The following is a 113,141-nucleotide window of genomic DNA, read 5'->3' as shown; positions in this document are numbered from 1 at the left end:
GCGCCGATGATAGTGCGGATTCCCGTGTGAAAGTAGGTCATCGCCAGGCTCTTATTCTGCAAAACCCCTCGACAGCGTGTGCTGCGAGGGGTTTTTGCTTTGGCGCGCCGAAACGGGCGGGCGCCGGCACCACTGAGCGCAAGCTGCTTGCTTCCGCTGCGCCCATGGCACGCCAGCAGAAGCGCGCCCATCGAGCCATGCACGCGAGCGGAACTACCGACAGCGGGGCATGGCTATCGACAATGCATTGTGACGCCGGCCCCGTTAGGCTTCGATGTCCTAGTGCGACCGGCTGGACGATGCCGTGCCGGCCTTGTCGTGCGTCGCGTATTTCTCGCACCCCCAGGCCAACGCCCAGCGCCAGGTTGTCGGTCGCGACCACCGCGACGACGGTGGCCACCATCACCATCCTGGCATGGATTATTTGCAAGCTCTGCCGGTGCCGGTACAGGAATTGGTGCAAATCGTGGTCTGCAGGGATGGCGTCGAGGTGCTAACCTCAAAAAGCACCCGCCCGCTGTCACCCTTGCAATTGGGAGAGAAAATGAGCCGCCTGCTGCTCACCAATATCGCCCCCGACACCTCGGACGAGGAGATCCGGACGTTCCTGGAAAAATACGGTTTCCCGCCATTTGACAGCCTGGAGCACGAGGACGGCGACGGCACGCACCCGGCCGTACTGCTGACTTATGAAACCCTGGACCCCGCGGTGCTGGGCAAGCTGCAGCAGCGCATCGACCATATGTACTGGAAGAAGCGCCAGCTGAGCGCTTCCATCCTGCATGACCGTTTCGCCTGAGCGGCCTAGCGCGATGGCGCGCCCGGGCCTGCCGCGCCGGCTTCCTCGGCGGGTTCGGGCGTAAGCGGGGCAGGAACCGCCATCATCTTCTCGGCCGGATAGAGCGCCATGAAGCTTCGCGCCAGCTCCGGATCGCGGCACGCGAGCCAGGCTTGCCATTGGAGGTACGGAATCATCACCACCGACCGTTTTTCCTTGCCGGGGGCGTGCATCAGCTTCATTACCGCATGGCCAGGCGCGCTCACCGTGAACATGGCGAAGGAATAGGTTCCGTCCGGCCATTGCTTCCACAGCCCGGCAATGCCGAGCGCCGGCTCGTCCGGCAGCCAGATCCGGTAGCGGATCCAGCCCTGGCCGGCGACATAGCACGGCTCGTAGATGGCCATCGCCGGCACCAGGCACAACTGGGTGCGGTGCCACGCGCTGCACGAACCGCGCTTGTCGCCCACACACTCGGCGCGGACATTCATGGTTTCAAAATCCCGGGCGCCGTGGACGTGGCGCGAGCGCGGCACGAGGCCAAAAGTAGCCAGCAAACATTCGCGCCGGCCACGGGCATCCGCACGGACGATCGGTGCGGCATCGCCTGGCCATATTTCGGGCTTCCACGTTCCCGGCGGTGGTTCGGCCCCGAAAACATCGCGCAGTGCCGGGCCCGTCACCGCGGCAAAATTGGTACACACGGTATTACCTCCCCTGACGTCAGATGCCTTGCCGCAGGCACGATCAGCCGTTATTCGCTACACCTGTCCGAGTGGCGGTGCGCAGGGAAGGGTGGGCATCTCTCCGGCTGACCAGCATTTGCAGGCAGCTATCGCGATACCTCCCATGCCATTTTCCTGGCCGACTCCAGGTGGTGCTCGAGCGTCGGCAAGGTCTTCTTTGCAAAATCCCGTACATCGTTGTCGCGCGCATCGCTTGCGGCCTTGCGGAACAGCGCCACCGCATCGTTGTGCGCCTTGACGCCGACTTCGTCGGCGTACTGCTTGTCGAAGCTGGCGCCTTGCAGTGCGCCCATGGCTTCGAGCTTGTTCTGGTCAGCGGGACTCGGGGTGGTCGGCAATTGCACGCCCTTGGCGTTGGCCAGCCGCTTGAGATCTTCCGCCGCGGCGCGATGGTCCTGCAGCATTTGCCCGGCAAAACGCTTGACCGTCGCGCTGGTGGCCTTGGTCTCGGCCAGCTTGCTGGCATCGATCTCCATCTGGCCTGCCTGCGCGGCCTTGTTCATGAAGTCCACGTCGCCGGCGGGCGGCGCGGCGTACAGGCCGGTTGTCAGGCCAAGCAATATCGCCGCAAGCGCGGATCTGGCATGTCGCGCAGGGCGGCCGGGCCGGCGTGCATCGAATGGCATGACTGTCTCCTGAACGGGCAACCATACCCGTCCTTCTTGCAACAATCATGCCGCCATGCTGTTCAATCTCCGGCCTCAGGAAACCCGGACGAATTTGGCGACGGAAGGCACCCCTTGCGAGTCGATGATAAACAGCATGTAGTAGCCGGGCGGCACCAGCGAACTGGAGGCGGGCAGGGTGACGCGCAGGTTCTTGGCGCCCTGTTTGGTATGGCGCAATTTGATATAGCGCTGGTGCATATCGTTAGCGTGGGTCACGGCCCCCGGCGCGACCAGGGCGACGCTGGAAATATTGGGAGTGCTGGAGCCGACGGTAAAGGTTTGTCCCAGGCTCAATGTACCGGGCGCACTGGTGATGTTGGGACGCGATCCCTTGAACAGGTAAGGTGGCGAATACACCTGCGCCTGGTGCGTGCTGGCGGCCAGTGGATTCATATCGTCCTGGGACAGCAAGACGGTGGCGTCAGGCAACAGAATGGCACTGGAGTGGTAGCCCGCCTGTATGGTGTTCGGGCTCATGGAAATCCAGGTGCCGGTCGGATCGCCGGCCGGCTTGTTGTAAAGCTCGCTGTCGAAATGCGGATTGTCATAACCGTTGCTGGCCGCATTCCCGCCCACGGTAAAGAGCGTGCCATCCGGCAGGATCACGGTATTGGCGTTATGGCGAGGCTGCAGCCATTGCGGAAACTGTCGCCACCCGGCGTTGGGATTGCCGACATCGAACCATTCGTTGTTGCGGAAGGCGCTGTCGCCTTCGGCGCCGCCCGCGATCATGACGACCTGCTTGGCGGGCGTGACCGAGGCATCGGTATAGAGAACGCCGTTAGCCCACTCATAGTGCGAGCTCAGCAGGTTCGGAATGCTGCTCCATGACCAGGTGCCGGGCGTCAGCAGCGCGGTATTGTAGAAAGCCGGTCCGGCCTGCATCATCTGACCCGAACCAAGCAGGTACTGGAACGGGTACATGCCGGAGGGGTCGCGGAAAGAAACCGTGCTCATCGTGCCGACGCTGTCCATGCCTGCCGCAGGGGTGAACAACTCGACCACCCCCGTGGTATTTCCGGATCCTGTTTCGTCGAGACCGCTGGTGATGACCACGCTGTTGTCTGCCAGCTTGGTAACGGTCGGATACCAGCGGCCGACCGACATATTCGGCTGCGCGGTCCAGGTCTCGGTCAGTGGATTGAAGGTATAGCTGCTCAGCGCGCCCTGGAAGTTTTGCTGTCCTTCCGGCGCGTTCGGGTCCGGGTAGCGCAGGTTGCCACCCGCAAGGAAAACCCTGCCGTCGCTCAATATCGTCTGGCCGGCACACCAGATATTTTCCGGCGGCGTAATCGCGTGTCCCGTACGGGTTACCGGATCCCAGACATAGGCGACGCCTGTGTTGGACGCCGCTGGATTATGGTATTGAGTCGGCTCGTACGACCAGAACAGCACCTTGCCAGTGTGCAGCAATACCGCCGTGATGCCGACCACGGGAATGACGAACGGCTCGCTCCATTGCCCGGCCGTGTTGGTCGCCTGGGCTCTGGCGGCCGCAAGTACCTGTTCATCCGGTGCCGGTGCATTTTCCAGGCCTCTTGCCACGCGGCACTGCTTGGCGCGTGCCCTGGCATGCGCCTCGGCATGGCTGGGACCGAGCACAGCGGTTTCCCGTTGCTTCAGCCTGGCCTCAGCGGAAGGGTTGGTGCAGGCGTCATTATCAAAGCTGACGGGCGGGGCTGCGTGAATCGGCAGCGCCACCAGCGAAAAGCCGACCAATGACGCCCACACGGTTTTCCGGAAGATGGTGAGTTGACGCATTTGCATCACCTCCTGCGGTGACAGCGTTGCCATGGAATGCGGGAGTTCCGCGCGGCGAAGCTCACGGTGGAGTGCCGCAAGGACATTCGCACCGGACTTTTCTAGCTTAGGGTGGCAAGCAGCGAGGCAATGTGGGCTGGCGCACGGAAGGCACGCGATCGGGGGCTTGCGTTTTGCTCAAGAAGCGTTGAAGGCGCTGGATGAATCTTGGGGTGGCAATATATTATTTAACATAATATACATTATGCGAATGAAATCGAGTTTTGGGCTGCCGGGAAAATTTCGGATTATGTAAAGTCCAGCTCCCGACGTCGGGGGTTCAGAAGCAAGAGCCGGCACCGTTAGCGTGCTGGCTTTCTTGTTGCCGGAGACGCGATGACTACCGCGAGGACGGTCCCGTCGGCCTGGGCCCGCGCAAGCGAGGTCGTGACAGCAACCACCAGTTCCCGCCCGGGCTGGAATCCCGCGTGCGCGGCCTGATTTGCGAACAGCTATGCCGATTTGCCCGGCACCTGTCATCCGGCAATCGTGAGCAGGCGTTGCCATACAGACATGTCGAGCCTCGCCTCACTCGGCCGCAACCGTCGTCACCGCCTGCCAACGGCCCCCTTTGACCTGGTAAAGCGTCGACGCCGGATTCCTTAATTCGCCATCGCCATCGAAGGCGATCGTGCCGGTCACTCCCTCGTATTGCGTTGCGCGTACCGCCGGCACGAAATTGGCGGGCTTCGCGGAGCCAGCGCTTTTCATGGCCACGATAACGACCCACGTGGCGTCGTAGGCGAACGGCGCATAGCTTAGGCTGTCGCTGCCGAAGCGTTTCCTGAATTTCTGCAGGAACGCCCTGCCCTGCGGCAGGCTGTCGCGCGGACGTCCATACTCCCATGCCATGGCGCCTTCGGCGGCGGGTCCGGCGATCTTCAGGAAGATGCTGTCGGCGATGCCGCCGCTGCCGACGAACTGGGTGCGCATGCCCAGTTCGCGCATGCGCTTCGTGACCAGTGCCGCCTGGTTGTCGAGTCCGGCGAAGAAAAGCACATCGGCGTTTGCGGCGCGGATGTTGGTGAGCTGGGCGCTGAACTCGACGGCCTTGTCGCTGGCGTATTCCGCGATCACGATCTTCCCGCCAGCGGCGACGATGGCCTTCTTGAATTCGTCCACGGCGCCATGGCCGAACGCGGTGCGGTCGTCCATCACGGCAATGCGGTGAGCCTTCATCACCTTGACCACGAACCTGCCCGCGTTGCCGGAGTTCTGCGCGTCGTTTGGAATGATGCGGAAGACCGTCCCCAGGCCTTGCTGCGTGATGGACGGATTGGTCGCCGCCGGATGGATCACCGGGATCCCGACCCGCGCGAAAACCGGCCCGGCCGGCAGTGCAACGCCCGAGTTGTAATACCCGATCACGGCGGCTACCCCATCGTCCACCAGTTTCTGCGCCACCTGAACGCCGATGCGCGGGTCGCTCTGGTCATCGCCGGTGGCGAGTTCGAAACGCACGGACTGTCCGTCGAGCCGGATAGCCTGCGCATTGGCTTCCTCCAACGCAAGGCGGACACCGTTCTCGATGTCCTTGCCATTGGCGGCGTTGAGCCCGGTAAGCGGAGCGGACACGCCGATCCTGACCACCTGCTGCCCCTGCGCATGGGTGCATGCCAGGGTCAGCAGGATGGCGTTGAGGCCGGCAACCAGGAGCCTTCTGGCAAAGTCGGTCATTGGTTCCTTTCCGCGGCCGAGTGCGTCGGCGCATGCCGCCTGCGGCCGGTGCATGCGCCCTGCCCGATTCTAACGGTGAAATCATCCCGCCTGCCGGCGCTCGTGGCTGGGCGCATGCCCGAACTGCGCCCGGTATGCCTTGCTGAAATGGCATGGCGACTGAAAGCCGCAGACCGCCGTCACCTGCGCGATCGACGCGTTGGTCGTGCGCAGCATGTCGCGCGCGCGCTTCAGGCGCAGGGTCAGATAGTAATGGGTCGGCGACACGTTCAGATAGAACTTGAACATGCGCTGCAAGTGCCGCTGCGACAGCCGCACCAGCCGCGCCAGTTCATCGAGCGACAGCGGTTCCTCGATATTCGCCTCCATCAGCCGCACCACCTCGACCAGCTCTGCCCGCGACAGGCCGACGCGCGCATTGACCGGGACCGGCTGTGCATCGGTGGCGCCACGTATGCGCTCCAGTATGAACTGCTCGGAGACCTGGGCGGCCAGCTGCCGGCCGAAGCGCAGGCCGACGAGATGCAGCATCATGTCGATGGGTGCCGTGCCGCCCGTGCAGGTCAGCCGGTCGCGGTCGATCACAAAGAGCTCGTCGGCGAAACGCACCAGCGGAAACTCTTCATGCAGCGACGCCCGGCTTTCCCAATGCACCGCGCAGCGGTAGCCGTCCAGCAGCGCGCTCGACATCAGCGCGTAGGCGCCGGTGCAGATGGCGCCCAGCGGCATGGCCAGCGCGGCCAGCCTTGCCAGCATGGCACGCAGGCGCTCATCAACGGCATCGCGGATGCGGATGCCACCGCAGATGATCATGACGTCCGGCAGCGCGGCGTCGTCGAGGGCGCCGGTGGGCCGGACCACGATGCCGTTGCTCGCCTGCACCGGTTCGCCGTCGGGCGAATAGATCGACCATGTGTAATGCTCGGCACGCCCCAGGTAGTTGGCCATGCGCAGCACTTCGACCGCACTGGAAAACGCGATCATCGAGAAGTCCGGCAGTGTCAGGAAGCCGAAGTGCGACAGCGGCGCCAGCGCTGCGGCTGGCGCGGCCGGGTCCTGGGGCGGCATTGGCGCGGAAGTGCTGTCGGTTGGCACGGCTGCAACGCCCCCGGGGTCCATGTCGTGGCGGCTGGCGGCGGATCAGGCTTGCGCCGTGGCGGCCTTGGCGCCGAACAACTGCCTGAGCCCCGAGAACAGCGGCGCCTTTGCTTCGCCCGGCGCACGGCCGAAGCTCTCGGTGATGCGATCGAGCATGATCGCCAGCAGCACGACCGAGAGACCGCTCTCGAAGCCCAGGCCGATATCGAGCCGCTGGATGCTGGCAAGCACCTCGTTGCCCAGGCCGCCGGCGCCGACCATCGAGGCGATGATCACCATCGACAAGGCCATCATGATGGTCTGGTTTACCCCTTGCATGATCGACGGCAGCGCGTTCGGGAACTGCACCTTGTACAGCAGCTGCCACGGCGTACAGCCGAAGGCGTGGCCGGCTTCGACGATCTCCATGTTGACCTGCCGGATGCCAAGGCAGGTCAGCCGGACCGCGGGCGGCATGGCAAAGATCACCGTTGCCAGGATGCCGGGCACGCGGCCGAGGCCGAACAGCATCGCGGCCGGGATCAGGTAGACGAACGCCGGCATGGTCTGCATCAGGTCCAGCACCGGGCGTACGGCGGCGGCAACCAGCCGGTTCCTTGCCGCCCAGATCCCGAGCGGCACGCCGAGCAGCAGGCTGATGATGGTCGACGACAGCGTCAGCCCCAGCGTGATGATGGTCTGGTCCCAGAAGCCGGTGGCGAAGATGACGAACAGCGACGCCGCGGTGAAGAGCGCGAAGCGCCAGCCCACGCGCCAGAGTCCGATGCCGATGAAGATCGCCATCATCAGCCACATCGGCACGGCTTGCAGGCCGCGCTCGATCAGTTCCGCGAGGCCGCCGATGGCGCGGCCGATGGCGTCGAAGGTCGCGGCGTCGTGGTCCAGAAGGTAATGGACGGATTGGTCGACCCAGCGGCCGAGGGGCAGGAGTTCAGACATGGTTACCTCGCGAGCGCGTGATGGCTTTCAGGATGACGGCGCGGCTGACCGAGCCGCGATAGCAGCCGTCGTCGTCGACGACCGGCAGCGCATTCGGGTTCGCGACCACGCGCTCGACGACGTGGTCGAGCGACGCGCTGAGCCGGATGCTCTCGACGGGACGCACGTTCTGCGTGGCGTCGCGCGTGACGAAGCCACGCAGCTTGCGCTGCGCATCCAGCACGAAGGCGTAGTCCTCGGTGCCGTTCAGCGTCGCGGCGATGTTGGCCGCGTCGAGCCTGGACAGCGTCGGCACGGCGTTGGTCTGCATCAGGTCGCCGGCGGTCAGGTAGCGGCTGGTGTCGATGCCGTCGAAGAAGGTGCGGACGTAGTTGTCGGCCGGGTTGGCGATGATCTCGTGCGGCGTGCCTACCTGGACCAGCCGGCCGCCTTCCATGATCGCGATCCGGCTGCCGATGCGCAGCGCTTCCTCCAGGTCGTGCGAGACGAACATGATGGTGCGGCGGTGCTCTTTCTGCAGTTGCAGCAGCACGTTCTGCATTTCCTTGCGCTTGAGCGGGTCGAGCGCCGAAAAGGCCTCGTCCATGATCATCAGCGACGGATTGACCGCCAGCGCGCGCGCCAGCCCGACGCGCTGCTGCATGCCGCCGGAGAGCTCGCGCGGCAGCTTCTGCGCGAATGTCGCCAGGCCGACCTGCTCCAGCACCTCCATGGCGCGGCGCTCCCGCTCTTTCCTGCCGACGCCGGCGACCTCGAGGCCGAAGGCGGCATTGGACAGCACGGTGCGCTGCGGCATCAGCGCGAACGACTGGAACACCATGCTCATGTCCTTGCGGCGCAGCGCGATCAGCTCGCCACGGCTGACCGCTGCCACGTCGCGCCCGCCGATCAGCACCTTGCCGGCGGTCGGTTCGACCAGCCGGTTGACCAGGCGGATCAACGTCGACTTGCCGGAGCCCGACAGGCCCATCAGCACGAAAATTTCGCCTTCCTTCACGTCGAACGACACGTTGTGCACGCCGACCACGTGGCCGGTGCGCCGGAACACCTCGTCCTTCGTCGCACCGGCGGCGAGCATGTCGAGGGCCTGCCTGGGATTGCTGCCAAACACCTTGCACAGACCTTCGACCACGACCTTGGGACTATCCATCGAAACCTCTCCTGGTCCTGCGGGACTCACTCGTCATATGGCATGCCAGCCTTTCGTCCACTCCCCTGGAAAGCGCTGGGGGCGCGTTACTACCCTCCGCCGTGGAACGGCCTTGGCAAACGTTGTCGTCGCATCGCGATCCGCGTTGCACGATTACCTACATGGTTGCCAAGAAACGCCGTCCCCTGCCGACGAATTCCGACAAGCGCTTGCGCAAATGCGACAACGGCAATCCGGCACGGAAAATTTGCCGGCGACTATCCACAAACGGCGCCACGCGCGGCGTGGCGCGCGGATACCAGCCACGCGGCGCTTCGGTTCTATCCGGTGCCCGCAGGGGCTGATCTACTTGGCGCATGGCATGTGCGCGCACCAGGCGTGCGCGGCCAGTCAACCACAGAGGAATCGCATGAACGCGCAGTCTCCTTCACCGCAGCACATCCTGACGCTGTCGTGCCCTAGCGCCCCCGGCCAGGTGGCCGCCACCGTCGGCTTGCTCGAGCGCCATCGCTGCTATATCGACGCCCTGACCGTCTTCGACGATGACCTGAGCAACCGCTTCTTCCTGCGTTGCATGTTCCATCCGACCGATGCGCAGGCACTGGACATCGGCCGGCTACGGCAGGAATTCACGCCGATCGCGCAGGGCTTCGGCATGCAGTGGGCCATCCACGATGCGTGCGCCCGTCCCCGCGTGCTGATCATGGTGTCGAAGCTCGAGCATTGCCTGGCGGACCTGCTGTTCCGCTGGCGCATGGGCGAACTGAAGATGGATATCGTCGGCATCGCCTCCAACCATCCCGACCTGGAGCCGCTGGCGCGCCAGCACGGCCTGCCGTTCCGGCATTTCCCGATCACGCCCGAGACCAAGGCCGGGCAGGAAGCGCGCTGGCTCGACCTGTTTGAATCGAGCGGCGCCGAGCTGGTGATCCTGGCCCGCTACATGCAGGTGCTCTCGGCCGCAACCAGCGCCAGGCTGGCCAATCGCGCGATCAATATCCACCATTCGTTCCTGCCCGGCTTCAAGGGCGCCAAGCCCTATCACCAGGCGCATGCGCGCGGCGTCAAGCTGATCGGCGCGACCGCGCACTTCGTCACCGACGACCTCGACGAAGGCCCGATCATCGAGCAAGCGGTCGAGCGCGTCGATCATTCGTACCGGCCGGAGCAGTTGCTCGCGGTCGGCCGCGACGTGGAATGCATCACGCTCGCGCGCGCGGTGAAGGCGTTTATCGAGCGGCGCGTATTTCTGAACGGCGACCGCACGGTCGTATTCCAGTAGGCGCAACGAAACGGGCCACGATCGCATGACGATCGTGGCCCGCAATCTTGTGCCACCGTGGGCAGGCGGAATTACTGCGCGTTCTCGAGCCACGCGCTGACGCGGTCTCCATGCGCGGCGATCCAGGCATCGGCGGCCGCCTCCGGTTTGGTGCCGTTCTGGATTGCCAGCATCACGCTGTCGATCTCGCCCGGCTTCCACTGGAACTTCTTCAGGAAGGCCACCACCGGCCTGGCCTTGTTCTCCAGGCCCGGGTTGACGACGTTGTCGACGTGCTCGGACTCGCCGAACACCTTCTTGGGATCGTCGAGGAAGCGCAGCTTCCACTTGGCGAACATCCAGTGCGGGGCCCACCCGGTCACCACCACCGGCTTGTTGCTGTTCATCGAGCGCGCCAGTTCCACCGTCATCGCGCTGCCCGAACTCGGCATCAGCGTATAGCTCAGGCCATAGCTCTTGATTGCCTCCGACGCCTTGCGCATTACCCCCGCGCCGGCGTCGATGCCGACGATGCGGCCTTCGAACGCGGTCTTCTGCGCATTGAGCTCGTCGATGCTTTTCGCGCTGACCGATGCCGGCACGATCAGGCCGATCCTGGCTTCGGTGAAGTTGGGACCCAGGTTGACGACCTTGCCCTTGAACTGCTCCCAGTACGCGCCCTGCGTCACCGGCAGCCAGGCCGACAGTGTCGCGTCGAGGTCGCCGCGCGCAACGCCCTGCCACATCACGCCCGCCGCGACCGGCACCAGCTGCACCGGATATCCCAGCCTTTTCTCGATGATGCGCGCGGCCACGTTGGTGGTGGCAACGCTGTCGTCCCAACCCTCGACGTAGCCGATCTTCAGGGTGGGCCTGGTGTCCCCGAGCGCGAGCGCACTCCATGTCAGCATCACCGAGGCGGCGCTGGTGAAGAATAATTTGGTGAGAAGTTTCATGTCTACCCTCCTGTCATCGGCGCCGAGGCGCTCCCTTTCCGAATGCGAAGCGCCGGGCGCCGTGGGCGCCGGATCTCGCACAACCCTTGCCTCACTTGTCGATCACAAGGTCCGATAGCGGCTTGCTGCAGCACAGCAGCACCATGCCCTGGTCGATCTCGCGCTGGCGGATGCCGCCGTTGTGCTTCATCTCGACCTGGCCGCTGAGCAGCTTCACCTTGCAGGTGCCGCACATGCCCTGTGTGCACGACGCCGCCAGCCGTACGCCCGCCTGGCGCGCCGCGTCGAGCACGTTCTGCCCCGCGCCGCAGGCAATCTCCCGGGCGGTTCTGGTGAAGCTGATGTTGAATTGCGCGGCGTTCGCGGGGGCGCCGGCCGCCGGCGCGCCAGCCTCCACCGCTGCGCCGGCGTCGGGCTCCGCCTGCAGGGTCTCGAACGAGAAGCTTTCCTCGTGGTAGCGCCTGCGATCGAAGCCGGCTTCGTCGAGCAGCGAGCGCACCGCCTGCATGTACGGGGCCGGCCCGCAGGTGAAGACCTCGCGCTCCATGAAGTCCGGCGCGACCAGCTTCAGCAGCGGCAGCGACAGGAAACCGGTGACGCCTGGCCAGTTGGTGCGCGTGCCGACCCGCTCGCACACGAACGCGGTGCGGAAGTTGCTGTGGTTCGACGCGATCAGGTCCAGCTCGCGCGCGAAGATGATGTCGTCGGGTGTGCGCGCGCTGTGCACGAAGACGATATCGCGGTCCTCGGCCAGGTCATGGTGCGCGCGGCTCATCGACATCAGCGGCGTGATGCCCGAGCCCGCCGACAGGAACAGGTACTTGTGCGCCGGATGCCGGGCGCAGGTGAACTCGCCGGCCGGTCCCAGCATGCGCACCGGCGTGCCCGGCTTCATGGTGTCGTGCAGCCAGTTCGACACCTTGCCGCCCGGCACGCGCTTGACCGTGATCGAGACCGTGTGCGGCCGCGCCGGCGATGACGAGATCGTGTAGCAGCGGTTGATCGTCTCCCCGTCGATATCGAGCTCCAGCGTGACGAACTGCCCCGGCTCGAATACAAAGGCGCGCCCCAGCGGCGAGCGGAAGAAAAAGCTCTTCACATCGTGGGTTTCCTGCCGCACATGGCAGCACACCAGCGTCTCTTCCGCGTCGCTGGTCCAGCGCTCCGGAAGCGCGTTCCAGAACGACGGGCGTGTCACCCGGCTGTCTGCCGATTCAAACTGCACCGCTTCGCGCATCATCTCGACCTCCCCTCCCTTGCGCTCAGGCCCCGATCTGCTCGGCGAGCCGGCGCACGTACCAGGCCGAGAACTTCTCGACCAGGCCTTCCGTGAACGGCGAGTACGGGCCGGGCTCGTAGGCGCTGCTGCCAGCGCCGCGCTGCGAGTACTCGACCAGCGCGCGGTCCTGGTCGTTGGTCGCGTTCCAGACCGCGGTCAGGTTCTTCACGTCGTAGTCGACGCCCTCGCGCGCGTCCTTGTGCACCAGCCATTTGGTGCGCACCAGGGTTTCGCCGGCTGACAGCGGTATCACCGAGAACGTGACGATGTGGTCGCTCATGAAGTGATGCCAGGAGTTCGGCTGCGTCCAGAACGACAGGCCGCCCAGGTCGGCCTGCTCGAACTGGCCCAGCAGCTTCTTGGACGCCACCTTCGCGTCCAGCGTCTGCGACTCGCCGCTGCGGTCCAGCGGCAGGCGCTGGGTACGGAAGCCGGTGGTTTCCAGCAGCCGCTCGATCTCGGCCGAGGGCAGCTTCATCGCTTCCCACTCTTCGGCGCGCGTGCGGCAGGTGCGCTCGAACGCCTCCATGCCCTCGGCGTTGGCGGGCGAGCGCTGGTAGCCGAAGCCGTACTCGTACAGCGAAATGGTCAGCTCCGGATGGTTCGCGACACAGTGATAGCACTCGCGGTTGTTCTCCATCGTCAGCTTCCAGTTGCCCTGCTCGATGATGTCGACCTGCGCGGCGACCTTGGTGTTGGGCAGGTCATGCGGCAGCAGGTACGGCTCCATGGCAGCGCGCATCGCCGCGAAATCGGGCGGCTCCTTGGCCAGGCAGACGAAGATCAGCCCGGCAAGGTTCTCGACGTGGACCGATTTCAGGCTGTGCTTGCAGCGGTCGAACTTCTCGCCCATGTGCTCGGCGAACATCAGCTCGCCGCTCAGGTTGTAGGTCCAGCTGTGGTACGGACACACGATATTGCCCACCGTGCCCTTGTCCTCGTTGCACAGGCGCGCGCCGCGATGGCGGCACACGTTGTGGTAGGCGCGCACCTGCATGTCGTCGTCGCGCACGATCAGGATCGAGTCCTGGCCGAGCTCGACGGTGACGTAGTCACCCGGCTCGGGCACGTCGGGCTCGACCGCCACCTGGATCCAGTGCTGGCGGAAGATTGCCTCCATGTCGAGCGCGAAGATCTCGTCGCTCAGGTAGAAAGGCGCCTCGAGGCTGTGGCCCGCCTTGCGCCGCTGCACCAGCGCGCGAATGTCTGCCGATACGTTCATCGTTTGCTCCGGATTCCCTGCGTCCCTGGTTGTTTGCCGACAGGCCGGCAATGTCAGTAGTCGATGAGTTGATGCTCGCGTAAATAGGCGAGGATGACTTGTGCTTTTTCGACCGAAGTCCCACCGTTTACGACGTTGCCGCCGCGGCTCTCGGTGGTGGTCGCGGACAGCATGCGGGCGTGGCCAGAACGCTTCTCGGCCGCCGCCAGCCTGACCGGCTTGCGCTCGACGGCGCCCAGCGTCCAGGCGGCGGCCTCGTGGTCCGCGTAGCGGGCTGCCGGCGCAGTGCGCACGGTGCCGTCGCGCAGGCGGGCGTAGGCGTAGCGCGGCTGCGCATTCGCCAGCGGGTGCACCGCCACCACCGCGGGCAGCGCCGCATCGACGCGCCGGCGCAAGCCCTTGGGCAGGAACTGCCGCACGGCGACGCGTCCACCCTCGATGTCGATGTCGATATCGACAGCGGCGCCGACCAGCGGCCGGCCGAGCACCGCGGCAAGGCGGTACGGCAGCATGCCGGTGTCGTAAGCGCCCTCGGCGCGGGTCCCGGTCAGCACCAGGTCGCAGTGCTTCACGTGCGCGGCCAGCACGCGCGCCGCGTCGTCGCCGGCGCCGCACGCCAGTACCTCGATCTCGCCGGCACCGAGCGCCAGGTAGTCGGCCAGTGCCGGATCGGCGGCATCGCCCGCGTGCAGCACGGCGAGCTGCGCGCCGTGCCTGGCGGCCAGGCCGCGCGCAAGCTCGAGCGCGGCGGCGTCGTTGCGGCTGTAGCGCGGCGCGCCGCTGACCGGATGACGGCCGATGGAGACCAGCACCGCGATGCGCTTCAGTTGTCGGGGGGCGTTCATGCTGCAACTCCTGCGAGTTCCCTGGGGCGCGCCGGGGCCGGCTGGCCCGGCGCAGCGCGTGCCGCCTGCACCAGCGCGATCAGTTCGGCGATGGTTTCGCGCGCGTCGCCGACGACGGTCAGGTTCGCGCGCCTGGCGATCGGCGCGCTGCCGTCGACGTTGACGGCAATCACGTGGCGGCAGTCCTTGATACCCTGCAGGTGCTGCACCGCGCCGGAGATGCCGAAGGCGATATAGACGCTCGCCTCGACCGTCTTGCCCGTGGCGCCGACCTGCTTGTCGCGGCTGAAATGCCCGTTGTCCACCGCGACCCGGCTGGCGGCGACGGCTGCGCCGAGCGCGCCCGCGAGCTGCTCGAAGGCACCGATATCCGCCACGCCGTTGCCGGCCGCGACGATGAAGTCCGCCTCCTCGAGCGCAACCCGGGCGGCATCGATCTGCTCGATGCCCTGGTCGCGGTACGGGTGCGTGCTGCTTCCCTTGGCGAACAGAAAGTCGGGCGAGAGCCGCTCGCCGGCGCCGGTGAACGGCAGCTTCGCGTCGACCGCACCGGGCGCCAGCAGGATCACGTCGGGCAGCGCCCGGGTCGCGAACGAACGCCTGGCGTGCGCAAACGTGCCGACGTGGCGCGCATCGATCTCGACCACGTGGGTCGCGACGCTGGCCCCGGCCTCCGCCGTCGCCGCGGCATAGCGCCGGCCAAGGTCGCCATCGCCCGCGGCGTTGTCGGGCATGAAGACATGCCTGGCCGACAACGCGGTAGCGCAGGCCTGCAGCGCGCGCAGTTCCGCCTCGGGGGCGAAGGTGCGGCGGTCGAACTCGGGCAAGGCGATCAGCTTGTCCGCGCCCAGGTCCGCGGCATCGTCCTTCATCTCGCCGAACACCAGCAGCGCGACCTCGGTCTGCGCGTCGGCCAGCAATGCCGCTGCGGCAACCGCCTGGCGCGCATGCTCGTCGAGCGCGCCGCGCTCGCTGTGCGCGGCCACCAGCATCACGTAGCGCGGGTCGCTTACCATGCGCCGCGGCTTTGCCGCCGCGCCATGGCCGTGCGCGGGCCAGTGCGCGGCGCCCGCGTCGGCGCTGCCGGCCTCGCCCAGCGTGATGCGCCTGAGGCCCGCCGCGGTGATGATGAACGGCCGGCGCGGATCGATTCGTTTGATCGTGTCCATCGATTTACTCCAGGGAGGCCGCAACCAGTTCAGCCACGTCGAGCACCTCGGGCCGCGGGCCGACCACGCCCTCGAGCATCGCGGTGCAGTTGGGACATCCCACCGCGACCACTTCCGCGCCCACCGCGCGCGCGTCGGCGATGCGGATATCGGGAATGCGCTGCTTGCCCGGGATGTCGGTCAGCGGCGCCCCGCCGCCACCGCCGCAGCAGCGGCCGCGCATGCCGTGGCGTTCCATCTCGACCACCTGGATGCCGATGGTCTTGAGCAGCTTGCGCGGCGCCTCGGTCTCGCCGTTGTAGCGGCCCAGGTAGCACGGATCGTGATACGTGGTGCGCTTGTCGCTGAGCGCTTCCACTGCCCTGGGGGCGATCAGTCCGCTCGCCGCCAGCTCGGCCATATAGGTGGTGTGATGCTTGACCGTGACACGCAGCCCGAGCGCGCGGTACTCATTGCGCAGGCTGTGCATCACGTGCGGGTCCGCGGTCACGATCTGCTTGAACGAGAGCGTGCCGAGCGTGCCGATCAGGTGCCTGGCCAGCTGCTGGAACGTGGCCTCGTCGCCGAGCCGGCGCGCAACATCGCCCGTGTCGGTTTCGACCTCGCCCAGCACTGCATAGTCGACGCCGGCCTTGTTCAGCACCTTGACCAGCGCGCGCAGGGTGCGCTGGTAGCGCATGTCGAAACCACCCTCGCCGGCCACCACCAGCACGTCGACCGCCTTGGCGGGCTGCGCCACGGGTGCGTTCAGATCCACCGACCAGTCGTAGCGCGCCGCCTTGTCGTAGCCGCCCATGGTGCCGGTCTCGCGCAGGTTCGCCAGCACTTCGGCGCCCTTGCCCGGCACGGTGCCGTGCACCAGTGTCTGGTTGCGGCGCATGTCGACGATCGCGTCGACGTGTTCGATCAGCATTGGGCATTCCTGCACGCAGGCGCGGCAGGTGGTGCACGACCACAGCGTCTGCGCCTCGATCAGCCCGGACACGATCGTCCCGTCGGGTTCGCCGCGGTGCCGGCCGACGGGAATCCCCGGTGTCGGGCTGCCGGCGTAGGCGGCATCGGTGCCCCCCGCCATGCCGACTACCAGGTCCTGGATCAGCTTCTTCGGGTTCAGCGGCTGGCCGGAGGCGAAGGCCGGGCACGCCGCCTCGCACTTGCCGCACTGCACGCAGGCGTCGAAGCTCAGCAGCTGGTTCCAGCGGAACTCGACCGGCTTGGCGACGCCGTATTCTTTCTGTTCGATGTCGGGCAGCTTCAGCGCCGTCGGCGGCGTGGCGGTACCGCTGCCGGTATACGAGTCGGGCGTTGCGGCGAAGCGCTCCTGGCGCGAGTGGAAGGCCAGGTGCAGCAGGCCCGCCATCGCATGCTTCATCGGTCCGCCCGTGGCGGCGCCGACCGTCATCGCGAACGCGCCGATGCCGATCAGCACCGCGCACAGCACCGCGAACGCGCCCGACATGATTTCGGCGGGAACCACCGTGTACAGTGCCAGGCCCAGCGCGAACGCGCCGAGCAGCCAGGGCAGCGTGTTCCACGGCCCCTTCGACAGGCGCGCCGGCACATCCTTCGCCTTGCGTCGGCGCCAGACGAAGACCGCGCCGACCAGCATCGCGAGCGCCGCGACCAGGATCAGCTTGTCGAGCCATGGCGAATAGATTGCCAGGCCGTAGTTGACGAACACCAGCGCCAGCGCGGCAATCGCCCCGCCCGCCGTGGCCACGTGCGTCCTGGCGATATACGGATCGCGCGCCACCACGTGGTGCAGGTCGACAAAATAGCGCTTGGGGATCGCGAACAGGTTGGCGATGGCGGCCGAGCCGGGCGCGGCCGCCCGCCCTGCCCGCCAGTACGACGCGCGCCGCAGCAGCGCAAAGGCCAGCCCCGCCACCGACAGCCACAGCAGGACGGTAATCAGCAAGGATGGTTGCATGGTCAGAAGTCCTTGACGAGGCGCAGCGCGTCGTAGATCGCGCCGTGGATGTTGTGCATCGAGATGCAGTCGCCAACGCGGAACAGCAGGAAACGGCCGTTGCCGAGCGTTTCCGACAGGCACGGCTGCGGCTCGGCGGCAAACAGCTTGTGCACGTCGACCTGGCCGCGGTTGAGCGATTCCGGCTTGAGCTTCCAGTAGAGCGCGTCGTTCGGCGTCGAGCCGTTCTCGATCACGACCTGGTCGACCGCGCGCTCCTCGAGTTCTTCCGTATACTCGTTGCGCAGCACCGCGATCTTCTTGCCGTCTTCCTCGTAGACACGGTCGAGCCAGTAGTTGGGTGTATGGATTACGCCCTGCGCATACAGGCGGCGGTAGAAGATCGGGAAGGTGGTGCCGCCGCAGTCGTCGGCAACCTTCACGTCGGGCGTGACGATCTCGACCTTTGCGCCGCGGCTGGCCAGGTAGTCGGCAACGCCAGCGCCGGCATGCGTGCTGACGCCGTCGTAGACCAGCACGTTCTGCTTCGCCTCGACGCGCCCGGACAATACCTCCCACGAGCTGACGGCCAGCCCGTCGGCAACGCCCCACGCGGGCACCTGGTCGGAGAAGGCGCGGCCGCCCGTGGCCAGCACGATGATGTCCGGCTTTTCAGCCATGATCATCTTCGCATCGGCCTCCACGCCGAGCCGGCGCTCGACGCCGAGGCGCTTCGTTTCCATGTCGAACCAGCGCACGATGCCGGCCATCTGCTCGCGCTGCGGCGCCTTCGACGCCAGCATGATCTGCCCGCCGACCTCGGCATTCTTCTCGAACAGCACCACGTCATGCCCGCGCGCGCGCGCCACCCGGGCCGCCTCCAGGCCCGCCGGGCCCGCGCCGACCACCACCACCTTGCGCTTCGGCCCGCGCGATTTCTCGATCACGTGGGGCATGGTGGCCTCGCGGGAGGTGGCGGCATTCTGCACGCACAGCACGTCGAGGCCGTTGTACTGGCGGTCGATGCAGTAGTTCGCGCCGACGCATTGCTTGATCTCGTCCTCGCGGCCGTCGCGGATCTTGATGACCATGTGCGGATCGGCCATCTGCGCGCGCGTCATGCCGACCAGGTCGACCATGCCGCTTGCCAGCAGCCGCTCGGCCTGCCCCGCGTCGCGGATGCTCTGCGCGTGCATCACCGGGATCTTCACCACCGACTTGATGCCCGCGGCCAGGTGCACGAACGGCTCGGGCGGCAGCGCCATCGGCGGCATGCAGTTGGCCAGCGTGTTATGCGTGTCGGCGCCCGAGCCGATCACCCCTAGGTAGTCGATCAGCCCCGACTCCGACATGGCCTGCGCGATCTCCTTGAGCTGCTGGTGATCGAGCCCGTCCTCGTGGAACTCGTCGCCGCACATGCGCAGGCCGACGCAGAAGTCCTTGCCGACCGCCTCGCGCACCGCCTGCAACACCTCCACGCCGAAGCGCAGGCGATTCTGCAGGCTGCCGCCCCATTCGTCGGTGCGGAAGTTGGTGCGCGGGCTCCAGAACTGGTCGATCAGGTGCTGGTGCGCGGCCGAGATCTCGATGCCGTCCATGCCGGCATCCTGGACGCGCTTTGCCGCCGCGGCGAAGTCGGCAATGATGCGGCGGATCTCTTCCACCTCGATGATCTTGGCGTTGCCGCGGTGCACCGGCTCGCGCACGCCCGAGGGCGACATCAGGTGTGGCCAGTGCTCGCCGTGGAACGCCGAGCGGCGCCCCATATGAGTGGCCTGGATCATGATCTTCGCGCCGTGCCGATGCATCGTCTCCGCCAGCCGGGACAGCGGCTCGACGATGCGGTCCGTGGCCAGGTTCACCGACTTCCACCAGCCCTGGGGGCTGTCGATCGACACCGGGCTTGAGCCGCCGCAGATCGCCAGGCCGACCCCGCCCTTCGCCTTTTCTTCGTAGTAGCGCAGGTAGCGGTCGCCCGGCAGGCCGTCCGGCTCGGCGTACACCTCGGCGTGCGCGGTGCTGACGATCCGGTTGCGCAGCGTCAGCTGGTTGAGCTGCAGGGGTTTGAACAGGTGGGGATAGCGCATCGCAGGCGACCTCTGGCGTTCGTATGTCTTCGTGTTGCGTCTTTGGTGTTGCGGTGGAAGGCGGTGCTCGCGCGCTCAGACGGCGATCGCCGACACCTGGAACACGCAATGCCCGTGGCCCTCGGCCGCGCACTGCGCTTCCTTCGATTGCGCGCGCGGCCCGCCGCTGCCGCCCGGCGCGGTGTCGTTGACCCAGTCCATCGCGCCGGCGAACCAGCCGGCGAACATGTAGCAGAGCTTGCCTTCCTTGCCCGGCTGCGCCAGCACGAACGACGAGTGGTGCAGCGCGATGCGCGCGTGCGCCGTCGCCGGATCGGCTTCGAGCAGCGAGAACAGGCCCCAGCCGCGCTGGGACAGCCGCTTCAGGTAGTGCTGGTACACCGCCATGCCGGTCAGGCCGTGCAGCTGCGCCTCCTTGTCGCACCAGTGGTAGGCCGACTTGTAGCCGGCCTTGTACAGGATCTCCGCGTACGCCTCGACGCCGAGCGTCTCTTCGACGGCGACGTGGTTGTTGGTGAAGAAATGGCGCGGGACATACAGCATCGGCAGCGCGTCGGTGGTCCAGACGCCGGTATCGGGATTGACGTCGATCGGCAGTTGCGGTTGCATCGTGGTGGCTCCGTGAGGATGAATTTGCCGCTTGCGTCGTTGCGCAGGCGCGGCATTGCCCGCGTGCCCGCTCGGTGCGCGGGCACGTCCCGTTTATCGTGAATCGCTTGAAGAATGGCTGCGGCTGGCGTGGCGCCCGCTCAGGCGCCCCAGACCTCCCTGAACACCCGCACCCAGTTCTCGCCCATGATCTTGCGGATGCGCGACGCCTTCCAGCCCGCGCGCTCCATCGCCGCGGTCAGGTTCGGGAATTCGCCAATGGTGCGGATGCCTTCTGGATTGACCACCTTGCCGAAGTTGGTCAGGCGGCGGTAGCGGCCCTTGTCGTGCGTCAGCATGTCGAAGAACTCGGTGCTGTAGCCCTGCGTGAAGTCGGTGCCGATGCCGACCGCATCCTCGCCGACCAGGTTGACGACATAGTCGATCGCCTCGATGTAGTCCTCGACGGTGGCGTCGATGCCGCGCTTCAGGAACGGCGCGAACATGGTCACGCCGACGAAGCCGCCGGCATCGGCGATCTCCCTGAGCTGCGCGTCGCTCTTGTTGCGCGGGTGCTCCTTCAGGCCGGATGGCAGGCAGTGCGAATAGCAGACCGGCTTCTTGGAGAAGGCGATGGCTTCGGACGAGGTGTTGCCGCCGACATGCGACAGGTCGACCATGATGCCGACGCGGTTCATCTCGGTGATCACCTCGCGGCCGAAGTCGGACAGCCCGCCGTCGCGCTCGTAGCAGCCGGTGCCCACCAGGTTCTGCGTGTTGTAGCAGAGCTGCACCACGCGCACGCCCATGTCGGCGAACGCCTCGATATAGCCCAGGTTGTCCTCGAACGCGTGCGCGTTCTGGAAACCGAGGATCACGCCGGTCTTGCCTTCGCGCTTGGCGCGCAGGATGTCGTCGGTGCCGCGGACCAGGGTCAGCAGTTCGCTGTGGTCACGGATCTGCTGCTTCATCTGCGCGATGTTGTCGACGGTCTTGGTGAAATTTTCCCAGACCGAGACGGTGCAGTTGGCGGCGGTGACGCCGCCCTTGCGCATGTCTTCGAACACCGAGCGCTCGAACTTCGAGATGTTCAGGCCGTCGATGATGATGCTGTCTTCGTGCAGCGGGCTCATGGTTTGCTCCACTCCTTGGCTCAGTTCTGGTCGCATCTCAGTAGATCGGGAAGCGGTCGCACAGCGCGAAGATCTCGCGCCGCACGCGCTGCTCGGTGGCCGGGTCGCCTTCCGGGTTCGCGCGCAGCGCCTCGAACACCTCGAGGATCAGCCGGCCGACCTGGCGGAACTCGGCGACGCCGAAACCGCGCGTGGTGGCGGCCGGGGCGCCCAGACGGATGCCCGAGGTAATGGTCGGCTTCTCGGTGTCGAACGGAATGCCGTTCTTGTTGCAGGTGATGCCGGCGCGCTCGAGCGCCTGCTCGACCTGCGTGCCCTTGAGCCCCTTGGGGCGCAGGTCGACCAGCAGCAGGTGATTGTCGGTGCCGCCCGTGACCAGGTCGACGCCGCCCTCCTTCAGCACTTCGCCGAGCGCCTGGGCGTTCGCCAGCACATTGTCGATATAGGTCTTGAACTCCGGCTGCAGCGCCTCGCCGAACGCGACCGCCTTGGCCGCGATCACATGCATCAGGGGGCCGCCCTGCAGGCCGGGGAACACGGCCGAGTTGATCTTCTTCGCAATCTCCTCGTCGTTGGTCAGCACGAAGCCGCCGCGCGGACCGCGCAGGGTCTTGTGCGTGGTCGAGGTGACGACGTGCGCATGCTCGACCGGGTTGGCATGGCGGCCCGCGGCGATCACGCCGGCGATGTGCGCCATGTCGACCATCAGCTTCGCGCCAACGCTGTCGGCAATGGCGCGGAAGCGGGCGAAATCCAGCTGGCGCGGGTAGGCGGAGAAGCCGGCGATGATCAGGCCGGGCTTGTGCTCGTGCGCGAGCGCTTCGACCTGGTCGTAGTCGATCAGCATGGTGTCGCGGTTCACGCCGTACTGCACCGCGTTGAACCACTTGCCGGACAAGGCCGGCCTGGCGCCATGGGTCAGGTGGCCGCCGGCATCGAGCGACATGCCCAGCACGGTGTCGCCCGGCCTGGCCAGTGCCAGCATCACCGAGCCGTTGGCCTGCGCGCCGGAGTGCGGCTGCACATTGGCGAAGCCGGCATTGAACAGCTGCTTCACGCGGTCGATGGCGAGCGCCTCGACTTCATCCGCGAATTCGCAGCCGCCGTAGTAGCGCTTGCCCGGATAGCCTTCGGCGTACTTGTTGGTCAGAACCGAGCCCTGCGCCTCCAGCACCGCGCGCGATACGATGTTCTCCGACGCGATCAGTTCGACCTGCGACTGCTGCCGCTCGAGTTCCTTCACGAGTGCGCCGCGCACCCGCGAGTCGCGCTCGGCCAGGGGCTGCGAAAAGAAAGACTTGGTGTTCGACATAGGGTATCCGTGGCTGATTGAATGGGCTGCTGACGGGGCGAAGCGCCCGCTGCGCCCGGAGGACTTGTCCGGTTCGGCGCAGCGTTGCCGACGGATCTATTCTTGTCGTTCGGGTTTTTGGCCGGTTGGTGAATTCAGACGCGTTCTTTTCCATTTCCGCCATGCGCGTCCGATTTGGACAAGTGGGCCACGCAACGCCTCGGAACCTTGTGCCGGATGCGGCCGGCCGCGCCACGACGGGCCCGGTGCCAAGCCCGTGCCTCCACCGGACTTCGATGCACCGCACCGGTGCCTTGCACCGACGCGGCGCCGTGCGCGCGCCACGTATTCTCGGCATTGCGGCGCTTGCGGCGGGTCGCCGCCACGCCTGGCTAGGGTTTCGCCGTATGGCACGTTTGTTGCGCGCGCATTATGAATATCGATAGACGGCACCGCGCCTTTCCCCAAGGCCACAAAAGCCCGCCAGAAACCAAGGAACGCCCCCAATGTCCACCGACCGAACCGCGTCGCTGTCCCACTTTGCGTTCATGCCGCTGCCCAACTTCACGATGATCGCGTTCACCAACGCCATCGAAGTGCTGCGCATGGCCAACTACCTGAGCGGGCAGGAGCTCTACCGCTGGTCAGTCATCAGCCCCGAAGGCGGCCCGGTGACGGCAAGCAACGGCCTGACCATCGACACGCTTGCGGCCGACAGCATCGGGCGGCCGGACATCGTGTTCGTATGCGGCGGCATCGACGTGCAGCGCGCCACCGGTGCCGGCCACCTGTCTACGCTGCGCCGCGCTGCGCGCGAGGGGCTGATGCTGGGCAGCCTGTGCACCGGCACGTACGCGCTGGCCAAGGCGGGGCTGTTGTCGGGCTATGCCTGCGCCATCCACTGGGAGAACATGTCGGCGCTGAAGGAGGAGTTTCCCGGCACGCGTTTCCTGAAGGAACTGTTCGTGATCGACCGCGACCGCGTGACCTGCACCGGCGGCGTCGCGCCGCTCGACATGATGCTGTATCTGATCGCCGCGCGCGTCGGCACGGGCCGCGTCACGCAGATCGCCGAGCAGTTCATCGTCGAGCATGTACGCGACACCAGCGCGCAGCAGAAGATGCCGCTAGTGGCGCGGCTGGGGTCGGCGAACAAGTCGCTGTTCGAGGTGATCGCGCTGATGGAGAACAACATCGAGGAGCCGTTGTCGCGCGAGGAACTGGCGCGCCTGGCGATGATGTCGCAGCGGCAGCTGCAGCGGCTGTTCCGCGACCACCTCGGCATGACGCCGACGCACTATTACCTGACGCTGCGGCTGCGGCGGGCGCGCGAGCTGCTGTTGCAGACCGACATGTCGATCATGCACATCACGATGGCGTGCGGGTTCCAGTCGGCCTGCCATTTCAGCAAGAGCTATCGCGAGGCGTTCGGGGTGGCGCCGACGCGCGAGCGCCGGGCGCAGGCGGCGCCGCTGGCGAAGGCGCCTTTGCATGGGCAGGGGCAGAGGTATGCGCCGGTGATGCATGCGTGAGGCATGCAGCACGCTGGCTTGCGCCCCTCTCCCGCAAGCGGAAGAGGGAGCGAACCTTCAGCGGATCTTCGCTCCCCCGGAACGTTACCGGATCACGCCGCCAGCATCCCGTGCGGATCGATGACGAATTTGCGCGGCGCGCCGCCGTCGAACTGCTGGTAGCCTTGCGGCGCCTGGTCCAGTGAAATCACCGACACATTGACGATCTCGGCGATCGGCAGGCGGTTGTGCAGGATGGCCTGCATCAGGTTGCGGTTGTACTTCACCACCGGCGTCTGCCCGGTATGGAAGGAATGCGACTTGGCCCAGCCCAGGCCGAAGCGCAGGCTCAGGCTGCCGCGTCGTGCGGCGGCGTCCTTCGCACCCGGATCGTCGGTCACGTAGAGGCCCGGGATGCCGATCGCGCCCGCGGGCCGGGTGATCTCCATCAGCGAGTTCAGCACCGTCGCGGGTGCCTCCTCCACATGGCCCGACGCACCGTGGCCGTGCGCCTCGAAGCCAACGCAATCCACCGCGCAGTCGATCTCGGGCGTGCCGAGGATGGCGGCGATCTGCTCGCCCAGCGTTGCGTCCTGCGACAGGTCGACTACCTCGAAGCCCATTGCCCGGGCGTGGGCCAGGCGCGCGGGGTTCATGTCACCGACGATGGTGCAGGCCGCGCCCAGCAGGCGCGCCGACGCCGCGGCCGCCATGCCGACCGGTCCTGCGCCGGCAATGTAGACGGTCGAGCCCGGCTTCACGCCGGCCGTGACGGCGCCGTGGTAGCCGGTCGGCAGGATGTCCGACAGGCAGGTCAGGTCGCGGATCTTTGCCATCGCCTGGTCCCGGTCGGGGAACTTGAGCAGGTTGAAGTCGGCGTACGGCACCATCACGTACTCGGACTGCCCGCCGATCCAGCCGCCCATGTCGACGTAACCGTAGGCACCGCCGGCACGCGACGGATTGACGCTCAGGCAGACGCCGGTATGCTGCTCCTTGCACATCGCGCAGCGGCCGCAGGCGACGTTGAACGGCACCGAGACCAGGTCGCCGATCTTCAGCGTCTCGACGTCGCGGCCGATCTCGATCACCTCGCCGGTGATTTCATGGCCGAGCACGAGGCCCACTTCTGCGGTGGTGCGGCCGCGCACCATGTGCTGGTCCGAGCCGCAGATGTTCGTCGTCACCACCTTGAGGATCACGCCGTGGCCGATCGCGCGACCGCTGGGATCGACCATCTTCGGATAGTCGATGTTCTGCACCGCGACCTTGCCCGGTCCAAGATAAACGACACCCCGGTTGTTGCTCATCGCTTCGTCTCCATGTCTCGTTAGGGCCTGCCGGGTCCGCGCCCGTCGGCGCGGCATCCACGGCATGCGTGTTCGAGAGTAGTGCGCTGCGCCGCGGCATCTTGTGCAAAATCCGACGCCGGTTTGAGCAGGCCCGACATTGCCGCCGGCGGCTCAGAACTTGTGGCGGATCGCGGCGCGCACCAGCACCTGGCTCAAGGTCGACGACGCGTCGGCCGCGCCGGGGATATAGGCCCGGTCCAGTGCCGTGCCGGTCCGGTCGCCGCTGACGCGCTGGTAGACGCCCTGCAGATAGACATCGGTCCGCTTCGAGAAGTTGTAGTCCGCCATCAGGCCGATGCTGTGGACCCTGGGCCTGGCCTCGCCCGACGACGCCTGGAACTTCTCGGTGGTCAGCGTGTAGACCGCGCCGGCATAGAACGCCGGCGTGAACTGGTACTTGAGGTTGAATTCGAAGTTCTGGAACTTGAGCGCGTCCAGCGTGCCGGTGGCGGGCAGGATCGACCCGGAGATGTACGAGGTCGACAGCGGCTGCGTCAGGTTGGTGTTCGAGTAGGCAAAGCCCGCCGTCGCGGCCCCGAAGGTGTAGTTGACACCGGCGCCGAAGATGCGCAGCCGCCGGGCCAGGAAGTTCTGGTCGTCGCCGGCGCTGATGGCACCGTTGGCCGTGGCCGACGGGTTGTCGGCCTGCAGGTACGCCGCCGCCAGCAGCCAGCCGCCGTTCGCGTACTGCATGCCCGCGCCGTACTGGCGGTTGTTGGCAAAGTTGGTGTCGTTGCTGAAGCTGTAGGTGCCGCCGAACTGGAAGCCGCCAAGCGCGGGGCTGGTGTACTTGACCGTGTTGTTGACGCGGAACGAGTAGACCATGTTGTCGTTGTCGTAAGGGTGGCCGAACAGGTAGCCGCCCCAGCTGCCGACCACGGTGGTCTGCGCCAGGTAGTCGATCACGGAATCGTACTGGCGCCCCAGCGTGACGGTGCCGAGCCGGTCGTCGGACAGACCGACATAGGCCTGCCGGCCAAACATCGCCCCACCCTGTGCCGCCCTGCCGGTGCTGGCATTGAAGCCGTTCTCCAGCTGGAACAGCGCCTTGAGGCCGCCGCCCAGGTCTTCCGATCCCTTCAGGCCCCAGCGGCTGCCCTGGGCGAAGCCGCTCTGCATCTCGACCAGCCGGTCGCCGCCGACATTGTTGGTGTAGTTGATGCCTTCGTCGATGATGCCGTACAGCGTCACGCTGCCCTGGGCAAAGGCAGGCGTGGAACACAGCAGCGCGATGGTCAGTCCTGGCGTGGCTTTTTTCATTGGATTTCCTCCTCGTGTCGTGGCGCGGCGCCGCCACGCCGATTGGCACGGCAGCGACGCGCTACGAGAGTAGTCTCCATCGCGGTATTGGCTGCATGCCAAAACCGACGCGCGCTTGGCCGGCGCCGCCACGCCTCAGGCAAGCCTGCCGCCACACCTCAGGCAAGCTTGCCGCCGTACCTCAGGCAGGCTTGCCGGTGCGGCGCAGGTAATCGGCGCGGGTCCATTCCAGCTCGACACCGACGCGCTGGGTGCCGGGGCGGATCCTGGGCTTGTGCGCCGCGAGGGTCAGGGTGTCGAGCGCCGGCCATTCGCGGAACGACAGCTCCGCGATGTCGGCCACCAGGGTCTCGAGCAGCCGCGTATGCGGCTTGCCCGCCAGGAACGTTGCGACGCGCGCGCAATAGCCCTCGTAGTCGATCCACTCGGCCGCTTCGCTGGGCTCGCGCCGGTAGCCCAGGCGCGCGTCGATCACCACCGGCTGCGGCGCGTCGTGCTCGTGCGGATGGATGCCGATGCGCACCGGCACCGTCAGGGCATCGATAAAGACGCTCCAGCCCCGCCCCGGCAGCAGTGGCGCCTCGAGGCCATCGAGTGCGTTGAGTCCCGGCCGCGGCTCGCTGAACACCTGCTCGACCGGCTTCATGACAGCAGCGGCGTCGCCGCGTCGAGCAGGATGCGGCAGAAGTAGTCGGCGAAACTGCGGCGCACCACGATCTCGTAGCGGTCGTCGCCGGTCGGCAGCAGGATGACGGGCGCCTTGAAGTAATGGCTCTGCGCGCATTGCCCCGCGCCGAACACGCGCGGATGCAGGTCGAGCGGGCAGCCCCGCGCCAGCACGTCGCGCACGCGGTCGCCGCTGATCTCGACCACCGTATAACCGCTGCCGACATCGACCGCGGCGGAGTATGAGCCGGCGATGGCCGGCGCCAGCTTGCCCTCCAGCACGCCGGCCGTCACCGGCGTGCTGGAGCGCACCAGCCATTCGTCCGGGCCTAGCCACAGCACGTCGTAGGCGGCGCTGCGCGCGACCGTGTTGGGCGCGGCCGGCGGACAGCAGCCCACCACGCTCTCGAACCCGTCGACGAAGGCGGCATCGGCCAGTTCGCCGCGCACCATCACCAGGTCGAGGAACTGCCGCTCGCGCACCGTGAAGTACATCGAGCCGCGCAGGTGCGGCGCTTCCAGCAGGCCGGCGGCGCCGACCAGCGGCGACTCCAGGCGCACGTCGCGCGTGCGGGCGCTCGGCACCGGCGCATCGGCCAGTGCGGTAGCAATGCCTTGTTCATTCCACATTCTGGCGCACTCCTTCGCTATCGTAGAAAACCGGGCTGGAAATCTTCGCGCTCACGCGGCGGCCATCGGCCAGCGGGATCGCGACGCTCTCGCCCATCTTGCCCAGCCCGCCCTTGACCACGGCAAGCGCGATCGAGCGCTGCAGGATCGGGCTGTAGTAGCTCGAGGTCACGTGGCCGATCATCGGCGTCGGCTCGGTGGTCGACACGCGCGTCTGCGGCGCGACGATCTGCGCGCCCTCGGGCAGCACGAACTGGGCGTCGTCGGTGAGCAGGCCGACGAACTGCTTGCGCCCTTCCTTGGCCGTGTCCGAACGCGTCAGCGAGCGCTTGCCGAGGAAGTCCTTCGACTTTGCCACCAGCCCGCCCATGCCGAGGTCATACGGCGTGATCGAGCCGTCGGTGTCCTGGCCGACGATGATGTAGCCCTTCTCGGCACGCAGCACGTGCATGGTCTCGGTGCCGTACGGCGTGATGTCGAACTCGGCGCCGGCGGCCATCAGCGCCTCCCACACCGCACGCCCGGCGTTGGCCGGCACGTTGACCTCGTAGGCCAGCTCGCCCGAGAAGCTGATGCGCATCACACGCGCCCTGGCGCCCGCCACGGTGCCGTTGCGGTAGCTCATGAACGGGAACGCCGCGTTGGCGAAGTCGATGTCGGCGCAGACCTTCCGCAGCACCTTGCGGCTGTTCGGCCCGACCACGGCGAAGGTGGCCCAGTGGTCGGTCACCGACGACAGGCGCACCTTCAGGTCCGGCCACTCGGTCTGCAGCCAGCGCTCCATCCAGGTCAGCACGCGCGCGGCGCCCCCGGTGGTGGTGGTCATCATGAAATGCTGCTCGCCCAGGCGCACGGTCACGCCGTCGTCGAACACCATGCCGTTCTCGTCGAGCATCAGGCCGTAGCGGCACTTGCCGACCTCGAGCTTGCCCCAGGGGTTGGTGTACATCCAGTTCAGCAGCGTGACCGCGTCCGGGCCCTGGATATCGATCTTGCCCAGCGTCGACGCATCGAGGATGCCGACGCTGTTGCGCACCGCCAGGCATTCGCGCTTGACCGCGGCGTGCAGGTCCTCGCCCCGCTTCGGAAAATACCAGGGGCGCTTCCAGTTGCCGACATCCTCGAACAAGGCGCCGTTGGCGACGTGCCATTCGTGCACGCAGGTCTTGCGCACCGGGTCGAGGAAGTCGCCGACCTCGCGTCCGGCGAAGGTGCCGAACGTGACCGGCGTGTAGTTGGGCCGGAACGTGGTGGTGCCGGTCTCGGGAATCGACTTGCCCAGCGCCTGCGCCAGGATCGCCATGCCGTTGATGTTGCCGAGCTTGCCCTGGTCGGTGCCGAAGCCCATCGCGGTATAGCGCTTGACGTGCTCGACCGACTCGAAGCCTTCGCGCGCCGCCAGCAGGATGTCGGCAGCCGCGACGTCGTTCTGGAAATCGACGAACTGCTTGGGCCCGCGCGCGGCGGCCTCGCGGCTGCCCACCAGCCACAGCGGCAGCAACGGGCCTTCGGCAACGGCGCTGACCTTCGGTGCCGCCGGCCGCTTGGCCGTGATGAAGCCGGCGGCCCTGGCCGCCTCGGTGCCGGCTTCCAGCGCCAGCGGCAGCGCCAGCGCCAGGTTGAATTCGCCCGCGGCCGCGCCGACGCTGCACTCGGCCTGCATCGACTTGCCCGGCACGAAGCAGGTCTTGTCGTCGCTCCACTGCGCCTTGCCGCCCGATTGCGCGAACAGGTGCAGCACCGGGCTCAGGCCGCCCGACATCGCGACCAGGTCGCAGGCGATCTTCGACACCTTGGCGCCGACCGCGCCGTTGGCATAGGATGCGACGCTGACCGAGTTCACGTGCGTCTTGCCGGCGGCGGCCACCACCACCGCGCCGTTCATCACCGCCACGCCCTGCCGCTTCGCCGCCGCGGGCAGCGCCCCGTTGGTGGTGGCGCGCGGATCGACCACAGTCACCCTGGCGCCGCACGCCTTCAGGTCCAGCGCCGCCTGGTAGCCGCGGTCGTTATTGGTGAACACCACGGCCTCGCGTCCCGGCAGCACGCTGTAGCGGTGGATGTAGGCCGACACCGCCGAGGCCATCATCACCCCCGGCAGGTCGTTGTTGCCGAACACGATCGGACGCTCGTGCGCGCCGGTCGCGAGGATCACCCGTTTGGCGCGGATTTTCCACAGCAGCTCGCGCGAGCCGTGGCGCATCGAGACCGACAGGTGGTCGGTCAGGCGCTGCGTGACGGTGACCAGGTTATGGTCCTGGTAGCCAAAGGCATTGCTGCGCGACAGGATCGTCACGTCCGGCAGCTTGCGCAGCTTCGCCTCGGTCTCGGCGACCCACTGCAGCGCCGGCTTGCCGTTGATGTCGGCGCGCGCGGCCAGCAGGCTGCCGCCGAGTTCGCACTGGTCGTCGACCAGGATCACGCGCGCCCCCGTCACCGCCGCCGCATGCGCCGCGGCCAGGCCGGTGGGGCCGCCACCGACCACCAGCACGTCGCAGTGCGCGTAGCACTTGTCGTAGCGGTCGGCGTCAAGCGTCGTCGGGGCCTTGCCCAGGCCGGCCGCCGCGCGGATCTTCTCCTCGTAGCGGGGCCACATCTTGCGCGGCCACATGAAGGTCTTGTAGTAGAAGCCGGCGGGCATGAAGCGCGCGAACTTCTGGTTGACCGCCATGCGGTCGCGCTCCAGGTCGGGCTCGGCGTTCACGCTGGTCGCGACCAGTCCCTGGTAAAGCTCGATCTCGGTCGCGCGGGCGTTCGGCACCGTGTAGGCGCCGCCCTCCAGCTGCACCACCGCGTTCGGCTCGGCCACGTCGGCGGTCATGATGCCGCGCGGGCGATGGTACTTGAAGCTGCGCGCGACGAAGCGCACGCCGTTGGCAAGCAGCGCCGAGGCCAGCGTGTCGCCCTGGAAGCCCTGGTACACGCGCCCGTTGAAGGTAAAGGACAGCGGCTTGCCGCGATTGATGCGGCCGCCGGTGCCGAGACGGTGTTTCTGACTCATTGCTTGCCCCTTCCCTGCGGTGCGTTGGCGGCGGGCTGGCCGAAGGTCTCGTAGCCCTTGATGTCATAGGTGACGGTGTCGCGCTCGGCCTTGAACCAGCGCCGGCAGCCCTGTGCGTGCAGCCACTGCTCGCGGTGCATGCCGCGGGTGTTGGTGCGCATGAACAGATAGTCGCCCCATTCGCGGTCGGACAGCTTGTCGGTCTCCAGCGGGCGGGCGATGTCGGCCTCGCCGCCGCACGAGAATTCGGATTCGGCGCGCGGGCCGCACCATGGACATTGGATCAGCAGCATGTCGTTCTCCTGCTTGGGGTCAGTGCGCGACGGCAGCAGCGCCGTGCTCGTCGATCAGGTGGCCGGTATAGAAGCGGTCCAGCGAAAACGGGGCGTTCAGCGCATGCGGCTGGTCGCGCGCGATGGTGTGCGCGTAGGCCCAGCCCGAGCCGGGCGTCGCCTTGAACCCGCCAGTGCCCCAGCCGCAGTTGAAATACAGCCCCTTCACGTCGGTCTTGCTGATGATCGGGCACGCGTCCGGCGAGGTGTCGACGATGCCGCCCCACTGGCGGTTCATGCGCACCCGCGAGAACACCGGGAACATCTCGACGATGGCCTGCAGCGTGCCTTCGATGACCTGGAAGCTGCCGCGCTGGCCGAAGCCGGTGTACTGGTCGATGCCCGCGCCGATCACCAGGTCGCCCTTGTCGGACTGGCTGATATAGGCGTGCACCGCATTGGACATGATCACCGAGTTGACCACCGGCTTGATCGGCTCCGACACCAGCGCCTGCAGCGGGTGGCTTTCCAGCGGCAGCCGGATGCCCGCCATGTCGGCCAGCGTGGTGGTGTTGCCGGCCGCCACCACCGCGACCTTCTTTGCCTTGATGAAGCCCTTCACCGTGTCGACGCCGACCACCGCGCCGCCATCGCGGCGGATGCCGGTGACCTGGCAGTTCTGGATGATGTCGACGCCGGCGCGGTCGGCGCCGCGGGCGAAGCCCCAGGCCACGGCATCGTGGCGGGCCACCCCGGCGCGGCGCTGGATCGACGCGCCCAGCACCGGGTAGCGGCTGTTCAGGTTGATGGTGGGCTCGATCTCCTTGACCTGCGCCGGCGTCAGGAACTCGGCATCGACGCCGTTGAGGCGGTTGGCGTTCACGCGCCGCTCGGTGTCGCGCACGTCCTGCAGCGTGTGCGCCAGGTTCATCACGCCGCGCTGGCTGAACATGACGTTGTAGTTCAGGTCCTGCGACAGGCCCTCCCACAGCTTCATCGCCTTTTCGTAGAGCGCCGCGGACTCGTCCCACAGATAGTTGGAGCGCACGATGGTGGTGTTGCGCGCGGTATTGCCGCCGCCGATCCATCCTTTCTCCAGCACCGCCACGTTGGTGATGCCGTGTTCCTTCGCCAGGTAGTACGCGGTCGCCAGGCCGTGCCCGCCGCCGCCGACGATGACCACGTCATACTCGCGCCTGGGCTCGGGGCTTCTCCACTGCTTCTCCCAGTTCTCGTGGTACGACAGCCCGTTGCGAAACAGGCTGAAGATTGAATAGCGGCTCATTTCCGACACTCCCTTAGCATTCAATGACGTTCACGGCCAGGCCGCCGCGCGACGTCTCCTTGTATTTCGTCTTCATGTCGGCGCCGGTCTCGCGCATGGTCTTGATCACCGAGTCGAGCGACACGTAATGCTGGCCATCGCCCTTGAGCGCCATGCGCGAGGCGTTGAGCGCCTTGATCGCGCCCATCGCATTGCGCTCGATGCACGGGATCTGCACCAGCCCGCCGACCGGGTCGCAGGTCATGCCGAGGTTGTGCTCCATGCCGATCTCGGCGGCGTTCTCGACCTGGTCGGGGGTGCCGCCCATCACCGCCGCGAGCGCGGCCGCGGCCATCGAGCACGCCACGCCGACCTCGCCCTGGCAGCCGACCTCGGCGCCGGAGATCGATGCGGTCTCCTTGTAGATCATGCCGATCGCGGCCGCGGTCAGCAGGAAGTCGACGATGCCGTCGTCGTTCGAGCCGGGCACGAACTTCACGTAGTAGTGGAGCACCGCCGGAATCACGCCGGCCGCGCCGTTGGTCGGCGCGGTGACCACGCGCCCGCCCGCGGCGTTCTCTTCGTTGACCGCCATCGCGTACAGGTTGACCCAGTCGAGCATCGACAGCGGATCGCGCAGCGATTCCTCGGAGCGCGTGCGCAGCCGGTGGTTGAGTTCCGCCGCGCGGCGCTTGACGCGCATGGGCCCGGGCAGCTCTCCTTCGACCTTGCAGCCGCGCTCGACGCAGGCGGCCATCGCGTGCCAGATCGCCAGCAGCCCGGCGCGCACCTCCTCGGCCGGGCGCAGCGCGCATTCATTGCGCAAGACCAGCGCGGCGATCGACAGCCCGCTGGCGCCGCACGCCTGCATCAGCTCGGCGCCGGTGCGGAACGGGTATGGCACCTCCGCGGCCGAGCGCACGCCGTTGACGCGGTCGCCGTCGCGGTTGACGACGAAGCCGCCGCCGACCGAGTAATACTCCTTCTCGACCAGCAACTGCCCCTGCTCGTCGAACGCCTGGAAGCGCATGCCGTTGGGATGCACCATGCTGCCGGTGCCGCTCATCAGGCGGCGGTAGAAACCGAGGTGCTCCTTTTCATCGAAGCCGATCTCGTGCTTGCCGAGCAGCCGCATGCGCTTGTCCTTGCGGATCTGCGCCAGGCGCGGTTCGATCGAATCGGGGTCGATGCGGTCGGGCAGGCTGCCTTCCAGGCCCAGCAGCACCGCCTTGTCGCTGCCATGGCCCTTGCCGGTCGCGCCGAGCGAGCCATACAATTCCGCCCGCACGCGGCGCACAAAGCCGAGTAGGTTCGCATCCTCGAGGTGGGATGCGAAGCGGCACGCGGCGATCATCGGGCCGACCGTATGCGAACTCGAGGGTCCGATGCCGATCTTGAACAGGTCGAATACGCTGACATTCATCTGACTGCCTCTCTGCGGGATGCTGGGGTGCTGGGTTGCTGTCGTTGGGAGCCAGTACAGCAGAGCGCGGGATTTGCAGATAGAACAAAACCGGCATCGGCGTGGGATGCCGGCGCCAGCGGCCCGGCCCTACCGGCCGGGATTTCGCTTTGGCGATGATTCGCGTCGGAATTGTGCAAGTCGGCGGCGGGCGGATCGGCGACTCTGGCGACTCTGGCGGGGACGGAACGCGTCGTCCGCATACCACTTTTCCGGCGCCGGGACGCCCTGCCCTGCCCGTCGACTCCGGGCTAACCCGGATCCGCTGTCCCGCGCGAGCCTGTCAAGATGAATGCCGCCATGACCCCAGACGTTCCCATTTCTCCCGTCGCCGCGCCGGCGCCCCGGCGCATCCGCTTCGGCATCGTGCTGCTGCCGAATTTCACGCTGACCGCGTTTTCCGGCTTCGTCGACATGCTGCGGCTGTCGGCGGACGATGGCGACTACAGCAAGCCGGTACGCTGCGTCTGGAGCGTGATCGGCAACACACTTGCGCCGGTGCGCGCGAGCTGCGGGATCCAGGTCGCGCCGTGGGAGACCTTCGATGAGGCCGAGCCGTTTGACTACGTGGTAGTCGTGGGCGGGCTGCTCCACTCGGGCCCGCAGGCAGGGCCCGAGACGCTCGACTTCATCCGCCGCGCCGCGGGCGGCGGCGCCACCCTGGTCGGCATCTGCACCGGGGTCTTCTCGCTGATGCGTGCCGGCGTGCTCGACGGCCACCGGGCCTGCGTCAGCTGGTTCCACTACTGGGATTTCATTGAGCGCTTCCCGTCGGCCGATCCCGACCTGCTGATCGCCGACCGGCTGTTCGTGATCGACCGCCGGCGCATCACCTGCTCGGGTGGGCGCGCGTCGATCGACGTCGCCGCGGCGATCCTGCTGCGCCACTTCGACCATGCCACCGTGCAGAAGGCGCTGCGGATCCTGCTGGTCGGCGAGATGCAGAAGGGCAACGCGCCGCAGCCGCACCCGCCGGGGCTGGAGCCGGCCACGCACCCGAAGGTCAAGCGCGCGATCCTGCTGATGGAGCAGCATGTCGGGCGCGCATTGCCGCTGGATGAACTTGCCTGCAAGCTCGACCTGTCGGCCCGCCAGCTCGAGCGCCTGTTCAAGGCCGAGACCGGCAAGAGCCCGCAGGTATTCGCCAGGCAGGTGCGGCTGCGCACCGCCGCATGGCTGCTGACCAGTTCCGACCGCAGCGTTGCCGACATTGCGCTGAGCTGCGGCTTTGCCGACGCCTCGCACCTGGGGCGCGAATTCCGCAAGCAGTACGGCGTGCCGCCCGCGACCTACCGCGACAAGGGCGCGCCGCCCGCCGCATCCGCCTTCGCCGCGGACGACGATGGCGACACACCGTGCACGCTCGTCGTGCCTGAACGCGAAGACGGGGACGCAAGCCACGCCTGATCGCGGCCACCGGCCAACCTGGGTCGGATTTCGGACAAATCCATGCCGGCCGGCCCGCCAGCGGCGCCGCGCGCCTTATAGTCTCGCGCTACGAACCAATCGACAGGACCGACCAATGAAAACACGTGCAGCAGTTGCCTGGGGTGCGGGAAAGCCGCTGACGATCGAAGACGTCGACCTCGACGGCCCGCGCGCCGGCGAAGTGCTGGTGGAAGTGAAGGCCACCGGCATCTGCCACACCGACTACTACACGCTGTCCGGCGCCGACCCGGAAGGCATCTTCCCGGCGATCCTGGGCCATGAGGGCGCGGGCATCGTTACCGACGTCGGGCCCGGCGTGACCTCGCTCAGGCCGGGCGACCACGTGATCCCGCTGTACACGCCGGAATGCCGCCAGTGCAAGTTCTGCCTGTCGCGCAAGACCAACCTGTGCCAGGCCATCCGCGCCACCCAGGGCAAGGGCCTGATGCCGGACGGCACCTCGCGCTTCTCGCTCGACGGCAAGCCGATCTTCCACTACATGGGCACCTCGACCTTCGCCAACCACATCGTGGTGCCGGAGATCGCGCTGGCCAGGATCCGCCCGGATGCGCCGTTCGACAAGGTCTGCTACATCGGCTGCGGCGTCACCACCGGCGTGGGCGCGGTGCTGTTCACCGCCAAGGTCGAGGCCGGCGCCAATGTGGTCGTGTTCGGCCTGGGCGGCATCGGCCTGAACGTGATCCAGGCGGCGAAGATGGTGGGCGCCGACAAGATCATCGGCGTCGACCTGAACCCGGCGCGCGAAGCGATGGCGCGCAAGTTCGGCATGACCCACTTCATCAACCCGAAAGAGGTCGACAACGTGGTCGACCACATCATCCAGCTCACCGACGGCGGCGCCGACTACTCGTTCGAATGCATCGGCAATACGCAGGTCATGCGCCAGGCGCTGGAGTGCTGCCACAAGGGCTGGGGCAAGTCGATCATCATCGGCGTGGCCGAGGCCGGCGCGGAGATCTCGACGCGTCCGTTCCAGCTGGTGACCGGGCGCGAGTGGAAAGGCTCCGCCTTCGGCGGCGCGCGCGGGCGCACCGACGTGCCCAGGATCGTCGACTGGTACATGGAAGGCAAGCTCAATATCGACGACCTGATCACGCATACGCTGCCGCTGGAGCGCATCAACGAGGGCTTCGACCTGATGAAGCGCGGCGAGTCGATCCGCTCGGTGGTGTTGTACTGAGCCTGGCCTGACGGCAACGCGGGGCGGCGACGCTCCGCCTCAGCCCGCCCCGGCGTCATCGACGCCGGTGCTGGCAAAGCGCTCCCGATAGGCGCCCGGCGTGACCTGGAGCCGGCGCTGGAACGCTTGCCTGAGCTTGGCCTCCGAGCCAAAGCCGCTCTCGACTGCGATCCACTTCAGCGGCTGCGCACTGTCTTCCAGCAGGCGCCGCGCCGCAGCGAGCCGGGTCTGCTCCACGTAGGCCGACGGCGTATGCCCGGTTTCCTTCAGGAATACCCGGGAAAAATTGCGCTGGCTCATCGCAAAGCGCTGCGCCAGCACCTGCACCGAGAGGTCCGCCTTGGGCATGCGGTGGATATAGTCCTGGATATCGCGCACGCGCGGATGCCCCGTCATCTGGCTGAGCAGGTGTTCACTGAACTGTGATTGACCGCCCGGCCGCTTCAGGTAGACCACCAGATCCCGCGCCACCGACAGCGCGATGTCGCGCCCGAGGTCCTCCTCGACCATGGCAAGCACCAGGTCGAACACCGCGGTCACGCCGGCCGAGGTCCAGATATGCGCATCGCGCACGAAGATGGCATCGGCATCCACCCGGACCCCGGGATACCGCTGCCGCATCAACTCCGCCACGCTCCAGTGCGTGGCCGCGCGCCGGCCCGCAAGCAGGCCGGCCTCGGCAAGGAAGAAGCTGCCCGAGCACAGGCCCACGATGGTCCGCAGCCGGCCGGCCTGGGTCCGGCACCAGCTGACGATGTCGCCGCACGCGCCCAGCACGTTGACGATGTCGCGTGCGCCGACGACCACCACCACGTCCGCGGGCGCCAGGCCAGCGAGCGCGTGCGTGGCCTCGAGCGATACCAGCGTGTCGGAGCGGATCGCGCCGGCGCGCGGCGCGACCAGGCGCAGCTCGTATTTCGGCTCGCAGCCGAGCTGCCGCAGCCGGGTATTGGCGTAATCGAAGACATTGATGGCGCCGACCGCTTCGACGGCCTTGAATCCGGGATAGATGACGATGTCTACAGTAGTCTTGGTCTTCATGGCGCGCAGCGTCGCGGGAGGAGCGGCAAAGGCGCCTTGCGGCGCTGGTCGGACGCCGATTCTATCGAATCCGCGAACCGCACCCCGACCGCAATGCAAGGCTGCAGCCCTCAGGCCCCCAATCAGCTTGCGCCCCGCACGAACGGTGTGCGCACGACTTTCGCCGCGATCCGGTTGCGGTAGACCTCCACCGTGACGCGATCGCCGATCCCGACCCCGGGCGCTACCCGCGCCAGCGCGATGGCGAAGCCCAGCGTCGGACTATAGGTGGCGCTGGTGACCTTGCCGATCACCGCGCCCTCCTCGCTGCTCACCGTGCTGTGCGCTGGCGGGACCGCGCCGCTGCCTTCCAGCGCGAGTCCGACGAACTGCTGCGTCTGGCCACGGGCGCGCACGGCAGACCTGCCGCAGAAGTCCCGGCCGGAATCGAGATCCACGCTCCAGCCCAGGCCTGCATCGAGCGGCGAGGTATGGACGTCAATGTCGTGCCCGTGCCGATGCACGCCCGCCTCGAGCCGCAGCGTATCCCACGCCTCGTGGCCTGCCGCAACGATTCCTGCCGAGTGCAACCGGTCCCAGAGGCGGCCGGCATGCCTTGCCGCCACCATCAGTTCGAAACCATCCTCGCCGGTCTTCCCGGTCCTCGCCACCATCAGCTCGCCGGCTTCCGGGTCGCGCACGAAGGTGGAGTTGAACGGCTTCAGCGTTTCGGCGTGGCGGGTGGCCGGAATTGCCCGCATGACTTTTTCGCGGGCCCTCGGCCCCTGCACGGCGATGACCGCCAGCGGCTCGACCCCTGCCGTGACGCCATCCGGCCGTCGCGGCACCACGGTCATTTCGGCCCTGGCCTCATGGATCCTGGCGCGGATCCATGCGATGTCACCAGCGGCCGTGCGCGCGTTCAGGACGGCGCGGTAATGCTGCGGCCCGAGGTAGTAGACCACGAGGTCGTCGATCATGCCGCCCGAAGTGTCGAGCATGCAGCTATACAGGGCCTTGCCAGGCGTCTTCAGCTTGCCGACATCATTGGACAGGAGCCTGCCAAGCATCATTCGCGCATCCGGACCCTGCAGGTCCGCCACGCACAGATGCGACAGGTCGAACATGCCTGCGTCCTTGCGCACGGCATGGTGCTCTTCGATCTGGGAGCCGTAGGCAAGCGGGAGCTTCCAGCCGTCCACGTCGCCCATGCGGGCGCGCAGCAGCAGGTGCTGATCGTACAGCGGCGTGGACTGCCACTGCGGGGGACTTTTCGTCATCGCGTTGGGGCCGGTGGGCAATTGGGTAATTGGGCAATCGGGAGCGCGGCCATCGGCCTGGTCCGTCGCACCACGCTAGCCGGTTGCGCGCATCGGCTTGCGGCAGCGGCGACGTTGCGTGCCAGTACATCAGATCGCCTGGCGACCGGATAGAACAAAGGCGGCATGCGCATGGGACGCCTGCGCCAGGCGGCGACCGGCGGCGGTGCCGTCCATCTCGGCTGCCAGCAATGACCGGGGCTCCTTCAGCACGCCGCGCATGTCGGACGCGCCGCGGCGGCGCCTGGCATCGCAGATGTCTCGAGCTGCGCCTCGGTCAAACCGCGCCTGACAGTGCTCCGTGCGACAGCGAACAGAACGCGGCACCGGCTGCCGGCATGCTTGAACGCCACCGTCCCCCCAGCGAGGGCCTGTGCTGTGCAAGCCATGGAGCGCAACGAGGATGAGCCAGCCCGAGCCCCCGGACATCGCGCCGCCGCTGCCCGATCTCCTGATATTCAGCGCGCCTTTCCATCCCTCGGTGGGCGGCATGGAGCGCTTTGCCGAAGACCTGGCGCTGGGACTGGCCGAGCTGGGCTATCGGATCGAGCTGGCGACGCGCACGCCGGCGGCCGCTGACGACGCGCCGGAGTTTCCCTATCCGGTCACGCGCGTGGCGGGCATGGTCGAACTGGCGCGCGCCATGCTGCGGCACCCGCTGGTCGTGTTCGTCGGGCTGACTTTCTACGACGTGTTGCTGGCCACCGTGCTGCGGCGCCGCATCGTACTGACGCATCATGGCCCGTACAGCCACTATGGCGAGACGCGGCGGTTCACGGCGGGCAACGTCAAGCGCTGGATGTCGCGCTTCTACCACAACATTTGCGTCAGCCGGTACCTGGCCGGATGGCTGCCCGGCCACCCGCTGGTGATTCACAATGGCTATCGCGACGACCTGTTCAAGCCGGCTGCCGCGCGGCGCCAGCCCGGTACCTTCGCCTTTGTCGGGCGGTTGGTGACGGAGAAAGGGGTCGACCTGTTGCTGCGCAGCTTTGCCAGGCTGCGCGCGATGCGGCCTGATGTACGCCTGACGGTGATCGGCGACGGGCCGCAATACGCGGTGCTGGTGGCGCTGGCGGCAACACTGGAGTGCGCCGAGGCCGTGACCTTTGCCGGTGCCCAGCGGCCCGCGGTGGTGGCGACGATGCTGGCGCAGCATGCCTGCCTGGTGGTGCCGTCGACCGGCTACGAGCCCTTCGGCATCGTCGCCCTGGAAGGCCTGGCAGCCGGCTGCGAGGTCATCGTCACGCGTCGCGGCGGGCTACCCGAGGCGGTCGACGGCTTCGGCTGGGTGGTGGACCCGGGCGTGGACCCGTTGTGCGCAACCATGCTGGCCGTTTGCAGCGGCGAGTCACGCCGCAGCGAACCGGGCCTGCGCCTGTTCCTGGCCGATCACCAGCGCCAGGCGGTCGTGCGCCGCTATGCCGAAGCCATCTCCGCCTTCACCCGACACTAGCGCGCGGGCTTCTTCGGCTTGCCGGCTTCAGCCTGGTGCTGCCGGCGCGGATCCTCGTTGCGGAAGCCGCCATAGCTGCTTTGCCCCGGATCGGCGCTGCGGCTCTTGATCTCGCTGGCCTCGCGGTCCATGCGCGCGCCCGGGTTCTTCCTGTCGGCGCCGGCCTTGCCAGCGGTCTTGCCTGAGGTCTTGCGTGCGGTCTTGCCGCTCGAACCTGGTTTCATTGCCAACTCCTTGTCGTGACACGTCGGTCGTTCTGAGGACTTGTTCCCCGTGCGGGCCGGCCCAGATTGCCGAAGCGGGCCGCCGACCGCGGGAAGCCAAAACCACGCAACTTTCGTTCCACGATTCAGGGCCGCACGCCGGCGCCGATGGGGGCCGGTACTGCGGTCGCATCAGGCAAGCCGCGCGTCAGCGTTGCAGAATTTGCAGGCCGGCTCCGCGCGCCGCCCCCGCCGTGACACCAGCGACGCGGTGTTATATCCTCCACATCACGCTCCCCCGCCGTCCGGCCATACAAGAACAACGGCACCGCGCCAAACCTGCATGCTCAAACTCCTCGGGCGTATCCAACCACGGCTGCGCTACCTCGACCTGAGCCTGAACGCCAGCCGCACGGTGCGGATCCGGGTGGTCGAGCGGCCCGGCATGTGGATGGAGCCCGCCCGGCTCGACGCCATGCTGGCCGAGCTGCGCGGCATCGTGCAGCGTGGCATTGGCAAGGACCTGGATTACGGCGTGCTCTCCGGCGATCCGGAACGGCTGCGGCGGGCCGTGATCACCCTGCTGTATGACCGCGACAGCGGCCGGGCCATCGCTTTCAATGCGCTCTCGGTGATGCCGATCGAGCTGCGGGGCCAGCCGGCGGAGGCGATCCACCTTGGGCTGGTGATGGTAGATCCGGGGTATCGCACGCAGGGGCTGTCCTGGGTGCTGTACGGGCTGACCTGCATCCTGCTGTTTTTCCGCCGCGGCCTGCGCCCGATCTGGATCAGCAACGTGACCCAGGTGCCGGCGATCATCGGCAAGGTGGCCGAGGTCTTCGTCTCCTCCTACCCCAATCCCTTCGCGCCGTCGCGCCGCAGTTTCGAGCACCTGAGCGTGGCGCGCGAGATCATGCGCTCGCACCGCCATGTGTTTGGCGTCGACCGGGCCGCGGGCTTCGACGAGGCCCGCTTCGTCATCATCGATGCCTATACCGGCGGCTCGGACAACCTGAAGAAGACCTTCGAGGAGGCGCCAAAGCATCGCGACGCCCGCGCCAACGAACTGTGCCGGCGCGAACTCGACTACCAGCGCGGCGACGACTTCCTGCAGATTGCCTGCCTGGACCTGGCCAGCGCGCGCAAATACCTGCTGCGCGAAGTGCCGCGCGATTCCCTGCCCGCCATCCTGTACCAGGTGGCGTTTCTCGCGGTGGGCCGCATCGTCCTGCCGCTGTTCCACTGGCTGAACCCGCGCGAGCCGATGGGCGACCTGCGCGCAAGGAAGAGCCCATGACGGCGCCGTTCTCGTACGAGGAATTCACCACCCGCAATATCGGCTTCGTCACGGAGGCGGAGCAGCGGCTGCTGCGCCAGGCGCAGGTGCTGGTCTGCGGTGTCGGCGGCATGGGCGGGGCCTGCCTGCAGGCGCTGGCGCGCGTCGGCATCGGCCGCTTTGCGCTCGCGGACTTCGATGCCTTCGACGTGTCCAACCTGAACCGGCAGGTCTTCGCCAGCCTCGACACGGTCGGCGTGGACAAGGTCGAGGCCACCGTGGCGCAGATCCGCCGCATCAACCCGGAGCTTGCCATCGAGACCTTCGGCGCCGAGTGGACCGACCGCCTCGATGACCTGCTGGGCCGCTACAAGATCGTGGTCAACGGCATGGACGACATCGCCGCGGGGCTTGCGCTCTACCGCAAGGCCCGCGAGCACGGCGCCACCGTGATCGACGCCTATACCTCTCCCCTGCCCTCGGTCACGGTGGTGCGCCCGCACGATCCCCGGCCGGAGGAACGGCTGGGCTATGCCACCCCCGGCATGGACTGGCAGGCGCTGACGCCGGAACTCCGGCAGGCGTGCCTGGGCAAGGAACTGGAGTACGTGATGGTCCATTCCAGCTCGGTGCGCCATGTCCAGCTGGACCTCGCCAGGGACCTGCTGAGCGGCAAGCGCAAGCGCATGTCGTTCGCGCCGATGGTGATCGCCACCGGCAACCTGATGGCGTTCGAAGCGATCAAGCTGGTGCTCGGGCGTCCGCGGCTGGCCGATTGCCGCGGCTATTTCTTCGATCCCTGGAGCATGCGCATCGAGCGACCGCGCAACCCGCTGTCGGCATGGGCCGTGCGCGCGCTGGTGCGGCGCTTCATGGCGAGGCTGATGCGCGATGGGGGCTGACGGTGATTGATGCGCTGGCAAGCGATGTGGCCGTGACCTGGCTCGGCGCGGCCGGCTGCGGACTCTACCTGCATTTCCTGTGGAGCCGGCGCGAGGCCGGCGCCGGCACGGGTCTGTTCCTGTTCGGCGTGCTGACCGCGCTGCTGGCGGTGCGGGGCTTTGCCTGGCTGTTCGGGAGCACCTGGCTGGCGCAACTGGTGTTTGCCGCGGCCACGCTGCTGCCGCTAGCGATGACGCTGTTCGCCGAACGCCTGTTGCGGCGGCACCATCCGCTGTGGCTGAAGGGGCTGGCGCTGGGCGTGTCGGCGCTCTTCTTCACCCTCAACCTGTTCACGGACCTGGCCGGCGATACCCCGCTGCTGCTCGCCTTCCTGGGCGGCCTTGCCGTGGTCACGGCCAGCAATGGCTGGTTGCTGCTGTGGCTGCGCGACGCCGACCTGTCGGCCAACGAGGCGCGCCTGGCGCGCGCCGTGGTCGTGGTGGTGGTGCTGGCGCTGCCGCTTGCCGCCACCGATTTCCGCGAAGAGCTGGGCCAGGTGCCGGTGCGCCTTGGCGCGCTGGGGGCGCTGGCGTTCGTCTATGTGTTCCTGCACCTGTCGGAATCGCAGCGGGTCGTGCGCGGACTGCTGGCGCATATGGCGGCCGCGCTGGTGTTCGCGACGGTGCTGGCCGGCGTGATGGCGCTGGCCACGCACGGCACCGGGCCGGGCTTTGCCGAGGCCGGCCTGCGTGGCATGCCGGTGGCCATGGCCTGGGTGCTGCTGACCGCGATCTTCGTGCGCATGCGCGCGGTGTCGCTGGCGGGAGATGGCAGTGCCTTCCTGCGCTGGCTGCTGCATGCCCGGCTCGATACGCCGGAAGGCTTCCTGCGTTCGCTCAGGCGCCTGCCCCAGACCGCCGACCACGTGGTGCTGGGCGAAGCCGAGCTGGCGGGCTATGCACTGGACGCGCTGTTCGACATCGCCGGCAGGCGGCGCGAGCCGGTGTCGATCGGCGAAGCGAGAGCGTGGGCCGCAAACGAGACCGGCGATCGCGTCGAGGCCGCGGAGCAGCTGGCAGACCTGCTCGCGCGCCACGAGATGACGCATGCGCTGCTGGTCACGCGCCAGCCCGCGCAGGTGGTGCTGCTGAACCTGCCGCAAGGCGCCAACGCGGCCATCGGCGAGCTGCGCGCTGCGGTGATCCTGCGGCTGGCGCGCCATCTCGGCCAGCGGGAGGCCGCATGACGCTTACCCTGCGCGAAGGCGATTTCGATGCGTTCTTCGAAGCGCCGTTTGCGTGCTATGGCCACGCCACGCATTTCGTCTCGCCGATGAAAGGCGACCTGGCGCGCGCGCTGGATGCGGCGAAGAACCCGCTGTTCCGGAACTTTGCACGGCGCACCTGGTTCACCGCGCATCGCGACGGGCGCATCGTGGGCCGGCTCCTGGCGCATGTCCACGATGCCGCCAACCAGCGCTTCGGGCAGCAGCGCGGCTATTTCGGCCTGTTCGACTGCATCGACGACGTGGCGGTGGCGCAGGCGCTGCTGGATGCGGCAGCGGACTGGGCCAGGCGGCAGGGCTGCGACGAACTGGCCGGCAGCTTCAACCTGACCATCACGCAGATGATCGGCATCGTCACCGATGGCTTCGCGCATGCGCCCTACACCTACCAGGAATACACGCTCCCGCATATCGCCAGGCTGCTCGTTGCATGCGGCTTCGAGCCGTTCTTTCCGATGCGCACCTTCGAACTCGACGTGCGCGGCTGCGATCCGGAGCTACTGATCGGGGACAAGCAGCGCGCGCTGCTGGAAGACCCCGCCTGGCAGTTCACGCCGATCCGCCGGCGCGGCTTCGAGCAGCGCCTGCGCCAGGCCTGCGCGGTGCTGAACGACGGCTTTGCCGACAACCCGATGTTCGTGCCGCTGACCGAAGAGGAATTCCTGTACCCCTGCGCCGGCATGATGTGGATCATCGACCAGCGGCTGTCGTATGTCGCCAGCTGCAACGGCGAGCCGGTCGGCGTGCTGTTGTGCGTGCCGGACCTCAATCCGTTCCTGCGCGCCACTGGTTTCCGGCTGAAGCTGGCGACACTGTGGCACCTGCTCCGCTTCCGTGCCGGCCGCAAGCGCGCGGCCATCATCTTTTTCTCGGTACGGCGGAAGTTCCACGGGCTTGGCGTCAATGGCGTGATGCTGCATCGCCTGCTGGCCGCGCTGCGCGGGGCCGGCTACTCGCATCTGGGCGTCAGCTGGATCTCGGAGTCGAACGGCGCCAGCCTCAGGCAGATGGAAAAGATCGGCGCCAGCCCGCTGCATCGGCTGAACCTGTTCAGGAAGGCGATCTAGCGACATGCTTACCCGCGCCCAGCAACTTATCCTAGTGGCACAAGCCGGCCGCGCACCCAGCGCGCACAATATCCAGCCGGCGCGCTGGCGCTTTGCGGGCGACCGGGTGGAGTTGCTGGAGGATCCCGCCCGCTGGCTGTCGGTGGGAGATCCCACCGGACGGGACAACCAGATTGCGCTGGGGATGGCGTGGGAAGGCATGGCAATGGCGCTGTCGGCCATCGGTGTGGGATTGGCGCGGCCCGAGGTGCGCCCCCTGCCGTATCCCTGCACCTCGCCGGCGTTGCGGATCGCGGCCACCGCCACCATGGCGCCCGGCGCGCATGCCGATGCGCTTGCCGTGCAGGTTGATCGGCGCCATGCGTATCGGGGCAAGTTCCGCGGCGCGAGCCCATCGCAGCGCACGGCACTGGCGCAATGCGTTGCCGCGCACTCGGCCCATGTCATGCCCGCCGGCGAGCACAGCAGCGCCGAGATCGCGCGGTGGTACGACGAGGCCGCGGCGGCGGCATTCGAGATGCCGGGCTTCGCCGCCGAGCTGTACCGCTGGCTGCGCTTGTCGCCGGAGCATCCGCAGTGGCGGCGCGATGGCCTGTCGGCGCCGTGCATGGCGCTGTCGCGCTGGGAAGCCTGGGGCGCATCGATGGTGCTGCGGCCCGGCGTGGTGCGGTGGCTGTCGGCGCTGTCGCTGACCGGCATGCTGGCCACCGAGAGCGCGAAGATCCGCAGCGCGGCCGGGATCGTGCTGATCCACGCCGGCCCGGAGGTGTCGAATTTCGACATCGGCCGGCACTGGTACCGGTTCTGGCTGGCCATGACCGCGCACGGCCTGGCCGGCGTGCCGATGTCCGCACTGGCCGATTCGCCCGGCCATGCGGCGCTGCTGGCGGAAAGCCAGCGGCTGCCGCGCGGCAACCGGCTGGTCAACGTGATGCGCTTCGGGCCGGCGCCGGCGGGCGTGGCGCAGAGCGCGCGGCTGCCCGCGCACGAACTGCTCGTCGACGACTGACCTGGCCTGGCATGGCCTAGAGCAGTTTCAGGAATTCGAGCAGCGCGTCCTTGTCGTCTTCCGCCAGCGTCGAAAACTCCCGCTCATGGCCGCGGTTGCTGCGCCCGGGCGTCGCGGTGTCGTAGAACATCGGCGCGGACCACGGCCGGTAGCCCGCCGGATAGGCCCAGTCACCTTGCGCATCGGGCTGCCCGGCAATGCCCAGCTTGCGGTAGTCGAGCGCATGCCCGCCGACCCAGAAGCGCGCGGGCCGCGCCTGCGGATGCATCAGGTGCCACAGCGTCGGCACCGAGCCGTTATGCAGGTAGGGCGCCGTGGCCCACAGGCCGGACAGGATAGGCGCGACGTAGCCGCCGGTGTTGGCGGCGTCGATATGCTTGCCCAGCTCGGAGCGCGCGATCGCACGCAACAGGTCCGCATCGATGGCTTGCCAGCGCGTCGGGTCGGTGCCGAGGTCGGCCTGCGCCACCAGCCGGTTGGGGAAGCTCAGCAGGCGCGGGCGTTGCGCGTCGTCGCTGTAGCGGCCGTGGCATTGCGCGCAGCTTGCGGCATAGACGGCGCGGCCGCGCGCGGCGCGGGCCAGGTCGACCGGCCCCGGGAACGGCGGCGGCGTGTAGCCCGCCAGGAAGCGCATGACGTCCGCCACCGGCGCGATCGCGCGGCCGGCCCGGTCGGGCGGCATGCCCATGGTCGGCACGGTAAAGAAGGCGACGATCGGCGCGAGGCGCGCGGCATCGCCGGCCGTCCCGGGTGGAGCCGGGCCAAAGCGCGCCATGCCCTTGCCGGCATAGACGCCGTCGTACAGCAGCGAGGTGCGCAGGTTGCGCTGGCCCAGCTCCGGGATCGAGGTGGCGCCGCTGGCCGCCGTCCCCGCGGCCAGCAGGTGGAACTGGAACTTGAGCGCGGCGACGCCGTTGGTGCTGCCGGGCGCCCCGTTGCTGAACGGCAGCGGCGCATCGCCATTCGCCTCCAGTTCCGCCACGCGCCTGACCAGCCGCGGCCAGACGAACTTGCGTAGCGTATGCAGCTCCTGCGCGCTGGTGTCGGGATAGAGCTGGGTGATCGCCGCCAGCAGCGCCTGCGGATCGGCGCGCACGCGCTTGACCGCCTGATAGACCGCGGCGACGAAGGCATCGAGGTTGAGCGAGGTATTCGGCAGCCCGAGCCAGACGTTGCGCGCGGGATGCCCGTCGGCGCCGTAGGTGACGCCGGCATGGCAAGCGGCGCAGCCCAGGTTGGACACCTCCAGCCGGATCGTGGGGAGCTCGCGGCCGATCATGCCGCTGACCACGCCCAGCGGCTTGTCGAAGCGGGGTTGCTGCGCGCCCGGCCAGTTGAGGACCGCGTCGGGATAGACAAAGCCGAATTCGCGCAGCGCCCGGCGCAGGCGCTCCGGCGTGACCGGTGCATCGGGATTGCCCGCGACCAGCAGCGCCGCGGTGGCCAGCTTCCACGGCAGCGCATTGGTTTCCAGCGTGTCGGTGCTGAGGCCGCCGAAATCGTCGAAGACAAAGCGCATCGCGCCGATCGCGGCATCGGCATCGGCATGGGCGCTGCCGGCGCGGAAGTCCCGCATCACGGCGGATTCGCCTTCCGCATAGCCGCGCAGGAAATCGCACCCCGACAGCAGGCCCGGCAGCAGGCCCAGCAGCAGGCCCAGCGAAAGCAAGCGTGCAAGCAGCATGGTCCTGATCGTCCGAGCCTGCGCGCCGGGACCTCCCGGCGCCCCCCGCAGATGGTAGCGGACCATGCGCCCCGGCCTCAAGCCAGCCGCAGCAGCCACGCCGCCGCCCAGGTCGCGCCGGTCGACAGCACCAGCCCGAGCGCGACCGGCACCGCAAAGCGCGCGCCGCCCGCCGTCGACGCGACGATCTTGCTGACGGTATTGGCCGTCAGCGCGCCCAGCACCGGCCATACCGCGTCCGGCGGCGCCAGCTTGCCGGCGCCGACCATGGCGCCGATCGAGGTGGCCGCGGCGTGCGCGTCGGCAAAGCCGGCGCCCACGGAAAGCGCGAGCAGCCCTTCGTTGCCGGCCCATGCCTGCGTGGCCGCGCCCACCAGTTGCAGCACCGCAAACAGCAGCGCGAACACCGCCGCGCCGCGCCAGTCGAAGATCCCGCCGCCGGGCACGCTCCCGGTGCCGCCGCGGGCCTCATGCCACGAGCGCCACAGCCAGATGCCGCCAAACGCCGCGATCACCGCCAGCCCCGCGGCCAGCGGCAGCGCCAGCGCCGCCAGCGCGGACAGGCTGGTGGCGCCCAGCAGCACCAGCATCTGCACATAGGTGGCGACACTCGACAGCAAGGCCGCCGCCACCGGACCGTGGATGCGCGCCTCGCTCTGGCGCGACAGCACCGCCATCGCGGCAATGGTGGCGGTGCTGGAAACGAAGCCGCCGAACAGGCCCGAGATCGGCAGGCCCAGGCGGTTGCCGAACACGCGTGCGCAGATGTGCCCGACCGCGCCGGCCAGCAGCACCAGCAGCACCACCAGCCAGATCGCGTGCGGGTTCCAGGCGTCGAGCGGGCCCATGTAGCGGTCCGGCAGCAGCGGCCAGACGATCAGCGCGGCGGTGGCCAGGATCAGCGCCTGGCTCATTTCCTCGCGCGTGACCTCGCGCCGGGCAAGGTGGTGCAGGAAGGACTTGCCGTGCAGCAACAGCACCACCACCGTGGCCAGCGCCGCCGCCAGCGCCGGATGGCTCGCCGCCAGCGCGCCCAGCAGCAAGGTCAGCAGCAGCGCGAATTCCGTGGTCAGGCCGCTGTCGCGGCCGGCCGAGCGGTGGTAGCCCACCGCCGCCAGCAGCGCCGCGCCCAGCAGCATCACCGGCAGCACCAGCGCCGCCGACAGCATCGCGCTGGCCACGCCCGCCAGGCTGGCCAGCGCGAAGGTGCGCAGCCCGGCCGGCGCTTCGCTGCCGCCGTCGGCCGCCTGGCTGCGCTCGCGCTCCAGCCCGATCGCCAGTCCTATGCCCAATGCCACCGATGCGGAAATGATCAAGGGGTCCATGCCGTATGCCCGGGATTGCGGTCGCCGTGAAGCCTGGCGGATGCCTGTGACGACAGTATCGGTGCAGGCGGCGATTTGCGCACCCCCTGGCGGGCCCGTGCGAGGCCCTGACCTGGCTTCAGGGCGCCGTGACCATGACCACGTGCGCCTGCATCGGGCCGGCCAGCGGCCCGTCGCCGTAGGCCTGGACCAGCGCCCGCTCGCAGTGGCCGGTCGCGCGCGCCAGGGCGTCGGGGCCGCGCGCTTCCAGCTCGGTGCGCAGCGGCGTGCCCTGGCAGAACGCCGTGGCGGGAATGCGCGCGGCGGCTGCGTGGCTGGTCTCGGTGACGGTCTCGAACACCGCGCCCGCCGTGAACCCGCCGGTGCGCAGGTCCTGTTCGATGGCGGCCTGGCTGTGGTAACCGTGCGGGATGCGGACCATGAAATCGGGCGGCGCCTCGGGGAACAGCGTGGCAAGGGCCGCGGTGATATCGCGGGCGAAGGCGTTGAACGCGATCCGGTCCCACACGTTGAACACCAGCGTGCCGCCCGGCACCAGCACGCGGCGGGCCTCGGCGAAGGCCCTGCCCTTGTCCGGGAAGAACATCGCGCCGAACTGGCACGCGACCAGGTCGAAGCTGGCGTCGTCGAACGGCAGCCGCATCGCGTCGGCCTCGCGCCACTGCACCGGGCGCGCGGTGCCCGCGGCTTGCGCGCGCGCCAGCATCGGTGCATTGAGGTCGGTGGCCACCACCAGGGTGTCCGCCGGCAGGCGCCCGGCCAGCTCCCGCGTCAGCGCCCCGGTGCCGGCGGCCAGCTCCAGCACCCGGCGTGGCCGCAGCGCGGCGATGCGCCGCCCCAGGTCGGCGGCATAGGGCGCAAAGATCATCGGCACCATCAGCGCCTCGTAGACCTCGGCAATCGCCCCGGCAAAGACCTTGTCCTGCTGCTGCATGCCCATGCGCCGTCCTCCCCCTGCCCGGCCGCGAAGTCGCCGGGGTCGCCTGACTGGGTGTAGGACACATCGCGGCGAATGTAAACCGGGCCCGCTAGAACGTCTTGCTCAGCGAGCCCCACACGGTGGCGCGGCCAAGGTAGCGCCCCTTGGCGCTGGTGTACACGGCGCGGTCGGCATTGGTATCGAGATACGCCAGCGCCAGCGCGAAGCCGTGGCCCAGGTCCCTGGTCAGGCCAAGCTTCCAGTCCGCGTACGAGGCCTCGGCCACCTGCACCTTCTGGTAGCCCACGTGCGCGTTCAACGTCAGGCCCCAGAACCCGAGCGGAACGTTGGCCGACAGGTCGGCATACCAGCTGTGGCGGCTATCGGCCAGCCCGAACAGGTTGGTCGGCGCGTAGGAGTATTTCAACGTCACGGGGCCGTAGCCGATGCCGGCGTACAGCTCGGTGGTGTCGGGGCTGGTGTAGCGGTCGGGATAGCTGCCGGGATAGTAGTACTGCAGCACGCCCACGTCGGTGCTCCAGCCGCTGTCGCCAAATGCATGGCGATAGCCGCCGTAGAAGTCCATCTCGACGGGCGCGGACACGTCCGGATGGCTGTCGCCCAGCCAGCTGATGCTGGAGTTCCAGTTGCCGAGGTAGAAGCCGCTGGCATGGCTGTAGTCGAAGCCACCCTGGATCGCCGGGCGGCCGCTGCTTTGGGTCAGGCCGCGGTAGCGGTAGTCGCTGGCAAGCGCGAGGTTGGCACTAAAGCTGTGGACTGCGGCGTCAGCCGCGTCGGCGGGGGCTTGCGCCAGGACGGGCTTGGCGCTGGCCAGCCACACGGCGGCGGCCAGCGCGGCAGTTGCGGCGTGGCGGCCGGCGGAGATGCGAGGCAAGGTCATGGTCGAAGGTAGCGGGTTGAGGAGCGCGTCCGCATCGGAACGCCCCGCCACGATAGGGACTTCGACATAAAAACGGCGTCAAGAGACGCCGTGACCGTATTGAAATGCGGTAAATGCCCATGTCTGCGCATGTCAGCGCAAGGCGCGAATCTTGCAAGAATGGCCGCGACAGGCTTCCGCGACGGAACTTCGGGGTCAACCGCATGAACCGTGGCGCCGCCGCTTGCAAAAAGTACAGACCAGGGCATCACGATGATCCGGATCGGCATCTCAGGCTGGCGCTACGCCGGCTGGCGCGGCGTGTTCTATCCCGAGGGGCTGGCGCAGCGGCGCGAGCTCGAATATGCGTCGCGCGCGGTCGAGACCATCGAGATCAACGGTTCGCACTACGCGCTGCAGACGCCGAAAAGCTATCGCGCCTGGCATGAGGCCACGCCGCCGGGCTTCGTGTTCAGCGTCAAGGGCCCGCGCTACCTGACCCACATGCTGCGCTTTCGCGACGATTCGGCGCGGCCGGCGATGGCCAACTTCTTTGCCTCCGGCGTGCTGGCGCTCGAGGAAAAGCTGGGGCCGGTGCTGTGGCAGTTTCCGCCCAACTTCGGCTTCGATCCCGAGCGCATGGAACGCTTCCTGTCGCTGATTCCGCACGACACGCACAGCGCCCGCGAGCTGGCGCGGCAGCACAACCGCAACGTCAGGGAGCCGTGGTGCGAGACCCGGCGCCGGCGCCCGATCCGGCATGCGGTGGAAATCCGCCACGCCAGCTTCTGCACGCCGGAGTTCCCGGCCTTGCTGCGCCGGCACCGGGTGGCGCTGGTCATCTCGGATGCCGTCGCCGACTGGCCCTATGCCGAGGACGTGACCAGCAATTTCCTGTACCTGCGCCTGCATGGCACCGAGACGCTGTATGGCGGCGCCTATTCCGACACGGCGCTGGACCGCTGGGCCGCGCGGCTGGTCAAGTGGGCCAATGGCGGCGAGCCCGCCGACGCGCAGCGGATCTCGCCGAAGCGGCCTCGCGCCGCCGCGCATCGGGACATCTACTGCTACTTCGATAACGACAAGAAGGTCAAGGCCCCGTTCGATGCGCAACGGCTGCGCGCGCGCATCGAGGAGAAATAGCGTTTATCGGTGAATGCCAGGGGATGCTGGGATCGATGCGGTTGACTTTGTGGATGCGCGGGCCCTCACCCCCGCCCCTCTCCCGCACGCGGGAGAGGTGAGAAAAGCGCTCAACAAGTGCATGCCCTGGATGGCGCCGTCTTCCACTCAATCCCGAATCCGCGGCATCCACCCGCTCCCTCGCGTGCGCGGGTCCACCGGCAGTTGCCGCTGCAGCGCGGCCTTGGCCAGCATATGGGCGCTGATCGGCGCGGTCAGGAACAGGAAGGCGGTCACCAGCAGCTCATGCAGGCTGGCGTCGCCGCGGAAGCTGAAGTACGCCACCGAGGCCAGCACCACGCCGCCCACGCCCAGCGTGGTCGACTTGGTCGGCCCGTGCAGGCGCATGAAGAAATCCGGCAGCCGGAACAGGCCGATGGCCCCGACCAGCATGAACACGCTGCCCACCAGCAGCAGCGCGCAGACAATGAATTCGGCAACGGGATGCAGCATGGGCCGGCTCCTAGTATTCGATGATATCGCCGCGTTGCAGGTACTTGGACAGCGCCACGGTAGCGACAAAGCCCATCACCGCGATCAGCAGCGCGGCCTCGAAGAACACCGCCGAGTCCAGGCTGATGCCCAGCACCACGATCAGCGCGATGGCATTGATGTTGAGCGTGTCGAGCGCCACGATGCGGTCTGGCAGGCTGGGCCCGCGCAGCAGCCGGCCCAGCGTCAGCAGGAAGGCCAGGCCAAGGATCGCCAGGCAGACCGGTATCACGATGGCAAGCATTGGAAGATCTCCTTGAGCGGGGTTTCATAGCGCGACTTGATCAGCGCGACCAGCGCGGCTTCTTCCTCCAGGTCCAGCACATGGACCAGCAAGGCGCGGCGGTCGTCGCTCAGTTCGGCGCACAGCGTGCCGGGGCTGAGCGAGACGATGCTGATCAGCGCGGTGGTGGCGAGCTCATGCTCGACATCGAGCGGCACCACGATAAACGCCGGGCGCAGCCGTGCGGTGCGTCCCAGCACCATCACGGCCACTTCCACGTTGGCCTTGACGATATCGATCAGCACATGGCAGCTCAGGCGCAGGATCAGGTCCGGACGCGACAGGCGGAAGGCGCCAAGCACCAGCCAGCGGTCGGCCAGCCGGCCGATGGCCCAGCCCAGCGCCGCGCCCAGCAGCCAGTGGCCCGGCGCGATGCTCTGCGCCAGCATCAGCCACATCAGCATCAGGATCAGGCTCAGCCAGGGATGGGGCAGCAGACGACGCAACATGGCCTACCCCCGCTCGCCGGGCAGCACCGCCCGCAGGTAGGCGGCGCGGTCCAGCAGTTGCGCGGCGGCATCCGCCACGTAATCGCTGACCGGACGCGCGCCCACCGTCAGTGCCAGGTTGCCGGCCAGCAGCAGCATGCAGCAGGCCAGCTTGCGCGCGTCCGGCCGCACCCGCAGGCGCGCCGCGCCGGGATGGTCTTCGTCCAGGTATTCGGCGCCTTCGGCGACGCGCTGCGCCTCATGCGGCAGGCGCCACAGCAGCCGCGTGCCGGTGCGCGAGACGGCGATCAGCAGCAGCAGGCTCGAGCCCAGCACCGCCGGCCACAGCAGCGGCATCCATGGCGCCGGCGTGGCGCGCAGGATCATGGCCTTGCCGAGGAAGCCCGACAGCGGCGGCAGGCCCACCGCCGCGACCACGCCCACCAGGTACAGCAGGCCGGCCAGGCGCGAGGCAATGACCGGCGCGCCGTCGGTGCGCGCGGCTTCGGGCTCGAGCGCATCGGCCAGCAGGAACAGCGCGGCGGTGCACAGCGTGGTGCTGAGCAGGTAGTACAGCGCCGCGGCCCAGCCGGCCTGGCTTTGCATCGACACGCACGCCGCCAGCAGCCCGACCGACGCCACCACCAGGTAGCTGGTCAGGGCGCGCAGCGCCGTCGCGGCCAGCGCGCCCAGTGCCCCGACCGCCAGCGTGGCCAGCGCCAGCGCGAACACCCAGTCGTGCAGGAACGGACCCAGCAGCCCCTGCGCGCCGCCGAAGATCAGCGCGTCGCAACGCAGCATGGCATAGATGCCGACCTTGGTCATGATGGCGAACAGCGCCGCCACCGGCCCGGTTGCGCTGCCATAGGCGCGCGGCAGCCAGAAGTACAGCGGGAACAGCGCCGCCTTGAGCGCGAACACCAGCATCAGCATCGCGCCCGCGGCCACCGCCAGCGGCAGGTCCTGGGCCGGCAGCCCGGCCAGGCGCAGGCCCAGGTGCGCCATGTTGAGCGTGCCCGAGAGCCCGTACAGCACGCCGATCGCGACCAGGAAGAACGATGACGCCACCAGGTTCAGGATCACGTAGTGCAGGCCGGCACCGACGCGCGCGCGCCCCGCCCCATGGACCAGCAGCGCGTAGGAAGCGATCAGCAGGATCTCGAAGAAGACGAACAGGTTGAACAGGTCGCCCGCCAGGAACGCGCCGTTCAGGCCCATCAGCTGGAACTGGAACAGCGCGTGGAAGTGCCGCCCCTGGCGCGCCGTGCCCTCGCCCGCCGCGGCCAGCGCGGCCACCGCCAGCAGCGCGGTCAGCGCCAGCATCATCGCGCTGGTGCGGTCCAGCTGCAGCACGATGCCGAAGGGCGCGCTCCAGTTGCCCATGGCATAGACCGCGATCTCGCCGCCGGCCGCCTGGCGCAGCAGCAGCACCGCTACCGGCACCAGCAGCAGCGCGGCCACCGCGCTGGCTGCGCGCTGCGCGTGCAGCCGCTGGGCCGGCATCGCCGTCAGCAGCGCGCCGGCGAACATCGGGATCAGGATGGGCAGCAGCACGGCATGGTTCATGGCCGCGGCTCCTTGTCGCCAGCGTTGCCGCCCGCGGCGGTGTGGCCGTCGCGCGCCTGCGGCCGGCCGGCGGCATCGACATGGTCGCTGCCGGTCAGCCCGAGCGAGCGCAGCGCCAGCACCACCGCGAACGCGGTCATGCCGAAGGCAATGACGATCGCGGTCAGCACCAGTGCCTGCGGCAGCGGATCGGCATAGCTGGCGCCGGGCGCGATCACCGGCGGCCGGCCGATCGACAGTCGCCCCATGCCGAGCAGGAACAGGCTGACCGCATACGACAGTAGGGTCAGCCCCAGCACCACCGTGAACACGCGCTCGCGCAGCAGCAGGTAGATGCCCGCGGCGGTCAGGATGCCGATGGCGATGGCGTAGAGCGCTGCCATCAGTCGTCCTCCGTGGCCTGTGCCGGCGGCAGGTTGCGGACGCCCAGGTGAGACACGATCACCAGCGTGGTTCCGGTCACGGTGCAGAACACTCCCAGGTCGAAGATCATGGCCGTGGCCAGCTCCACCTCGCCGATGCCGGGAAGGTGGAAGTGGCCGAAGGCGGTGGTCAGGAACGGATAGCCGAAGGCCAGGCTGCCGAGGCCGGTCAGCCCTGCCAGCAGGATGCCGGCGCCGGCGATGGCGCGGTAGTCCGGCGCGATGCGGGCTTCGGTCCAGCGCACGCCGCTGGCGACGTATTGCAGCAGCAGCGCCACCGAGGTGATCAGCGCCGCGATAAAGCCCCCGCCCGGCTGGTTGTGTCCGCGCAGCAGGATAAAGGCCGCCACCAGCAGCGTCAGCGGCAGCATCAGCCGCGCCAGCATCGCCAGCAGCAGCGGATGCGACTGGCTGGTCCACGGCAGGCCGTCCGGCGCCGCCGACGGGGCCGGCAGGCGCATGCCCTTGAGCAGGGCCTGTACCGCCAGCCCGGCGACCAGCAGCACGCAGATCTCGCCGAGCGTGTCGAAGCCGCGGAAGTCGACCAGCAGCACGTTGACCACGTTGTGCCCGCCGCCACCCGGCACCGCCTGCTCGACGTAGAAGGTCGACACCGGGTCATACGGCCGCGTCATTACCGCGTAGGCCGCCACCGCCAGCAGCGTGCCGCCGCCCAGCGCCAGCACGGCGTCGCGCACGCGGCGGCCGGCGCGCGGGCGCTCGTGCGTTTCATGCGGCAGGTAGAACAGCGCCAGCACCAGCACCAGGATCGTCACCACCTCGACCGAGATCTGGGTCAGCGCCAGGTCCGGCGCCGAAAAGCGCAGGAACGCCAGCGACACCATCAGCCCGCAGCCGCTCAGCAGCACCAGCGCCAGCAGCCGCTGCCGGTGCGTCGCCACCACGGCGATCGCGCACAGCGCCAGCAATGCCAGCGTGGCGGCGCCGATCGGATCGATGGCGCCGGCGGGCACGCTGCCGGCCAGCGCCGCCAGGTCGGCCAGGAAATAGGCCGGCAGCGCCAGCATCGCGAGCAGCATCCACGCGATATAGGTCGGCAGCGAGCCGTTTTCCAGCCAGCGCGTGACCGCCGCGGCAAAGCGTTCCAGCGCGCGCATGCCGTGTTCGAACGAGCGCCGCGCGCTCAGGTGCTCGATCGCCTGCTGCCAGCGCCGCAGCGCGTCGCGGCGCAGGAAGAACAGGGTCGCGCCGCCGGCCATCGACACCAGGCTCATCACCAGCGGCAGGTTGACCCCGTGCCACAGGTTCAGGCTGTATTCGGGCAGCGGCGCGCGCAGCGTCGCCAGCGACGCGGCCGCGAGCAGGTCGCCGACGGTGTAGGCCGGCACCAGCCCGACCACGAGGCAGATCACCACCAGGAATTCCACCGGCACCTTCATGAAGCGCGGCGGCTCGTGCGGCGGGTAGTTGGGCAGGTCGGGCCGGCTGCCGCCGAAGAACACGCCGTAGATGAAGCGCAGCGAATACGCCATGGTCAGTGCGCCGGCCATGGTCGCCGCGGCCGGGATCACCCAGTTGAACTCGCCCAGCAGGCCCTGCGCCAGGGTCTCGCCGAAGAACATTTCCTTGCTGAGGAAGCCGTTGAACAGCGGCACCCCCGCCATCGACAGCGACGCCACGATCGCCAGCACCGCGGTATGCGGCATATAGCGGGCCAGGCCGCGCAGGCGGTCCAGGTCGCGCGTGCCGGTTTCATGGTCGATGATGCCGGCGGCCATGAACAGCGACGCCTTGAACACCGCGTGGTTGATGATGTGGAAGATCGCCGCCACCGTGCTGAGCTGGGTATCGAGGCCGAACAGCAGCGTGATCAGCCCCAGGTGGCTGATGGTGGAATACGCCAGCAGGCCCTTCAGGTCGCGCTGCAGCAGCGCCAGCCCGGCGCCGACGATGAGCGTGGCCAGCCCCGTCATGCTGACCATGTAGAACCAGCTGTTGGTGCCGTCCAGCACCGGATAGAGCCGCGCCAGCAGGAACACGCCGGCCTTGACCATGGTGGCCGAGTGCAGGTAGGCCGAGACCGGCGTGGGCGCGGCCATCGCGTGCGGCAGCCAGAAGCTGAACGGGAACTGCGCCGACTTGGTGAACACCGCCAGCAGCACCAGCACCAGCATCGGCAGGTACAGCGGGTGGTGCTGCACCTTGCCGGCCTGCGCCAGCACCACCGACAGCTCGAAGCTGCCGCAGATATGGCCCAGCAGCAGCACCCCCGCCAGCAGCGCCAGCCCGCCGCCGCCGGTCACCGCCAGCGCCATGCGCGCACCCTGGCGCGCATCGGCGCGCCACGACCAGAAGCCGATCAGCAGGAACGACAGGATGCTGGTCAGCTCCCAGAACACCACCAGCAGCAGCAGGTTGCCGGCCAGCACCACGCCCAGCATCGCCGCCATGAACAGCAGCAGCAGGCAGAAGAAGCGCACCGCCGATTCATTGCGCGCCAGGTAGTAGCGCGCATACAGGATCACCAGCAGGCCCACGCCCAGCACCAGCAGCGCGAACAGGAAGGCCAGCCCGTCGAGGCGCAGCGACAGGTCCAGCCCCAGCGCGGGGAGCCACGCCACGCGCCAGCCCAGTGCGTGCCCCGGTTGCGCGAAGACCTCGCCGCGCAGGCTCAGCAGCAGCATCAGCGCGGCCAGCGGCAGGCCGATGATGACCGGCGCCAGCAGCCGCGGGACACGCGTGCCGGTCAGCCACGTCAGTGCCGCGGCCAGCAGCGGCAGCGCAATCAGCAGCGGCAGCGCCATGCCCGCCCCCATCAACCGTTGCGCGGGCTCGCGGCCGGCAGGTGCCGGCCGGCCTGGCGGCGCATCGCGGGCCGGGTCGCAAGCAGGAAGAAGGGTCGGGGCTGGACAGTCGGGGCGATGGTCATGGTCTGGAGGCTCTGTGCGGACGATACCGGCCGCTACTGTCCCGATTCTGCCGGCATTGCGCCGGCTGTGCCAGTCAATTGGCGCGATACTCGAAAAAAATCATCGTATCGCGCAAGAATCTGAAAGCGGTGTCGCCATGCGCATGCCGGTCGCCGTCCTGGCGGTACGGCCAGATGCAGCGCCGGGCCGGCGCGCCGCGCGCAAGCCGATCGGCGCGGCGCCCGGCTTCCAGGCCCCGGGGCCGGGCGCGGGCCCCGCCCCTTCCCCGCGCTCAGGGCTTGGGCCGCACCGCGTCCGCGGTGCCCTGGATAAAGGCCTTGATCTTCTCGACGTCCTGCGGCGTCAGCTTGCCGGTGAAGTCCGGCATGCCGCGCGCCATCGCCGGTCCCCTGAACACGACCTTGTCCAGGTTCTCGATGAAGGCGGCGTCGATATAGCCCAGGTTGGGGATATTGCCGCCGCGGTCGACGCCGGGCACGCCGTGGCACAGCACGCAGTTGCTGACGTACAGCGCGGTGCCGTCCTTGACCAGCGCCGGGTCGTACTTCACGCCCTGCAGCAGCTTGCCGGCACGGTATTCGGCGAAGGCCGGCAGCGGCGCCTTGCCGCCGAGCGCGAAGGTGTAGACCGTGCCCGGGCCCTGCCGGTTGGTGGCGCGCTGCGCCTGCCCGTAGACCCCGCCCCAGCCCACCGCCACCGAGACATACTGCCTGCCGTCGAGCTCGAAGCTGACCGGCGCGGCCACCACGCCGGTGCCGGTGGGCGATTCCCACAGCTTGTCGCCATTGCGCGCGTCATAGGCGACGAAGCGCCCGTCGGCGGTGCCCTGGAACACCAGGTTGCCGGCCGTGGTCAGCGTGCCGCCGTTCCACGGCGAGACCAGCTCCTGCGTCCACGCGGCCTTCTGCTGCACCGGGTCCCACGCAATCAGCCGGCCGAAGGGCTTGCTTTTCGGGGGCTCGGCATTGAGGAACTTGGCCGTGTTCCAGCCCACGTTGCCATGCGGCGTGCCGGGCTTGCCTTCATTGAACTGCCAGCTCTTGTCGTCCATCAGGTTGAGCGGCACGTGCTGCGCCGGCAGGTAGACCAGCCCGGTCTGCGGGTTGAACGACATCGGATGCCAGTTGTGCGCGCCGTACGGGCCGGGGATCGCGTCATAGGCCTTGTCGGCGGCGCGCGCCTCGGGCCGCTCGATCGGGCGGCCGCCGGCGTCATAGCCGGTGGCCCAGTTGACGTCGACGAAGTTCTTCGCCGAGATGAACTTGCCGTTGGTGCGGTCGATGACGAAGAAGAAGCCGTTCTTGGGCGCGTGCAGGATGACCTTGCGCAGTTGCCCTTCCAGCTTCAGGTCGGCCAGGATCATCGGCTGGGTCGAGGTGTAGTCCCAGTTGTCGCCCGGGGTCTCCTGGTAGTGCCAGACATAGTTGCCGGTGTCGGGGTCGAGCGCGACGATCGACGCCAGGTACAGGTTGTCGCCGCCGGCCGGGCTGCGCTTGCTGCGCGACCACGGCGCGCCGTTGCCGGTGCCGACGTACATCAGGTTCAGTTCCGGATCGAACGCCAGCGTGTCCCAGGCGGTGCCGCCGCCGCCCGCCTCCCAATACCTGCCGCTGGGGTCCCAGGTCTTGGCGGCGGCCGCCATCGACTCGTCCTCGAACGGCTTGGACGGATCGCCGGGCACGGTGAACCAGCGCCACTGCTGCGCGCCGGTGGCGGCGTCGTAGGCGGTGATGTAGCCGCGCACGCCAAACTCCGCGCCGCCGTTGCCGATGATGACCTTGCCCTTGAACACGCGCGGCGCGCCGGTGATGGTGTACGAATAGCGGCGGTCGATGATGGTGTCCTGCTCCCACAGCTTGCGCCCGCTGGCGGCATCGAGCGCGATCAGCCGGCCGTCGTAGGCGGCGACGAACACCTTGCCCTGGTACAGCGCCACGCCGCGGTTGACCACGTCGCAGCAGCCGCGATAGCCGAGCGAACGGTCGACCTTGGGATCGAAGGTCCAGAGCCGCTTGCCGGTGCGCGCATCGACCGCATGCACCACGCTCCACGACGCGGTCACGTACATCACGCCGTCGACCACCAGCGGGGTCGCTTCGACGCCCCGCGTCGACTCCAGGTTATAGCTCCACACCAGCCCCAGGTTGCGCACATTGGCGCTATCGATCTGGCGCAGCCGGCTGAAGCGGGTCTCGGCGTAGTCCAGGCCATGGCTGGGCCAGTCTCGCGTGGTGCCGGCATTGGCGCTGATGAAGGCGCCGTCGACCCTGGCCGCCGCGTTGCGCGGGGCCGCCGCACTGGCGGGCAGGAGTTGCGCCGCCAGTGCCAGGGTGGCCAGCCAGGCCGCGGCGCGGGTCCTGGTACGGCGCCTGGCGCGGGCAACCTCGGCCGCAACCCCGGTGGCAGATGCGGACGCAAATTCGGCGGCAACGGGATCCGTTGCCGGCTTCAACGCATGGCTCATATCGTCTCCTGAAGGGCATTGTTGTTGGAATTCGGGACTGCAGGATTACGGTACTGCGCGATGCCGGGCGGTGGCCGGGGCCCACCGATCATCGGTGAGCCCTCGCGTTATGGGTACAGGGATAACCCGGATCCGGCGGCACGGCCGGCCCGGCGAGCAATATCCAACGGATATCGCCATGGAAGAAATGAATATTGGACGCTGCCGCCCGCCCTGGCTTAGCCTTGGCCCCAGGACAGACCCCGCATCCCTACCCGGAGCCCCCGACATGAGCCAGTTCCTTCTCTCCGAACAGCAGGACCACATCGTCACCCTGACCATGAACGAGCCCGAGCGGCGCAACCCGCTTACCGGCAACACCGCGGTGGCGGAGTTCCTGGCCGCGATCGACCGCATCCATGCCGACCGCAGCGTGCGCGCGGTGGTGATCACCGGCGCCGGCACGGCGTTCTCGTCGGGCGGCAATATCAAGGACATGGAGCGCCAGGCCTCGGGCACGGTGCCGGGCATGGAGATCCGCCAGGACTACCGCTGCGGCATCCAGCGCTTGCCGCTGGCGCTGTTCAACCTCGAAGTGCCGGTGATCGCCGCGGTCAATGGCGCGGCCATGGGCGCGGGGCTGGACCTGGCCTGCATGTGCGATATCCGCATTGCCTCGGAGCGGGCGCAGTTCGCCGAGTCCTTCGTCAAGCTGGGCATCATTCCGGGCGACGGCGGCGCGTGGCTGCTGCCGCGCGTGATCGGGCTGTCGCGGGCGGCCGAGATGACCTTCACCGGCCAGCCGATCGACGCCAGGCTGGCGCTCGAATGGAACCTGGTGTCGCGCGTGGTCGCGCCCGAGGCGCTGCTGCCCACCGCCTATGAGCTGGCCGGCCGCATCGCCGCCAATCCGCCGCACGCGGTGCGGCTGGCCAAGCGCCTGATGCGCGAAGCCATGCATACGCGGCTGGATACGCTGCTGGAACTGTCGGCCGGCTTCCAGGCGCTGTCGCACCAGACCGCCGATCACCGCGAAGCGGTGCAGGCCTTCCTGGACAAGCGCACGCCGGTCTTTACCGGCAACTGAAGCGGCCGCCACAATCTCGCTGGCGTGGCCCTATCCCCCCTATCCTCCCTATCCCGCCACGCCCAGCGCGCCTTCGACATTGCGCACCAGGCTGACCAGGCGCGGACCGATATCCTCCTCCAGCTGTTTGCTCTGCTGGCTGAATACCGGCACCGACGCGGCGAAGATCCACGCCTCGCCGTCGCGGCGCGTGCCCAGCGGCACGGCCACCGATTCGACTTCGCGGTGCAGGTCGCGATGGCCGCGGCAGAAGCCGTGCTCCTGCAGGTCGCGCGCGGCATCGTCCAGGCGCGCCTGCAGCCAGTCGGCGCGCGGCGGGTCGGTGGCGCGCAGCTGGGCCAGGTAGGCCTCGCGCTGCGCCTCTTCCAGCCGCAGCAGGTAGGCGCGGCCCGAGCCGGTGCGCGAGGCCGACAAGCGCGTGCCGACCTCGGGCCGGAACACATGGCTGCCGACGCCCTGGGCGATCTCGACATAGGTCAGCGCATGGCCGCTGCCGACGATCAGCTCGACCTGTCCGGCGATATGGTCCGCCAGTTCCTGCATCGCCGGCCGCGCCAGCTGGCGGATCGTCATGCGCGCCAGCGCCGGCGCGGCCAGGTTGATCAGGCCGACGCCAGGCACATAGCGCGACAGCCGTTCCGAGTAATGCAGCAGGCCCAGCCCGCACAGCGTGTCGAGCAGCCGGAACAGGGTCGGCTTGGCCAGCCCGGTGCGCTCCATCAGTTCGCGGCTGCTGAGTTCCTGCACCGCCGGCGAGAAGCAGTTGAGGATCGAGACGCCCCGCGCCAGCGCGCTGACAAGGCGAGCCTCGCCGTCGGCGTCGGTGGACGGCGAGGCCACGGAGGCGTGTGGAGCATTAGTCATCGGCAGGCCGGGGTTTGAAGTTTTTTGATACGCGGGTCTCAAAACCCGGATGTTGCCCTTCGGCTTTTCGAAAGTCAAACCAGGCCTTTTACGTTTACACGGCGATTTTCCGACGCCAGAATCCCAATTCATCGTATTGGACGAGCACTTTTCGATACAGACGTCTCAATATCCCCGCACGACTCGCAACGCTCAGCTTTCTCAGGAGACTCCGCATGCAACAAGCCGTCATCGTCGACGCCATCCGCAGCCCGATGGGCCGCTCCAAGCCGGGCTCGGCCTTTACCGAACTCCATGCCACCGAACTGCTGGCGCAGGTGCTCAAGGCCCTGGTCGAGCGCAACCGGCTGGACCCGGGCCTGGTCGACGACGTCATCACCGGCTGCGTGACGCAGGCGGGCGAGCAATCCGCCGGCCCCGGCCGGGTGGCGTGGCTGGCGGCGGGTTTCCCCGAGCACGTGCCGGCCACCACCATCGACCGCAAGTGCGGCTCCAGCCAGCAGGCGGTGCACTTTGCCGCGCAGGGCATCATGGCCGGCGCCTATGACATCGTCATCGCCTGCGGCATCGAGTCGATGAGCCGGGTGCCGATGGGCTCGGCGCGCATCGGCCAGAACCCGTATGGCCCGTCGATGGAAGCGCGCTACGCGCCGGGCCTGGTGTCGCAGGGCGTGGCGGCCGAACTGGTCGCGGCAAAGTACGAGCTGTCGCGCGGGCAGATGGACAGCTACTCGGCCCGTTCGCACGAACTGGCCGCCGCCGCGCGCGAAAGCGGCGCCTTCCGCCGCGAGATCGTGGGCATCAGCACCCCCAACGGCGTGGTCGAGCACGACGAGACCATTCGTCCCGGCACTTCGGTGGAGAAGCTGGGCACGCTGCAGGCGTCGTTCCGCAACGACGAGCTGAGCGCGCGCTTCCCGCAGATCGGCTGGAACGTGACCGCCGGCAATGCCTCGCAGATCAGCGACGGCGCCGCCGCGATGCTGCTGATGAGCGAGGCGATGGCGCAGCGCCTGGGCTTGAAGCCGCGCGCGCGCTTTGTCGCGTTCGACGTCTGCGGCGACGATCCGATCGCGATGCTGACCGCCCCCATCCCCGCCAGCCAGCGCGCGCTCGGGAAGAGCGGCCTGACGCTGGAGCAGATCGACCATTACGAAATCAACGAAGCCTTTGCCTGCGTGCCGCTGGCGTGGCAGCGCGCGCTCGGCGCCGACCCGGCGCGGCTGAACCCGCGCGGCGGCGCGATCGCGCTGGGCCATCCGCTGGGCGCCTCGGGCGTGCGGCTGATGACCACCATGCTGCATGCGCTGGAAGACAGCGGCCAGCGCTATGGCCTGCAGTCGATGTGCGAAGCCGGCGGCATGGCCAACGCCACCATCATCGAGCGCCTGTAAGCAACGCCCTGCCCCATCCCGATTTCCCATCAAGGAGACACACCATGAAACTGACCAATATGTCCGCCGTTGTCACCGGCGGCGCTTCCGGCCTGGGCCTGGCCTGCGTGCGGCGCCTGGTGGAACGCGGCGTCGACGTGGTCATCGCCGACCTGTCGGAAGAGCGCGGCAACGCCGTGGTCGACGAGTTCGGCGGCAAGGTCCGCTTCCTCAAGGCCGACGTGACCGACACCGACCAGATGAACGCGGTCTACGACGCTGCCGAGGCCATCGCCCCGCTGCGCGCGCTGATCCATTGCGCCGGCCTGGGCGGCCCGGTGCGCGTGGTCGAGAAGGACGGCTCGCCCGGCTCGCTGGAAAAGTACGAGTCGATCGTGCGCATCAACCTGATCGGCACCTTCAACGCGCTGCGCCTGGGCGCCGCGCGCATGGCGAAGAACGAGCTGGTCGACGGCGAACGCGGCGCCTGCGTGCTGACCGCGTCGGTGGCCGCCTACGAAGGCCAGATCGGCCAGATTCCCTATGCCTCGGCCAAGGCCGGCATCGTCGGCATGACGCTGGTGGCCGCGCGCGACCTGGCGCAGCGCGCGATCCGCGTCTGCACCATCGCCCCGGGGCTGTTCGACACCCCGCTGCTGGCCAGGCTGCCCGAGAACGTGCGCGCCTCGCTCGGCGCCATGGTGCCGCACCCGGCGCGCCTGGGCGCGCCCGACGAATACGCCTCGACCGCGCTGCACATCCTCGAGAACCCCATGCTCAACGGCGAAACCATCCGCCTGGACGGCGCCATTCGCATGGCACCGCGCTGAACCGGCCGACCAGACAGGAGAGAACGCATGAGCGATACCTTGCTGAAGGAAATCCGCGGCAACGTGATGGTGCTGACCATCAACCGTCCCGAGGCCCGCAATGCGATGGACTTCGAGACCGCCACGGCGATTGCCGCCGCGCTGGATGAACTCGATGCGCGCGACGATCTTAGCCTGGCGGTGCTGACCGGTGCCGGCGGCACCTTCTGCTCCGGCATGGACCTGAAAGGCTTCCTGGCCGGCAAGCGCCCGAGCATTCCCGGCCGCGGTTTCGGCGGCGTGACCGAGCAGCCGCCGCGCAAGGTGCTGATCGCCGCGGTCGAGGGCTATGCGCTCGCCGGCGGCTTCGAGCTGGTGCTGGCGTGCGACCTGGTGGTGGCCTCGCGCGCGGCGAAGTTCGGCCTGCCCGAGGTCAAGCGCGGCCTCGCCGCCGCGGCCGGCGGCCTGATCCGCCTGCCGCGCCGCGTGCCCTACCACGTGGCGATGGAATACGCGCTGACCGGCGACATGCTGCCGGCCGAGCGCGCCTACGCGCTGGGCCTGGTCAACCGCCTGACCGATGCCGGCGGCGCGCTCGACGCCGCGCTGCAGCTGGCCGATGCGGTCGGCGCCAACGGGCCGCTGGCCGTCGCCGCCAGCAAGCAGGTGGTGGCGCAGTCGGGCGACTGGACCCGCGAGGAAATGTTCGCGCGGCAGAAGCCGCTGATCGACCCGGTGTTTACTTCCGCCGACGCACGCGAAGGCGCGGCGGCCTTCGCCGAGAAGCGCAAACCGGTATGGACGGGCAAGTGAGAGCTTCCGCCCTGACCTGAGAACGGCCGGCCGCAAGCCGGCCGTTCTTGCCTTGCCAAGCAGCCCATAAACATACGTGGAGGAGACCCATGACACCCAAGCTGCCCGCATCGCTGTCCCACACCAGCGCAGCCATGTTGCTGGCCATTGCCGCGGCGCTGCCGTGCACCGTGCATGCCGCGGCCTGGCCCGAGCGGCCGATCACCATCATCGTGCCCGGTGCGCCCGGCGGCACCACCGATATCCCGACGCGGCTGGTGGCGCAGAAGCTGTCGGCCATCCTGGGCCAGCCGGTGGTGGTCGACAACAAGCCCGGCAGCGGCGGCATCATCGGCACGCAGGCCTTCATGCGCGCCGCGCCGGACGGCTACACGCTGCTGGTCGGCAATACCGGCTCGCATGCGATCAACTACAGCGCCTACAAGCAGCTGCCCTACCAGCCGCAGGATTTCCTGCCGCTGACCGACCTGATCTCGTTCGCCAATGTGCTGGTGGTCGGCGCCCAGGCGCCGGTGCGCAGCGTGGCCGAGCTCGTGGCGCAGCTCAAGCAGTCGCCGGGCAAGTATTCCTACGCCTCGGCCGGCATCGGCCAGACCACGCACCTGACCGCGGAACTGTTCCGCCTGCGCACTGGCACCGAGGTCATCCACGTGCCCTACAAGGGATCGACGCCGGCCACCACTTCGGTGCTGGCGGGCGAAACCACCTTCATGTTCGACAACCTGACGCAGGCGCTGCCGCAGATCCGCGCCGGCAAGCTGCGCGCACTGGCGGTGACCAGCGCCGAGCGCCTGCCCGCGCTGCCCGACGTGCCGACCATGGCGCAAGCCGGCGTCAAGGACTTCGTCGTGATGGGCTGGCTGGGCTTCTTCGCCCCGGCCAAAACCCCGCCGGCGGTTGCCGCGGCGCTGCAGGAGGCGCTGGGCAAGGCCATGCGCGATCCCGAGGTCGCGGCCCGCTTCCGCGACATGGGCGGCACCCCAGGCGGCGAGCCGCAGCCGAAGTTCGCCGCGCTGGTCCGCGGCGAGATCCAGCGCTGGGGCGAGACCATCCGCGCGTCGAAGGTCAGCCTGGACTGATCGCCGGGCCTGGCCGGGCCGCCTTTGCCAAATCGGAAGGCGGCCCGGCCCAAAGCCAAATTGACACGGCCGGGCGCCGCGGCATACCCTCGCCTTACCCTGCGGTATATTCAGTGCCCGCTTAAATTCCAGACATTGCAGACATGGAAGGCGCCCGGGGGCTCACAACGATAACGAAACCCCGCGACGAGACCTACCGTGCCCCTCTTCCCCGCACCTACCCCGTCTTCATCCCCGTCCCGCTTCGAGGGCCTGCGCCCGGCGCTGCCGATCCTGCTCGGCGCTTCGGTGATGCTGAGCCTGGCCATGGGCCTGCGCCAGAGCCTGGGCATCTTCATGCCGCCGCTGACGCGCGATATCGGCATCTCGGTGTCGGATTTCACCGTCGCCATCGCCGTGCAGAACCTGGCGTGGGGCCTGCTGCAGCCGCTCGCAGGTGCCTGGGCCACGCGCATCGGCTTCCGGCCGCTGATGATGGCGGGGTCGCTGCTATACGTGGTCGGGCTGGTGCTGCTGGCGACCGCGCACAGCCTGGTCGGCGTCACGCTGGGCGCGGGCGTGGCCATCGGCGCGTCGATGGCCTGCACCGGCAGCGCGCTGGCGATGGCGGTGGCGGCGCGGCCGGTGCCGGCGGCGCTGCGCAGCACGGTGCTGGGGCTGGTGTCGGGCGCGGGCTCGCTGGGGGCGCTGCTGGCGGCGCCGATCGGGCAGATGGTGACGCAGGCCTATGGCTGGCGCACCGGGCTGGCCGCATTCGTGCTGCTGGCGCTGGTGATGCTGCCGGCGGCGTGGTCGGCCGGGCGCGTCGACCGGCTGCCGCTGGCGACGCCGGCGGGCATCGGCCAGGACAATGCGCGCCAGGCGCTGGGCACCGCGCTGCGCCACGCGCCGTTCGTGGTGATGGCGCTGGCCTACTTTGTCTGCGGCATGCAGCTGGTGTTCCTGACCACGCACCTGCCGTCGTATCTCGATGTGTGCGGCATGGACCCGATGCTCAGCGCCGAGGCGCTGGGCGTGATCGGCGGCTTCAACGTGCTGGGCAGCATTTTCTTCGGCTGGGCCGGCGGCCGCTACAACAAGCTGATGCTGCTGGGCGGCATCTATACGCTGCGTTCGCTGGCGCTGACGTGGTATTTCTCGTCGGCGCCGACGCCGCAGAGCACGCTGGTGTTCGCCGCGGTGATGGGCTTCCTGTGGCTGGGCGTGGCGCCGCTGGTGTCGGGCTGGATCGCCGAGACCTTCGGCCTGCGCTGGCAGGCGATGCTGGGCGGCGTGGCCTTCTTCAGCCACCAGATCGGCAGCTTTGTCGGCGCCTTCGGCGGCGGGCTGGTCTATGACGCGCTGGGCTCCTATACCGTGGCGTGGCAGGCCGGCGTCGCGCTGGGCCTGGCGGCGGGACTGGCGCAGATCGCTTTCGCGGTGGTGACCCGGCCGCGGCCGCCGTTGATGGCCACGTCCTGAGCGGGGCGGCGGTAAGAACGGGCGCGCATTGTAAATCTGGCGTCACCCGACGTGCGCACAGGCCGGTACGACGCGGGGGCAGCGCTGGAATGGTTCGTGCCTGTCTGCGCAGAGACGCAACGTTCAGACCCAAGGAGGCCCCCATGACCTCGACCGAACAGGAAATCCTGGTGTGCGGCCCGGAAGACGGCCGCTGGCATCTGGAAATGCGCACCGGCAATGGCGCCCCGGAGCGGCTCGACGGCGAGTTCGACTCGCCCGAGATGGCGATCGCCGCCGCCCAGCAGGTCTATCCGTCGATTCCGGTACGCGTGACCGATATCTCCGGCGCGCCGGCCCCGTCGGCGCCCGCGCATGAAGGCTCGCTGACCGACTACCACTACGGCGGCCACAGCGTGACCCGCGACGAGAAGCTGACCGGCCGCGCGCATCCTTCCAGCGACACCTCGCAGCCGCCGCCGGGCCCGCACCCCTACCAGCCCACCGATCTCGGCAACCTGCCCCCGGGCACGCCGCGCCACGGCATGTACGGCGTCGCGTCGAGCCCGGCCGAGGCCGAGGCCGCCGACCGCAGGGACCAGGCGGCGCGTCGCCCCACCGGCTCGCGCGACGCCGAAGACTAGGCCCGGCGGCACCAGCGGGCGGCAGCACGTACAATCGCGGTTTTCCCATCGCCTCGCCGCCCTGCCGCCATGACCACCCTCGGAACGCCCCTTTCCCCCTCCGCCACCAAAGTGATGCTGCTCGGCTCCGGCGAGCTCGGCAAGGAGGTGCTGATCGCGCTGCAGCGCCTGGGCGTGGAGACCATCGCCGTCGACCGCTATGACAACGCGCCCGGCCAGCAGGTCGCGCATCATGCGCGCACTATCGCCATGAGCGACCCGGACCAGCTCAAGGCCCTGATCGAAGCCGAGAAGCCGCACCTGGTGGTGCCCGAGATCGAGGCCATCGCCACGCCGATGCTGGAAACGCTGGAAGCCGCCGGCACCGTGCGCGTGATTCCGACCGCGCGCGCCGCGCGCCTGACCATGGACCGCGAAGGCATCCGCCGGCTCGCCGCCGAGTCGCTCGGCCTGCCCACCAGCCCCTACAAGTTCTGCGATTCGCTAGAGGAACTGCAGGCCGCGATCGATGGCGGCATCGGCTACCCGTGCGTGGTCAAGCCGGTGATGAGCAGCTCGGGCAAGGGCCAGAGCAAGATCGACGGTCCCGAGGGCGTGCAGGCGGCGTGGGACTACGCCATGGCCGGCGGCCGCGTCAGCCACGGCCGCGTGATCGTCGAGGGCTTTATCGATTTCGACTACGAGATCACGCTGCTGACGGTGCGCGCGGTGGGCGCCACGGGCCAGGTGGAAACGCAGTTCTGCGCGCCGATCGGCCACGTGCAGGTCAGCGGCGACTACGTAGAGAGCTGGCAGCCGCAGCCGATGCACCCGGCCGCGCTCGAAAGCGCGCAGCGCATCGCGCAGGCGGTCACCGCCGACCTGGGTGGCATGGGCCTGTTCGGCGTCGAGCTGTTCGTCAAGGGCGAGCAGGTCTGGTTCAGCGAGGTCAGCCCGCGCCCGCACGACACCGGCATGGTCACCATGGCCACGCAATGGCAGAACGAGTTCGAGCTGCATGCCCGCGCCATCCTCGGCCTGCCGGTCGACACCACGCTGCGCAGCCCCGGCGCCAGCGCCGTGATCTACGGCGGCGTGGAAGCCCAGGGGGTGGTCTTCGACGGCGTCGACCAGGCCTTGCGCGTGCCGCAGACCGAGGTGCGGCTGTTCGGCAAGCCTGAGAGCTTCGCTCGCCGCCGCATGGGCGTGGCGCTGGCCTATGCCGACGACGTCGACACCGCGCGCACGCGCGCCAAGGAAGCCGCCAGCCGCGTGCGCCCGCGCGCGGTCGGCTGAGCCGCGCCTCCCTGCATCCCGCTACATGCCGCTACATCCCCGCTACATCGGATGGCTGCCCGCGGCGGCGCCGTTGGCCGGGGCATGCTGGACCGCCTGTGCGGCCGCCACCTGCGCCGCGGCCAGCACCGGCGCGATGCGCACGCCGTTCAGGTCGGCGCCCGACGGCGCCTGGTACAGCCGCAGCCCCAGTTCCGGCAGGATCGCCAGCAGGTGGTCGAACACATCGCCCTGGATGCGCTCGTAGTCCATCCACGCGGTGAGCGCGGTGAAGCAGTAGATCTCGACCGGGATGCCCTGCGAATCGGGCTCCATCATGCGCACGTTCAGCAGCAGGTCGTGGTGGATCTCGGGGTGCGCCTTCAGGTAGGCGATGCCATAGGCGCGGAAGGTGCCGATATTGGTCAGCCGGCGCCGGTTGACCGGGTCGTTGCCGGCGGCGATCAGCAGCCGGTTGGCCTCGTCGACCTCGCGCTGCTTTTCTTCCAGGTAGTCGTGCAGCAGGCGAAAGCGCATCAGCGCGTGGACCTCGCGGTCTTCGAGGAAGCGCACGCTGCCGGCATCGAGCCGCAACGTGCGCTTGATCCGGCGCGCGCCGGATTCGAACATCTGGCGGTAGTTGCGATAGCTTTCCGAGAACAGCTTGTAGGTCGGCACCGTGGTCACGGTGTTGTCCCAGTTCTGCACCTTGACCGTATGCAGCGCGATGTCCTTGACGTAGCCGTCGGCGTTGCACTGGGGCATTTCGATCCAGTCGCCGATGCGCAGCATGTCGTTGGAAGTCAGCTGCGTGCTCGCGACCAGCGACAGCAGTGTGTCCTTGAACACCAGCAGCAGCACTGCCGACAAGGCCCCCAGGCCGGACAGCATCCACAGCGGCGAGCGGTTGATCAGGATCGACAGCACCAGCACGGCACACACCAGCCCCAACCCCAGCCGGCCCACCTGGATATAGCCCTTGATCGAGCGCGTCTGTGCCCGGCGGCTGCTGGCGTACACGTCCTGCCAGGCGCCCAGCACGCCGCCCAGCATCAGGAAGAAGCACACCCACAGGCTGGCATGCGCGAGGCGCTCGATCGCCAGCGCATAGCGGCCCATGTGCGGCACTTCGCCAATGCCGACGGTGATCACGGCAAAGCCCACCGCGTAGCCGAAACGCCGGTAGGCGCGATGGCGCGTCAGCGCCGTGCTCCACGGGGTCTTGCCCCACACCTTCAGCAGCCGGTGGGCGATGCGCGACATCACATGGCCGAACAGCCATTGCGCCAGCGCGGCGATCAGGCACAGCGCGACCAGGTACAGCGCGATCTGCGCCCACGGGTGGGCGGGAATACGTTGCTGGAACAGCTCCAGCAGGGCATCGAAATTCATGGCGGGGGCGACTCCGGCCTTTGACTAGGCCAGATAGTGTACCGAACGCGCCCGCCATCCCTGCATGCCATGCGGATGCGGGCTAGGCCGGCAGCAACTTCAACCCGCCGATGCCGACGAAGATCAGCCCGATCAGCACCAGCCGCAGCGGCGACGCGCTCTCGCCCAGAAACAGGATGCCGATCAGCGTCACGCCGATCGCGCCGATGCCGGTCCAGATCGCGTAGGCCGTCCCCACCGGCAGGTGCCGCAGCGCCGCGCTGAGCAGGTAGATGCTGGCCAGCGCGGCGCCGATGCCCAGCGCCGTCGGGCCCAGGCGGGTCCAGCCGTCGGTATGTTTCAGCGCCAGCGCCATCACGATCTCGATCAGCCCGGCCAGCACCAGCAGCGTCCACGCCATCGCCATGTTTTCCTCCCTGAGCCCGGTGCGCGCCGGCAACCATTGCCGGCCACGCCCAGCCACTGTAGGCTGTGCGGATCCGCACGGGAACTGGCCAATCGTGCAAAAGGATTATGCAAACATGCAGGAAGCAGACTGGGACGACCTGAAATACTTCCTCGCCGTCAGCCAATCTGGCTCGCTGGCCGGCGCCGCGCGCGTCCTGCACGTCAACCACTCGACGGTGCTGCGCCGCCTGGCGCGGCTGGAAGACACCCTCGGCACGCTGCTGTTCGAGCGCCATGCCACCGGCTACGCCATGACCCCGGCCGGCGAGGCGCTGGCGCAACGGCTGGCCGGGGTGGGCGAACAGATCGATGCGGCGCAGCGCCAGCTGTCCGGCCTCGACCGCCAGCTGAGCGGGCCGTTGCGCGTGACCACCACCGACACACTGCTGGGCGCGCTGCTGATGCCGCTGTTTGCCGAATTTCGCGCGCTGCATCCGCGCATCCAGCTGCAGCTGGTCGTCAACAACAGCTTTCTCAGCCTGAGCCGGCGCGAGGCCGACGTGGCCATCCGCCCGGCCAATGCGCCGCCGGAGTACCTGGTGGGCCGCCGCATCGGCCGGCTCCAGACAGCGCCGTACGCGGCGCGCAGCTACCTGCAGCAACTCGGGCTGTCGGCCACGGCGGACAGCCCCGCGCTGGCGGACTGGCCGGCCTATGACTGGGTGGTGCCGGACGAAGCGCTGTCGCACCTGGCCCAGGCGCGCTGGATACGCGAGCACGTGCCGGAGCCGCGCCGCGCGGTCAGCGCCGACAGCCTGGTGGCGATGGCGGACGCGGTCCGGCATGGCATGGGCGCCGGCATGCTGCTGTGCCTGCTGGCCGGGGACGATCCGGCGCTGGTGCGGCTGGCGCCGCCCGATGCCGCCATGGACACCGACCTGTGGGTGCTGACCCACCCCGACCTGCGGCACAGCGCGCGCGTGCGGGTGCTGGGGGATTTCCTGCATGAGCGGCTCAGAGAAGGGAGATGGCTGGCGGGATGACGCTCGCCGCGCAATGCGCCGTAGACCGTCTTAGACGTGCTGTCAACTCGCGGCCCGTTGGACAACACCTCCTCAGTCCTAACGCGCTCGTCGGCGATCACCGCCCAGTCCTGGCTTGAAAGGCATCACCCTCGGCAAAACGTAGTGAAAAACAGTCGCCACGACCCGACGAGCGCGCTTACGCCTATTGATCGAACGCGGCGACGCGATCATAGGAATCGGTGAAATCTAGGGCACAGAGATCCGCATGGATCTGTTTGAACATGCGCTGTTGCCTGCGCGGCTCGTTGGGCGATGCCAATGGCCCCCCCAAACGAGGGGGCATTGTATTGAAGTGGCAAATTCAATACATTGACAATATTTAAATCGCTACTGATTTTTTTTACTTGCGGCCTTTGCCATGGCCGCAAACAATCAGAAATACCCGACGATTAAATCAACGCCCATCCCATTTCGGATTCAACTCCATGGCCCATGCCATTCTTAGGAGGATTGATGATTAAAAAATGGAATATCTTGGCCAGCGATGATCTCATAAAGGACGAGTGGATTCACCTTAGGCGCCATCGCTGCCTAAGGTCCGACGGATCCATTGTCGATCCCTATTACATAATTGGCGGACGGGACTGGGTCAACATAATGCCGGTAACTCGGACTGGTCTCGTCTATTTGATACGTGAATACCGGCATGGTTTTGGCGAGATACTGATGGGCTTGCCAGGTGGACTGATCGACGAAGGGGAATCGCGCGCTGCCGCCGCCGTCAGAGAACTGCGGGAAGAAACCGGCTTGGCAGCATGTTCTCCCCTTCTTTTGACCGGAGCGATGGTTGTTAATCCATCAACGCATTCGAACATGGGTTACAGCTTCCTGACGCTCGTAACAGCGCCCCAAGAACCTCTGGTAGCAAGCCTCGAACCGGATATCGAGGTAGTCACGTACAGTCTGGAGGAGCTATTAGATATTGTTCTAAGTGGCTCCGAAGTGCTTTCCGGCTATGACGCGGCCTCGATCCTAAGAGGTCTTTTTTCGCTACGAAAATTCCCGGATTTTGAATTTGACATTTTGTCGAGGCTGAGTGAAAGAGAATACGTGAGTTAAAACGAATCCCAACGTAGAGGGCGCAGAGCATGTGGACAACATTAATTGTCGCGGGTGGATTTGGTACCAGGTTGAGTCCGTTCACGAAAGTCATACCAAAACCGCTCATGCCTATAGGAGACCATAGCCTCTTGGAGCGGCATATCAGTGCTCTGGCAAGAGCCGGTTCGCAGGATATCTTTATTGCCGTCCACTACTGCGCAGACCTCTTCGGAAGCATCGTAGGAGCGCTGGCGGCACGATATGGGGTGAATATCCAGCTTCTGCTGGAACCGGAACCCAGAGGCACATTCGGGTCGGCCCTGGCACTATGCCACGAATTGATCGACTGCAAAGAATGCAAGCCGCTGATGGTACTGAACGGAGACATCGCATCAGATCTGGACCTTATCGATTTTCATCGATTCCACATGGCCAGCGGCGCCGACTTCTCAGTCGCGGTGAATGACTACATATACAGAGTGCCATATGGCGTGGTGGAATCGCACGACTCTCGGATGCTGGGAGTTAGGGAAAAACCCACCGTTCCATTCCCGGTTCTCGCCGGGTACTACCTGATGCAGCCATCGATCGGCTCACTTCTGGGCTCCTTGGGCACTGGCGAAGTAGGTGTCGACAAGGTTCTCTCATCGCTACTGGAACGCGGATCGCATGTGGCGACCTATCAGCATCATGGAAAATGGATCGATGCAGGCACCATTGAAGACCTGCACCGGGCCAATGAGCTTTTCTCGGAGAGGGGAATGGCATGAGCAAAGGGAAACGGGTTCTCGTCACTGGTGCGGCCGGATACATTGGAAGCGGCGTCTGCCGTAGGCTGCTGAGTGAAGGATTTGACGTCATCGGCATGGACAGCCTGATGTACGGGGCAACGGGTCTACTGCCGCTCTTGGTGACGCCGCGATTCACCTTTGTCCGGCTCGATATCAGGAAATTCGAACGGCTCCAAGAGCAGCTAAATCAGATCCGTCCATTTGCTGTGGTTCATCTGGCGGCCATTGTTGGAGACCCCGCCTGCAAGAAGATGCCGGAGGTCGCCTGGCAGACAAATCTGGCCGCCACCAAGGCACTGTTCGGCGCAGCCTCGGAAAACGACGCCAGTCGCTTCATCTTCGCGTCGACCTGCAGCAACTATGGTATGAGTGATTCGGTGGCCTTGCTCAGCGAAGACAATGCACTAAATCCACTGTCGCTCTACGCGGAAACGAAAGTTGAGGCCGAGCACTGGCTGATCGAAAATACAGCCACACTCGAAACCTATATCCTGCGTTTTGGAACGGCGCATGGACTATCGGCGCGGATGCGCTTTGACCTGACGGTCAACGAATTTGCACGGGCCATCGCCATGGACACGCCGTTCGATGTCTACGATTCCGAAACGTGGCGACCGTATTGCCATGTCAATGACTTTGCCGAGCTGATTTGCGGCATTTGCAGCGATACCACTGTTCGCACCGGCGCCAACGTTTTCAATGTTGGATCGGACGAGGAAAACTATCGAAAGATTGACCTGATCAATGCGATTGCCCAGGCAACGGGCCGGACCGCGCGCTTCTCCGATACCGGCAAAGGCGCGGACCGCAGGAACTACCGGGTGAGTTTCGCCAGGATCGTTGAGGAACTGAAATTCATGCCGCGATATGGCGTCGCGTACTCCGCCCGACAGATCAGCGAAGCCTTGAGACTTGGCCTCCTTCCTTCCCATGAGGCTCACTATGCAAACGTTTGAGGACAGGAGCATCGACAACTATGCCCCGCTCCTGAATGGGCGCGAGCGGGACTATGTTCTACACGCCATCGAATCCGGCTGGGTGTCGTACGGCGGCCGGTACGTAAAGGAGTTCGAGACGTTGCTCGCACAAACGTTTGGTTGTGCCGACGCGGTGACAGTCGCGAGCGGTACCTGCGCCTTGCAACTGGCATTCGAGCTTGCCGGTGAGCGAGATACCGAGATCCTGATTCCCGCGTTGACGTTTGCGGCGCCAGCCAGTGCCGCGGTACGGGCGGGTATGCATCCCGTCTTTATAGACCTGAATCCACAGACGTGGCAGATCGACGATGAGCTGCTCGCGGCGTTTCTGGAAGAACGATGCGTGCGCCGAGACGGCCGCGTCGTCAATACAGCTTCTGGGAGGCTGGTCTCCTCGATCTGCCTCGTACATCTTTGGGGTGACCTCGCAAGGTTGGATCGCATTCACGCGCTAGCCAGGCAATGGAATCTGGTGGTCATTCACGATGCCGCGCAATGCTTGGGCGCCTGCTACAAGGGAATGCCGCTCGGCGCCTCCGTGCCCGACGATCGAGCCGATCAGATCATCTTCACAACTAGCTTCAACGCCAACAAGATCATCACGACGGGGGCCGGAGGCGCACTGATCGCCAAATCGCAATCGCTCTGTCGCAAGGCACGCCATCTTTCGTCGACGGCCAAGGCCGATACGATGTCATTTTTTCATGACGATTATGGATTGAACTTCCGCATGAGCAACATCAATGCCGCCATAGGTGTTGCCCAGATGGAGCTGCTGTTCGACCGCATTCATCGAAAGCAAAAACTCTACGAATACTACGCTACAGCCATCCAGAAGCGAATGGATGGTGTGCGGCTTGCACAACGCACGCCTGAGTCAGCCGGCGTTTTCTGGATGACATGCATCGAGCTGCCGCAGCCGTCCAGATCCGTCATCGAAAAACTGGTGGCACAACACATCATGGTGCGTCCAGTCTGGATTCCCCTTCCGCAGCTTCCTGTCTATTCGCGCTTTCAGTACTATCAGCACGACGCGTTCTCCACACACCTGCATGAGCACGCCATTATGCTGCCCTCGGGGCCGGGCATTACCGAAGCACAGGTGGACCGCGTTGTATCCGCGCTGGCGGAGGCGTGCAGATGACGTATCAGGGCTATTTTTTCAACTACGCCAGCTGTGTGGAAGAACGCCGGTACTGCCAATCGCCGCACACGACATTGCGCGAACTCCGCGCGCACGCGGGTCTGCTTCAGCCGCTCACGGACTGGTACGAGGACACCTATCGCCGCGCTGTCTTCGAAGAAGTGGCAAAGCCTCGGCTGCTGGACCCGTCTGACTTGGCGAACATACGCACCGCGAGGGTCACACAATTGGTACTGTTTCTCTGTGCTGCCATGGTGATGCGGCAACACGGAGCGCCAACGCATGTCGCGGGATACTCTCTCGGCTATGGCGCAGCGTTTGCGCTGTCAGGCGCGCTGACGTTTCCGACTTTTGTGCACGATGTTTTCAGCGCGAATTTTCCGTATGCAGAGGACAACCATGCGGCACTTCAGGAAGATAGGCTGCGCTCCTGCATCCTCTATGACCCAACGGAATCCGCCTTTGGCTGCACCGTTGCCGGTGCCATCCGGCACCATTTTCCCGAAGTAGTCGTCAAAGACGACCGCCCCCCATACTGCATGCAGGTTGTTGCCCCCAAGACGGTACTGGGCGCGCTTCGTGCATGGGTATTCCGCTCTTTCCCAGCGTCTGCCTCGCACTCCACAAGGATGATCAGAAGCGATGCTGCCCATCTCTACCCTGACAGATACTCGGCCGTGAAGGCAGCATTCCGACAGGCACCCTACGGCAAACCGAGTCTGGACATTGTCACGCACCAGCACGGCGTCCTTCGCCAAGGGCAATTGCCAGAAGATGGTGGCGGCGTGCTTTTCGACGCGGTCCAGGCGCCGCTCTCGATGCGGCGAGTCGTCGATGGCCTCGTGGCCTATCGCGGGCCACTAATCATGTTTGGATCTGCCAGGACGGCAGATTTTGTCTTCTTCGGTTTAGGCAGCAAGGCATTGAACCGGCCGGTCCTTGACTGGGAGCAAGCGCTGCTGCAACGCGACACACCGATTCTCATGGCTAGCCCCGCCGACTGGCGATAGTCGTTCGGACATATTGCAAGGACACAGACTTCCCATGTTGAAGCAGATCGAAAGTGGATCGTATTCTTCCGGCAACCAACCGTCCGAGGACGTTTGCGGCTATGTGGCCGATGACACGTCCGTGCACGCCTGGGTCATCGACGGCGCTACTGGAATTTCTCCATCCTTGATGCTGACGCCCAATCACTCCGACGCCGAATGGTACGCGCTCCGGATTAACTGGCACTTGCATCGCTCGATCGTGTGCAATGGTACAACGCACGATTCGAATGCGCTTCTCGCGTCTGCCATTGACGCTGCGAATGCTGACTGTCGTGCATTGATCAAGGATCGCGCTGCCGATGCGCACCTTTTGCCCTCTGCCTCGGTGATCCTAGCAAAGGTTCAACGGCATTCGGTAGGCCACTTGGTTTCCTTTGCCAAACTCGGGGATTGCTGCGGCGTGTTACGGACGGGAGCTGCATCGGCTCATATCGTGGAATCCACGCTCGGACCATCGTTTGATCTGGAATTCGATGCACTCGCTGCGCGCCTCGCACAGACGCCTGGAGACGACGAACGGCGAAGCGCTGTCCTGACTGATATTTCGGGACGCCTGCTCGTCAGGCGCAAGATGATGAACCAGCCAGGGGGCTATGCCATCGCGGCGCCAAACTGGGACCCCTCCACTCTTGCGTTCGAATCGTTCCATTCCATCGAACCGCCATCGCTAATGTTGTTGAGTGATGGCGCTGCCAGGCTGATCGACAAATATCGCGCCTGTACCCTTGAAGACGCGCTGGACGAAGTCTTCAGGATCGGGGTGTCGGGACTCGTAAGCAAGGTCCGCGAAATCGAGCGCGACGATCCTGCCTGCCAGTCGTGGCCGAGATTGAAAGCCTCCGACGACGCCACGATTGTCGCACTTCAGGTCGGCGCACATGTTCCGTGAAGCCCGCCGGATCGCCTGGCTGGCTGCCCCGACCCTCGGGATGCAGCTTACTGCCATTGGCATGATGAGCATCGACTCTGTCATGGCGGGGCGCTACGGAACCTCGGATCTAGCCGCCATCGGTATCGGCAGCTCCATCTACGTGGCCTTGCTGGTTGTCCTGACAGGAATCGCCAATGGCATCACACCCGTCGCTGCGCAACTCTGGGGGAGCGGTGCGACAACCGAACTGCGCGCCGTGCTATCGACTGGCATGGTCCTCTCCATCGGATGTGCCCTGCTTTCCTACCCCCTGCTCATGATGTGCCTCGCCATGCTGGTCGACACCGACCCGGTAACTAGGTGCAAGACCGACTCATTTCTCCGCGTTCTCTGCATTGGCTTGCCTGCCCTCCTGGCTTACCGGTTGCTGTTTGCGATGGAAGCGGCAACTGGACGTCCCGCAGCGTTCATGTGGATCAATGTTGCGGGCCTGATACTGAAAGTGCCGCTGAATTTCGCCCTGATGCAGGCGACCATCGACGACACGGGCGAAAACCTGGGAGTGGTAGGCTGTGCTGCCTCGTCCGCGATCATTGCTTGGGCGAGCTTGGCCGTCTGCTGCCATATGCTGCGGCGCAGCAACACCCTGGTAGGAATTCGTCGCCGCCAAGACCTCAGGATCTCATTGACGGCGCTAAAGCTTGTCCTGCAGGCCACGATCCCAGTCTCTGCGGTTCAGTTCGTTGAAATCGTGTCATTTTCCGGCATGGCCATCCTGATCGCCAGAGCGGGATCCAATGCGTCTGCTGCACATCAGATTGCGGCCAACGTTGCCACGCTCGTCTTCATGTTGCCGTTATCTGTCGGCATTGCGTCGAGTGCGCTGATTGCCAGATCCGCCGGAGCCAGCGCATTTTCCGAGGAATTGTCGACATTCAGGACAGGGCTGTTGATGGTCTGCTCTCTGGCGGCAGCAACAACGGTGGGCCTGCTGCTGGGACGGAGCGCAATTGCCGCGTTGTTCACGACCGACGCGGATGTGGCAGCCCTGGCTTCCAGGATGCTCTTCTGGGTAGCTGCCAGCCAGATGGCAGATGCCATCCAGATCTATTTCTGCGTGGTGCTTCGCTCCTACCGCATAGCATGGCTGGCAGTCGCCGTGGCTGTGGTGTTGCGCTGTGTTCTCGGACTGGGCCTGGGCACATGGATCGCTTTCCGCCTGGATGGCTTCGGCGCTGTCGGGGTATGGATAGGCGGATTTATCGCGCTGTGCGCGGCAGCCCTTGCGCTCGGCGCAATCTTTCATCGAAAGATTGGATCCCGGCGACGACTTGCGATGGAAGTGGCGCGCTAACGTTCCGACAACCGAGGGGCATCTAACATGCGAGCTGCATACTGCGAACGAATTGGCGAAGCGCTCCTGGTCGGCGATCTTCCGGACGCACCGCTAATGAAGGGCCAGGTACGCGTGGATACGTATGCCGCGGGCCTGAATTTTGCTGATCTACTGCTTCTGCACGGAACCTATCAGGAAAAGCCAAAATCCTTCCCGTTCGTTCCGGGATTGGAAGCGGCGGGTGTTGTCGTTGAAGTATGCCCCACAGTTACCGATGTTCGCCCGGGTGACAGGGTTATGATAGGTATGCAGTTTGGTGGCTATGCCGACCAAGCAGTGGTGGATGCAAGTTCGGTCTACCCCATTCCCGACAACATGGGTTTTATCGAAGCGGCTGCACTGGGAATTGCCTATGGCACGGCGATCGGAGCGTTGAAATGGCGGGCACGGCTTGACGCCGGGGAAACCGTTTTGGTGCTTGGAGCAAGCGGTGGTGCTGGCCTTGCCGCGGTACAGGTGGCAAAGGCGACTGGGGCAAAAGTCGTAGCCGTCGCCAGCACAGAGGCACGCGCTGATTTTGCTGTAACGCATGGCGGCGCCGATCTGGGATTGACCTATAGCCATCCAGACTGGAAGCGAGCTATCCGTGAGTCGCTTGCTGTTGAAGGCGTAGATGTCGTCTTCGATCCTGTGGGTGGCGATTTCACTCAGCTGGCGATTCGATGTTGTCAGGCAGAAGCACGATACGTCGTCATTGGATTTGCCTGTGGCGAACTTCCGGAGATCCGACCCAATATCTTCCTGGTGAAAAACCTCGATCTTATCGGGTTCTATCGGGGTTACTACAGAAGTCGGTTTCCCTCGAGGGTCGCTGACGGCTTTTCTGAGATCTTCGCATGGTACCGCCAGGGAAGAATCCGCGTTCACGTGGATCGGGTGTTCCCGCTCGCCAAGGCGACCGATGCACTGGACGCCATTGCCCAGCGACGCGCACGGGGCAAGGTCGTATTACAGACGAGGGGAAAGGAATGACGGCAGATATCCGATCTCGGGAACCGGTGGACCTTCGCGACGTACTCGCCACAGCGCTTGGCGATCCCGAGCGACTGCTCCAGATTTCGTACCTCACCATCTCGGACACCAATCGACAGTGGCTGACGGCCGATGATGTCTCTAAGCTCTGCGCCTCGCGCAGAATTATTTCAGGGCATCTTTGCCATATCAGCGAAGACGTCCTGGTCGTCGCGTTCTCGTACCGACGCTCGCCCAGCGGAAGGCTGTGGTGGTCCGAGGTTCGAGTGCTTCCGCGAAGGCTCATCGTATCCATAGATGCATGTGAGAGCGCCAGCCCAAACGACTGGCAATTCAAAGACGATTACGAACCGCTAGGATTCTAGAGCGGGTGTACGTCGTAAATTGAAGTTGGCTGTGTCCAATGCAGAGATGAGCTTTCCTATCCTCGTACTATCATTTTGTTGCGAAACTCCCACTTCGTCGAAATGTCCCGAAATGCGTCAACATAGCGGGGTTAAGCTGCGTCAGGTAACGGTAAGAGTCGTGACAACTTAAATGCGCACTACGTCGGCGGGACCGTCTCATGCCGCCGGCGCATACATCTCCAGCAACTGCTCATCGGTAAAGCCCCACTCCGCCGCGTTTTCGAACGCCACCACGGTCTCGTCGCCATGGCGCAGGTCGATCAGCTCGGTCGGCACCGGCCGCGACTGCGACACCGAGTAGAACGCCATCACCTTGGGCCGCAGCGGATCGGCGTCATGCTGCGCGCACACCACCGCCAGCCGGTTGGAGCGCAGCCGCAGCACGGTACCGAGCGGATAGATGCCGACGGTGCGCGAGAAGGCCTTGAACACGCGCCGGTCGAACAGCGTGTCGACGCGCACCGCCATGTATTCCATGGCGCGGGCCGGCGACCATGGCTGGTGCCCGGGGTGGCTGGCGGTGAGCGCGTCATAGGTATCGCAGATCGCGCCGATCCGGGCGTGCACGCTCAGTTCGCGCCCGACTAGGCCGAAGGGGAAGCCGCGCCCGTCGACGCGCTCATGGTGGTGGACGCAGACATCGAGCGGGATATTGGAATAGAGCCGGGCGTCGTTGAGGATGCGATAGCCCGCCGACGGATGGCGGCGGTAGGCCTCCTCCTGCTCGGGTGTGCGCTCGCCGGCGCGGAGGCTGGCGGCGCCGGGCACGGCCAGCTTGCCGATGTCATGCACCAGGCCGGCCAGGCCCAGCTCGCGCACCTCGTCGTCGGGCAGGCCGAGGGTGCGGCCGACCGCGATCATCAGCGCGCAGACCGCGAAGGCATGCAGGTAGTTGTCGTCGCCGCGCGCCTTGAGCCGCACCAGAGCCAGCAGCGCCTGCCCATGGCGCGACAGCGAGCGCGAGGCCGCGTCGACCAGCAGCAGCGCACCGCTGACCTCCAGCGCCCGCCCCATGCGCACGTCGGCAAACATCGAGCCGATCACGGCCTTGCCGGACTGCAGCAGTTCGCGCGCATGCACGATCTCGGCCTCGAGCGTGGTGGCTGGCGCCGCGTCAGCCGACGCATCGGCGCCAGGCGCAGGCTGGGCCGCGGCGATGGCCGGGGCCGCGCTGGCCTGCTCTTCCGGCGTCGGCAGATTGCGGCCCTTCAGGATATCGATCCAGACTTCGCGCACGCCCGCCGACCGGATCTGCCGTACCTGCTCCTCGCTGGCGACCAGGAAGCGCGCGCGCCAGAACGGGTGGCTGATCCAGGGCCCGCCCAGCCTGGCGACGAACATCCCGACCTGCAGTTGCTCCGACCCAATGCGTCTCAGCATGCGCCAACCCCTCGGATGATGGTTTTCTTGTTGTCGCCCCGGCTATCGGCAGCGGCGGGCATAACTTGAGCGGTCACGGCGGCAGGAACCGCGCCGCGCACCCTTGTCAAGCGCCGCCAAAATGCCCGGACGGCGCCGTCGGGCATTGCCGGCGGCGGCCATGGCCGCCGCTACAATGGCTGGCCCAGTGCTCACAGACGCCAGCCAGTCGCCCCCGTTCACCATGTCCGGAACGTACACGCTAGTCGGCATCGCCCGTGCCAAGACCCACCGCCGCGACGCCCTGGTCTCCCAGCTCACCGCGCTGCGCTCGCGCGGGCTGACCGAGCCCGGCTGCCTGGACTACCACGTCGGGCAGGATGCCGAGGACGCGCGGGTGTTCGTCATCTACATGGTCTGGGACTCCAAGCGCGCGCTCGAATCGCACCTGAACCGCCCGTATATGCGCGATTTCCACGCCGCGCGCGCGGACTTTGTCGAGGGCGATTTCAGCTTCCGCTGGCTCAACGCGGCCTGAGCCCGCCGTCTCGACGCCAGCCCCGGCGCAAGGCGCCATCCCGGTCACTTCCCGCCCTGCCCGCTTGTCATTGCCGCCGCACCGATCTATCACTCAAGGTGACGCCCGCGACGGTCGCGGCAGGAGTGCACCATGGAAGTCAGGGATGGATTTGCCGGCACCATCGGCCACACGCCGCTGATCCGGCTGGCCGGCCTGAGCGCCGACACCGGCTGCGACATCTACGGCAAGGCGGAATTCCTCAATCCCGGCGGCTCGGTCAAGGACCGCGCGGCGCTCTACATCATCCGCGACGCCGAGCGGCGCGGGCTGCTGAAGCCAGGCGGCACGGTGATCGAAGGCACCGCGGGCAATACCGGCATCGGTCTGGCCCATCTGTGCGCGGCACGCGGCTACCGCTGCATCGTGGTGATACCCGACACCCAATCCCCGGAAAAGATGGAACGGCTGCGCATGCTGGGCGCCGAGGTGCGCGCGGTGCCGGCCAAGCCCTACGCCGATCCCGACAATTACCAGAAGATCGCCGGCCGGCTGGCCGACGAGACCGACAACGCGATCTGGGCCAACCAGTTCGACAACCTCGCCAACCGCCAGGCCCACTACGAGACCACCGGCCCCGAGATCTGGCAGGCCACCGCCGGCCATATCGACGCCTTCACCTGCGCCACCGGCACCGGCGGCTCGCTGGCGGGCATCGCGCGCTGCCTGAAGGAACACAAGCCGGGCGTGCGCATCGTGCTGGCCGATCCGCACGGCAGCGGCCTGTACCACTTCGTCAAGCACCGCGAGGTCAAGGCCGAAGGCAGCTCGATCACCGAAGGCATCGGCTCCAGCCGCGTCACCGCCAACCTGCAGGACACGCCGATCGACGATGCCGTGCGCGTCGACGACCAGACCTGCGTCGACATGGTCTACCGGCTGCTGCGCGAGGAAGGACTGTTCGTGGGCGGGTCATCCGGCATCAACGTCGGCGCCGCGGTGGCGCTGGCGCGCGAGATGGGGCCGGGGCACACCATCGTGACGCTGCTGTGCGACCGTGGCGACCTGTATATGGGGCGGCTGTTCAATGAACAGTGGCTGCAGGGCAAGGGGCTGCAGCCGATTCCGTTCCGCCGTGCCAGCCCCGCCGGATAACGTCCGCGCTAGGCCGCCTTCAGCCGCCGCCACAGCGTGGTGGGGCTGATGCCGAGGATATGGCAGGCGGCGGTGCGGTCGCCGCCGCACTCCTCCAGCACGCGCCGGATATGGTCGACTTCGCTGGATTGCTTGACGCGCGCGAGCGAGCGGCGCGCCCGTGCGGCCGGCGCCGCCGCGGCGGCTTCGGCTCCGGCCCCGGGCGCAGTGGCAAGCGCGGCCTCGCCGAACAGCTCGGGCGCCGCGGATTGCAGTTCGCGCTGCAAGGCCTCGCCGTCCAGGCGCCGGCCGGCGACCAGCACCGCGATGCGTTCGGTCACGTTTTCCAGCTCGCGGATATTGCCGGGCCAGCGGTAGCGCGCCAGCCGCGCGCGCGCCGCCGCGGGCAGGCGCTGCGGGCGCTCCAGTCCCAGCCGGTCCTGCGCGCGGCGGTACAGCAGTTCGGCCAGCTCCGGCAGGTCTTCGGCGCGCTCGCGCAGCGGCGGCATGGCGATGCGCAGGATGTTGAGGCGGTAATACAGGTCCTGGCGGAAGCTGCCGTCGCGCACCATCGCGGCCAGGTCGCGGTGGGTGGCGGCGATCACGCGCACGTTCACCGGCACCGCGTCGAGCCCGCCGATCGGCAGCACCTGCTTTTCCTGCAGCACGCGCAGCAAGCGCGTCTGCAGCGCGGGCGGCATGTCGCCGACCTCGTCGAGAAACAGCGTGCCGTTGTGGGCCGACTCGAACAGGCCGGCCTTGCCGCCGCGGCGCGCGCCGGTGAAGGCGCCCTCTTCGTAGCCGAACAGCTCGCTTTCCAGCAGCGCCTCGGGGAAGGCGGCGCAGTTGACCGCGACGAACGGGAATGCGCGGCGCGGGCTGGCATCGTGCATGCCTTGCGCCAGCACCTCCTTGCCGGTACCGCTCTCGCCGCCGATCAGCACGGTCGAGTCCACCGCGGCGTAGCGCCGCGCCAGCTCGCGCAGCGCCGTCATCGCCGCCGAGGTGCCGGCCAGGTCGTCGAGGCTGTAGCGCACCGCCGCCGGCCGCGCGCGGCTGCGCGAGCGCAGGTTGCGGTCGACGCGCTGGATCGCGCTGGCGTCCTGGATGGTCAGCACCGCGCCGGTGGTGCCGGCCTCGCCCTGGATCGGAATGCGGTTGACCACCACCATCTTGTCGCCCAGCTTGTGGATCGCCTCGAGCTCCTTGTCGCCGGTCTGCATCACGCCTTCCAGCGCCAGGCTGGGCGCCAGCGTCTGCAGCTTGCGCCCGACCGCGGCGGCGGCCGAGGTGCCCAGGAAGCGCTCCATCGCCGGGTTGAACGACTGGATCCGCCCCTGTGCGTCGACCGCCGCCACGCCCTCGTTCAGGTGCGCCAGGATGGTGTTGACGTAGTCGCGCCGGGTAGCCTCGATGCGGCGCAGGCGCGCAGCCTCGATCGCGTCTTCCAGCGCCATGCGCACCGAGTTGCCGGAGTACAGGAACACCCCGGTCAGGCCATAGCGGTCGGCCAGGTCGGTCACCAGGCCGGGGCCCACCACCACCTGGATGCCCTCCTGCTTGAGCGCCTTCACGCGCGCCACGGCGTCGTCCTCGGTCAGGTAGGTGTAGGCCGGCACCGACAGCGAGAACGCGCGCACGAATTCATCGACCTCGGCATAGGTCGCCGCGTGCGTGACCAGCGCCACCCGCGGCGAGATCCGCCGCGCCGTGGCCAGTGCGCTCATCACGTCGAAGCCCGTGACCTTGACCAGCACCACCGGCACGTCGACATGCTGGCGCAGGTAGGCGCCGTTGGAGCCGCCGGCAACCACCACGTCGAGCCGGCCCTCGCGCACCTCGCGCGATACCGCGCTGGCGGCGGCCTCGAAACCCTTGCCGACGATGCGGAATTCGGCGCGGTCGGCATAGGCCGGAATCAGGTCGGCAAAGGCGCGCGCGAGGCGGCTGATGCCGATTGCCCAGATGCGCGGGCGGCCTTGCGTGGAAACGGGCGGAGCCATGATGCGGTGCGAAAGGAAAGTGGGATGAAAGGCGAGGGGAACAGGCGTACAGTGCTGTCACATTGTCCGCTACGCGGCCCGCGATTTCAACTTTGAATTCCAAGACAAGGGGTTTGGATTTCAAATGTGCGGAAATCCCGCCATGGAGGCCGCGACGAAACCCGCTGCCCTGCCCGCCAGCCCAATACTGGCAAGGGATGCCGGGGTTTCCCTGCCGCTTCCGCAAGGCCTGGCACATCCCTTGCATTATCCGGCTTGTCCTGTTCACCAACGCATACGCCATGACCTACTCCGCTTCCGACCTCGCGCGCTCCGCCGGCGCCCGTTTCCGCCAGGCGCTGGCCGACGAACATCCGCTGCAGGTGGTCGGCGCCATCAATGCCAACCACGCCTTGCTGGCCAAGCGTGCCGGTTACCGGGCCATCTACCTGTCCGGCGGCGGTGTCGCGGCCGGTTCGCTGGGCCTGCCCGACCTGGGCATCTCCAACCTGGACGACGTCCTGACCGACATCCGCCGCATCACCGACGTGTGCGACACGCCGCTGCTGGTCGACGTGGACACGGGTTTCGGCGCCTCGGCCTTCAACGTGGCCCGCACCACCAAGTCGCTGATCAAGTTCGGCGCCGCGGCCATGCATATCGAGGACCAGGTCGGCGCCAAGCGCTGCGGCCACCGTCCCAACAAGGAAATCGTCACCCAGGGTGAAATGGTCGACCGCATCAAAGCCGCGGTCGACGCCCGCACCGACGACAACTTCGTCATCATGGCCCGCACCGACGCGCTGGCCGTGGAAGGCCTGGACAAGGCGATCGAGCGCGCGGTGGCGTGCGTGGAAGCCGGCGCCGACGCGATCTTCCCGGAAGCCATGACCGACCTTGGCATGTACCGCAAATTCGTCGACGCGGTGAAGGTGCCGGTGCTGGCCAACATCACCGAATTCGGCGCCACGCCGCTGTTCACCACCGAGGAACTGGGCGGCGCCGGCGTGTCGATGGTGCTGTATCCGCTGTCGGCCTTCCGCGCCATGAACAAGGCCGCGGAAAACGTCTACGCGGCGATCCGCCGCGACGGCACGCAGAAGAACGTGGTCGATACCATGCAGACCCGCTCGGAGCTCTACGAGAGCATCGGCTACCATGCCTTCGAGCAGAAGCTCGACGCCCTGTTCGCGCAAGGCAAGGGCAAGTAAACGACCAGACTCAGGCGCGGCCGGGCCGGGGATATCCCCTCCCGGCCGCTTGCACGACCACAGACAGGCAACACCAGGCATCACATCAAGGAGACCCAGATGTCCGAAGCGCAACCGCTCGTCACTCCCAAGCCCAAGAAATCCGTCGCGCTGTCGGGCGTGACCGCCGGCAATACCGCCCTGTGCACCGTCGGCCGTACCGGCAACGACCTGCACTACCGTGGCTACGACATTCTCGATATCGCCGAGACCTGCGAGTTCGAGGAAATCGCCCACCTGCTGGTGCACGGCAAGCTGCCGACCAAGTCCGAGCTGTCCGCCTACAAGGCCAGGCTGAAGAGCCTGCGCGGCCTGCCGGCCAATGTGAAGGCGGCGCTGGAATGGGTGCCCGCCAGCGCGCACCCGATGGACGTGATGCGCACCGGCGTGTCGGTGCTCGGCACGGTGCTGCCGGAGAAGGAAGACCACAACACTCCGGGCGCGCGCGACATCGCCGACCGGCTGATGGCCAGCCTCGGCTCGATGCTGCTGTACTGGTACCACTACAGCCACAACGGCCGCCGCATCGAGGTGGAGACCGACGACGACTCGATCGGCGGCCACTTCCTGCACCTGCTGCACGGCGAGAAGCCGTCGGCGCTGTGGGAGCGCGCCATGAACACCTCGCTCAACCTGTATGCCGAGCACGAGTTCAACGCCTCGACCTTCACCGCGCGCGTGATCGCCGGCACGGGTTCCGACATGTACTCGTCGATTGCCGGCGCGATCGGCGCGCTGCGCGGCCCCAAGCACGGCGGCGCCAACGAGGTTGCGTTCGAGATCCAGAAGCGCTACGACAACCCGGACGAGGCCCAGGCCGACATCACCCGCCGCGTCGAGAACAAGGAAGTCGTGATCGGCTTCGGCCACCCGGTGTACACCACCGGCGACCCGCGCAACCAGGTGATCAAGGACGTCGCCAGGCGGCTGTCGAAGGACGCCGGCTCGATGAAGATGTTCGACATCGCCGAGCGGCTCGAAACCGTGATGTGGGACATCAAGAAGATGTTCCCCAACCTGGACTGGTTCAGCGCAGTCAGCTACCACATGATGGGCGTGCCCACCGCGATGTTCACGCCGCTGTTCGTGATCTCGCGCACCTCGGGCTGGGCCGCGCACATCATCGAGCAGCGCATCGACAACAAGATCATCCGCCCCAGCGCCAACTACACCGGGCCGGAGAACCTGAAGTTCGTGCCGATCAAGGATCGCAAGTAAGACCGGCTGCCGGATTGCCCTGCGTCGGGTTGCATTGAATCCGAGCCTGCGGGCAAAGGGGTAGTTGGTCGCCGACACGGGGCCACTACCCCTTTTTCATACTTATATCGATTTCCCTACACCATGAATTCTGCAAACCGCAAACCGCTACCGGGCACCAAGCTGGATTACTTCGACGCGCGCGCCGCAGTCGAGGCGATCCAGCCGGGTGCCTACGACAAGCTGCCGTACACGTCGCGCGTGCTGGCAGAAAACCTGGTGCGCCGCTGCGATCCCGCCACGCTGACGGATTCGCTGAAGCAGCTGATCGAGCGCAAGCGCGACCTCGACTTCCCGTGGTTCCCCGCGCGCGTGGTGTGCCACGACATCCTGGGCCAGACCGCGCTGGTGGACCTGGCCGGCCTGCGCGACGCCATTGCCGACCAGGGCGGCGACCCCGCCAAGGTCAACCCGGTGGTGCCGGTGCAGCTGATCGTCGACCACTCGCTGGCGGTGGAGTGCGGCGGCTTCGATCCCGATGCCTTCGCCAAGAACCGCGCCATCGAAGACCGGCGCAACGAAGACCGTTTCCACTTCATCGACTGGACTAAGAAGGCGTTCAAGAACGTCGACGTGATCCCGCCGGGCAACGGCATCATGCACCAGATCAACCTGGAGAAGATGTCGCCGGTGATCCACGCTGACCATGGCGTGACCTACCCCGATACCTGCGTCGGCACCGACAGCCACACGCCGCACGTCGATGCGCTGGGCGTGATCGCCATCGGCGTGGGCGGCCTGGAAGCCGAGAACGTGATGCTCGGCCGCGCCTCGTGGATGCGCCTGCCGGATATCGTCGGCGTGGAGCTGACCGGCAAGCGCCAGCCCGGCATCACCGCCACCGACATCGTGCTGGCGCTGACCGAATTCCTGCGCAAGGAAAAGGTGGTCGGCGCCTACCTGGAGTTCCGCGGCGAAGGCGCGTCGAGCCTGACGCTGGGCGACCGCGCCACCATCTCCAACATGGCCCCGGAATACGGCGCCACCGCGGCGATGTTCTTCATCGACGAGCAGACCATCGAGTACCTGCGCCTGACCGGCCGCACCGACGAGCAGCTCAAGCTGGTCGAGACCTACGCGAAAACCGCCGGCCTGTGGGCGGATTCGCTGAAGAATGCCGAATACGAACGCGTGCTGAAGTTCGACCTGTCGAGCGTGGTGCGCAACATGGCCGGCCCGTCGAACCCGCACAAGCGCCTGCCGACCTCGGCACTGGCCGAGCGTGGCATCGCCGTGGACCTGGACAAGGCTCGCGCGCAGGAGGCCGAAGGCCTGATGCCCGATGGCGCCGTGATCATCGCCGCCATCACCAGCTGCACCAACACCAGCAACCCGCGCAACGTGATCGCCGCCGCGCTGCTGGCGCGCAACGCCAACGCGCGCGGGCTGACGCGCAAGCCGTGGGTCAAGTCGTCGCTGGCGCCTGGCTCCAAGGCGGTCGAGCTGTACCTGGAAGAATCCAACCTGCTGCCCGACCTGGAAAAGCTCGGCTTCGGCATCGTCGCCTTTGCCTGCACCACCTGCAACGGCATGTCCGGCGCGCTCGACCCGAAGATCCAGCAGGAAATCATCGACCGCGACCTGTACGCCACCGCCGTGCTGTCCGGCAACCGCAACTTCGACGGCCGCATCCACCCGTACGCCAAGCAGGCCTTCCTGGCCTCGCCGCCGCTGGTGGTGGCCTACGCCATCGCCGGCACCATCCGCTTCGATATCGAGAAGGACGTGCTGGGCAACGACCAGGACGGCAAGCCGGTCTACCTGAAGGACATCTGGCCGACCGACGAAGAGATCGACGCCATCGTCAAGCAAAGCGTGAAGCCCGAGCAGTTCCGCAAGGTCTACGAGCCGATGTTCGCGCTGACCGCCGAGACCGGCGAGAGCGCCGCGCCGCTGTACGACTGGCGCCCGCAGAGCACCTATATCCGCCGCCCGCCGTACTGGGAAGGCGCGCTGGCCGGCGAGCGCACGCTGCAGGGCCTGCGTCCGCTGGCGGTGCTGGGCGACAACATCACCACCGACCACCTGTCGCCGTCCAACGCCATCCTGCTGAACAGCGCGGCCGGCGAGTACCTGGCCAAGATGGGCCTGCCGGAAGAGGACTTCAACTCGTACGCGACGCACCGGGGCGACCACCTGACGGCGCAGCGCGCCACCTTCGCCAACCCCACCCTGATCAATGAAATGGCCGTGGTCGACGGCCAGGTCAAGAAGGGTTCGCTGGCGCGCATCGAGCCGGAAGGCAAGGTGGTGCGCATGTGGGAAGCGATCGAGACCTACATGGACCGCAAGCAGCCGCTGATCATCATCGCCGGCGCGGACTATGGCCAGGGCTCGTCGCGCGACTGGGCCGCCAAGGGCGTGCGCCTGGCCGGCGTGGAAGCCATCGTCGCCGAAGGCTTCGAGCGCATCCACCGCACCAACCTGATCGGCATGGGCGTGCTGCCGCTGGAGTTCAAGCCCGGCGTGAACCGCTTGACGCTGGGGCTGGACGGCACCGAGACCTATGACGTGATCGGCGAACGCCAGCCGCGCGCGACGCTGACGCTGGTGGTGCATCGCAAGAACGGCGAGCGCGTGGAAGTGCCGGTGACCTGCCGTCTCGACAGCGACGAGGAAGTGTCGATCTACGAGGCTGGCGGAGTGCTGCAGCGGTTTGCGCAGGACTTCCTGGAGTCGAACAAGGCGGCGGCTTAACAGTTGCCGAGTGTTTACTCCCCTCTCCCGCTTGCGGGAGAGGGGAGAAATCACGGCCGCGCCTTGACTTCCAGGCCCTCACCAGGCCCGAAAGCCTAACCACGACTACACATTCCCATGGCCCACGTATCCCAGATCAAGATCCCCGCCACCTACATCCGTGGCGGCACCAGCAAGGGCGTGTTCTTCCGCCTGCAAGACCTGCCCGAGCGCGCCCAGGTGCCCGGCCCCGCGCGCGACGCGCTGCTGCTGCGCGTGATCGGCAGCCCCGATCCCTATGGCAAGCAGATCGACGGCATGGGCGCGGCCACCTCCAGCACCAGCAAGACCGTGATCCTGTCGAAGAGCACGCGTCCGGATCACGATGTCGACTACCTGTTCGGCCAGGTCTCGATCGACCAGCCCTTTGTCGACTGGAGCGGCAATTGCGGCAACCTGTCGGCCGCGGTCGGCCCGTTCGCCGTCAGCGCCGGCCTGGTCGACCCGAGCCGCATTCCGCAGAACGGCGTGGCCGTGGTGCGCATCTGGCAGGCCAATATCGGCAAGACCATCATCGGCCATGTGCCCATCACCAACGGCGCGGTGCAGGAAACCGGTGACTTCGAACTCGACGGCGTGACCTTCCCGGCCGCCGAAGTCCAGCTCGAGTTCATGGACCCGGCCGCCGATGAAGAGGGGGCCGGCGGCGCGATGTTCCCGACCGGCAATGTCGTCGATGACCTGGAGGTGCCGGGGGTCGGCACGCTCAAGGCGACCATGATCAACGCCGGCATCCCGACCATCTTCGTCAACGCCGAGAGCATCGGCTACACCGGCACCGAGCTGCAGGACGTCATCAACAGCGACACCAGGGCGCTGGCGATGTTCGAGACCATCCGCGCCCATGGCGCGCTGCGCATGGGGCTGATCCAGGACATCGACGAGGCGGCCCGGCGCCAGCACACGCCCAAGGTCGCCTTCGTGGCCAGGCCGGTGGACTACACCGCCTCCAGCGGCAAGCAGGTGGCCGCGGCCGACGTCGACCTGCTGGTGCGCGCGCTGTCGATGGGCAAGCTGCACCATGCCATGATGGGCACGGCGGCAGTGGCAATCGGCACCGCGGCGGCCATCCCCGGCACGCTGGTCAACCTGGCGGCCGGCGGCGGCGAACGCAACGCGGTCCGGTTCGGGCATCCGTCCGGCACGCTGCGCGTCGGCGCCGAGGCGCAGCTGGTCGATGGGGAATGGGTGGTCAGGAAGGCCATCATGAGCCGCAGCGCGCGCGTGCTGATGGAAGGCTGGGTGCGCGTGCCCGGCGACGCGTTCTGAGCTGGCAAGCGCAAGGCCCGCGCCGGCCAGCCGGGCCTCGCCAAAGTATGCGCCTGGAGTTATGGCGGCGGCGGTTTCATGCCGAATCGGCATAACCCTTGCGCCGCCCTTCCAACGCGAATTTCTCCTCACGTATAGTCTCTGCCGCTGCCCGCGCCGGGTTCTGCACCACAGTCCCGGCCGCGGGCAGCCACCGACTGAACACGGACGGCACCATTCCACCCATAAGGTATGTCGTGCCGCTTCCAGTACGGGCCACACGTTCGTATAGATACCGAGGAGAAACATGAAACATTCCGCCCGCGTCACCACGCTGGCCGCTGCCCTGCTGTCGGCGAGCCTGATCACCGGCGCTGCCCACGCTCAGCTCGCGCCCGCGGCCCAGCCTGCCGCCGCCGCTGCCACGGCCCCGGCCGAAGCCCGCAAGGCCAACATCGTCATCATCGGCACCGGCGGCACCATTGCCGGCGCCGGCGCCGCGGCGACCAACACCGCCGCCTACCAGTCCGCCGTGGTCCCGGTCGACAAGATCATCGCCTCGGTGCCGGAAGTCTCCAAGGTTGCCAACGTCAAGGGCGAGCAGATCTTCCAGATCGGTTCGGAGAGCTTCAACAACGAACGCCTGCTCAAGCTCGCCAAGCGCGTGTCGGAATTGCTCAAGCAGCCTGATGTCGACGGCATCGTGATCACGCATGGCACCGACACCATCGAGGAAACCGCTTATTTCCTCAACCTGACGCTGAAGAGCGACAAGCCGGTGGTGGTGGTGGGCTCGATGCGCCCGGGCACCGCGCTGGGTGCAGACGGTGCGCTGAACCTCTACGACGCGGTGCTGGTCGCCGCCAACCCGGCGTCCAAGGGCAAGGGCACGCTGGCGGTGCTGAACGACGAGATCCACACCGGCCGCGACGTCTCCAAGACCAACACCTTCAAGACCGAGACCTTCCGCTCGCCTTTCGGCCCGCTGGGCTATGTGGTCGAAGGCCGCACACTGTTCTACCGCCTGCCGGCGCGTCCGCACACGCTGCAGACGCAGTGGGACATCGACAAGATCGACAAGCTGCCCGAGGTGGCGGTGGTCTATGCCTACGGCAACGCCAACCCGGCCGCGGTCGAGGCGGCGGTGAAGAGCGGCGCCAAGGCCATCATCTATGCCGCCACCGGCAACGGCAGCGTCGGCGACTACATGGTCGAGCCGCTCAAGGCCGCGCGCGCCAAGGGCGTGCAGATCGTGCGCGCGTCGCGCACCGGCAGCGGCGTGGTGGTGCGCAACGCCGAGCAGCCGGACGACAAGTACGACTGGATCGTCACCGACGACCAGCTGCCGCAGAAGGCGCGCATCCTGATGGCGCTGGCGCTGACGCAGACCAACGACAGCAAGGCGCTGCAGCAGGTGTTCTGGAAGTACTGATCCAGGACAGCACCGAGGTCGTCCAGCGCCATCTCCAGGCCGATCCCGGAACTCAGGCGCTTCCCGACCCGCGGCGGGGCCGGGAAGCCGAGGGCGCCATCAATCCGGCTCAGGGTCGCTCATAAGCTTGAGCACCAGGTGCCGGCCGTCGCTGACCGCACCGTTCCTGCCGACGACGTAAAGCAGGTAATCGCCGGCGATCGCCAGTCCCGGCAGCGGCGGCGCGGTGACCTCGAGCTTGCCGCCTTGCTGCGCGAACGGCAGCTTCACGTACTGGTTGCCCCAGGTCCAGTTGTGCGTGATCGGGCCGGTGCGGATCATCGTTACCGATGCCACCTCGGTGCCGGACACTTCCAGCTTGAACTTGTTGCCGTGGCGGATGCTGGCCGGCGCATTGTCGATGACCGGCTTCGCACCCTTGAAGAAGTAAGGCGGCTTGTACTGCTCGATCACCGGGACGGCGGCATCCCGCTGCGCCTGCGTCTGCGGCGATCCCGGAATCAGGTTGACGCGGTTGCCGCCCATGACCCAGACCGCCCCATTGGGCATCAGCAACGCCGTGGAGTGATCGTGCCTTGGCACGGGAGACGACACCAGATCGGTGCGGCTGCCGTCCGCCGGATTGAACATCTGATAGCGCAGGCTGTTGGTGCGTCCGCTCGCGCCACCAACCACCAGCAGCTTCCCGTCCGGCAGGGCCACCACGTTGTTCTGCGTGGCCGGCTGGATAAGGCTGGCAAGCGGCCTCCATTTCGGCGTCGCGCTGGAAAAATCGATCGTTTCCGCGACCGCCGAGTCAGGCGTGTCGCCCCCGCTCGAGCCGCCGAACAGGAAGACCTCCTGCGACCAGGTGCCGTCCGCGCGAATCGTCACCATCAGCACGCCGGCGCCGCTGTCGTGACCGTTCTGGGCGGTGTCGACAAAGGTCCAGTGATTCTGCGCGCGCGTGGCGATCAGCGGATCGGCGAGCGCGCCCTGGACGTCGAGCAGATAGGTATTGCCGCTGTAGAAGAACGGGTCGTATCCACCGATATTGAGGCCGCCCGGCTGGCCCGGGAGCGGCGGCACCACCTCGGCCGTGACCGCAACCTTCCAGTCCTTCTCGTTCGGGCCGGTCTGGACGACAAAGGCGCGCGGATACATCGGCAACTGCTTCCACGCGTTTTCCAGGGCCACCGTCGTGTCGGTCTTGGGGTCGTAGACTTCCGGCACGCCCTGTCGCACCTTGGTGCTGCCGGCGTTGGCCGGCCCTACGCTGGTGTCCTGGTCGGAGCCGGACAGCACCAGGATCCTGCCGTCCGGCAAGGTCACCGCGGTCGGGTACCAGCGCTGGTATTTCAGGTCTGACGGGGTCGGCGGATCGGTGTTGTTCTCGTTGAGCGGATCGCAGTGAGACAGCACGCCGGTCGGATCCATTTCATAGCCGATTCTGACGCATGGCATCGGCCTTGGTACCCATGCCTCGGTTTTCGGATCGAAGATATTGACCTTCCTGCCGCCGTTGTTGCCGCCCTTGTCATGCAGCCCGACCACGTAGATCCGTCCATCCACGCCGGACACATGCCCATTGCAGAACAGGTTATAGCCCAGCCCCCTGGAAAAGCCGGCATCCGTGAAGAACCGGTCGGTGCTGCTGATGTCCGCGCTGGTCAGGTCGGCGATCGCGTTCTTGGTGAACACGCCGGTATCGATCATCGACTGCAGTCCGCACACATCCAGCAGCTGCGCGTTTTCGCGCTCGAGGTCCGGGCCGTAGCGGGACCAGCCGCTCTCGTCGAGCTGGCCAAGGCCGAACCCGCCCTGCACCAGTTCGATGTATTTCTGGTTGAATCCCGGAAATACATTGCTGCCGGGAACCGGCGCGTTGAGATAATGTTTTGGTTTATATTCCGACGGCCGCATCCAGACCAGCATGTTGGGGCAGGTCGAATATTTCTTGTTCCATATCAGCGTTGCATGGATAAAATCCTTGTGAGCCGGAACCAGGCCGCTCTTTTCTCCACATACCGCCGGACCGGCTTCGGGACACTCGACGGCCGCCCGCGCTGGGCCTGCCGGCACGACGACCAGCCATAGCGAGCACGTGCCCGCCACTGCCGCCGCGAAAGTTTTTTGCACGGTCTTCATGCCACACCTCCTCCAAGACCCATTGCCCCGAAGACCCGGATTTTTTCAATTTTTTTGGCTTTTCTTTAAATGCATAAATGTTGGTGGCGCGCAGCCTTGCACCGTTTTTTTTGCATGTCCGGTGGTGAGCATAAAATCAGTTTAGGCAGCGTTGTGGCGCGCTGATGCCCAGCGGATGCAGCTATGGTCGTGCAAGTATGTGACCCACCGTACAGACGTGATGCGTGACATCTGCCTGTCTGGTCGCCGGGTCAGCGCGATCGACGAAGATGCCCGACTCATGGCGGCGTGGAATTTTTTTCGGTTCAGGCGGGATATGGTTCCGGCCGCGTTTGCAGCGAGCCCAGGCGAAAGCGAATCCTGGCAACTGCCAGCAGATCGCGCCAGTTCCACTGGCGCGCCTGGGTGTGAGGGGGAATTTCTGGCGGTTAATTGCGTTAATAGGATCGGACCGCACGGGCTCCAGCGCCCCGGCTCAGAACATGGCGCTGCTCATCAAGGCCCTGGCGACCAGCACGCCCTCGTCGGGCGCTTCGGCGTACACCGAGACATCCGTCACCACCTGCCGGCGGCCACGCCGGGCCACCGACGCCACCGCCCGCAGCGCGGCCCCTTGTGCCGGCGCCAGATACTGGATCGACAGCGAACCGGTCGCTCCGCCTTTCACGTCGTCGGCACTTGCGCCAGACGCCGCCGCGGCCGCGCCGGCGATGTCGATCAGCGTGGCAATGACACCGCCGTGCACGATGCTGCCGTGGGTCACGTTGGTCGGCAGGAACGGCATCTCCAGTTCGACATGGTCCGGTGCCAGGCTTGCCAGCCGCACGCCGAGGGCGCGCGCCACGGGAGATCCCAGCAGCACGTTATCGACCATGGCGCGCATGCGCGGGTCGACGCCGGCTGGGCGGCGGTCTTGGGAAAGTGGCACGGCGGCGATGGTCTGGGGCATGGCTGGACTCCTGAAAAGGCGCGATTCCTGTCGCAGCGTAATGGCGCCCGCGGCATGGCTCAATGACGTCCGAGGTAATCCCCGCCCCCACGGCACGCCTTTGGCCGGGCTGCCGCCGCGCTCCCGATATAATGGGCGGCCGTTTTACCCTCCGCCCTGCCACCACCATGCCGTCACCTTCCGAATCCGCCCCGCTCCGCCCCCAACCGGACCACGGCACCACGGATTCCACGCTGTCCGAGCGCCCGGACAGCCCCTGCATCGGCATCTGTTCGACCTTGTTCGACGAGGTGTGCCAGGGCTGCGGCCGCACCGCGGCCGAGGTCAGCAACTGGGTATTTTTCAGCGACGACGAAAAGCAGCAGGTGTGGGAACGCATCACGCGCGAAGGCACCGGCAAGCGATTCCGCCAGGGCTGAGCCGCGCGCACCCGTAGCCCGTCATTCTCCAGACAGGCGCCGCTCCATCGCTTCGACTTCGCGCCGTTCCAGCCGCTGCCGCGCCAGCTTGCGCCAGCTCTCGGCCAGCGGCGCCAGCGCGGCCATTTCCTCCAGCGCGGCATAGTCGAGCCGGTCGACATACAGCACCCGCAGCAGATGGTGCAACGACCATCCGGGACAGGGCCGCGCCACCAGGTCGAGCATATCGCCCGCGGCGACCTCGCCGGTTTCCAGTACGCGGTAGTACCAGCCGGTGCGCAGGCTCTGCTGCACGGCGCGCGACATGCCCGCGTAGCCGAAGCGGTGATTGAGCTTCCAGCACGGCTGGCGCGCCTGCGACACCTCGACCAGGGCCGTGCCCAGGCGGAAGCGGTCGCCGATGCAGACGTCGGCTTCGGTCAGGCCCGTGGTGCTCAGGTTCTCGCCGAAGGCGCCAGGCGTGTCGAGGACGCCGTCGGCTGACGCGCCCTGTTCCCGCAGCGCCAGAAGCCACGCCGGGTAGTGGTCGAAGGCATAGTGGTGCAGCGCCTTTTCCGGGCCGCCGTGGTGCCGCGGATCGCCCTGCCCGTCGCCCACCAGCCCGGTCGTGGTCACGCGCAGGCGCGCGCGCGTTGCGGCCTTGGCAATGCCGCTGGGTACGCCCTTGGGGCCGAACGGGCGCACCGCGCCGGTCAGTACCGCAGCGACCGGCACGCGCAGGATGGATGCGGCCTCGCTCATAGTCCGGCCTGCTCCAGCCAGCGCGCGAACATGCGCTCCCCTGCCGCCGCCACGGTGGCGCCGACGCGTGCGGTGCGCGCGCGGATGGTGCGCGGATCGATGCCGGCCTTGCCCAGTTCGACGGTATGGCCAATCAGCCAGGCCTCGATATCGCCCGGCATGACTTCGGGGTGAAACTGCAGCGCCAGCACCTGGTTGCCGATGGCATAAGCCTGGTTCGGTACCGCCGCGGTTGAAGCCAGCAGCTGCGCGCCGGCGGGCAGGTCGAAGGTGTCGCCGTGCCAGTGCAGGACTTCCCATTGCGCCGCGGCCAGCTCGGCCAGCGCCGAATCATGTCCGGCCGGCGTCGGCGTGATCGGCGCCCAGCCGATCTCGCGGGGGCCGGGGTAGACCCTGGCACCGGCGGCGCGCGCAATCAGCTGCGCGCCCAGGCAGACGCCGATGAGCTTGCCGCCGGCGGCCAGGCGCTGCCGGATCAGCGCGATTTCCGCCTCCAGCCACGGATAGGCGTCGGTCTCGTAGACCCCGATCGGACCGCCGAGCACCAGCAGCAGGTCGGCCGGCTCGCTGGCGATGGGGCCAAGGTCGTCGACGCCGGCCTGGAACACCCGCAGCGTGTGCCCGCGCGCGCGCAGGGCGTTGCCGATCACGCCCGCGTGCTCGAAGGCGACATGCTGGATCACATGGGTGGTACGCGTTGTCATCAGGGGCTCCTGCCGGAAGTGAGGGAGAGAAAGGCCCTCATGTTAGCGTCTGTCGCCGACTGCCGGTGGACGACCCAGGCATGACCCCGCCAGTTTGAGAACCTTCCCGGCGAGGCATGCCGCGGCCCGCGCTATTTTGTCGCAGGCGCCAGCACCAGGGCGTCCGCCGCGCCTTGCGCACCAGCGGCTGCCGCCGGCGGCATGGTGATGTACTCCACCGCCGCCCACTTGCCGATCCAGTCACGGTAGCGCGGCAGCAGCGCATTGCCGGACTGCCCGGTGGAGTCCATGAAGCGCGACGCCGCCAGGTCCGACAGGTCATAGAGCGCGCGCACGCTGGCCGCATGGGTGTTTTCGAACGGCGCCTTGTCGTCGCGCAGGTTGTGCCGGCCGACGTTGACCGTATAGGTGTCGCCGCCGGTCGGCACGCGCAGGCTGAACAGCGGCGCCAGGTAGCCGACCTTGCCGAACGGCCGGTGCTCCAGCCGCGCGGCGTGGGCCTCGCCCCAGCGCCAGCGCGTGGGATCGTCGCCATAGCGGCGCGACAAGTCCGCGATGGCTTGGGTCCAGGCATCGGCCACGGCATCGTCGCAGCTCTCGGCCGGGCCGGTATGGGGACGGTCGCACCAGAACGCGCCCAGCTTGCGCGGATCGCGCAGGATGTTGAGCATGGGCTGCTGCACGTTGCGCTGGTCCCACAGGCGCACGAAGATTGCCTCGCCGGTTTTCTCCTCGAACAGCCGGCGCGACAGCTCGCGCAGCCATGCAGTGACCACCAGCGGCTCGGCGCGCGCGGCGTCCATGGTGCCGTCCCACCGGCGCAATGCCTCCAGCAAGGCGCGTTCGCGTGCCGGGCGCGCGGCATCGCGGCTGACCGGCGCGGCCAGCAGCAGCGGCAGGACATCGCGCACCGCCAGCGAGACCACGTCCTTCTGGATTGCGGCGAAGCTGTCGAACGTGTGCTTGGGCGTGGCCGCGAGCAGCGTGCGGATGCGGTCGAAGCGATACGGCACGGTCCATTCGCTGGTGATGAAGTACGGGTAGTCGGGCGCGACGATGCGCTGGTTGGCCGTCACGATCACGCCGCCGGCGGGGTTGTACTGGTGCGGCAGCGCCTCGAACGGGATAAAGCCGGTCCAGTCGTAGCGCGCATCCCAGCCGGGCGCCGGGGCCAGGCCCTTGAGGTCGTTGTCGGCGCGGCGCAGCGGCACGCGGCCCGGCGCATAGAAGCCGATATTGCCGTCGACGTCGGCATAGACGATGTTCTGCTGCGGCGAGTGGAAGTCGCGCAGCGCGTCGGTGAAGCTGTTCCAGTCGCGCGCCTGGTTCAGTCGCAGCCCCGCCAGGAAGGTGCGGTCGTCCGGTCGCAGCGCGGTCCACTGGAATGCCACCACATATTGCGCGCCCAGCGGCGCCGCGGCGCTGGCGAGCGACTCGGCCACATCCGAAATCACCGGCCCGTGGCGCGTGCTGCGGACCTTCAGCGTCACCTCGGCGGCGCCCTTGACGCGGATGGTCTCGGTGCGGGTCTCGAACGCGGCCCAGCCCTGCGGCGTCTGGTACTGGGTGTCGTTGCCCGGTCGCACGCGCTCGAGATACAGGTCCTGCACGTCGGGCGCGGTATTGGTCAGTCCCCAGGCGATGCGGTCGTTGTGCCCCAGCACCACCAGCGGCATGCCGGGCAGCGTGGCGCCGGCAACCTCGAGCCCGGGCGCGCTCAGGCGCGCGAAGTACCACAGCGCCGGCGCCTGCAGCCCCAGGTGCGGGTCGTTGGCCAGCATCGGCTTGCCCGATTGGGTGTGCGCGCCCGACACCACCCAGTTGTTGGAGCCCATGCCCTCGACGTAGCCCGGCGGCGCCTGGTCGCCCACGCTGGCCATCGCGCTCGCCAGCGGCGCCAGTTGCCGGTACAGATGGCCATAGTCCATGGTGCGTACCGGCTGCTCGCCCGGATACGGCGCCAGCAGTTCGCTGATGCGGGCCACCGGCAGCACCTGCGCCAGCCGCATGCGCAGCGTCTCCTGGACCCAGTTGCCGCCCAGGTCCCATGCCATCATGGTCTGCCAGCCCAGCGTGTCGGCCGGTTCCCAGCGCTCCGGCCGGGTGCGCAGCAGCAGGAACTCCGGCGGCAGCGGGCCTTTGCGCTGGTCGATCCATGCATTGACGCCGTCGGCATAGGCCTGCAGCGCCGCGCGCGCCTCGGGCGACGCCTGCGCGAAAATGGCCTCGGCGTTGCGCCGCACGCCCAGCGTGCGCAGGAACTTGTCGTTATCGACGGCGGACGGGCCCAGGATTTCCGCGAGCCGGCCCGCGACGATGCGCTTGTTCATCTGCATCTGCCACAGGCGGTCCTGCGCGTGCACGTATCCCAGCGCGAACCACGCATCGGCCTTGCTGGCGGCGCGGATATGCGGCACGCCGTGGCTGTCGCGCACGACCGTGACCGGTTCGCTCAACCCCGCCAGCACCTCGTTGCCCGACACCGGCGGCTGTGCCGCATGGCGATACCAGACCAGCGCGCCCGCCGCCCCGGCCACCGCCAGCCCCAGCAGCACCGCCAGCCACCTGGTCAGCCGACCGAACCCGCGCATCGTTGTTCCCCCTTTGTCGTTGTCATGTTGTTCCGCGCACTGTCGCGCATTATCCGCGCATTTTCCACGTATTCCGCGCACGAAAAAATGCCCGGACCAGCCGGGCATTTCCACGCTCCTGTACTGCCTGCGTGCGGGGCCGTCAGGCGGCGGGCTTCTTCAGCTGCAGCGACTTGTACTCGAGGAATTCCTCCAGCCCGTACTTGCCGGCTTCGCGGCCATTGCCGGACTGCTTGTAGCCGCCGAACGGCGCCTGCATGTTGAACGGCCCGCCGTTGATATCGACCTGGCCGGTGCGGATGCGGCGCGCCACGCGGACCGCGCGCGCCTCGTCGCCGGACCAGACCCCGCCGCCCAGGCCGTAGATGCTGTCGTTGGCGATGCGCACCGCGTCTTCCTCGGTGTCATAGCAGATGATCGACAGCACCGGCCCGAAGATCTCTTCCTGCGCCACCGTCGCGCGCGGCTCGACGTTGCCGAGCACGGTCGGCTTGACGTAGAAGCCCTGCTCCAGCCCTTCCGGTGTCTCCGGGCCGCCGGCCACCAGCTCGGCGCCCTCTTCCAGGCCGCGGCGGATATAGCCGGTCACGCGGTCCTTCTGCACCGCGGAGATCAGCGGGCCCAGCTTGCTGGTTTCCTGCAGCGGATCGCCCACGGTAAAACCGGCGACCACCTTCTGCGCGATCGCCTTGACTTCGTCATAGCGGGCGCGCGGCACCAGCATGCGCGTGTGCGCCGAGCAGGTCTGGCCGGAGTTGAGGAAGCAGGCACTGATGGTGCCCTTTACCGCCGCCGGCAGGTCGGCATCGTCCAGGATCACCGAGGCCGACTTGCCGCCCAGTTCCAGCGCGACGCGCTTGACGGTCTGCGCGGCCAGCTCGGACACGCGCTTGCCGGCGCGGGTCGAGCCGGTGAACGACACCATGTCGACTTCCGGATGGCTGGCCAGCACCTCGCCCACCACCGGGCCATAACCGGTCACCAGGTTGAACACGCCCGGCGGCAGGCCCGCGGCCTCGATCACTTCGGCCAGCACGAAGGCATTGAGGGGCGCCACCTCGGAGGGCTTGAGCACCACGGTGCAGCCCGCGGCCAGCGCCGGCGCCACCTTCAGCGTGATCTGGTTGAGCGGATAGTTCCACGGCGTGATCGCGCCGACCACGCCCACCGGCTCGCGCACCACCAGCGAATTGCCGACTTCTTCCTCGAAGTGAAAGCCTTCCAGCAGCCTGGCGGCCTGGCCCCAGTTGTAGACCGGGCCGCCTACCTGGATCGCGCGCGCCAGCTTGATCGGCATGCCGACTTCGCCGGCGATCAGCTGCGCCAGTTCTTCGCTGCGCGCCTTCAGCCCTTCGGCGATCCGGGCGATATAGTCGGCCCGCACTGCCGGCGGCGTTGCCGACCAGCCGTCGAAGGCCGCGCGCGCCGCCTGGATGGCATCTTCGGCGTCGCGGGCCGAGCCTTCCGGAATGGTCCCCATCACCGCTTCGGTGGCGGAATGGATGACATCGATCTTGCCGTTGCCGTGGGGCGCGACCCACTTGCCGTTAATAAAGAGTTTGTCTCGTTGTTGCATGGCCACAGTTCTCGGTTTGGTGAATTGGCGATTGCAATTTTTTGTTACTTTTATGGTGCAGGCACATTGTAGAGCGGATTCCGGCCCATGTTATGGCGCTGGGGGAAATGGCGCCGGCTGCGCCTGCCGCTCCGCACAAGAACCTGGCGATAATCGGCCGCGGGTGACAGACGGGAGACACGCGAGGCGTGGACGGGGGAGACTCGCCACGGCGCGCGCACATAACAAAAAAGGGGGCGAGGCATGGTCGATCCGATCTACCGCAAGACGCAGGCGGGGCAGGACGAGATCCGCAGCCGCGCGCGCAAGCTGGACCACAAGCTGCGCGCGCTTTTGCTGATGGTCAACGGCGAGCGCCGCGAGCAGGCATTGCTGGCGCAGGTGGCGGGCATGGGGGTAGGCCCGGAGGCCATGGCAACGCTGCTGGCCCAGGGGCTGGTCGAAGCCGTCGCCGAACCGGCGCAGCCACCCGCCAGCGCGCCGCAAGCACCCGTAAGGGTCGCGCCACCGGCTGCCGACACCAACCTGTTCTCGGTCTACGCGATGCGCCATGCGCCGGTGGCCGAGGTAGCGGCGCCGCCGCATACCAGTGCAGCGGCGGCCCACTCGCCCGCCGAGATCCAGGCATACCAACGCCTCTACCATTTCTATACCGACGTGATCGGGCAGCATCTCGGGCTGCGCGGCTACATGCTGCAGGTGAAGGTGGAGAAGGCCGCCGACCTGCCCGCGCTGATGGCGCTGCGCGAACCGCTGCACGCGGCGCTGCTCAAGGCGCGCGGCGACATCACCGCCCGCGCCATCATGGCGCAGCTGGACCAGGTCCGCGACGGCAGCGCCGCCTGACACACCGGTGCGGACAAAAAAAAGGCCGCCCGGAGGCGGCCTTCAGCATGCAGCGGGTGCGGCGCTCAGCCGTCGATGCCCTGCGACTGCAGGTACTCGTCGTACGTACCCAGGTAGTCGGTCAGCGTGCCGTCGGTGCGGACTTCGATGATGCGCGTGGCCAGGCCGCTGACGAACTCGCGGTCGTGCGAGACGAAGATCAGCGTGCCCTGGAACTTGTCCAGCGCGATCTGCATCGACTCGATCGATTCCATGTCCATGTGGTTGGTCGGCTCGTCCAGCGCCAGCACGTTGTGGCGGCCCAGCATCAGCTTGCCCCAGATCATGCGGCCCTTCTCGCCGCCGGACAGCACCTTGACGTTCTTCTTGATGTCGTCGGCCGAGAACAGCAGGCGGCCCAGCGTGCCGCGCAGCGAGGTCTCGTCGTCGCCGGCCTGGGTCCACTGGCTCATCCAGTCCATCACGTCGCGGTCTACCGGGAATTCCTCGTAGGTGTCCTGCGGCATGTAGCCGACGTTGGCGTTCTCGGCCCACTTGACCGTGCCGCGGTCCACCTCGACGCCGCGCTGCACGCCGGTCTGCACCGCGCCGTTCAGCAGGCTGCGCAGCAGCGTGGTCTTGCCCGCGCCGTTCTCGCCGATGATCGCCACGCGCTCGCCGGCCTGGATCGCCATCGACAGGTTGTCGATGATCTTGCGGTCGTAGGTCTTGGTGATGCCCTCCACTTCCACCGCGAGGTTGTGCAGCTTCTTCTCGAACTCGAAGCGGATGAACGGGTTCTGGCGCGACGACGGCTTGATGTCCTCGACCTTGATCTTCTCGATCTGCTTGGCGCGCGAGGTTGCCTGGCGGGCCTTGGACTTGTTGGCCGAGAAGCGGCGCACGAAGTCCTGCAGTTCGCTGATGCGCTCCTTGGCGCGCGCGTTGGCGGCCATCTGGCGCTCGCGGGCCTGCATCGACGCTTCCATGTACTCGTCGTAGTTGCCCGGGTAGACCTTGAGCGTGCCGTAGTCCATGTCGGCCATGTGGGTGCAGACCGAGTTCAGGAAGTGGCGATCGTGCGAGATGATGATCATGGTGGAGTTGCGCTCGTTGAGCACGGTCTCCAGCCAGCGGATGGTGTTGATGTCCAGGTTGTTGGTGGGCTCGTCCAGCAGCAGCACGTCCGGGTTCGAGAACAGTGCCTGCGCCAGCAGCACGCGCAGCTTCCAGCCCGGCGCGACGTCGCTCATCGGGCCCTGGTGCTGCGCGGTGGGGATGCCCACGCCCAGCAGCAGTTCGCCGGCGCGCGCCTCGGCGGTGTAGCCGTCGTATTCGGCGTACTTGGCCTCGAGCTCGGCGGCCTTCATGTAGTCTTCGTCGGTCGCTTCCGGGTTGGCGTAGATGGCGTCGCGTTCCTGCGCGGCGGCCCACATCTCGGTGTGGCCCATCATCACCACATCCAGCACGCGCATGTCTTCATAGGCGAACTGGTCCTGGCGCAGCTTGCCCAGGCGGATGCCCGGCTCCAGCATGACGTTGCCCGACGAGGGCTCGAGGTCGCCGCCCAGGATCTTCATGAAGGTGGACTTGCCGCAGCCGTTCGCGCCGATCAGGCCGTAGCGGTTGCCCTCGCCGAACTTGACCGAGATATTCTCGAACAACGGCTTGGGGCCGAACTGCATGGTGATGTTTGCGGTAGAAAGCACGTCTTGAACCTTGTCTGGAGATTGTGGCGCCGCGGCGCGGGCCGGAAGCATTCCGGCGGCCATGGCCGGCGCTGCGGCACGGGCCACGCCGGGTTCATGCGAGAACCCGGGAGGAAATCAGGAAATAACCGCGCATTCTATCATCCGGGCGCATTCCTTGCGACCGGCGCGCGCGCGGCGGAAAGCCGCTGGCTCAGGCCAGCGGCGGCAGCACCGGATAGCCCGAGAACGCCATGCTGAAGCCGTCGGCACGTGCCGACAGCCGCACCTGCGCCCCGACCGGCAGCGTCAGCTTGCGGGCGCAATGCCCGAACGGCAGGCCGGTCAGCACCGGCACCGGCAGCTGCTCGCGCAGGTAGGCCACCACGGCGTCCATGTCGTAGCCGTTGTCGTAGTCGGTGACGCGGTAATTGGAGAAATCGCCCAGCACGATGGCGCGCTGCGCGCCCAGCACGCCGGCCTGCTGCAGCTGGACCAGCATGCGCTCGACCCGGTAAGGGGGCTCGTTGATGTCTTCCAGAAACAGCACCCCGCCCTGCACCTGCGGCATGAACGGCGTGCCCAGCAGGCTGCACAGCATCGCCAGGTTGCCGCCCCACAGCGTACCCTCGACGCTGCCGGAGAACGGCTGCCCGCCGGACTGCGGCGCGGCGATGTCGACGCGGTAGGCCGGATTGCGCAGGATGCCCTCGAAGTGCTCCCACATGAAGGCGTCGACGGCTTCGGCGCCGAAGTCGGCCAGCAGCATCGGTCCGGCAAAGGTGACGCCGCCGGTGGCCGCCAGATAGGCCAGCTGGAACGCGGTGAAGTCGCTGTGGCCGACGATGGGCGTGCCGCTGGCACGCGCCTGCCCGGCGATGCGGGCAAAGTCGACCTGCGCCACCAGGCGCGCGATGCCGTAGCCCCCGCGCACCGCCAGCGTCAGTTCATGCGGCACGCCGGTGCCGATCGCGTGCAAGTCGGCCAGCCGCTCCGCGTCGGTGCCGCCGAAGCGCAGGTAGCGCCGCGCCAGCACGTCCGGGTTGGTCATGTGGTAGCCATGGTGCTTGAGCCAGGCACAGCCACGCGCGGCGGTGGCGACATCGTGCGGATACCCGGACGAGGCGATCAGTCGGACTTCGGTATGCGGCCTGCTGTTCGGCGTGCTCATGCTTCAGTGTCGTGGTTCTGGTCGGGTCCGGCGGCCGGCTGGGATGCAGCGTTCTGTGCCGACGCCTCTTGCGCGGCCTTTTGCGCCGCCTTTTGCGCGCGGCGGCGGGCGCCGAAGAAGTCCTTCAGCATCTGGCCGCAGGGCTCGGCCAGCACCCCGCCGGTGATGCTGGTCTGGTGGTTGAGCTGTGCCTGCTCGAACAGGTTGACCACGCTGCCGGCGGCGCCGGTCTTGGGGTCGCTCGCCCCGAACACCACATGGCGCAGCCTTGCATGCAGGATCGCGCCGCTGCACATGGCGCACGGCTCCAGCGTCACGTACAGCTCGCACTCGGGCATGCGGTAGTTGCCGATGACCTGGGCGGCGGCGCGCAGGGCCTGCATTTCGGCGTGCGCCGACGGGTCGACCGAGCGGATCGGCAGGTTGTGGCCGCGCGCGATGATGGTGTCGTTCCAGACCACCACCGCGCCCACCGGCACCTCGCCCGCGGCTTCGGCCAGGCGGGCCTCTTCGAGCGCGGCGCGCATGTAGCGCGCGTCGCGCTCGGCGGCTTGCGCCGGATCGTCCGGCAGCGCGCGCGGCGCACGCAGCGGCAGCGGTGGCGGCGAAGGCGGCAGCGGCGGCTGCGTCATCGTCGCCCGCTCAGTCCTGCGCGGGCAGCTGCACCGGCGCGCTGACCTCGGCCCAGCAGTTGGGCGTTTCGAACAGCACCAGCCTGGTCAGCTGCAGCTGGTGGCCGAAGCAGTCCTTGAACACCGGCGCCAGGATGTCGAAGGCCACCTGGGCCAGGTTCTCGACCGTCGGGATCGCGTCCAGCACCACGGTCTTGTGCCCCTCCATCGATTGCAGGAAGTTCAGCAGCGCGGTGTCGCCGCGATAGATCAGGAAGGCGTGGTCCCACTTGCTGACCAGGTGCTCGTTGGCAAGCGCCTTGATATCGCCGAAATCCAGGATCATGCCGTCATCCGACGCGCCCTCGCGATGCAGCACCTCTCCCGACAGCGTCAGGTCGAGCCGGTAGCGGTGGCCGTGGATATTGCGGCACTGCCCGCAGTGGTTGGGGATGCGGTGGCCGGAGTCGAACTCCAGCCGGCGGGTGATGGAAACTTGTTTGCTCATGTGTACCGGCGCCGGTGCCGGCCGCCTGCGTTGAAGCGGACGCCGCGCGTGCGTCCGAAGCCTCTATTGTGGACTGAATTGCCTGGGTGGTGATGCCCTTGCGCGCGCCGATGCCGCCCGGGGCCGGAGTCCCCGGCGCGACCGCTCAGCGAATGCCCAGCAGCTTGTGGGTCTGCAGCGACAGCCGCCAGCGCGGGTGGCGCTGGCAGAAGGCCACCGCAGCGGCGGTATTTTCCCGCGCCAGCGGACCGTCCATGGCCTGCACCAGGAAATGGCGGAAATCAAGCTTCTCGTATGCGGCGAAGTCTTGCCCTTCCTGCGGGATCACCACTTTCAGCTCATCGCCGCGCGTGACCACCAGCTCCGAGCCCATCTTGGGGCTGACGCAGACCCAGTCGATGCCGGGCGGCACGGCAATGGTGCCGTTGGTCTCGATCGCGATCTCGAAGCCCTGCGCATGCAGCGCCTCGATCAGCGGCGCATCGAGCTGCAGCAGCGGCTCGCCCCCGGTGCAGACCACCAGCGGCTTGCCGCCGGCACCCTGCGGCCACTCCGACGCGACCACCGCGGCCAGCTCCTCGGCGCTGCGGTACTTGCCGCCGCGCGTGCCATCGGTGCCGACGAAATCCGTATCGCAAAACTGGCACACCGCGCTGGCGCGGTCCTGCTCGCGGCCGCTCCACAGGTTGCAGCCGGCAAAGCGGCAGAACACCGCGGCGCGGCCGGCGTTGGCGCCTTCGCCCTGCAGCGTATAGAAGATTTCCTTGACGGCGTAAGTCATGCGTGGGGGTCTCTCTCGGACCGTAAACAGCGGTTCGCAGCAGTTCGGCAGCGTTTGCTGGCCGGGGTTCAGTAAAGGATGGGCAGGGCCGGAGCCGGACCTCGCGCCGCGTGGTCACATTGGCGCGTGGTCGCGCCCTCTGTGGACCGAATCGTATCGATCGGGGCGGCTGTGCTGGCAGCGCGGGTGCTGCCGGGTGGGGCTGTCCTGGCCTGTCGCAGGCTGCGCCCGGCATTGGGCCGGACGTGCCGCAAGTATACCAGAGGCCCCAGGGTTTCCGCTTGGCCGCCGCAGCCCGGTCCGCCCCGGCAAAGGTGATGTACAACGCTCGCGCCGGGCCCGCGCCGGTCGGCGTCGCGCGGCGCGCCCGGCCCGCCCGGCCCGTTGCCCGCCTACTTCAGCCCGAGGTAGTCGCGCTTGCCGATCTGCACGCCCTTGTGGCGCAGGATGTCGTAGGCGGTGGTCACGTGGAAATAGAAATTGGGCAAGGCAAAGCCCAGCAGGTAGGACTTGCCGTCGAAGCGCAGCGGGCCCTGGGGCAGCTTCAGTTCGACCACCCGCTGTTCGCTGCCTTCCAGCTGCGCCGGCGTGATCTGCTCGAGAAACGCGATGGTGCGGCCGATGCGGTCCTGCAGTTCGGCAAAGGTCGTTTCGGTATCGGCAAAGGACGGCACCTCGATCCCGGCCAGCCGCGCGGCGCAGCCCTTGGCGGCATCGCTGGCGCGCTGCACCTGCGCCGGCAGCGGATCCATGTCGGCGATCAGGCGGGTCTGGATCAGGTCGGCCGGGTCCATCCCCTGCGCCTGGGCGTGCGCCGCGCCTTTGGCGAGGATCGCATCGAGGTGGCCCAGCGCGCGGATAAACGAAGGGATCGAAACGTCGTACATCGAAAGTGCCATGGAGGGTCTCCTGTGCAGGGGCGGGTTGCTTGTCTTGCGGCCCGGCATGCGGACCGGACTGCAGCCGCGAGCATAGACCGGATCGGCCTTCGCTGCCGGACCATGCGCCGCAGGCCGGCATCCTGATTTAACATAGCCAGCCACCGCCCCCGCAATCCTGCAATCCTGCCGCCCTGCCCAGCCTGCGCCCGACATGAACGCGCCGTTCCCTCTCCGCACGGAATGCCCGCCCGGTGCCTGCATCTGCGGGCGCGAAGCGCTGCTGAGCGACCCCGATGCCGACCTGCGCGTGTTGCGCCTGACGCGCGCCGAGGAAAAGCGGCTGGTCGAGCGGCTCGAGAACCTGACCAGCCTGGCCGAGCTGCAGCGCATGGAGGGCCTGATGCAGGCCCAGCTCGGCATCGTGCTGAGCATCACGCCCAGCGCGCGCGGCGTGCGCACCGTGCGCGGCATCAGCATCCAGGTGCTGGAGCAGCCCGGCCTGTGCCGCAAGATCCGCCAGTCGATCCCGTCCGCGATCCGGCGCAGCATGGAGGCGCACCCGGAAATCGCCTACGCCATCGTCGATGCGCACGACCTGCTGGGCGGAACCTGAGCGCGCCGCTCAGCCGTTGCTGTCAGCCAGCCGCAGCGCGTGTTCGCGCACATCCGCCGGCCAGTCCGCGATCTGCCGGGCGAATCCCGCCAGGTCGCGGGCGAACAGCGCCCGGCTCGCCTCCTCGAATCCGGCCAGGTCGCCGGCAATCGCCACCATGAAGTGATACGCGCGCTCGCTGGCGGCGCGGCTGCGGTCCTTGCCGGCATGATCGCGGCGCGCCTGCTCGACCAGCTTGCGCAGTGCCACCGAGGCGCCGCCCGGCTGCGCGGCCAGCCATTCCCAGTGGCGCGGCAGCAATGTCACCTCGCGCGATACCACCCCCAGCCTGGGCCGGCCGCGGCCGCGCGGTTCGGCTGTCTGCGGCACATCGCCGCCCTCACCGCCCTCACCGACCTCACCGGCCGCCGGGTGCGGCGCGGCCAGCTGCGCCGCGCGCACTGCCGACCGTTCAAGCATCTCGTCTTCGGTGCCGCTGGTATCCAGGTCGATCGAGCGGCCGGTGCTGTCGTCGAACACCAGCACCGGCCCCGCGGCGCCGTGGTCCAGGGCCCGTCTCAGCGCCAGCGCGTTGTCCGGCAGCGGACCCGAGGCAATGCGGCGGTGGCCATCGAAGGTGGTGAAGTGGCGAGGCATCAGGGCGGTCATGGCAGCTCTGCGAAAGAGAAACAGGAACATCGCCAAATATTACCCGGATGAAAAAGAAGTCAATATTACCCGGGTAATTTATGGCGATCCGACCGTCCGGGTGTAGGACCGCGCCCGATACCTGCGCCGGCACCACTGACCTATCACTGAGACATAGGCAGAACAAGCGGAGGCCGGGCGGCATGACGATTTCATACTGGGCAGCCGGTTCCACCCTTTCCAGCCCGCCCCTGGACGGCGACGCGACCTGCGACGCCTGCGTGATCGGCGCGGGCATCGCCGGGCTGTCGGTCGCCTATGAGCTGGCCGCGGCCGGACAGGCGGTGATCGTGATCGATGCGGACGGGCCTGGCGCGGGCGAGACCGGCCGGACCACCGCGCACCTGATGACGGCCTTCGACGATTATTTTTTCTACATCGAACGCCACCTCGGGCATCAGGCGGCACGGCAGGTGGCCCAGAGCCACGCGGCCGCGGTGTCGCGGATGGAATCGATCTGCGCAGCGGAGGCCATCGACTGCGACTTCCGGCGCGTCGATGGATTTCTCTTTGCCGAATCGGCCGATGGCGAGGAACTGCTCGCGAGGGAACTGGATGCCGCGCACCGGGCCGGCCTGGACGACGTCGAGCGGGCCGGCGACGTGCCGACCGGCAAGGTGGCGCTGCGCTCGGCGCTGCGGTTTCCGCGGCAAGGGCAGCTCCATCCGCTGAAGTACCTGGGCGGCCTGGTCGACGCGATCCAGCGCCGCGGCGGCAAGGTGTACGGCAAGACCCGCGCCATGGAGGTCGAAGACGGCCGGCCCGCCACCGTGCGCACCGGCGGCGGCGCGCGCATCGAGGCCGGCAATGTCATCGTCGCCACCAATACGCCGTTTATCGACCGCTTTGCCATCCATACCAAGCAGGCCGCGTACCGGACCTTCGTGGTGGGCATGAAGGTGCCGCGCGGCAGCATGCCGCTGTGCCAGTTCTGGGACACGCTCGATCCCTACCACTACGTGCGCATCGCCGGCGACCTCGACGCCGGCTACCAGCTGCTGATCAGCGGCGGCGAGGACCACAAGGTCGGCCAGGCGGACGATGCCGGACAGCGCTTTGGCAGGCTGGTCGACTGGACCCGCCAGCGCTTCCCCGTGGTCGACGAACCCGTGTTCGCGTGGTCGGGTCAGGTGATGGAGCCGGTCGACGGGGTCGCCTTTATCGGCCGCAACCCGGGCGACGCCCATGTCTATGTCGTGACCGGCGATTCCGGCAATGGCATGACCCACGGCGCGATCGCCGGCATGCTGATCCGCGACCAGATCACCGACCGCACCAACGACTGGGCCGCGCTTTACGATCCGTCGCGCAAGTCGGTGACCGCCGTGGTCGAGTACGCGCGCGAGAACGCCAATGTGGTGGTCCAGTACGCCGACTGGCTGGGCAAGGACGACGGCGTCGCGCTCGATGCCATCGCCCCGGGCGCAGGACATGTGGTCAAGGCAGGCGGGCGCCATGTGGCCGCGTTCCGCGATGCGGATGGCGGCCTGCACACCTTCGACGCCACCTGCCCGCACCTGAAATGCCTGGTCCAGTGGAACAGCCTGGAGCAATCCTTCGATTGCCCATGCCATGGCTCGCGCTTCGGCGTCGATGGCTCGGTGCTGCATGGTCCGGCGAAAGGTGGCCTGGAACCCGTCAACGTGACACGGGACGACCAGCGCCATCATTGAACGGGGAGGCACGCCGCGCCGGCACTGCGATGGCATTGCGATGGCGCGGCGAACGCGAGGGCCCTTGCGCGCCATGAATGCGTCCTGAATGCGCCCTGAACGTCAAAGGAGTCGCCATGCTCACTCCC

Annotated in this window: 99 protein-coding genes and 1 pseudogene (1 of these 100 only partly in view); 41 read left to right on the top strand and 59 right to left on the bottom strand. The window is 67.4% G+C overall.

Features of this window, described 5'->3' with window-relative positions; translation table 11 throughout:
* Positions 1–191 (bottom strand): hypothetical protein (locus tag FHX60_RS27575; RefSeq protein WP_221209897.1); only part of this gene is annotated, 191 nt, incomplete at its 3' end.
* A gap of 113 nt (positions 192–304) precedes the next feature.
* On the opposite strand from FHX60_RS27575, the gene FHX60_RS27970 reads away from it, so the two are divergent.
* Positions 305–799 carry a hypothetical protein gene (locus FHX60_RS27970; protein WP_375790526.1) on the top strand — a complete coding sequence of 165 codons (495 nt, stop codon included), beginning with the start codon at positions 305–307 and terminating at the stop codon, positions 797–799.
* A 5-nt stretch (positions 800–804) separates the two neighbouring features.
* Here FHX60_RS27970 and FHX60_RS06610 read toward each other — a convergent pair whose 3' ends face one another.
* The 7 genes and pseudogenes from FHX60_RS06610 to FHX60_RS06580 all read right to left on the bottom strand — a co-directional run.
* Positions 805–1,482 (bottom strand): SOS response-associated peptidase family protein, encoded by a 678-nt coding sequence (locus FHX60_RS06610; protein ID WP_183282812.1) that lies wholly within the window; start codon positions 1,480–1,482, stop codon positions 805–807.
* A 128-nt stretch (positions 1,483–1,610) separates the two neighbouring features.
* Positions 1,611–2,150 carry a DUF4142 domain-containing protein gene (locus tag FHX60_RS06605; protein ID WP_183282811.1) on the bottom strand — a complete coding sequence of 180 codons (540 nt, stop codon included), beginning with the start codon at positions 2,148–2,150 and terminating at the stop codon, positions 1,611–1,613.
* A gap of 75 nt (positions 2,151–2,225) precedes the next feature.
* A complete protein-coding gene (locus FHX60_RS06600) occupies positions 2,226–3,953 on the bottom strand; it encodes a galactose oxidase early set domain-containing protein (RefSeq protein ID WP_260163521.1) in 1,728 nt (575 codons plus the stop codon).
* Between the two features lie 567 nt (positions 3,954–4,520).
* Complete coding sequence (locus FHX60_RS06595) at positions 4,521–5,669, bottom strand: branched-chain amino acid ABC transporter substrate-binding protein (protein WP_183282810.1); 1,149 nt, start codon at positions 5,667–5,669, stop codon at positions 4,521–4,523.
* 81 nt (positions 5,670–5,750) lie between these two features.
* Complete coding sequence (locus FHX60_RS06590; protein ID WP_112777445.1) at positions 5,751–6,737, bottom strand: GlxA family transcriptional regulator; 987 nt, start codon at positions 6,735–6,737, stop codon at positions 5,751–5,753.
* Positions 6,738–6,809: 72 nt separating this feature from the next.
* On the bottom strand, positions 6,810–7,706 hold the full coding sequence (choW, locus tag FHX60_RS06585; protein WP_092318306.1) for a choline ABC transporter permease subunit: 897 nt from the start codon (positions 7,704–7,706) through the stop codon (positions 6,810–6,812).
* A pseudogene (locus tag FHX60_RS06580) lies at positions 7,699–8,880 on the bottom strand (quaternary amine ABC transporter ATP-binding protein); the annotation flags it as partial. The gene choW and the pseudogene FHX60_RS06580, both read right to left, overlap by 8 nt.
* Before the next feature lie 385 nt (positions 8,881–9,265).
* Here FHX60_RS06580 and purU point away from each other — a divergent pair.
* Entirely contained in the window at positions 9,266–10,138 is an 873-nt protein-coding gene (purU, locus tag FHX60_RS06575) for a formyltetrahydrofolate deformylase (protein ID WP_183282809.1), read from the top strand.
* Between the two features lie 71 nt (positions 10,139–10,209).
* Here the strand turns inward: purU and FHX60_RS06570 are convergent, their stop codons facing one another.
* The 10 genes from FHX60_RS06570 to FHX60_RS06525 all read right to left on the bottom strand — a co-directional run bounded on the left by FHX60_RS06570 (position 10,210) and on the right by FHX60_RS06525 (position 22,617).
* Positions 10,210–11,073 (bottom strand): glycine betaine ABC transporter substrate-binding protein, encoded by an 864-nt coding sequence (locus FHX60_RS06570; protein ID WP_112777448.1) that lies wholly within the window; start codon positions 11,071–11,073, stop codon positions 10,210–10,212.
* A gap of 91 nt (positions 11,074–11,164) precedes the next feature.
* Positions 11,165–12,313 (bottom strand): FAD-binding oxidoreductase, encoded by a 1,149-nt coding sequence (locus FHX60_RS06565; RefSeq protein ID WP_183282808.1) that lies wholly within the window; start codon positions 12,311–12,313, stop codon positions 11,165–11,167.
* A gap of 22 nt (positions 12,314–12,335) precedes the next feature.
* Complete coding sequence (locus FHX60_RS06560) at positions 12,336–13,574, bottom strand: aromatic ring-hydroxylating oxygenase subunit alpha (RefSeq protein ID WP_112777450.1); 1,239 nt, start codon at positions 13,572–13,574, stop codon at positions 12,336–12,338.
* A 53-nt stretch (positions 13,575–13,627) separates the two neighbouring features.
* Entirely contained in the window at positions 13,628–14,419 is a 792-nt protein-coding gene (locus FHX60_RS06555) for an electron transfer flavoprotein subunit beta/FixA family protein (protein ID WP_183282807.1), read from the bottom strand.
* On the bottom strand, positions 14,416–15,588 hold the full coding sequence (locus FHX60_RS06550) for an electron transfer flavoprotein subunit alpha/FixB family protein (protein ID WP_183282806.1): 1,173 nt from the start codon (positions 15,586–15,588) through the stop codon (positions 14,416–14,418). The genes FHX60_RS06555 and FHX60_RS06550 overlap by 4 nt, the downstream gene beginning before the upstream one ends.
* Positions 15,589–15,592: 4 nt before the next feature.
* Positions 15,593–17,518: a (Fe-S)-binding protein gene (locus FHX60_RS06545; protein ID WP_183282805.1), complete on the bottom strand. Its 1,926-nt coding sequence runs from the start codon at positions 17,516–17,518 to the stop codon at positions 15,593–15,595.
* Between the two features lie 2 nt (positions 17,519–17,520).
* Positions 17,521–19,584 (bottom strand): NADH:flavin oxidoreductase, encoded by a 2,064-nt coding sequence (locus FHX60_RS06540; protein WP_112777454.1) that lies wholly within the window; start codon positions 19,582–19,584, stop codon positions 17,521–17,523.
* 75 nt (positions 19,585–19,659) lie between these two features.
* Positions 19,660–20,193: a DUF5943 domain-containing protein gene (locus tag FHX60_RS06535; RefSeq protein WP_112777455.1), complete on the bottom strand. Its 534-nt coding sequence runs from the start codon at positions 20,191–20,193 to the stop codon at positions 19,660–19,662.
* 140 nt (positions 20,194–20,333) lie between these two features.
* Positions 20,334–21,305, bottom strand: coding sequence for a dipeptidase (locus tag FHX60_RS06530; protein WP_092318275.1), 972 nt, complete (start codon positions 21,303–21,305; stop codon positions 20,334–20,336).
* A gap of 37 nt (positions 21,306–21,342) precedes the next feature.
* Positions 21,343–22,617: a serine hydroxymethyltransferase gene (locus FHX60_RS06525; RefSeq protein ID WP_183282804.1), complete on the bottom strand. Its 1,275-nt coding sequence runs from the start codon at positions 22,615–22,617 to the stop codon at positions 21,343–21,345.
* A 485-nt stretch (positions 22,618–23,102) separates the two neighbouring features.
* Here FHX60_RS06525 and FHX60_RS06520 point away from each other — a divergent pair, with 485 nt between their 5' ends.
* Positions 23,103–24,128 carry a GlxA family transcriptional regulator gene (locus FHX60_RS06520; protein WP_112777459.1) on the top strand — a complete coding sequence of 342 codons (1,026 nt, stop codon included), beginning with the start codon at positions 23,103–23,105 and terminating at the stop codon, positions 24,126–24,128.
* Positions 24,129–24,220: 92 nt separating this feature from the next.
* Here FHX60_RS06520 and fdhA read toward each other — a convergent pair whose 3' ends face one another.
* The 8 genes from fdhA to FHX60_RS06480 form a co-directional block, all read right to left on the bottom strand.
* Positions 24,221–25,417: a formaldehyde dehydrogenase, glutathione-independent gene (fdhA, locus tag FHX60_RS06515; RefSeq protein WP_111521872.1), complete on the bottom strand. Its 1,197-nt coding sequence runs from the start codon at positions 25,415–25,417 to the stop codon at positions 24,221–24,223.
* A gap of 153 nt (positions 25,418–25,570) precedes the next feature.
* On the bottom strand, positions 25,571–26,719 hold the full coding sequence (locus FHX60_RS06510; protein ID WP_183282803.1) for a porin: 1,149 nt from the start codon (positions 26,717–26,719) through the stop codon (positions 25,571–25,573).
* Between the two features lie 181 nt (positions 26,720–26,900).
* Positions 26,901–27,365: a dihydroneopterin aldolase gene (locus FHX60_RS06505; protein ID WP_092318257.1), complete on the bottom strand. Its 465-nt coding sequence runs from the start codon at positions 27,363–27,365 to the stop codon at positions 26,901–26,903.
* On the bottom strand, positions 27,362–28,015 hold the full coding sequence (locus FHX60_RS06500; RefSeq protein WP_260163513.1) for a sarcosine oxidase subunit gamma: 654 nt from the start codon (positions 28,013–28,015) through the stop codon (positions 27,362–27,364). The genes FHX60_RS06505 and FHX60_RS06500 overlap by 4 nt, the downstream gene beginning before the upstream one ends.
* Positions 28,005–31,016, bottom strand: a complete 3,012-nt coding sequence (locus FHX60_RS06495) for a sarcosine oxidase subunit alpha family protein (protein ID WP_183282802.1) — start codon at positions 31,014–31,016, stop codon at positions 28,005–28,007. Before FHX60_RS06495 ends, FHX60_RS06500 begins: the two co-directional genes overlap by 11 nt.
* Complete coding sequence (locus FHX60_RS06490) at positions 31,013–31,309, bottom strand: sarcosine oxidase subunit delta (protein ID WP_165835240.1); 297 nt, start codon at positions 31,307–31,309, stop codon at positions 31,013–31,015. The genes FHX60_RS06495 and FHX60_RS06490 overlap by 4 nt, the downstream gene beginning before the upstream one ends.
* Positions 31,310–31,328: 19 nt before the next feature.
* Positions 31,329–32,573 carry a sarcosine oxidase subunit beta family protein gene (locus FHX60_RS06485; protein WP_092318251.1) on the bottom strand — a complete coding sequence of 415 codons (1,245 nt, stop codon included), beginning with the start codon at positions 32,571–32,573 and terminating at the stop codon, positions 31,329–31,331.
* Positions 32,574–32,586: 13 nt separating this feature from the next.
* On the bottom strand, positions 32,587–33,975 hold the full coding sequence (locus FHX60_RS06480; RefSeq protein ID WP_112777464.1) for an L-serine ammonia-lyase: 1,389 nt from the start codon (positions 33,973–33,975) through the stop codon (positions 32,587–32,589).
* A 339-nt stretch (positions 33,976–34,314) separates the two neighbouring features.
* Between FHX60_RS06480 and FHX60_RS06475 the strand changes: the two genes are divergently transcribed.
* Both FHX60_RS06475 and FHX60_RS06470 read left to right on the top strand, forming a co-directional pair.
* Entirely contained in the window at positions 34,315–35,421 is a 1,107-nt protein-coding gene (locus FHX60_RS06475; RefSeq protein WP_260163511.1) for a GlxA family transcriptional regulator, read from the top strand.
* A gap of 115 nt (positions 35,422–35,536) precedes the next feature.
* Positions 35,537–36,643, top strand: coding sequence for an S-(hydroxymethyl)glutathione dehydrogenase/class III alcohol dehydrogenase (locus FHX60_RS06470; protein WP_183282800.1), 1,107 nt, complete (start codon positions 35,537–35,539; stop codon positions 36,641–36,643).
* A gap of 39 nt (positions 36,644–36,682) precedes the next feature.
* On the opposite strand, the gene FHX60_RS06465 is transcribed toward FHX60_RS06470, so the two are convergent.
* The 3 genes from FHX60_RS06465 to FHX60_RS27660 form a co-directional block, all read right to left on the bottom strand.
* Complete coding sequence (locus FHX60_RS06465; RefSeq protein ID WP_183282799.1) at positions 36,683–37,684, bottom strand: GlxA family transcriptional regulator; 1,002 nt, start codon at positions 37,682–37,684, stop codon at positions 36,683–36,685.
* Positions 37,685–37,806: 122 nt separating this feature from the next.
* Positions 37,807–38,943, bottom strand: a complete 1,137-nt coding sequence (gene gcvT, locus FHX60_RS06460; RefSeq protein WP_183282798.1) for a glycine cleavage system aminomethyltransferase GcvT — start codon at positions 38,941–38,943, stop codon at positions 37,807–37,809.
* A 129-nt stretch (positions 38,944–39,072) separates the two neighbouring features.
* Positions 39,073–39,204 carry a hypothetical protein gene (locus tag FHX60_RS27660; protein ID WP_258397145.1) on the bottom strand — a complete coding sequence of 44 codons (132 nt, stop codon included), beginning with the start codon at positions 39,202–39,204 and terminating at the stop codon, positions 39,073–39,075.
* Between the two features lie 181 nt (positions 39,205–39,385).
* Here FHX60_RS27660 and FHX60_RS06455 point away from each other — a divergent pair, with 181 nt between their 5' ends.
* Entirely contained in the window at positions 39,386–40,438 is a 1,053-nt protein-coding gene (locus tag FHX60_RS06455; RefSeq protein WP_183282797.1) for a glycosyltransferase family 4 protein, read from the top strand.
* On the opposite strand, the gene FHX60_RS06450 is transcribed toward FHX60_RS06455, so the two are convergent.
* On the bottom strand, positions 40,435–40,662 hold the full coding sequence (locus FHX60_RS06450) for a hypothetical protein (protein ID WP_183282796.1): 228 nt from the start codon (positions 40,660–40,662) through the stop codon (positions 40,435–40,437). The two genes, FHX60_RS06455 and FHX60_RS06450, sit on opposite strands and share 4 nt — an antisense overlap.
* Before the next feature lie 322 nt (positions 40,663–40,984).
* On the opposite strand from FHX60_RS06450, the gene FHX60_RS06445 reads away from it, so the two are divergent.
* From FHX60_RS06445 to FHX60_RS06425, 5 genes are read left to right on the top strand one after another with little or no spacing between them, the layout of a single operon-like run.
* Positions 40,985–41,938, top strand: a complete 954-nt coding sequence (locus FHX60_RS06445; RefSeq protein ID WP_183282795.1) for a hypothetical protein — start codon at positions 40,985–40,987, stop codon at positions 41,936–41,938.
* On the top strand, positions 41,935–42,819 hold the full coding sequence (locus FHX60_RS06440; RefSeq protein ID WP_183282794.1) for a HesA/MoeB/ThiF family protein: 885 nt from the start codon (positions 41,935–41,937) through the stop codon (positions 42,817–42,819). Before FHX60_RS06445 ends, FHX60_RS06440 begins: the two co-directional genes overlap by 4 nt.
* A gap of 2 nt (positions 42,820–42,821) precedes the next feature.
* Positions 42,822–44,045, top strand: coding sequence for a hypothetical protein (locus FHX60_RS06435; RefSeq protein ID WP_183282793.1), 1,224 nt, complete (start codon positions 42,822–42,824; stop codon positions 44,043–44,045).
* The gene (locus tag FHX60_RS06430; RefSeq protein ID WP_183282792.1) at positions 44,042–45,151 is read left to right on the top strand and encodes a GNAT family N-acetyltransferase; all 1,110 of its coding nucleotides are present in this window, start codon (positions 44,042–44,044) and stop codon (positions 45,149–45,151) included. The genes FHX60_RS06435 and FHX60_RS06430 overlap by 4 nt, the downstream gene beginning before the upstream one ends.
* 4 nt (positions 45,152–45,155) lie before the next feature.
* Positions 45,156–46,160, top strand: a complete 1,005-nt coding sequence (locus FHX60_RS06425; protein ID WP_183282791.1) for a nitroreductase family protein — start codon at positions 45,156–45,158, stop codon at positions 46,158–46,160.
* 16 nt (positions 46,161–46,176) lie between these two features.
* Here the strand turns inward: FHX60_RS06425 and FHX60_RS06420 are convergent, their stop codons facing one another.
* The 4 genes from FHX60_RS06420 to FHX60_RS06405 all read right to left on the bottom strand — a co-directional run bounded on the left by FHX60_RS06420 (position 46,177) and on the right by FHX60_RS06405 (position 50,989).
* Positions 46,177–47,844: a c-type cytochrome gene (locus tag FHX60_RS06420; protein ID WP_183282790.1), complete on the bottom strand. Its 1,668-nt coding sequence runs from the start codon at positions 47,842–47,844 to the stop codon at positions 46,177–46,179.
* 77 nt (positions 47,845–47,921) lie between these two features.
* Entirely contained in the window at positions 47,922–49,169 is a 1,248-nt protein-coding gene (locus tag FHX60_RS06415; RefSeq protein WP_112777417.1) for an MgtC/SapB family protein, read from the bottom strand.
* A 118-nt stretch (positions 49,170–49,287) separates the two neighbouring features.
* Complete coding sequence (locus FHX60_RS06410) at positions 49,288–50,109, bottom strand: class I SAM-dependent methyltransferase (protein WP_112777418.1); 822 nt, start codon at positions 50,107–50,109, stop codon at positions 49,288–49,290.
* An 88-nt stretch (positions 50,110–50,197) separates the two neighbouring features.
* Positions 50,198–50,989, bottom strand: coding sequence for a TorF family putative porin (locus FHX60_RS06405; protein WP_183282789.1), 792 nt, complete (start codon positions 50,987–50,989; stop codon positions 50,198–50,200).
* A gap of 252 nt (positions 50,990–51,241) precedes the next feature.
* Here FHX60_RS06405 and FHX60_RS06400 point away from each other — a divergent pair, with 252 nt between their 5' ends.
* A complete protein-coding gene (locus FHX60_RS06400) occupies positions 51,242–52,111 on the top strand; it encodes a DUF72 domain-containing protein (protein WP_183282788.1) in 870 nt (289 codons plus the stop codon).
* Positions 52,112–52,258: 147 nt separating this feature from the next.
* On the opposite strand, the gene FHX60_RS06395 is transcribed toward FHX60_RS06400, so the two are convergent.
* From FHX60_RS06395 to FHX60_RS06365, 7 genes are all read right to left on the bottom strand, one after another.
* A complete protein-coding gene (locus FHX60_RS06395; protein WP_013956828.1) occupies positions 52,259–52,603 on the bottom strand; it encodes a Na+/H+ antiporter subunit G in 345 nt (114 codons plus the stop codon).
* 10 nt (positions 52,604–52,613) lie between these two features.
* On the bottom strand, positions 52,614–52,886 hold the full coding sequence (locus FHX60_RS06390; protein ID WP_025586311.1) for a K+/H+ antiporter subunit F: 273 nt from the start codon (positions 52,884–52,886) through the stop codon (positions 52,614–52,616).
* Positions 52,871–53,374 carry a Na+/H+ antiporter subunit E gene (locus tag FHX60_RS06385; protein ID WP_092318175.1) on the bottom strand — a complete coding sequence of 168 codons (504 nt, stop codon included), beginning with the start codon at positions 53,372–53,374 and terminating at the stop codon, positions 52,871–52,873. The genes FHX60_RS06390 and FHX60_RS06385 overlap by 16 nt, the downstream gene beginning before the upstream one ends.
* 3 nt (positions 53,375–53,377) lie before the next feature.
* A complete protein-coding gene (locus tag FHX60_RS06380; RefSeq protein ID WP_183282787.1) occupies positions 53,378–54,919 on the bottom strand; it encodes a monovalent cation/H+ antiporter subunit D in 1,542 nt (513 codons plus the stop codon).
* Positions 54,916–55,302: a Na+/H+ antiporter subunit C gene (locus FHX60_RS06375; RefSeq protein WP_112777424.1), complete on the bottom strand. Its 387-nt coding sequence runs from the start codon at positions 55,300–55,302 to the stop codon at positions 54,916–54,918. Before FHX60_RS06375 ends, FHX60_RS06380 begins: the two co-directional genes overlap by 4 nt.
* The gene (locus FHX60_RS06370) at positions 55,302–58,106 is read right to left on the bottom strand and encodes a monovalent cation/H+ antiporter subunit A (RefSeq protein WP_183282786.1); all 2,805 of its coding nucleotides are present in this window, start codon (positions 58,104–58,106) and stop codon (positions 55,302–55,304) included. The genes FHX60_RS06375 and FHX60_RS06370 overlap by 1 nt, the downstream gene beginning before the upstream one ends.
* A 397-nt stretch (positions 58,107–58,503) precedes the next feature.
* A complete protein-coding gene (locus tag FHX60_RS06365) occupies positions 58,504–60,696 on the bottom strand; it encodes a PQQ-dependent dehydrogenase, methanol/ethanol family (RefSeq protein ID WP_183282785.1) in 2,193 nt (730 codons plus the stop codon).
* Between the two features lie 268 nt (positions 60,697–60,964).
* Between FHX60_RS06365 and FHX60_RS06360 the strand changes: the two genes are divergently transcribed.
* The gene (locus FHX60_RS06360) at positions 60,965–61,762 is read left to right on the top strand and encodes a crotonase/enoyl-CoA hydratase family protein (RefSeq protein WP_183282784.1); all 798 of its coding nucleotides are present in this window, start codon (positions 60,965–60,967) and stop codon (positions 61,760–61,762) included.
* Positions 61,763–61,810: 48 nt separating this feature from the next.
* On the opposite strand, the gene FHX60_RS06355 is transcribed toward FHX60_RS06360, so the two are convergent.
* The gene (locus FHX60_RS06355; protein ID WP_183282783.1) at positions 61,811–62,626 is read right to left on the bottom strand and encodes an IclR family transcriptional regulator; all 816 of its coding nucleotides are present in this window, start codon (positions 62,624–62,626) and stop codon (positions 61,811–61,813) included.
* A 215-nt stretch (positions 62,627–62,841) separates the two neighbouring features.
* Here FHX60_RS06355 and FHX60_RS06350 point away from each other — a divergent pair, with 215 nt between their 5' ends.
* The 7 genes from FHX60_RS06350 (at position 62,842) to purT (ending at position 70,059) form a co-directional block, all read left to right on the top strand.
* Positions 62,842–64,020, top strand: a complete 1,179-nt coding sequence (locus FHX60_RS06350) for a thiolase family protein (protein WP_183282782.1) — start codon at positions 62,842–62,844, stop codon at positions 64,018–64,020.
* A gap of 44 nt (positions 64,021–64,064) precedes the next feature.
* Positions 64,065–64,829: an SDR family NAD(P)-dependent oxidoreductase gene (locus FHX60_RS06345; RefSeq protein WP_183282781.1), complete on the top strand. Its 765-nt coding sequence runs from the start codon at positions 64,065–64,067 to the stop codon at positions 64,827–64,829.
* Positions 64,830–64,856: 27 nt separating this feature from the next.
* Positions 64,857–65,621: a crotonase/enoyl-CoA hydratase family protein gene (locus tag FHX60_RS06340; RefSeq protein WP_112777430.1), complete on the top strand. Its 765-nt coding sequence runs from the start codon at positions 64,857–64,859 to the stop codon at positions 65,619–65,621.
* A gap of 89 nt (positions 65,622–65,710) precedes the next feature.
* A complete protein-coding gene (locus FHX60_RS06335) occupies positions 65,711–66,700 on the top strand; it encodes a Bug family tripartite tricarboxylate transporter substrate binding protein (protein WP_183282780.1) in 990 nt (329 codons plus the stop codon).
* A 291-nt stretch (positions 66,701–66,991) separates the two neighbouring features.
* Positions 66,992–68,161: an MFS transporter gene (locus FHX60_RS06330; RefSeq protein ID WP_221209939.1), complete on the top strand. Its 1,170-nt coding sequence runs from the start codon at positions 66,992–66,994 to the stop codon at positions 68,159–68,161.
* 143 nt (positions 68,162–68,304) lie between these two features.
* A complete protein-coding gene (locus FHX60_RS06325) occupies positions 68,305–68,784 on the top strand; it encodes a hypothetical protein (RefSeq protein ID WP_112777433.1) in 480 nt (159 codons plus the stop codon).
* 69 nt (positions 68,785–68,853) lie between these two features.
* Entirely contained in the window at positions 68,854–70,059 is a 1,206-nt protein-coding gene (purT, locus tag FHX60_RS06320; protein WP_183282778.1) for a formate-dependent phosphoribosylglycinamide formyltransferase, read from the top strand.
* A 42-nt stretch (positions 70,060–70,101) separates the two neighbouring features.
* Here purT and FHX60_RS06315 read toward each other — a convergent pair whose 3' ends face one another.
* Positions 70,102–71,430, bottom strand: a complete 1,329-nt coding sequence (locus FHX60_RS06315; protein WP_092318213.1) for a mechanosensitive ion channel family protein — start codon at positions 71,428–71,430, stop codon at positions 70,102–70,104.
* A gap of 82 nt (positions 71,431–71,512) precedes the next feature.
* Entirely contained in the window at positions 71,513–71,830 is a 318-nt protein-coding gene (locus tag FHX60_RS06310) for a DMT family transporter (protein WP_025586332.1), read from the bottom strand.
* A 121-nt stretch (positions 71,831–71,951) separates the two neighbouring features.
* Here FHX60_RS06310 and FHX60_RS06305 point away from each other — a divergent pair, with 121 nt between their 5' ends.
* The 9 genes from FHX60_RS06305 to FHX60_RS06265 all read left to right on the top strand — a co-directional run bounded on the left by FHX60_RS06305 (position 71,952) and on the right by FHX60_RS06265 (position 81,146).
* The gene (locus FHX60_RS06305) at positions 71,952–72,860 is read left to right on the top strand and encodes a LysR family transcriptional regulator (RefSeq protein WP_183282777.1); all 909 of its coding nucleotides are present in this window, start codon (positions 71,952–71,954) and stop codon (positions 72,858–72,860) included.
* A gap of 495 nt (positions 72,861–73,355) precedes the next feature.
* Positions 73,356–73,961: an NUDIX hydrolase gene (locus FHX60_RS06300; protein ID WP_183282776.1), complete on the top strand. Its 606-nt coding sequence runs from the start codon at positions 73,356–73,358 to the stop codon at positions 73,959–73,961.
* Between the two features lie 29 nt (positions 73,962–73,990).
* Positions 73,991–74,713: a sugar phosphate nucleotidyltransferase gene (locus FHX60_RS06295; protein ID WP_183282775.1), complete on the top strand. Its 723-nt coding sequence runs from the start codon at positions 73,991–73,993 to the stop codon at positions 74,711–74,713.
* Entirely contained in the window at positions 74,710–75,690 is a 981-nt protein-coding gene (locus tag FHX60_RS06290) for an NAD-dependent epimerase/dehydratase family protein (RefSeq protein WP_183282774.1), read from the top strand. The genes FHX60_RS06295 and FHX60_RS06290 overlap by 4 nt, the downstream gene beginning before the upstream one ends.
* Positions 75,677–76,855, top strand: coding sequence for an aminotransferase class I/II-fold pyridoxal phosphate-dependent enzyme (locus FHX60_RS06285; protein WP_183282773.1), 1,179 nt, complete (start codon positions 75,677–75,679; stop codon positions 76,853–76,855). Before FHX60_RS06290 ends, FHX60_RS06285 begins: the two co-directional genes overlap by 14 nt.
* Positions 76,852–77,865: a hypothetical protein gene (locus tag FHX60_RS06280; protein ID WP_183282772.1), complete on the top strand. Its 1,014-nt coding sequence runs from the start codon at positions 76,852–76,854 to the stop codon at positions 77,863–77,865. Before FHX60_RS06285 ends, FHX60_RS06280 begins: the two co-directional genes overlap by 4 nt.
* 34 nt (positions 77,866–77,899) lie before the next feature.
* The gene (locus tag FHX60_RS06275; RefSeq protein WP_183282771.1) at positions 77,900–78,796 is read left to right on the top strand and encodes a hypothetical protein; all 897 of its coding nucleotides are present in this window, start codon (positions 77,900–77,902) and stop codon (positions 78,794–78,796) included.
* The gene (locus FHX60_RS06270; protein WP_183282770.1) at positions 78,786–80,132 is read left to right on the top strand and encodes an MATE family efflux transporter; all 1,347 of its coding nucleotides are present in this window, start codon (positions 78,786–78,788) and stop codon (positions 80,130–80,132) included. Before FHX60_RS06275 ends, FHX60_RS06270 begins: the two co-directional genes overlap by 11 nt.
* A 27-nt stretch (positions 80,133–80,159) precedes the next feature.
* Positions 80,160–81,146 (top strand): NADPH:quinone oxidoreductase family protein, encoded by a 987-nt coding sequence (locus FHX60_RS06265; protein ID WP_183282769.1) that lies wholly within the window; start codon positions 80,160–80,162, stop codon positions 81,144–81,146.
* A gap of 563 nt (positions 81,147–81,709) precedes the next feature.
* Here FHX60_RS06265 and FHX60_RS06260 read toward each other — a convergent pair.
* Positions 81,710–82,933 (bottom strand): HD-GYP domain-containing protein, encoded by a 1,224-nt coding sequence (locus FHX60_RS06260; RefSeq protein ID WP_183282768.1) that lies wholly within the window; start codon positions 82,931–82,933, stop codon positions 81,710–81,712.
* Positions 82,934–83,156: 223 nt separating this feature from the next.
* On the opposite strand from FHX60_RS06260, the gene FHX60_RS06255 reads away from it, so the two are divergent.
* Together FHX60_RS06255 and FHX60_RS06250 are read left to right on the top strand one after the other, a co-directional pair.
* Positions 83,157–83,450 carry a putative quinol monooxygenase gene (locus FHX60_RS06255; RefSeq protein WP_092318219.1) on the top strand — a complete coding sequence of 98 codons (294 nt, stop codon included), beginning with the start codon at positions 83,157–83,159 and terminating at the stop codon, positions 83,448–83,450.
* A 132-nt stretch (positions 83,451–83,582) separates the two neighbouring features.
* The gene (locus tag FHX60_RS06250; protein ID WP_112777438.1) at positions 83,583–84,584 is read left to right on the top strand and encodes a cysteine synthase A; all 1,002 of its coding nucleotides are present in this window, start codon (positions 83,583–83,585) and stop codon (positions 84,582–84,584) included.
* Between the two features lie 8 nt (positions 84,585–84,592).
* Here FHX60_RS06250 and prpR read toward each other — a convergent pair whose 3' ends face one another.
* Positions 84,593–86,566, bottom strand: a complete 1,974-nt coding sequence (gene prpR / locus FHX60_RS06245) for a propionate catabolism operon regulatory protein PrpR (protein ID WP_112777439.1) — start codon at positions 86,564–86,566, stop codon at positions 84,593–84,595.
* 281 nt (positions 86,567–86,847) lie between these two features.
* Here prpR and prpB point away from each other — a divergent pair, with 281 nt between their 5' ends.
* The 5 genes from prpB (at position 86,848) to FHX60_RS06220 (ending at position 94,468) form a co-directional block, all read left to right on the top strand.
* Positions 86,848–87,756 (top strand): methylisocitrate lyase, encoded by a 909-nt coding sequence (prpB, locus tag FHX60_RS06240; RefSeq protein ID WP_092318240.1) that lies wholly within the window; start codon positions 86,848–86,850, stop codon positions 87,754–87,756.
* A 99-nt stretch (positions 87,757–87,855) separates the two neighbouring features.
* Positions 87,856–89,013: a bifunctional 2-methylcitrate synthase/citrate synthase gene (gene prpC / locus FHX60_RS06235; protein ID WP_183282767.1), complete on the top strand. Its 1,158-nt coding sequence runs from the start codon at positions 87,856–87,858 to the stop codon at positions 89,011–89,013.
* A gap of 123 nt (positions 89,014–89,136) precedes the next feature.
* A complete protein-coding gene (gene acnD / locus FHX60_RS06230; RefSeq protein WP_183282766.1) occupies positions 89,137–91,749 on the top strand; it encodes a Fe/S-dependent 2-methylisocitrate dehydratase AcnD in 2,613 nt (870 codons plus the stop codon).
* 117 nt (positions 91,750–91,866) lie between these two features.
* Complete coding sequence (gene prpF, locus FHX60_RS06225) at positions 91,867–93,057, top strand: 2-methylaconitate cis-trans isomerase PrpF (RefSeq protein WP_183282765.1); 1,191 nt, start codon at positions 91,867–91,869, stop codon at positions 93,055–93,057.
* Positions 93,058–93,343: 286 nt separating this feature from the next.
* Positions 93,344–94,468, top strand: coding sequence for an asparaginase (locus FHX60_RS06220; RefSeq protein WP_183282764.1), 1,125 nt, complete (start codon positions 93,344–93,346; stop codon positions 94,466–94,468).
* A 99-nt stretch (positions 94,469–94,567) separates the two neighbouring features.
* On the opposite strand, the gene FHX60_RS06215 is transcribed toward FHX60_RS06220, so the two are convergent.
* On the bottom strand, positions 94,568–96,595 hold the full coding sequence (locus tag FHX60_RS06215; RefSeq protein ID WP_183282763.1) for a galactose oxidase early set domain-containing protein: 2,028 nt from the start codon (positions 96,593–96,595) through the stop codon (positions 94,568–94,570).
* Positions 96,596–97,070: 475 nt separating this feature from the next.
* Positions 97,071–97,544, bottom strand: coding sequence for a PaaI family thioesterase (locus FHX60_RS06210; protein ID WP_112774252.1), 474 nt, complete (start codon positions 97,542–97,544; stop codon positions 97,071–97,073).
* A 167-nt stretch (positions 97,545–97,711) separates the two neighbouring features.
* Between FHX60_RS06210 and FHX60_RS06205 the strand changes: the two genes are divergently transcribed.
* A complete protein-coding gene (locus tag FHX60_RS06205) occupies positions 97,712–97,963 on the top strand; it encodes a DUF1289 domain-containing protein (protein ID WP_183282762.1) in 252 nt (83 codons plus the stop codon).
* 21 nt (positions 97,964–97,984) lie between these two features.
* On the opposite strand, the gene FHX60_RS06200 is transcribed toward FHX60_RS06205, so the two are convergent.
* The 4 genes from FHX60_RS06200 to FHX60_RS06185 all read right to left on the bottom strand — a co-directional run bounded on the left by FHX60_RS06200 (position 97,985) and on the right by FHX60_RS06185 (position 103,575).
* Positions 97,985–98,704 (bottom strand): MOSC domain-containing protein, encoded by a 720-nt coding sequence (locus tag FHX60_RS06200; protein ID WP_183282761.1) that lies wholly within the window; start codon positions 98,702–98,704, stop codon positions 97,985–97,987.
* Positions 98,701–99,408, bottom strand: a complete 708-nt coding sequence (locus tag FHX60_RS06195) for a glutamine amidotransferase (protein WP_183282760.1) — start codon at positions 99,406–99,408, stop codon at positions 98,701–98,703. The genes FHX60_RS06200 and FHX60_RS06195 overlap by 4 nt, the downstream gene beginning before the upstream one ends.
* A gap of 131 nt (positions 99,409–99,539) precedes the next feature.
* Complete coding sequence (locus FHX60_RS06190) at positions 99,540–101,999, bottom strand: penicillin acylase family protein (RefSeq protein ID WP_183282759.1); 2,460 nt, start codon at positions 101,997–101,999, stop codon at positions 99,540–99,542.
* A gap of 142 nt (positions 102,000–102,141) precedes the next feature.
* Positions 102,142–103,575 (bottom strand): aldehyde dehydrogenase family protein, encoded by a 1,434-nt coding sequence (locus FHX60_RS06185; RefSeq protein WP_183282758.1) that lies wholly within the window; start codon positions 103,573–103,575, stop codon positions 102,142–102,144.
* A gap of 243 nt (positions 103,576–103,818) precedes the next feature.
* Here FHX60_RS06185 and FHX60_RS06180 point away from each other — a divergent pair, with 243 nt between their 5' ends.
* Positions 103,819–104,421, top strand: coding sequence for a hypothetical protein (locus FHX60_RS06180; protein WP_183282757.1), 603 nt, complete (start codon positions 103,819–103,821; stop codon positions 104,419–104,421).
* Between the two features lie 65 nt (positions 104,422–104,486).
* Here FHX60_RS06180 and FHX60_RS06175 read toward each other — a convergent pair whose 3' ends face one another.
* From FHX60_RS06175 to FHX60_RS06150, 6 genes are all read right to left on the bottom strand, one after another.
* Complete coding sequence (locus tag FHX60_RS06175; RefSeq protein WP_092308453.1) at positions 104,487–106,109, bottom strand: ABC-F family ATPase; 1,623 nt, start codon at positions 106,107–106,109, stop codon at positions 104,487–104,489.
* A gap of 193 nt (positions 106,110–106,302) precedes the next feature.
* Complete coding sequence (gene ldcA / locus FHX60_RS06170; protein ID WP_183282756.1) at positions 106,303–107,259, bottom strand: muramoyltetrapeptide carboxypeptidase; 957 nt, start codon at positions 107,257–107,259, stop codon at positions 106,303–106,305.
* Positions 107,256–107,891 carry a tRNA adenosine(34) deaminase TadA gene (gene tadA, locus FHX60_RS06165; RefSeq protein WP_183282755.1) on the bottom strand — a complete coding sequence of 212 codons (636 nt, stop codon included), beginning with the start codon at positions 107,889–107,891 and terminating at the stop codon, positions 107,256–107,258. Before tadA ends, ldcA begins: the two co-directional genes overlap by 4 nt.
* Positions 107,892–107,901: 10 nt before the next feature.
* Positions 107,902–108,378, bottom strand: a complete 477-nt coding sequence (locus tag FHX60_RS06160; RefSeq protein ID WP_092308459.1) for a 6-pyruvoyl trahydropterin synthase family protein — start codon at positions 108,376–108,378, stop codon at positions 107,902–107,904.
* A gap of 145 nt (positions 108,379–108,523) precedes the next feature.
* Positions 108,524–109,159 (bottom strand): 7-carboxy-7-deazaguanine synthase, encoded by a 636-nt coding sequence (gene queE / locus FHX60_RS06155; protein ID WP_112774243.1) that lies wholly within the window; start codon positions 109,157–109,159, stop codon positions 108,524–108,526.
* 392 nt (positions 109,160–109,551) lie between these two features.
* Positions 109,552–110,058: a DUF1993 domain-containing protein gene (locus tag FHX60_RS06150; RefSeq protein WP_112774242.1), complete on the bottom strand. Its 507-nt coding sequence runs from the start codon at positions 110,056–110,058 to the stop codon at positions 109,552–109,554.
* A gap of 193 nt (positions 110,059–110,251) precedes the next feature.
* On the opposite strand from FHX60_RS06150, the gene FHX60_RS06145 reads away from it, so the two are divergent.
* Positions 110,252–110,653 carry a hypothetical protein gene (locus FHX60_RS06145; RefSeq protein ID WP_062799553.1) on the top strand — a complete coding sequence of 134 codons (402 nt, stop codon included), beginning with the start codon at positions 110,252–110,254 and terminating at the stop codon, positions 110,651–110,653.
* Positions 110,654–110,662: 9 nt separating this feature from the next.
* Here FHX60_RS06145 and FHX60_RS06140 read toward each other — a convergent pair whose 3' ends face one another.
* On the bottom strand, positions 110,663–111,301 hold the full coding sequence (locus FHX60_RS06140) for a DUF2239 family protein (protein WP_183282754.1): 639 nt from the start codon (positions 111,299–111,301) through the stop codon (positions 110,663–110,665).
* A gap of 182 nt (positions 111,302–111,483) precedes the next feature.
* Here FHX60_RS06140 and FHX60_RS06135 point away from each other — a divergent pair, with 182 nt between their 5' ends.
* Positions 111,484–113,013: an FAD-dependent oxidoreductase gene (locus FHX60_RS06135; RefSeq protein WP_221209896.1), complete on the top strand. Its 1,530-nt coding sequence runs from the start codon at positions 111,484–111,486 to the stop codon at positions 113,011–113,013.
* 116 nt (positions 113,014–113,129) lie between these two features.
* A protein-coding gene (locus FHX60_RS06130) for a DUF2231 domain-containing protein (protein ID WP_183282753.1) crosses the window boundary here: on the top strand, positions 113,130–113,141 show its 5' end (the start). It continues 429 nt past the right edge of the window; the window shows 12 of its 441 coding nt (coding positions 1–12); its start codon is at positions 113,130–113,132; its stop codon lies off the right edge, out of view.

The sequence above is a fragment of the Cupriavidus alkaliphilus genome (assembly GCF_014191175.1).
In the GTDB taxonomy this organism is placed as follows: domain Bacteria; phylum Pseudomonadota; class Gammaproteobacteria; order Burkholderiales; family Burkholderiaceae; genus Cupriavidus; species Cupriavidus alkaliphilus.
Note: the sequence above shows the minus strand (reverse complement) of the source record. Positions and strands in the feature narration are given on the sequence as shown.

Excerpts from the sequence above, each read along its gene's own strand:
- FHX60_RS06605 (WP_183282811.1), bottom strand. The coding sequence starts at position 2,150 with ATGCCATTCGATGCACGCCGGCCCGGCCGCCCTGCGCGACATGCCAGA.
- FHX60_RS06600 (WP_260163521.1), bottom strand. The coding sequence starts at position 3,953 with ATGCGTCAACTCACCATCTTCCGGAAAACCGTGTGGGCGTCATTGGTC.
- FHX60_RS06595 (WP_183282810.1), bottom strand. The coding sequence starts at position 5,669 with ATGACCGACTTTGCCAGAAGGCTCCTGGTTGCCGGCCTCAACGCCATC.
- FHX60_RS06590 (WP_112777445.1), bottom strand. The coding sequence starts at position 6,737 with ATGCCGCCCCAGGACCCGGCCGCGCCAGCCGCAGCGCTGGCGCCGCTG.
- choW (WP_092318306.1), bottom strand. The coding sequence starts at position 7,706 with ATGTCTGAACTCCTGCCCCTCGGCCGCTGGGTCGACCAATCCGTCCAT.
- purU (WP_183282809.1), top strand. The coding sequence starts at position 9,266 with ATGAACGCGCAGTCTCCTTCACCGCAGCACATCCTGACGCTGTCGTGC.
- FHX60_RS06570 (WP_112777448.1), bottom strand. The coding sequence starts at position 11,073 with ATGAAACTTCTCACCAAATTATTCTTCACCAGCGCCGCCTCGGTGATG.
- FHX60_RS06565 (WP_183282808.1), bottom strand. The coding sequence starts at position 12,313 with ATGATGCGCGAAGCGGTGCAGTTTGAATCGGCAGACAGCCGGGTGACA.
- FHX60_RS06560 (WP_112777450.1), bottom strand. The coding sequence starts at position 13,574 with ATGAACGTATCGGCAGACATTCGCGCGCTGGTGCAGCGGCGCAAGGCG.
- FHX60_RS06555 (WP_183282807.1), bottom strand. The coding sequence starts at position 14,419 with ATGAACGCCCCCCGACAACTGAAGCGCATCGCGGTGCTGGTCTCCATC.
- FHX60_RS06550 (WP_183282806.1), bottom strand. The coding sequence starts at position 15,588 with ATGGACACGATCAAACGAATCGATCCGCGCCGGCCGTTCATCATCACC.
- FHX60_RS06545 (WP_183282805.1), bottom strand. The coding sequence starts at position 17,518 with ATGCAACCATCCTTGCTGATTACCGTCCTGCTGTGGCTGTCGGTGGCG.
- FHX60_RS06540 (WP_112777454.1), bottom strand. The coding sequence starts at position 19,584 with ATGCGCTATCCCCACCTGTTCAAACCCCTGCAGCTCAACCAGCTGACG.
- FHX60_RS06535 (WP_112777455.1), bottom strand. The coding sequence starts at position 20,193 with ATGCAACCGCAACTGCCGATCGACGTCAATCCCGATACCGGCGTCTGG.
- FHX60_RS06530 (WP_092318275.1), bottom strand. The coding sequence starts at position 21,305 with ATGAGCCCGCTGCACGAAGACAGCATCATCATCGACGGCCTGAACATC.
- FHX60_RS06525 (WP_183282804.1), bottom strand. The coding sequence starts at position 22,617 with ATGTCGAACACCAAGTCTTTCTTTTCGCAGCCCCTGGCCGAGCGCGAC.
- FHX60_RS06520 (WP_112777459.1), top strand. The coding sequence starts at position 23,103 with ATGTCCACCGACCGAACCGCGTCGCTGTCCCACTTTGCGTTCATGCCG.
- fdhA (WP_111521872.1), bottom strand. The coding sequence starts at position 25,417 with ATGAGCAACAACCGGGGTGTCGTTTATCTTGGACCGGGCAAGGTCGCG.
- FHX60_RS06510 (WP_183282803.1), bottom strand. The coding sequence starts at position 26,719 with ATGAAAAAAGCCACGCCAGGACTGACCATCGCGCTGCTGTGTTCCACG.
- FHX60_RS06505 (WP_092318257.1), bottom strand. The coding sequence starts at position 27,365 with ATGAAGCCGGTCGAGCAGGTGTTCAGCGAGCCGCGGCCGGGACTCAAC.
- FHX60_RS06500 (WP_260163513.1), bottom strand. The coding sequence starts at position 28,015 with ATGTGGAATGAACAAGGCATTGCTACCGCACTGGCCGATGCGCCGGTG.
- FHX60_RS06495 (WP_183282802.1), bottom strand. The coding sequence starts at position 31,016 with ATGAGTCAGAAACACCGTCTCGGCACCGGCGGCCGCATCAATCGCGGC.
- FHX60_RS06490 (WP_165835240.1), bottom strand. The coding sequence starts at position 31,309 with ATGCTGCTGATCCAATGTCCATGGTGCGGCCCGCGCGCCGAATCCGAA.
- FHX60_RS06485 (WP_092318251.1), bottom strand. The coding sequence starts at position 32,573 with ATGAGCCGCTATTCAATCTTCAGCCTGTTTCGCAACGGGCTGTCGTAC.
- FHX60_RS06480 (WP_112777464.1), bottom strand. The coding sequence starts at position 33,975 with ATGAATGTCAGCGTATTCGACCTGTTCAAGATCGGCATCGGACCCTCG.
- FHX60_RS06475 (WP_260163511.1), top strand. The coding sequence starts at position 34,315 with ATGACCCCAGACGTTCCCATTTCTCCCGTCGCCGCGCCGGCGCCCCGG.
- FHX60_RS06470 (WP_183282800.1), top strand. The coding sequence starts at position 35,537 with ATGAAAACACGTGCAGCAGTTGCCTGGGGTGCGGGAAAGCCGCTGACG.
- FHX60_RS06465 (WP_183282799.1), bottom strand. The coding sequence starts at position 37,684 with ATGAAGACCAAGACTACTGTAGACATCGTCATCTATCCCGGATTCAAG.
- gcvT (WP_183282798.1), bottom strand. The coding sequence starts at position 38,943 with ATGACGAAAAGTCCCCCGCAGTGGCAGTCCACGCCGCTGTACGATCAG.
- FHX60_RS27660 (WP_258397145.1), bottom strand. The coding sequence starts at position 39,204 with ATGCGCGGCGTGCTGAAGGAGCCCCGGTCATTGCTGGCAGCCGAGATG.
- FHX60_RS06455 (WP_183282797.1), top strand. The coding sequence starts at position 39,386 with ATGAGCCAGCCCGAGCCCCCGGACATCGCGCCGCCGCTGCCCGATCTC.
- FHX60_RS06450 (WP_183282796.1), bottom strand. The coding sequence starts at position 40,662 with ATGAAACCAGGTTCGAGCGGCAAGACCGCACGCAAGACCTCAGGCAAG.
- FHX60_RS06445 (WP_183282795.1), top strand. The coding sequence starts at position 40,985 with ATGCTCAAACTCCTCGGGCGTATCCAACCACGGCTGCGCTACCTCGAC.
- FHX60_RS06440 (WP_183282794.1), top strand. The coding sequence starts at position 41,935 with ATGACGGCGCCGTTCTCGTACGAGGAATTCACCACCCGCAATATCGGC.
- FHX60_RS06430 (WP_183282792.1), top strand. The coding sequence starts at position 44,042 with ATGACGCTTACCCTGCGCGAAGGCGATTTCGATGCGTTCTTCGAAGCG.
- FHX60_RS06425 (WP_183282791.1), top strand. The coding sequence starts at position 45,156 with ATGCTTACCCGCGCCCAGCAACTTATCCTAGTGGCACAAGCCGGCCGC.
- FHX60_RS06420 (WP_183282790.1), bottom strand. The coding sequence starts at position 47,844 with ATGCTGCTTGCACGCTTGCTTTCGCTGGGCCTGCTGCTGGGCCTGCTG.
- FHX60_RS06415 (WP_112777417.1), bottom strand. The coding sequence starts at position 49,169 with ATGGACCCCTTGATCATTTCCGCATCGGTGGCATTGGGCATAGGACTG.
- FHX60_RS06410 (WP_112777418.1), bottom strand. The coding sequence starts at position 50,109 with ATGGGCATGCAGCAGCAGGACAAGGTCTTTGCCGGGGCGATTGCCGAG.
- FHX60_RS06405 (WP_183282789.1), bottom strand. The coding sequence starts at position 50,989 with ATGACCTTGCCTCGCATCTCCGCCGGCCGCCACGCCGCAACTGCCGCG.
- FHX60_RS06400 (WP_183282788.1), top strand. The coding sequence starts at position 51,242 with ATGATCCGGATCGGCATCTCAGGCTGGCGCTACGCCGGCTGGCGCGGC.
- FHX60_RS06395 (WP_013956828.1), bottom strand. The coding sequence starts at position 52,603 with ATGCTGCATCCCGTTGCCGAATTCATTGTCTGCGCGCTGCTGCTGGTG.
- FHX60_RS06390 (WP_025586311.1), bottom strand. The coding sequence starts at position 52,886 with ATGCTTGCCATCGTGATACCGGTCTGCCTGGCGATCCTTGGCCTGGCC.
- FHX60_RS06385 (WP_092318175.1), bottom strand. The coding sequence starts at position 53,374 with ATGTTGCGTCGTCTGCTGCCCCATCCCTGGCTGAGCCTGATCCTGATG.
- FHX60_RS06380 (WP_183282787.1), bottom strand. The coding sequence starts at position 54,919 with ATGAACCATGCCGTGCTGCTGCCCATCCTGATCCCGATGTTCGCCGGC.
- FHX60_RS06375 (WP_112777424.1), bottom strand. The coding sequence starts at position 55,302 with ATGGCAGCGCTCTACGCCATCGCCATCGGCATCCTGACCGCCGCGGGC.
- FHX60_RS06370 (WP_183282786.1), bottom strand. The coding sequence starts at position 58,106 with ATGGCGCTGCCGCTGCTGATTGCGCTGCCGCTGCTGGCCGCGGCACTG.
- FHX60_RS06365 (WP_183282785.1), bottom strand. The coding sequence starts at position 60,696 with ATGAGCCATGCGTTGAAGCCGGCAACGGATCCCGTTGCCGCCGAATTT.
- FHX60_RS06360 (WP_183282784.1), top strand. The coding sequence starts at position 60,965 with ATGAGCCAGTTCCTTCTCTCCGAACAGCAGGACCACATCGTCACCCTG.
- FHX60_RS06355 (WP_183282783.1), bottom strand. The coding sequence starts at position 62,626 with ATGACTAATGCTCCACACGCCTCCGTGGCCTCGCCGTCCACCGACGCC.
- FHX60_RS06350 (WP_183282782.1), top strand. The coding sequence starts at position 62,842 with ATGCAACAAGCCGTCATCGTCGACGCCATCCGCAGCCCGATGGGCCGC.
- FHX60_RS06345 (WP_183282781.1), top strand. The coding sequence starts at position 64,065 with ATGAAACTGACCAATATGTCCGCCGTTGTCACCGGCGGCGCTTCCGGC.
- FHX60_RS06340 (WP_112777430.1), top strand. The coding sequence starts at position 64,857 with ATGAGCGATACCTTGCTGAAGGAAATCCGCGGCAACGTGATGGTGCTG.
- FHX60_RS06335 (WP_183282780.1), top strand. The coding sequence starts at position 65,711 with ATGACACCCAAGCTGCCCGCATCGCTGTCCCACACCAGCGCAGCCATG.
- FHX60_RS06330 (WP_221209939.1), top strand. The coding sequence starts at position 66,992 with ATGCTGAGCCTGGCCATGGGCCTGCGCCAGAGCCTGGGCATCTTCATG.
- FHX60_RS06325 (WP_112777433.1), top strand. The coding sequence starts at position 68,305 with ATGACCTCGACCGAACAGGAAATCCTGGTGTGCGGCCCGGAAGACGGC.
- purT (WP_183282778.1), top strand. The coding sequence starts at position 68,854 with ATGACCACCCTCGGAACGCCCCTTTCCCCCTCCGCCACCAAAGTGATG.
- FHX60_RS06315 (WP_092318213.1), bottom strand. The coding sequence starts at position 71,430 with ATGAATTTCGATGCCCTGCTGGAGCTGTTCCAGCAACGTATTCCCGCC.
- FHX60_RS06310 (WP_025586332.1), bottom strand. The coding sequence starts at position 71,830 with ATGGCGTGGACGCTGCTGGTGCTGGCCGGGCTGATCGAGATCGTGATG.
- FHX60_RS06305 (WP_183282777.1), top strand. The coding sequence starts at position 71,952 with ATGCAGGAAGCAGACTGGGACGACCTGAAATACTTCCTCGCCGTCAGC.
- FHX60_RS06300 (WP_183282776.1), top strand. The coding sequence starts at position 73,356 with ATGATTAAAAAATGGAATATCTTGGCCAGCGATGATCTCATAAAGGAC.
- FHX60_RS06295 (WP_183282775.1), top strand. The coding sequence starts at position 73,991 with ATGTGGACAACATTAATTGTCGCGGGTGGATTTGGTACCAGGTTGAGT.
- FHX60_RS06290 (WP_183282774.1), top strand. The coding sequence starts at position 74,710 with ATGAGCAAAGGGAAACGGGTTCTCGTCACTGGTGCGGCCGGATACATT.
- FHX60_RS06285 (WP_183282773.1), top strand. The coding sequence starts at position 75,677 with ATGCAAACGTTTGAGGACAGGAGCATCGACAACTATGCCCCGCTCCTG.
- FHX60_RS06280 (WP_183282772.1), top strand. The coding sequence starts at position 76,852 with ATGACGTATCAGGGCTATTTTTTCAACTACGCCAGCTGTGTGGAAGAA.
- FHX60_RS06275 (WP_183282771.1), top strand. The coding sequence starts at position 77,900 with ATGTTGAAGCAGATCGAAAGTGGATCGTATTCTTCCGGCAACCAACCG.
- FHX60_RS06270 (WP_183282770.1), top strand. The coding sequence starts at position 78,786 with ATGTTCCGTGAAGCCCGCCGGATCGCCTGGCTGGCTGCCCCGACCCTC.
- FHX60_RS06265 (WP_183282769.1), top strand. The coding sequence starts at position 80,160 with ATGCGAGCTGCATACTGCGAACGAATTGGCGAAGCGCTCCTGGTCGGC.
- FHX60_RS06260 (WP_183282768.1), bottom strand. The coding sequence starts at position 82,933 with ATGCTGAGACGCATTGGGTCGGAGCAACTGCAGGTCGGGATGTTCGTC.
- FHX60_RS06255 (WP_092318219.1), top strand. The coding sequence starts at position 83,157 with ATGTCCGGAACGTACACGCTAGTCGGCATCGCCCGTGCCAAGACCCAC.
- FHX60_RS06250 (WP_112777438.1), top strand. The coding sequence starts at position 83,583 with ATGGAAGTCAGGGATGGATTTGCCGGCACCATCGGCCACACGCCGCTG.
- prpR (WP_112777439.1), bottom strand. The coding sequence starts at position 86,566 with ATGGCTCCGCCCGTTTCCACGCAAGGCCGCCCGCGCATCTGGGCAATC.
- prpB (WP_092318240.1), top strand. The coding sequence starts at position 86,848 with ATGACCTACTCCGCTTCCGACCTCGCGCGCTCCGCCGGCGCCCGTTTC.
- prpC (WP_183282767.1), top strand. The coding sequence starts at position 87,856 with ATGTCCGAAGCGCAACCGCTCGTCACTCCCAAGCCCAAGAAATCCGTC.
- acnD (WP_183282766.1), top strand. The coding sequence starts at position 89,137 with ATGAATTCTGCAAACCGCAAACCGCTACCGGGCACCAAGCTGGATTAC.
- prpF (WP_183282765.1), top strand. The coding sequence starts at position 91,867 with ATGGCCCACGTATCCCAGATCAAGATCCCCGCCACCTACATCCGTGGC.
- FHX60_RS06220 (WP_183282764.1), top strand. The coding sequence starts at position 93,344 with ATGAAACATTCCGCCCGCGTCACCACGCTGGCCGCTGCCCTGCTGTCG.
- FHX60_RS06215 (WP_183282763.1), bottom strand. The coding sequence starts at position 96,595 with ATGAAGACCGTGCAAAAAACTTTCGCGGCGGCAGTGGCGGGCACGTGC.
- FHX60_RS06210 (WP_112774252.1), bottom strand. The coding sequence starts at position 97,544 with ATGCCCCAGACCATCGCCGCCGTGCCACTTTCCCAAGACCGCCGCCCA.
- FHX60_RS06205 (WP_183282762.1), top strand. The coding sequence starts at position 97,712 with ATGCCGTCACCTTCCGAATCCGCCCCGCTCCGCCCCCAACCGGACCAC.
- FHX60_RS06200 (WP_183282761.1), bottom strand. The coding sequence starts at position 98,704 with ATGAGCGAGGCCGCATCCATCCTGCGCGTGCCGGTCGCTGCGGTACTG.
- FHX60_RS06195 (WP_183282760.1), bottom strand. The coding sequence starts at position 99,408 with ATGACAACGCGTACCACCCATGTGATCCAGCATGTCGCCTTCGAGCAC.
- FHX60_RS06190 (WP_183282759.1), bottom strand. The coding sequence starts at position 101,999 with ATGCGCGGGTTCGGTCGGCTGACCAGGTGGCTGGCGGTGCTGCTGGGG.
- FHX60_RS06185 (WP_183282758.1), bottom strand. The coding sequence starts at position 103,575 with ATGCAACAACGAGACAAACTCTTTATTAACGGCAAGTGGGTCGCGCCC.
- FHX60_RS06180 (WP_183282757.1), top strand. The coding sequence starts at position 103,819 with ATGGTCGATCCGATCTACCGCAAGACGCAGGCGGGGCAGGACGAGATC.
- ldcA (WP_183282756.1), bottom strand. The coding sequence starts at position 107,259 with ATGAGCACGCCGAACAGCAGGCCGCATACCGAAGTCCGACTGATCGCC.
- tadA (WP_183282755.1), bottom strand. The coding sequence starts at position 107,891 with ATGACGCAGCCGCCGCTGCCGCCTTCGCCGCCACCGCTGCCGCTGCGT.
- FHX60_RS06160 (WP_092308459.1), bottom strand. The coding sequence starts at position 108,378 with ATGAGCAAACAAGTTTCCATCACCCGCCGGCTGGAGTTCGACTCCGGC.
- queE (WP_112774243.1), bottom strand. The coding sequence starts at position 109,159 with ATGACTTACGCCGTCAAGGAAATCTTCTATACGCTGCAGGGCGAAGGC.
- FHX60_RS06150 (WP_112774242.1), bottom strand. The coding sequence starts at position 110,058 with ATGGCACTTTCGATGTACGACGTTTCGATCCCTTCGTTTATCCGCGCG.
- FHX60_RS06145 (WP_062799553.1), top strand. The coding sequence starts at position 110,252 with ATGAACGCGCCGTTCCCTCTCCGCACGGAATGCCCGCCCGGTGCCTGC.
- FHX60_RS06140 (WP_183282754.1), bottom strand. The coding sequence starts at position 111,301 with ATGACCGCCCTGATGCCTCGCCACTTCACCACCTTCGATGGCCACCGC.
- FHX60_RS06135 (WP_221209896.1), top strand. The coding sequence starts at position 111,484 with ATGACGATTTCATACTGGGCAGCCGGTTCCACCCTTTCCAGCCCGCCC.